Annotated in this window: 98 protein-coding genes, 2 tRNA genes, 1 pseudogene and 1 other annotated feature (2 of these 102 cut by a window edge); of the genes and pseudogenes, 50 read left to right on the top strand and 51 right to left on the bottom strand. The window is 59.0% G+C overall.

Translation table 11 applies throughout. The annotated features are described in order from the left end of the window. The 3 genes in view from mnmH to ACUTQY_RS01260 are tightly spaced (each overlapping or abutting the next) and all read left to right on the top strand, a layout consistent with a single transcriptional unit that may run on beyond the window. On the top strand, window positions 1–885 hold the 3' portion of the coding sequence (mnmH, locus tag ACUTQY_RS01270) for a tRNA 2-selenouridine(34) synthase MnmH (RefSeq protein WP_046687227.1). The gene continues 225 nt to the left of window position 1, outside the view; only the last 885 of its 1110 coding nucleotides appear in the window; its start codon lies beyond the left edge, outside the window; the stop codon is at window positions 883–885. Next, on the top strand, window positions 885–2810 hold the full coding sequence (locus ACUTQY_RS01265) for a DNA topoisomerase III (protein WP_021503851.1): 1926 nt from the start codon (window positions 885–887) through the stop codon (window positions 2808–2810). Before mnmH ends, ACUTQY_RS01265 begins: the two co-directional genes overlap by 1 nt. Beyond that, the gene (locus tag ACUTQY_RS01260; protein ID WP_033643308.1) at window positions 2807–3103 is read left to right on the top strand and encodes a YnjH family protein; all 297 of its coding nucleotides are present in this window, start codon (window positions 2807–2809) and stop codon (window positions 3101–3103) included. The genes ACUTQY_RS01265 and ACUTQY_RS01260 overlap by 4 nt, the downstream gene beginning before the upstream one ends. A gap of 21 nt (window positions 3104–3124) precedes the next feature. On the opposite strand, the gene ACUTQY_RS01255 is transcribed toward ACUTQY_RS01260, so the two are convergent. The 7 genes from ACUTQY_RS01255 to ACUTQY_RS01225 all read right to left on the bottom strand — a co-directional run bounded on the left by ACUTQY_RS01255 (window position 3125) and on the right by ACUTQY_RS01225 (window position 7082). Further along, complete coding sequence (locus ACUTQY_RS01255; RefSeq protein ID WP_033643307.1) at window positions 3125–3526, bottom strand: pyrimidine (deoxy)nucleoside triphosphate diphosphatase; 402 nt, start codon at window positions 3524–3526, stop codon at window positions 3125–3127. A 44-nt stretch (window positions 3527–3570) separates the two neighbouring features. Beyond that, complete coding sequence (xthA, locus tag ACUTQY_RS01250; protein WP_004932192.1) at window positions 3571–4377, bottom strand: exodeoxyribonuclease III; 807 nt, start codon at window positions 4375–4377, stop codon at window positions 3571–3573. Window positions 4378–4479: 102 nt separating this feature from the next. Further along, entirely contained in the window at window positions 4480–5052 is a 573-nt protein-coding gene (locus tag ACUTQY_RS01245) for an LOG family protein (protein WP_004932190.1), read from the bottom strand. Between the two features lie 207 nt (window positions 5053–5259). Further along, window positions 5260–5344: transfer RNA gene (locus ACUTQY_RS01240), tRNA-Tyr, on the bottom strand. 96 nt (window positions 5345–5440) lie between these two features. Then, a tRNA-Tyr gene (locus ACUTQY_RS01235) sits at window positions 5441–5525 on the bottom strand. 175 nt (window positions 5526–5700) lie between these two features. Next, a complete protein-coding gene (gene purU / locus ACUTQY_RS01230) occupies window positions 5701–6549 on the bottom strand; it encodes a formyltetrahydrofolate deformylase (protein WP_004932187.1) in 849 nt (282 codons plus the stop codon). A 68-nt stretch (window positions 6550–6617) separates the two neighbouring features. After that, window positions 6618–7082 carry a YchJ family protein gene (locus ACUTQY_RS01225; protein WP_046687226.1) on the bottom strand — a complete coding sequence of 155 codons (465 nt, stop codon included), beginning with the start codon at window positions 7080–7082 and terminating at the stop codon, window positions 6618–6620. A gap of 118 nt (window positions 7083–7200) precedes the next feature. Between ACUTQY_RS01225 and rssA the strand changes: the two genes are divergently transcribed. The 5 genes from rssA (at window position 7201) to ACUTQY_RS01200 (ending at window position 12758) form a co-directional block, all read left to right on the top strand. Beyond that, complete coding sequence (gene rssA / locus ACUTQY_RS01220) at window positions 7201–8103, top strand: patatin-like phospholipase RssA (RefSeq protein WP_042784708.1); 903 nt, start codon at window positions 7201–7203, stop codon at window positions 8101–8103. Window positions 8104–8206: 103 nt separating this feature from the next. Continuing rightward, the gene (rssB, locus tag ACUTQY_RS01215; RefSeq protein WP_004932178.1) at window positions 8207–9220 is read left to right on the top strand and encodes a two-component system response regulator RssB; all 1014 of its coding nucleotides are present in this window, start codon (window positions 8207–8209) and stop codon (window positions 9218–9220) included. Between the two features lie 213 nt (window positions 9221–9433). Next, window positions 9434–10351, top strand: coding sequence for a UTP--glucose-1-phosphate uridylyltransferase GalU (gene galU / locus ACUTQY_RS01210; protein ID WP_033650221.1), 918 nt, complete (start codon window positions 9434–9436; stop codon window positions 10349–10351). Window positions 10352–10394: 43 nt separating this feature from the next. Continuing rightward, window positions 10395–11738, top strand: a complete 1344-nt coding sequence (locus ACUTQY_RS01205; protein WP_046687225.1) for a UDP-glucose dehydrogenase family protein — start codon at window positions 10395–10397, stop codon at window positions 11736–11738. A 9-nt stretch (window positions 11739–11747) separates the two neighbouring features. Continuing rightward, window positions 11748–12758, top strand: a complete 1011-nt coding sequence (locus ACUTQY_RS01200; protein WP_046687224.1) for an NAD-dependent epimerase — start codon at window positions 11748–11750, stop codon at window positions 12756–12758. 187 nt (window positions 12759–12945) lie between these two features. Here the strand turns inward: ACUTQY_RS01200 and hns are convergent, their stop codons facing one another. Next, the gene (gene hns / locus ACUTQY_RS01195) at window positions 12946–13353 is read right to left on the bottom strand and encodes a histone-like nucleoid-structuring protein H-NS (protein ID WP_004932170.1); all 408 of its coding nucleotides are present in this window, start codon (window positions 13351–13353) and stop codon (window positions 12946–12948) included. 704 nt (window positions 13354–14057) lie between these two features. Between hns and ACUTQY_RS01190 the strand changes: the two genes are divergently transcribed. Beyond that, a complete protein-coding gene (locus ACUTQY_RS01190; RefSeq protein ID WP_033643301.1) occupies window positions 14058–14642 on the top strand; it encodes a thymidine kinase in 585 nt (194 codons plus the stop codon). 119 nt (window positions 14643–14761) lie between these two features. Here the strand turns inward: ACUTQY_RS01190 and adhE are convergent, their stop codons facing one another. Then, window positions 14762–17434: a bifunctional acetaldehyde-CoA/alcohol dehydrogenase gene (gene adhE, locus ACUTQY_RS01185; protein ID WP_046687223.1), complete on the bottom strand. Its 2673-nt coding sequence runs from the start codon at window positions 17432–17434 to the stop codon at window positions 14762–14764. Window positions 17435–17951: 517 nt separating this feature from the next. Here adhE and ACUTQY_RS01180 point away from each other — a divergent pair. The 7 genes from ACUTQY_RS01180 to oppF all read left to right on the top strand — a co-directional run bounded on the left by ACUTQY_RS01180 (window position 17952) and on the right by oppF (window position 26669). Further along, window positions 17952–18596: a YchE family NAAT transporter gene (locus ACUTQY_RS01180; protein WP_015378089.1), complete on the top strand. Its 645-nt coding sequence runs from the start codon at window positions 17952–17954 to the stop codon at window positions 18594–18596. Window positions 18597–19291: 695 nt separating this feature from the next. Further along, window positions 19292–20929 (top strand): ABC transporter substrate-binding protein, encoded by a 1638-nt coding sequence (locus ACUTQY_RS01175; RefSeq protein ID WP_128868471.1) that lies wholly within the window; start codon window positions 19292–19294, stop codon window positions 20927–20929. 149 nt (window positions 20930–21078) lie between these two features. Further along, window positions 21079–22716 carry an oligopeptide ABC transporter substrate-binding protein OppA gene (oppA, locus tag ACUTQY_RS01170; RefSeq protein WP_046687221.1) on the top strand — a complete coding sequence of 546 codons (1638 nt, stop codon included), beginning with the start codon at window positions 21079–21081 and terminating at the stop codon, window positions 22714–22716. A gap of 83 nt (window positions 22717–22799) precedes the next feature. Beyond that, on the top strand, window positions 22800–23720 hold the full coding sequence (oppB, locus tag ACUTQY_RS01165) for an oligopeptide ABC transporter permease OppB (protein WP_046687220.1): 921 nt from the start codon (window positions 22800–22802) through the stop codon (window positions 23718–23720). 14 nt (window positions 23721–23734) lie between these two features. Then, window positions 23735–24643, top strand: coding sequence for an oligopeptide ABC transporter permease OppC (oppC, locus tag ACUTQY_RS01160; protein WP_046687219.1), 909 nt, complete (start codon window positions 23735–23737; stop codon window positions 24641–24643). 11 nt (window positions 24644–24654) lie between these two features. Beyond that, a complete protein-coding gene (locus ACUTQY_RS01155; protein WP_042784702.1) occupies window positions 24655–25671 on the top strand; it encodes an ABC transporter ATP-binding protein in 1017 nt (338 codons plus the stop codon). Then, window positions 25668–26669 (top strand): murein tripeptide/oligopeptide ABC transporter ATP binding protein OppF, encoded by a 1002-nt coding sequence (oppF, locus tag ACUTQY_RS01150; RefSeq protein WP_019452737.1) that lies wholly within the window; start codon window positions 25668–25670, stop codon window positions 26667–26669. Before ACUTQY_RS01155 ends, oppF begins: the two co-directional genes overlap by 4 nt. Window positions 26670–26741: 72 nt before the next feature. Here the strand turns inward: oppF and ACUTQY_RS01145 are convergent, their stop codons facing one another. Next, window positions 26742–27065 carry an HI1450 family dsDNA-mimic protein gene (locus ACUTQY_RS01145; protein ID WP_004932139.1) on the bottom strand — a complete coding sequence of 108 codons (324 nt, stop codon included), beginning with the start codon at window positions 27063–27065 and terminating at the stop codon, window positions 26742–26744. Between the two features lie 56 nt (window positions 27066–27121). After that, window positions 27122–28582 (bottom strand): cardiolipin synthase, encoded by a 1461-nt coding sequence (gene cls, locus ACUTQY_RS01140; protein ID WP_033643295.1) that lies wholly within the window; start codon window positions 28580–28582, stop codon window positions 27122–27124. Window positions 28583–28824: 242 nt separating this feature from the next. Here cls and ACUTQY_RS01135 point away from each other — a divergent pair, with 242 nt between their 5' ends. Next, window positions 28825–29001 carry a YciY family protein gene (locus ACUTQY_RS01135; RefSeq protein WP_025159792.1) on the top strand — a complete coding sequence of 59 codons (177 nt, stop codon included), beginning with the start codon at window positions 28825–28827 and terminating at the stop codon, window positions 28999–29001. Window positions 29002–29047: 46 nt separating this feature from the next. Here the strand turns inward: ACUTQY_RS01135 and ACUTQY_RS01130 are convergent, their stop codons facing one another. Together ACUTQY_RS01130 and smfY are read right to left on the bottom strand one after the other, a co-directional pair. Further along, complete coding sequence (locus ACUTQY_RS01130) at window positions 29048–29539, bottom strand: Dps family protein (protein WP_019452735.1); 492 nt, start codon at window positions 29537–29539, stop codon at window positions 29048–29050. Between the two features lie 200 nt (window positions 29540–29739). Next, window positions 29740–31212 (bottom strand): multidrug efflux MFS transporter SmfY, encoded by a 1473-nt coding sequence (gene smfY, locus ACUTQY_RS01125; RefSeq protein ID WP_033643294.1) that lies wholly within the window; start codon window positions 31210–31212, stop codon window positions 29740–29742. Window positions 31213–31339: 127 nt separating this feature from the next. On the opposite strand from smfY, the gene ACUTQY_RS01120 reads away from it, so the two are divergent. Further along, the gene (locus tag ACUTQY_RS01120; RefSeq protein ID WP_042784698.1) at window positions 31340–31903 is read left to right on the top strand and encodes a TetR/AcrR family transcriptional regulator; all 564 of its coding nucleotides are present in this window, start codon (window positions 31340–31342) and stop codon (window positions 31901–31903) included. Window positions 31904–32045: 142 nt separating this feature from the next. Here the strand turns inward: ACUTQY_RS01120 and ACUTQY_RS01115 are convergent, their stop codons facing one another. The 5 genes from ACUTQY_RS01115 to ACUTQY_RS01095 are packed head-to-tail and all read right to left on the bottom strand — an operon-like array spanning window position 32046 to window position 38200. After that, window positions 32046–33053 carry a substrate-binding domain-containing protein gene (locus tag ACUTQY_RS01115; RefSeq protein WP_033643292.1) on the bottom strand — a complete coding sequence of 336 codons (1008 nt, stop codon included), beginning with the start codon at window positions 33051–33053 and terminating at the stop codon, window positions 32046–32048. Window positions 33054–33086: 33 nt separating this feature from the next. Then, window positions 33087–34124, bottom strand: coding sequence for an ABC transporter permease (locus ACUTQY_RS01110; protein WP_033643291.1), 1038 nt, complete (start codon window positions 34122–34124; stop codon window positions 33087–33089). Window positions 34125–34141: 17 nt separating this feature from the next. Beyond that, window positions 34142–35650 carry a sugar ABC transporter ATP-binding protein gene (locus ACUTQY_RS01105; protein ID WP_376697687.1) on the bottom strand — a complete coding sequence of 503 codons (1509 nt, stop codon included), beginning with the start codon at window positions 35648–35650 and terminating at the stop codon, window positions 34142–34144. Then, a complete protein-coding gene (gene xylB / locus ACUTQY_RS01100) occupies window positions 35644–37161 on the bottom strand; it encodes a xylulokinase (protein WP_046687217.1) in 1518 nt (505 codons plus the stop codon). Before xylB ends, ACUTQY_RS01105 begins: the two co-directional genes overlap by 7 nt. 4 nt (window positions 37162–37165) lie before the next feature. Continuing rightward, window positions 37166–38200 carry an NAD(P)-dependent alcohol dehydrogenase gene (locus ACUTQY_RS01095; RefSeq protein WP_046687216.1) on the bottom strand — a complete coding sequence of 345 codons (1035 nt, stop codon included), beginning with the start codon at window positions 38198–38200 and terminating at the stop codon, window positions 37166–37168. A gap of 228 nt (window positions 38201–38428) precedes the next feature. On the opposite strand from ACUTQY_RS01095, the gene ACUTQY_RS01090 reads away from it, so the two are divergent. Both ACUTQY_RS01090 and ACUTQY_RS01085 read left to right on the top strand, forming a co-directional pair. After that, window positions 38429–38983: a D-lyxose/D-mannose family sugar isomerase gene (locus tag ACUTQY_RS01090; protein WP_046687215.1), complete on the top strand. Its 555-nt coding sequence runs from the start codon at window positions 38429–38431 to the stop codon at window positions 38981–38983. Window positions 38984–39054: 71 nt separating this feature from the next. Next, window positions 39055–40056, top strand: a complete 1002-nt coding sequence (locus tag ACUTQY_RS01085) for a LacI family DNA-binding transcriptional regulator (RefSeq protein WP_033643286.1) — start codon at window positions 39055–39057, stop codon at window positions 40054–40056. Between the two features lie 65 nt (window positions 40057–40121). On the opposite strand, the gene ACUTQY_RS01080 is transcribed toward ACUTQY_RS01085, so the two are convergent. Beyond that, window positions 40122–41072, bottom strand: coding sequence for a DMT family transporter (locus ACUTQY_RS01080; RefSeq protein WP_342188176.1), 951 nt, complete (start codon window positions 41070–41072; stop codon window positions 40122–40124). A 91-nt stretch (window positions 41073–41163) separates the two neighbouring features. Between ACUTQY_RS01080 and ACUTQY_RS01075 the strand changes: the two genes are divergently transcribed. Continuing rightward, window positions 41164–42018 carry a LysR family transcriptional regulator gene (locus ACUTQY_RS01075; RefSeq protein ID WP_046687213.1) on the top strand — a complete coding sequence of 285 codons (855 nt, stop codon included), beginning with the start codon at window positions 41164–41166 and terminating at the stop codon, window positions 42016–42018. Window positions 42019–42127: 109 nt separating this feature from the next. On the opposite strand, the gene ACUTQY_RS01070 is transcribed toward ACUTQY_RS01075, so the two are convergent. Then, complete coding sequence (locus ACUTQY_RS01070) at window positions 42128–42424, bottom strand: YciI family protein (RefSeq protein WP_033643283.1); 297 nt, start codon at window positions 42422–42424, stop codon at window positions 42128–42130. Window positions 42425–42599: 175 nt separating this feature from the next. On the opposite strand from ACUTQY_RS01070, the gene ACUTQY_RS01065 reads away from it, so the two are divergent. Both ACUTQY_RS01065 and tonB read left to right on the top strand, forming a co-directional pair. Beyond that, window positions 42600–43253 carry an epoxyqueuosine reductase QueH gene (locus ACUTQY_RS01065; RefSeq protein ID WP_033643282.1) on the top strand — a complete coding sequence of 218 codons (654 nt, stop codon included), beginning with the start codon at window positions 42600–42602 and terminating at the stop codon, window positions 43251–43253. A gap of 235 nt (window positions 43254–43488) precedes the next feature. Further along, complete coding sequence (tonB, locus tag ACUTQY_RS01060) at window positions 43489–44232, top strand: TonB system transport protein TonB (protein WP_033643281.1); 744 nt, start codon at window positions 43489–43491, stop codon at window positions 44230–44232. A gap of 70 nt (window positions 44233–44302) precedes the next feature. On the opposite strand, the gene yciA is transcribed toward tonB, so the two are convergent. Together yciA and ACUTQY_RS01050 are read right to left on the bottom strand one after the other, a co-directional pair. Further along, window positions 44303–44731, bottom strand: coding sequence for an acyl-CoA thioester hydrolase YciA (yciA, locus tag ACUTQY_RS01055; protein WP_004932085.1), 429 nt, complete (start codon window positions 44729–44731; stop codon window positions 44303–44305). A gap of 76 nt (window positions 44732–44807) precedes the next feature. Then, complete coding sequence (locus ACUTQY_RS01050; RefSeq protein ID WP_033643280.1) at window positions 44808–45347, bottom strand: septation protein A; 540 nt, start codon at window positions 45345–45347, stop codon at window positions 44808–44810. Window positions 45348–45568: 221 nt separating this feature from the next. On the opposite strand from ACUTQY_RS01050, the gene ACUTQY_RS01045 reads away from it, so the two are divergent. After that, window positions 45569–47272, top strand: coding sequence for a SulP family inorganic anion transporter (locus tag ACUTQY_RS01045; RefSeq protein ID WP_033643279.1), 1704 nt, complete (start codon window positions 45569–45571; stop codon window positions 47270–47272). A 50-nt stretch (window positions 47273–47322) separates the two neighbouring features. Here ACUTQY_RS01045 and ACUTQY_RS01040 read toward each other — a convergent pair whose 3' ends face one another. Beyond that, a complete protein-coding gene (locus ACUTQY_RS01040) occupies window positions 47323–48075 on the bottom strand; it encodes a YciC family protein (protein WP_033643278.1) in 753 nt (250 codons plus the stop codon). A gap of 34 nt (window positions 48076–48109) precedes the next feature. After that, complete coding sequence (locus ACUTQY_RS01035; protein WP_033643277.1) at window positions 48110–48550, bottom strand: YkgJ family cysteine cluster protein; 441 nt, start codon at window positions 48548–48550, stop codon at window positions 48110–48112. Window positions 48551–48836: 286 nt separating this feature from the next. Here ACUTQY_RS01035 and ompW point away from each other — a divergent pair, with 286 nt between their 5' ends. Beyond that, window positions 48837–49469, top strand: a complete 633-nt coding sequence (gene ompW / locus ACUTQY_RS01030) for an outer membrane protein OmpW (RefSeq protein ID WP_019452715.1) — start codon at window positions 48837–48839, stop codon at window positions 49467–49469. A gap of 44 nt (window positions 49470–49513) precedes the next feature. Here the strand turns inward: ompW and ACUTQY_RS01025 are convergent, their stop codons facing one another. From ACUTQY_RS01025 to ACUTQY_RS01000, 6 genes and pseudogenes are all read right to left on the bottom strand, one after another. Then, window positions 49514–49828: a BON domain-containing protein gene (locus ACUTQY_RS01025; protein WP_016927515.1), complete on the bottom strand. Its 315-nt coding sequence runs from the start codon at window positions 49826–49828 to the stop codon at window positions 49514–49516. Between the two features lie 218 nt (window positions 49829–50046). Further along, window positions 50047–50853 (bottom strand): tryptophan synthase subunit alpha, encoded by an 807-nt coding sequence (gene trpA / locus ACUTQY_RS01020; RefSeq protein ID WP_046687173.1) that lies wholly within the window; start codon window positions 50851–50853, stop codon window positions 50047–50049. Next, complete coding sequence (gene trpB / locus ACUTQY_RS01015; RefSeq protein WP_170852993.1) at window positions 50853–52058, bottom strand: tryptophan synthase subunit beta; 1206 nt, start codon at window positions 52056–52058, stop codon at window positions 50853–50855. Before trpB ends, trpA begins: the two co-directional genes overlap by 1 nt. 26 nt (window positions 52059–52084) lie before the next feature. After that, on the bottom strand, window positions 52085–53446 hold the full coding sequence (gene trpCF, locus ACUTQY_RS01010; RefSeq protein WP_089191876.1) for a bifunctional indole-3-glycerol-phosphate synthase TrpC/phosphoribosylanthranilate isomerase TrpF: 1362 nt from the start codon (window positions 53444–53446) through the stop codon (window positions 52085–52087). Between the two features lie 3 nt (window positions 53447–53449). Continuing rightward, a pseudogene (gene trpD, locus ACUTQY_RS01005) lies at window positions 53450–55046 on the bottom strand (bifunctional anthranilate synthase glutamate amidotransferase component TrpG/anthranilate phosphoribosyltransferase TrpD). Continuing rightward, complete coding sequence (locus ACUTQY_RS01000; protein ID WP_046687171.1) at window positions 55046–56608, bottom strand: anthranilate synthase component 1; 1563 nt, start codon at window positions 56606–56608, stop codon at window positions 55046–55048. The pseudogene trpD and the gene ACUTQY_RS01000 overlap by 1 nt, the downstream one beginning before the upstream one ends. A gap of 24 nt (window positions 56609–56632) precedes the next feature. After that, window positions 56633–56736: a sequence feature (Trp leader region), on the bottom strand. A gap of 252 nt (window positions 56737–56988) precedes the next feature. Between ACUTQY_RS01000 and rnm the strand changes: the two genes are divergently transcribed. From rnm to rluB, 5 genes are all read left to right on the top strand, one after another. Continuing rightward, entirely contained in the window at window positions 56989–57870 is an 882-nt protein-coding gene (gene rnm / locus ACUTQY_RS00995; RefSeq protein WP_033643269.1) for an RNase RNM, read from the top strand. A 47-nt stretch (window positions 57871–57917) separates the two neighbouring features. Further along, window positions 57918–58538 carry an L-threonylcarbamoyladenylate synthase gene (locus ACUTQY_RS00990; RefSeq protein WP_033643268.1) on the top strand — a complete coding sequence of 207 codons (621 nt, stop codon included), beginning with the start codon at window positions 57918–57920 and terminating at the stop codon, window positions 58536–58538. 115 nt (window positions 58539–58653) lie between these two features. Beyond that, complete coding sequence (locus ACUTQY_RS00985; protein ID WP_016927523.1) at window positions 58654–59013, top strand: Rap1a/Tai family immunity protein; 360 nt, start codon at window positions 58654–58656, stop codon at window positions 59011–59013. Between the two features lie 148 nt (window positions 59014–59161). After that, window positions 59162–59959 carry an alpha/beta fold hydrolase gene (locus tag ACUTQY_RS00980; RefSeq protein ID WP_342188177.1) on the top strand — a complete coding sequence of 266 codons (798 nt, stop codon included), beginning with the start codon at window positions 59162–59164 and terminating at the stop codon, window positions 59957–59959. A 159-nt stretch (window positions 59960–60118) separates the two neighbouring features. Further along, window positions 60119–61024 (top strand): 23S rRNA pseudouridine(2605) synthase RluB, encoded by a 906-nt coding sequence (rluB, locus tag ACUTQY_RS00975; RefSeq protein WP_342188178.1) that lies wholly within the window; start codon window positions 60119–60121, stop codon window positions 61022–61024. Window positions 61025–61063: 39 nt separating this feature from the next. On the opposite strand, the gene cobO is transcribed toward rluB, so the two are convergent. Both cobO and ACUTQY_RS00965 read right to left on the bottom strand, forming a co-directional pair. Beyond that, complete coding sequence (gene cobO / locus ACUTQY_RS00970) at window positions 61064–61654, bottom strand: cob(I)yrinic acid a,c-diamide adenosyltransferase (protein WP_033643265.1); 591 nt, start codon at window positions 61652–61654, stop codon at window positions 61064–61066. Window positions 61655–61667: 13 nt separating this feature from the next. Next, window positions 61668–62429 carry a YciK family oxidoreductase gene (locus ACUTQY_RS00965; protein ID WP_033643264.1) on the bottom strand — a complete coding sequence of 254 codons (762 nt, stop codon included), beginning with the start codon at window positions 62427–62429 and terminating at the stop codon, window positions 61668–61670. 359 nt (window positions 62430–62788) lie between these two features. Here ACUTQY_RS00965 and sohB point away from each other — a divergent pair, with 359 nt between their 5' ends. Then, window positions 62789–63835 carry a protease SohB gene (sohB, locus tag ACUTQY_RS00960; RefSeq protein ID WP_033650242.1) on the top strand — a complete coding sequence of 349 codons (1047 nt, stop codon included), beginning with the start codon at window positions 62789–62791 and terminating at the stop codon, window positions 63833–63835. 50 nt (window positions 63836–63885) lie between these two features. Here the strand turns inward: sohB and ACUTQY_RS00955 are convergent, their stop codons facing one another. Then, window positions 63886–64137 (bottom strand): YciN family protein, encoded by a 252-nt coding sequence (locus ACUTQY_RS00955; RefSeq protein WP_033643262.1) that lies wholly within the window; start codon window positions 64135–64137, stop codon window positions 63886–63888. Between the two features lie 427 nt (window positions 64138–64564). Here ACUTQY_RS00955 and topA point away from each other — a divergent pair, with 427 nt between their 5' ends. From topA to acnA, 4 genes are all read left to right on the top strand, one after another. Next, window positions 64565–67162 carry a type I DNA topoisomerase gene (gene topA / locus ACUTQY_RS00950; RefSeq protein WP_015378045.1) on the top strand — a complete coding sequence of 866 codons (2598 nt, stop codon included), beginning with the start codon at window positions 64565–64567 and terminating at the stop codon, window positions 67160–67162. 361 nt (window positions 67163–67523) lie between these two features. Then, window positions 67524–68498: an HTH-type transcriptional regulator CysB gene (cysB, locus tag ACUTQY_RS00945; RefSeq protein WP_004930690.1), complete on the top strand. Its 975-nt coding sequence runs from the start codon at window positions 67524–67526 to the stop codon at window positions 68496–68498. Between the two features lie 100 nt (window positions 68499–68598). Next, entirely contained in the window at window positions 68599–68835 is a 237-nt protein-coding gene (locus tag ACUTQY_RS00940) for a hypothetical protein (protein WP_052752693.1), read from the top strand. A gap of 223 nt (window positions 68836–69058) precedes the next feature. Continuing rightward, window positions 69059–71731, top strand: coding sequence for an aconitate hydratase AcnA (gene acnA / locus ACUTQY_RS00935; RefSeq protein ID WP_033643259.1), 2673 nt, complete (start codon window positions 69059–69061; stop codon window positions 71729–71731). A 57-nt stretch (window positions 71732–71788) separates the two neighbouring features. On the opposite strand, the gene ribA is transcribed toward acnA, so the two are convergent. Then, window positions 71789–72382 carry a GTP cyclohydrolase II gene (ribA, locus tag ACUTQY_RS00930; protein WP_019452695.1) on the bottom strand — a complete coding sequence of 198 codons (594 nt, stop codon included), beginning with the start codon at window positions 72380–72382 and terminating at the stop codon, window positions 71789–71791. A gap of 278 nt (window positions 72383–72660) precedes the next feature. On the opposite strand from ribA, the gene pgpB reads away from it, so the two are divergent. The 3 genes from pgpB (at window position 72661) to lapB (ending at window position 75205) form a co-directional block, all read left to right on the top strand. Then, window positions 72661–73425, top strand: coding sequence for a phosphatidylglycerophosphatase B (pgpB, locus tag ACUTQY_RS00925; protein ID WP_033643258.1), 765 nt, complete (start codon window positions 72661–72663; stop codon window positions 73423–73425). A 298-nt stretch (window positions 73426–73723) separates the two neighbouring features. After that, window positions 73724–74026 (top strand): LapA family protein, encoded by a 303-nt coding sequence (locus tag ACUTQY_RS00920; protein WP_033643257.1) that lies wholly within the window; start codon window positions 73724–73726, stop codon window positions 74024–74026. 6 nt (window positions 74027–74032) lie between these two features. Then, window positions 74033–75205, top strand: a complete 1173-nt coding sequence (gene lapB / locus ACUTQY_RS00915; RefSeq protein WP_019452693.1) for a lipopolysaccharide assembly protein LapB — start codon at window positions 74033–74035, stop codon at window positions 75203–75205. A gap of 61 nt (window positions 75206–75266) precedes the next feature. On the opposite strand, the gene ACUTQY_RS00910 is transcribed toward lapB, so the two are convergent. Together ACUTQY_RS00910 and bhsA are read right to left on the bottom strand one after the other, a co-directional pair. Then, window positions 75267–75566 carry a hypothetical protein gene (locus tag ACUTQY_RS00910; RefSeq protein WP_033643255.1) on the bottom strand — a complete coding sequence of 100 codons (300 nt, stop codon included), beginning with the start codon at window positions 75564–75566 and terminating at the stop codon, window positions 75267–75269. Between the two features lie 172 nt (window positions 75567–75738). Continuing rightward, complete coding sequence (bhsA, locus tag ACUTQY_RS00905) at window positions 75739–75999, bottom strand: multiple stress resistance protein BhsA (protein ID WP_046687154.1); 261 nt, start codon at window positions 75997–75999, stop codon at window positions 75739–75741. Window positions 76000–76328: 329 nt separating this feature from the next. Here bhsA and pyrF point away from each other — a divergent pair, with 329 nt between their 5' ends. Further along, window positions 76329–77057: an orotidine-5'-phosphate decarboxylase gene (gene pyrF / locus ACUTQY_RS00900; protein WP_046687153.1), complete on the top strand. Its 729-nt coding sequence runs from the start codon at window positions 76329–76331 to the stop codon at window positions 77055–77057. A 10-nt stretch (window positions 77058–77067) separates the two neighbouring features. Continuing rightward, the gene (yciH, locus tag ACUTQY_RS00895; protein ID WP_046687152.1) at window positions 77068–77394 is read left to right on the top strand and encodes a stress response translation initiation inhibitor YciH; all 327 of its coding nucleotides are present in this window, start codon (window positions 77068–77070) and stop codon (window positions 77392–77394) included. A 188-nt stretch (window positions 77395–77582) separates the two neighbouring features. Here the strand turns inward: yciH and osmB are convergent, their stop codons facing one another. From osmB to ACUTQY_RS00875, 4 genes are all read right to left on the bottom strand, one after another. Then, window positions 77583–77801, bottom strand: coding sequence for an osmotically-inducible lipoprotein OsmB (gene osmB, locus ACUTQY_RS00890; RefSeq protein WP_004930634.1), 219 nt, complete (start codon window positions 77799–77801; stop codon window positions 77583–77585). Between the two features lie 258 nt (window positions 77802–78059). Further along, a complete protein-coding gene (locus ACUTQY_RS00885) occupies window positions 78060–78806 on the bottom strand; it encodes a DeoR/GlpR family DNA-binding transcription regulator (RefSeq protein ID WP_004930631.1) in 747 nt (248 codons plus the stop codon). A gap of 50 nt (window positions 78807–78856) precedes the next feature. Beyond that, window positions 78857–81289, bottom strand: coding sequence for a formate C-acetyltransferase/glycerol dehydratase family glycyl radical enzyme (locus ACUTQY_RS00880; protein ID WP_046687151.1), 2433 nt, complete (start codon window positions 81287–81289; stop codon window positions 78857–78859). 4 nt (window positions 81290–81293) lie between these two features. Further along, complete coding sequence (locus ACUTQY_RS00875) at window positions 81294–82193, bottom strand: glycyl-radical enzyme activating protein (RefSeq protein ID WP_046687150.1); 900 nt, start codon at window positions 82191–82193, stop codon at window positions 81294–81296. Window positions 82194–82342: 149 nt separating this feature from the next. Here ACUTQY_RS00875 and fsa point away from each other — a divergent pair, with 149 nt between their 5' ends. The 3 genes from fsa to ACUTQY_RS00860 all read left to right on the top strand — a co-directional run bounded on the left by fsa (window position 82343) and on the right by ACUTQY_RS00860 (window position 94730). Continuing rightward, on the top strand, window positions 82343–83008 hold the full coding sequence (gene fsa / locus ACUTQY_RS00870; protein ID WP_046687149.1) for a fructose-6-phosphate aldolase: 666 nt from the start codon (window positions 82343–82345) through the stop codon (window positions 83006–83008). Window positions 83009–83382: 374 nt separating this feature from the next. Further along, entirely contained in the window at window positions 83383–84987 is a 1605-nt protein-coding gene (locus ACUTQY_RS00865) for a ShlB/FhaC/HecB family hemolysin secretion/activation protein (RefSeq protein WP_230358696.1), read from the top strand. A 68-nt stretch (window positions 84988–85055) separates the two neighbouring features. After that, the gene (locus ACUTQY_RS00860; RefSeq protein WP_445652997.1) at window positions 85056–94730 is read left to right on the top strand and encodes a hemagglutinin repeat-containing protein; all 9675 of its coding nucleotides are present in this window, start codon (window positions 85056–85058) and stop codon (window positions 94728–94730) included. Window positions 94731–94772: 42 nt separating this feature from the next. Here the strand turns inward: ACUTQY_RS00860 and ACUTQY_RS00855 are convergent, their stop codons facing one another. Further along, window positions 94773–96839 carry a carbon starvation CstA family protein gene (locus tag ACUTQY_RS00855; protein ID WP_046687146.1) on the bottom strand — a complete coding sequence of 689 codons (2067 nt, stop codon included), beginning with the start codon at window positions 96837–96839 and terminating at the stop codon, window positions 94773–94775. A 384-nt stretch (window positions 96840–97223) separates the two neighbouring features. Between ACUTQY_RS00855 and ACUTQY_RS00850 the strand changes: the two genes are divergently transcribed. From ACUTQY_RS00850 to ACUTQY_RS00840, 3 genes are read left to right on the top strand one after another with little or no spacing between them, the layout of a single operon-like run. Next, window positions 97224–98387: a M20 aminoacylase family protein gene (locus ACUTQY_RS00850; protein WP_033643248.1), complete on the top strand. Its 1164-nt coding sequence runs from the start codon at window positions 97224–97226 to the stop codon at window positions 98385–98387. 30 nt (window positions 98388–98417) lie between these two features. Next, complete coding sequence (locus ACUTQY_RS00845) at window positions 98418–99488, top strand: MFS transporter (protein WP_405053357.1); 1071 nt, start codon at window positions 98418–98420, stop codon at window positions 99486–99488. Between the two features lie 9 nt (window positions 99489–99497). After that, window positions 99498–99728, top strand: a complete 231-nt coding sequence (locus tag ACUTQY_RS00840) for a hypothetical protein (protein WP_405053358.1) — start codon at window positions 99498–99500, stop codon at window positions 99726–99728. Between the two features lie 74 nt (window positions 99729–99802). Here the strand turns inward: ACUTQY_RS00840 and ACUTQY_RS00835 are convergent, their stop codons facing one another. After that, window positions 99803–101737, bottom strand: a complete 1935-nt coding sequence (locus ACUTQY_RS00835; protein WP_046687145.1) for an exoribonuclease II — start codon at window positions 101735–101737, stop codon at window positions 99803–99805. A gap of 186 nt (window positions 101738–101923) precedes the next feature. After that, window positions 101924–102451, bottom strand: coding sequence for a lactoylglutathione lyase (gene gloA / locus ACUTQY_RS00830; RefSeq protein WP_019452681.1), 528 nt, complete (start codon window positions 102449–102451; stop codon window positions 101924–101926). Window positions 102452–102550: 99 nt separating this feature from the next. On the opposite strand from gloA, the gene ACUTQY_RS00825 reads away from it, so the two are divergent. Further along, window positions 102551–103405: a LysR family transcriptional regulator gene (locus tag ACUTQY_RS00825; RefSeq protein WP_046687144.1), complete on the top strand. Its 855-nt coding sequence runs from the start codon at window positions 102551–102553 to the stop codon at window positions 103403–103405. 15 nt (window positions 103406–103420) lie between these two features. On the opposite strand, the gene ACUTQY_RS00820 is transcribed toward ACUTQY_RS00825, so the two are convergent. Continuing rightward, window positions 103421–105727 (bottom strand): FdhF/YdeP family oxidoreductase, encoded by a 2307-nt coding sequence (locus ACUTQY_RS00820; protein WP_033643243.1) that lies wholly within the window; start codon window positions 105725–105727, stop codon window positions 103421–103423. Window positions 105728–106009: 282 nt separating this feature from the next. Between ACUTQY_RS00820 and dacD the strand changes: the two genes are divergently transcribed. Both dacD and ACUTQY_RS00810 read left to right on the top strand, forming a co-directional pair. Beyond that, entirely contained in the window at window positions 106010–107179 is a 1170-nt protein-coding gene (dacD, locus tag ACUTQY_RS00815; RefSeq protein ID WP_046687143.1) for a serine-type D-Ala-D-Ala carboxypeptidase DacD, read from the top strand. A gap of 64 nt (window positions 107180–107243) precedes the next feature. Next, window positions 107244–108149, top strand: a complete 906-nt coding sequence (locus ACUTQY_RS00810) for a LysR family transcriptional regulator (protein ID WP_033643241.1) — start codon at window positions 107244–107246, stop codon at window positions 108147–108149. A gap of 88 nt (window positions 108150–108237) precedes the next feature. On the opposite strand, the gene ACUTQY_RS00805 is transcribed toward ACUTQY_RS00810, so the two are convergent. Continuing rightward, entirely contained in the window at window positions 108238–108786 is a 549-nt protein-coding gene (locus ACUTQY_RS00805) for an inclusion body family protein (protein WP_033643240.1), read from the bottom strand. A 451-nt stretch (window positions 108787–109237) separates the two neighbouring features. After that, the gene (locus ACUTQY_RS00800) at window positions 109238–110422 is read right to left on the bottom strand and encodes a CMD domain-containing protein (protein WP_047575019.1); all 1185 of its coding nucleotides are present in this window, start codon (window positions 110420–110422) and stop codon (window positions 109238–109240) included. 16 nt (window positions 110423–110438) lie between these two features. Here ACUTQY_RS00800 and ACUTQY_RS00795 point away from each other — a divergent pair, with 16 nt between their 5' ends. Continuing rightward, window positions 110439–110696, top strand: coding sequence for a hypothetical protein (locus ACUTQY_RS00795; RefSeq protein ID WP_004930590.1), 258 nt, complete (start codon window positions 110439–110441; stop codon window positions 110694–110696). 145 nt (window positions 110697–110841) lie between these two features. Here ACUTQY_RS00795 and sapF read toward each other — a convergent pair whose 3' ends face one another. The 5 genes in view from sapF to sapA are tightly spaced (at most 1 nt apart) and all read right to left on the bottom strand, a layout consistent with a single transcriptional unit that may run on beyond the window. Then, entirely contained in the window at window positions 110842–111654 is an 813-nt protein-coding gene (sapF, locus tag ACUTQY_RS00790) for a putrescine export ABC transporter ATP-binding protein SapF (protein ID WP_016927550.1), read from the bottom strand. A gap of 1 nt (window position 111655) precedes the next feature. Beyond that, on the bottom strand, window positions 111656–112648 hold the full coding sequence (gene sapD / locus ACUTQY_RS00785; protein ID WP_016927551.1) for a putrescine export ABC transporter ATP-binding protein SapD: 993 nt from the start codon (window positions 112646–112648) through the stop codon (window positions 111656–111658). Continuing rightward, complete coding sequence (gene sapC / locus ACUTQY_RS00780) at window positions 112648–113538, bottom strand: putrescine export ABC transporter permease SapC (RefSeq protein WP_004930580.1); 891 nt, start codon at window positions 113536–113538, stop codon at window positions 112648–112650. Before sapC ends, sapD begins: the two co-directional genes overlap by 1 nt. Continuing rightward, on the bottom strand, window positions 113525–114490 hold the full coding sequence (gene sapB / locus ACUTQY_RS00775; protein ID WP_004930575.1) for a putrescine export ABC transporter permease SapB: 966 nt from the start codon (window positions 114488–114490) through the stop codon (window positions 113525–113527). The genes sapC and sapB overlap by 14 nt, the downstream gene beginning before the upstream one ends. After that, window positions 114487–115092: the 3' end of an ABC transporter substrate-binding protein SapA gene (gene sapA / locus ACUTQY_RS00770; protein WP_033643238.1), read on the bottom strand. It continues 1044 nt past the right edge of the window; 606 of the gene's 1650 nt are visible here — the last part of the coding sequence; its start codon lies off the right edge, out of view; its stop codon occupies window positions 114487–114489. Before sapA ends, sapB begins: the two co-directional genes overlap by 4 nt.

Raw genomic sequence — 115092 nt, 5'->3', positions numbered from 1 at the left:
CGCGAACAGCGCACCGCCGCCTGGTTGGTGGCCTGTGCGCAGCGGCCCGAAGGCTATCTCTATTGCTTCCGCGGCGGTCTGCGCTCACAGCTGGTGCAGCAATGGCTGCATGAGGCCGGCGTCGAGTACCCGCGGATCATTGGCGGTTATAAGGCGCTGCGCAATTATTTGCTCGGCGTGCTGGCGCAAAGCGCGGCATTGCCGATGGCCCTGGTGGGCGGCAATACCGGCAGCGGCAAGACGTTGCTGGTCAACGAATTGGCCGACGGCGTCGATCTGGAAGGCGCGGCGCGCCATCGCGGTTCATCTTTTGGTCGAACGCTGGCGGGCCAGAGCTCGCAGATCGATTTTGAGAATCGTCTGGCTGTGTTATTGCTGAAAAAACAGCATGGTGGCAGCCGCCGTTGGGTGCTGGAAGACGAAGGGCGGATCATCGGCAGCAACAATTTGCCGCTGCCGTTGTTCAATGGGATGCAGCAGGCGCCGGTGGCGGTGATCGACGATCCGTTCGACATTCGCCTGGCGCGTTTGCAGGCGGAATATATCGACGGCATGCGCGAACAGTTCGAACAGGCCTATGGCATGGAAGAGGGCTGGCGACAGTACGACGACTATCTGCACCACGGCCTGTTCGCCATACGCCGCCGCCTGGGGCTGGAACGCTTCCAGCAGCTGACGCAACGACTGGAAGCGGCGCTGCGGACACAGCGGCTCAGCGGCCAGGGCGAGGCGCACCGCGAGTGGCTGGCGCCCCTGTTGCAGCAGTACTACGATCCGATGTATTGCTATCAGTTGGAAAAGAAAGCCCAGCGGATTGTCTTCCGTGGGAACTATGCAGAAGTAAGAGAATTCTTGATGACGTTCAGCCAGAAAAACGGTGAATAATGCGACTGTTCATAGCCGAGAAACCGAGTTTGGCGCGCGCCATTGCCGACGTATTGCCCAAGCCGCATCGCCGCGGCGACGGGTATATCGCCTGCGGCAACAACGATGTGGTGACCTGGTGCGTCGGCCACCTGTTGGAGCAGGCTCAGCCTGACGCTTATGACAGCCGCTATGCGCGCTGGTCGTTGGCGGATCTGCCGATCATTCCCGAAAAATGGCGGTTGCAGCCGCGGCCGTCGGTCAGTAAACAGCTCAACGCCATTAAAAAGTTGCTGCTTGAAGCCGATGAAGTGGTTCACGCCGGCGACCCGGATCGCGAAGGGCAACTGCTGGTGGATGAGGTGCTGGACTACCTGGATCTGACGCCGGAAAAACGCCAGAACGTGCGCCGCTGTCTGATCAACGATCTCAACCCGCAGGCGGTGGAGCGCGCGGTTGAACGCCTGCGCGACAACCGTGACTTCATCCCGCTGTGCGTGTCCGCCCTTGCGCGCTCACGCGCCGACTGGCTGTACGGCATCAATATGACCCGCGCTTATACGCTGCTGGGCCGCAACGCCGGTTATGACGGCGTGTTGTCCGTGGGCAGGGTGCAGACGCCGGTGCTGGGGTTGGTGGTGCGGCGCGATGAAGAGATCGAAAACTTCGTGCCGAAAGACTTCTTTGAGGTCAAGGCGCACATCGTTACGCCGAAAGAAGAGCGTTTCGTGGCGCTGTGGCAGCCCAGCGAGTCGTGCGAGCCTTATCAGGACGAAGAGGGGCGCTTGCTGCACCGGCCGTTGGCGGAGCACGTGGTCAAGCGCATCGAGGGCCAGCCGGCGCTGGTCACGTCCTATAACGATAAACGGGAATCAGATACCGCGCCGCTGCCGTTTTCGCTCTCCACGCTGCAAATCGAAGCGGCCCGGCGTTATAACCTCAGCGCCCAACAGGTGCTGGACGTTTGCCAGCGGTTGTATGAAACCCATAAATTGATCACCTATCCGCGTTCCGACTGCCGCTACCTGCCGGAAGAACATTTCGCCGGCCGCCACGCGGTGCTGAACGCCATCAGCGTGCACCAGCCTGAACTGTACCCGCAGCCGGTGATCGACAGCGATCGCCGCAACCGTTGCTGGGACGATAAAAAAGTCGATGCGCACCACGCTATCATTCCCACCGCCCGTGCCGGCAAGATTAATCTGACGCAGGATGAACGGAACGTGTATGGGCTGGTGGCGCGCCAGTATCTGATGCAGTTTTGTCCGGATGCGGTATTCCGCAAATGCGTGATTGAGCTGGATATCGCCGGCGGCAAATTTATCGCCAAGGCGCGTTTCCTGGCAGAAGCCGGTTGGCGTACGCTGCTGGGCAGCAAGGAGCGCGACGAAGAAAACGAAGGCGCACCGCTGCCGGTGGTGGCTAAAGATGATGAGCTGCTGTGTGAGCGCGGTGAGGTGGTGGAGCGCCAGACGCAGCCCCCGCGGCCGTTTACCGACGCCAGTCTGTTGTCGGCCATGACCGGTATCGCGCGCTTCGTACAAGATAAAGCGCTAAAGAAAATCCTGCGGGCGACCGATGGTTTAGGTACGGAAGCGACGCGAGCGGGGATCATCGAATTGCTGTTCAAACGGGCGTTTCTGTACAAGAAGGGACGCTATATTCACTCCAGCGAAACCGGGCGCGCGTTGATTCACTCGCTGCCGGATCTTGCTGCGCGTCCTGATATGACGGCAAACTGGGAGGCAACGCTGACGCAAATCAGCGAGAAATCCTGCCGTTATCAGGACTTTATGCAGCCGTTGGTCGGCACGCTGCAAGAGCTGATTTATCAGGCCAAGCAGAGCCGGGCGAGCATGGCGTTCCGTGGGTTGCCGCCGCCGCCTTCCAGCGGAGGCAAAAAACGCAGGAAAAGCGCCGGCAAGGCGCAGGAGAAGAGTGAATGAAGCACGGACTCAATGGGGTGCTGGCTGCCGCTGCCCTGGCCTACTGCGGCCTGGCGGCCGCCAACCGGGGCGATGTGGACGTGGTGTTGCCGGTTTCGCCGGAGATTTGGGGGACGGCGAAAAACGGCGCCAATTCGCCACCGGCGCAACCCTGCAACCGCTGTTGCGTCTACCAGAATCAAAACTATTCCGAAGGCGCGGTGCTCAAAGTCGAAGGAGAAGTGCTGCAGTGCGTGCGTGAGCCTAACACCATCGGCACCAACCCCTTGATTTGGGTGCGATTGAAGAAGTGACCATGTAACCTATCGCCGCGCTCAGCGTGCATCGCCTTGCGCGGCGATATAGTCCGCCAGCAGTGGAACGTCGGCCGGGGCCAGGGTATATTCCTGCGCCTGTTGCGGCGTGACCCACACCAGCGCTGAGTGACAATGCAGCTGCAATTCACCGGAGAACTCCGCGACTCGCCAGGCGTGTAGCCGGATGAGGCGTTCGCCTTGCTGCCACTGATTGCAGCCCACATAGTTGCCGATACGGGCGCAAATCCCCAATTCTTCATCCAGTTCGCGCGCCAGCGCCTGCGGTTGGCTTTCACCCGGCTCAACTTTGCCGCCGGGAAACTCCCACAGACCGGCCTGATCGCTGTCTGCGCCGCGCTGGGCCAGCAAAATGCGGCCATTTTTTTCCAGAATGGCGGCTACCACGTCGATAATTTTCATTGGCTTCACAGAGTAAAACCCCGGCGGACGCCGGGGTGATGGGGTTACAGCGTAAATTCCGCCCAGACCGGCGCATGGTCGGAAGGTTTCTCCATGCCGCGGGTTTGGTAATCGATGCCGGTGGCGATGCAGCGCGAAGCCAGCGGGGTGCTGGCCAGCAGCAGATCGATACGCAGGCCGCGGTTGTCGTCGAACCCTTTGGAGCGGTAGTCGAACCATGAGAACTCGTCGTTGCGCCCCGGGTTGGCGTGGCGGTAGGTATCGACCAGGCCCCAGTTCAGCAGGCGATCCATCCATTCGCGCTCTTCCGGCAGGAAGGAGCATTTACCGGTGCGCAGCCAGCGTTTGCGGTTGTCTTCGCCGATGCCGATATCGTAATCGCTGGGGCTGATATTCATGTCGCCCATGATCAGCACCGGGGATTCCGCCGACAGCTGCTGCTCCAGGTAGTTTTGCAGATCCTGATAAAAGCGTGTTTTAGCCGGGAATTTGATCGGGTGGTCGCGGCTTTCACCTTGCGGGAAGTAGCCGTTGATCACCGTCAGCGTGCCCTGCGGCGTAGCCAGATCGGCCATGATGATGCGACGCTGCGCGTCTTCTTCATCGGTCGGGAAGCCGCGGCGCACGGCCAGGGGCTCCGCTTTGGTCAGCAGCGCCACGCCGTAATGGCCTTTTTGCCCGTGATAGAACACGTGATAGCCGTGCTGGCTGACTTCTTCCAATGGGAACATGTCATCGTGAACTTTGGTTTCCTGCAGACCGATCACGTCGGGCTGGTGCTGTTCGATAATTGCCGCCAGCTGATGCGGACGCGCGCGCAGTCCATTGATATTAAAAGAGACAAACTTCATGAGCGGTGCCGTTTTCACGAGAAAAATGTGCTGTGATAGTAGCAGAGTTTGGCGGGAAATGTAACGCAGACAGCGGCGAGCCCGCTGACTGCGCAGCCGGCATTATTTCGCCCAGCGGTCGTAATTTTTGGGTTGATAGTCGTCAAACTGTTGCAGCAGCGTTTGCGCCGATTCGCTGATGTGCAGCGTACCGAGATAGTCGTGGCGCATGAAGCCCTGATCGGCGACGTGTTCGAGGAACTGGCTCAGTGGGCGGTAGAAACCGTTGACGTTCAGCAGGCCGACCGGTTTGTTGTGATACCCGATTTGCCCCCAGGTCCAGATTTCAAACAGCTCTTCCAGCGTGCCGATGCCGCCGGGCAGGGCGATAAAACTGTCCGCCAGCGCCGCCATACGGGCTTTGCGCGTATGCATGTCTGGCACCACTTCCAATTCAGTCAGGCCGCGATGCGCCGTTTCCGCTTCAACCAGGCGCTCGGGGATAATGCCGACAGCTTCACCGCCCGCCGCCAACACCGCGTCCGCCACAATCCCCATCAGTCCTTTTTTGCCGCCGCCGTAGATTAAACGGCGTCCCTGTGCGGCCAGCAATTGCCCCAGTTGGCGAGCCTGCTCGGCATAAGCGGGATTGACGCCTTCGCTGGCGCCACAAAAAACGCAAATATTGTTTCGCATCCACCTGTTCCTTACTGCACTAAAGAAGCCAGTGGTATAGCGAATTGTCGGCCGGAGTTCAAGTTACGGGCGAAGGAGAGAAATAAAACGTCTGGATGAAAGCGGTTAATAAGGGGGAGATAACTTGATTTATTGATACGAGAACATTGGATGCAACGTGTTGGATGCGATGTGCTTTAAGTGGGTTTTGGGATTTTCTGTAAGAAATGGTGGTGGGGGAAGGATTCGAACCTTCGAAGTCTGTGACGGCAGATTTACAGTCTGCTCCCTTTGGCCGCTCGGGAACCCCACCATGGTATTCATGGATTTACAAATTGTTGCTCTGGTTTTATCCAGAAGAAACCTGGCCGGTTTCTTTACTGCGTCTTCGCTCCTGGCGGAGAGAAGATGGTGGTGGGGGAAGGATTCGAACCTTCGAAGTCAGTGACGGCAGATTTACAGTCTGCTCCCTTTGGCCGCTCGGGAACCCCACCATATACATGGCTATTTAACTGGCCTTGCTTGCGAGAGCGCTGTCTCGGTAAGCGGGGCGCATCATATCAAATGAAGCGGATGTGTAAAGCATTGAAATGCAGAAAATGAATCGTTTGCCGTTTTTTTATTCTTGGCGGTGCATCCCTGAACGAAATGCACCGATTTATTGAGCGATTACAGAATAACGGTGCGATTGCCGTAGACGAAGACGCGTTGCGCCAACACCTGATACAGGGCTCGGCTGAGCACGTTTTTCTCTACGTCGCGGCCGGCGCGCATCATATCCTCGGCGGAATAGGTGTGATCGACGTGGATCACGTCCTGCATGATGATCGGGCCTTCGTCGAGATTGTCGTTAACGTAGTGAGCCGTGGCGCCGATGATTTTCACGCCGCGTTCGTAGGCCTGGTGATAAGGCCGCGCGCCGATAAACGCCGGCAGGAACGAATGGTGAATGTTGATCACCTGATTCGGATAATGTTGCACGAAGGCCGGCGTCAGCACGCGCATATATTTGGCCAACACCACGTAATCCGGCTGATATTGATCGATCTTGGCCGTCATTTCGCGGTCGTGCTGTTCGCGCGTCAATCCTTCGTGGCTCACCAGATGGAAAGGAATATCGAAACGCTCCACCAGCGTTTGCAGCGTGTCGTGGTTGCCGATTACGGCGGCGATCTCAACGTCGAGGCCGCCATAGGCGCTTTTCATCAACAGATCGCCCAGGCAGTGTGCCTCTTTGGTGACCAGCACCACGATGCGCCGACGTCCGGTGCTGTGCAACTCACGCAGCGAACCTTCCGGCAGCGCGCTGTCCAGATCGGCCAGCAGCGTGTTGTCGTTGAAAATGCCTTCCAGCTCGGTGCGCATGAAGAAACGCCCGGTGCGGTGATCGACGAACTCATTATTCTGGACGATATTGAGCTCGTGTTTGTAACAGATGTTGGTGATCTTGGCGATCAGCCCTTTGGCGTCCGGGCAGATGGTGCGTAACACTTTTCGTTGTACATTTTGGTGTGGCATGGGTTTGAGGATCCTGTCTGATACTGAACGGCCTGTCTGCGCAGGCGTTAACGTGAAGCGCCGGCCGGCTAGCGCCCGCAGCACTTCTTATATTTTTTCCCTGAGCCGCAGGGACATATCGCATTTCGGCCGGGCCGGGGTTTGCTGCCGTCGATATAATACCAACGTTGATCGCGACGAAGGAAGCGTGAGCGCTCATGCATCGCCTGGGGCTCGCCGCTTTCGCCATCGGTGAAGCGGGCGATGAATTCGACGAAGCCTTCGTCCGGCTCATGGCCGGTTTGCTCCTCGACGATCGTCAAGCCCAGCCATTCGGTGTTTTTGAAACTGTCGACGATCGCATTGCGCCATGCTTCGGCACCGCAGTCGGGGTGCCAGGTGGCGATCAGATAGTCGACGTTATGATTCACGTAGGCGGTGAAGCGTGAACGCATCAGTTGGCCGGGCGTCGGCGCCGGCTGACTGCCGCTGATAAAAGGGGCGCAGCACGCGTTATACGCCAGTCCGCTGCCGCATGGGCATGATTCGGGCAAAATAACTCCTGAGAAAACGAGGCTGAAAATGAATTTAGCGCATATGTTACCTAACAATATTCGTCAGTGACAATCTACCCTGAAAGCAGAGAACACCTTTTACCGAGAGGATGGCGCTATGCGGCAAATCAAGATCGGACTGGCGCTGGGAGCGGGCTCGGCTAAAGGCTGGGCGCACATCGGCGTGATCAATGCGTTAAAGAAACTGGGGATTGAGGTCGATATCGTTGCCGGCTGTTCTGTCGGCGCGTTGGTGGGGGCGGCATTCGCCAGTCACCGTTTGCCGGTGATGGAGCAGTGGGTGCGGTCGTTCAGCTATTGGGACGTCATTCGTCTGATGGATTTTTCCTGGCAGCGCGGCGGTTTGTTGCGCGGCGATCGGGTGTTCACTGCCGTCGGGCAACTGTTGAAGATCAATGATATTGCCGAATGTGCGCTGAAGTTCGGCGCCGTGACGACCAATCTCAGCACCGGCCGCGAACTGTGGCTGACCGAAGGCGATATTCATCAGGCGGTGCGCGCTTCTTGCAGCATGCCAGGCCTATTGGCGCCAGTGTGGGCCGACGGTTATTGGCTGGTGGACGGCGCAGTGGTTAATCCGGTACCGGTGTCGCTCTGCCGGGCGCTGGGCGCCGATATTGTCATTGCGGTCGATCTGCAGCATGACGCGCATTTGATGCAGCAGGATCTGTTCTCGATACGCGGCGAGGACGAAAGCCCGGACGATACGCCTGCGGAGACCTGGCGCGGGCGCCTGCGGGAGCGCGTCGGCAGAATGCGCAAGCGCAAACCGACGACGGCGCCGACGGCGATGGAGATTATGAGCACATCGATTCAAATGCTGGAAAATCGCCTGAAGCGCAACCGGATGGCGAGCGATCCGCCGGACGTTTTGATCCAGCCTTTTTGCCCGCAGATCTCAACGCTGGATTTCCACCGCGCCGATGAAGCGATCGAGGCGGGGTTGCTGGCGGTTGAAAAACAACTGGATCGGTTGTTGCCGTTGATAAAAAATAGATAATTCTCGGTTCTTGGTTGGCAATGCGCGGTTGGTCTGTTTCAGACGAGCATAAGTGACCTTTTTGAGCCACTATTACACTATGGAAAGGGACGAGGCTCGGCTGATGGCATTACCACTCACTCACAAGCGTATCTTGATCGTTGAGGACGAACAGGTTTTTCGTTCCGTGCTGGTCGGTTATCTGACCTCGCTGGGCGCTGAAACCGGCGAGGCGACCAACGGTTTACAGGCGCTGAGTGCCGTCGATGACTTCAAGCCGGATCTGATTCTGTGCGATCTCGCGATGCCGGAAATGGGCGGCATCGAATTCGTTGAACACCTGCGTCTGCAGGGGCTGCAGATCCCGGTGCTGGTGATCTCGGCTACCGACAAGATGGCGGACATCGCCAAGGTGCTGCGTTTGGGCGTACAAGATGTGCTGCTGAAGCCGCTGACCGATCTCAATCGCCTGCGTGAGGCGGTGCTGGCGTGTTTATACCCCAATATGTTTACCTCCCAGGCGATTGAAGAGGTTGAGCTGTTTCAGGATTGGGACGCGCTGAGCAAGAATCCTTCCGAAGCCGTCAAACTGCTTAAGCAATTGCAGCCGCCGGTGCAGCAAACCATTGCGCATTGCCGGATCAACTATCGCCAGTTAACCACGGGCGAAAATCCCGGGCTGGTGCTGGATATCGCGGCATTGTCAGAAAAAGACCTGGCGTTCTATTGCCTGGACGTCACGCGCGCCGGTGATAATGGCGTATTGGCGGCGCTGCTGTTACGCGCATTATTTAATGGGTTGCTGCAAGACCATCTGGCTAATCAACAACATCGCCTGCCGCAAATGTCGGCATTGTTAAAGCAGGTTAATCAATTATTGCGGCAGGGGAAATTAGACGGTCAATTCCCGCTGTTGCTGGGATATTATCACGCCGAAAATAAAAACCTGATTCTGGTTTCCGCCGGGCTGCATGCCAACGTCAATACCGGCGACAATCAAATTCAGCTGAGCAACGGCGTGCCGCTGGGCACGCTGGGCGCCACCTACATGAACCAGATCAGTCAACGCTGTACGGCCTGGCAATGTCAGGTATGGGGCAGCGGTGGCCGATTGCGGCTGATGCTCAGCGCTGAATAATAGACGTTGATCGGCGATATCTTAAGCTATTCACTTATCGGTAATTAAACCGTTTATTTTTTCTCCCGATTATCAGAACGGGTAATAGTCCTAAATGTTTTCTATTTGTGTTCTGGTTAATGCCAGGCGCGCATAAGCTGGTATACTCCGAAGGTTTTTTTATATCGAGCCCAAGCTCATAAAATGAGCGCTTCAGCTTTAAGAGAGGAAATAATGCCTGCTGTAAATCGCAAAGTCAGAAAAGCCGTGATCCCGGTTGCAGGCTTGGGTACGCGGATGTTGCCGGCCACCAAAGCCATTCCGAAAGAAATGCTGCCGCTGGTTGATAAACCGCTGATCCAATACGTCGTCAATGAGTGCATTGCAGCAGGGATTAACGAGATTGTGCTGGTCACCCACTCCTCCAAGAACTCGATCGAAAACCATTTTGATACCAGTTTCGAACTGGAAGCGATGCTGGAAAAACGCGTCAAGCGTCAACTGCTCGATGAAGTGCAGTCAATCTGCCCGAAGGGCGTTACCGTGATGCAAGTCCGCCAGGGGAATGCCAAAGGCTTGGGGCATGCGATTATGTGCGCCTACCCGATGGTGGGCGATGAGCCGGTCGCGGTGGTGTTGCCGGACGTGATCCTTGACGAATACAGCGCCGATCCGAAAAAAGACAACTTGCACGACATGCTGCAGCGCTTCGAAACCACCGGCATCAGCCAGATCATGGTTGAACCTGTGCCGCATAAAGATGTTGGCAACTACGGCGTAGCCGACTGTAAGGGCGTCGAATTGCATCCGGGCGAAAGCGCGCCGATGGTCAGCGTGGTCGAGAAGCCGTCGCCGGAGAAAGCGCCTTCCAACCTGGCGATTGTCGGTCGTTATGTCCTCTCCGCCGATATCTGGCCGCTGTTGGCGAAAACGCCTCCGGGCGCCGGCGACGAAATTCAGCTGACTGACAGTATCGAAATGCTGATGCAGCAGGAAACGGTGGAAGCGTATCACCTGAAAGGCGTGAGCCATGACTGCGGTAACAAACTCGGTTACATGCAGGCCTTCGTGGAATACGGCATGCGCCATGCCAGCCTGGGCAAAGAATTTTCTCAGTGGCTGCAACAGGTTGTTGCCGCTGACAAGAAGTAATTGAGTGATCTTTCGTCTTAATTTGAAAAACTAGGATTTTCACATGAAAGTAACAGTTTTTGGTATTGGTTATGTGGGTCTGGTGCAGGCCGCCGTACTGGCTGAAGTAGGCCATGACGTTATGTGTATTGACGTCGATGAGCGAAAAGTCGAAAACCTGAAAAAAGGGAATATCCCGATTTTCGAACCGGGTCTGACGCCGCTGGTGCAGCAAAACTATGAGGCCGGCCGTCTGCATTTCACCACCGATGCCAAAGCGGGCGTGGCGCACGGGACTATCCAGTTCATCGCCGTCGGCACGCCGCCGGATGAAGACGGTTCCGCCGATCTGAAGTACGTCACCGCGGTGGCGCGCACTATCGCCGAGCACATGACCGATCGCAAAGTGGTGATCGACAAATCCACCGTGCCGGTCGGTACGGCGGACAAGGTGCGTCAGGTGATGGCTGAAACGCTGGCGAAACGCGGCAGCAACGTGCCGTTTGACGTGGTATCCAACCCGGAATTCCTGAAGGAAGGCGCGGCGGTGGCAGACTGCATGCGTCCTGAGCGCATCGTGATCGGTACCGACAATAAAGATGTGATCGAGCCTATTCGCGAGCTGTACGAACCGTTTAACCGCAATCACGATCGTATGATCATGATGGATATCCGCAGCGCGGAGCTGACCAAATATGCCGCTAACTGCATGCTGGCGACCAAGATCAGCTTTATGAACGAAATGTCCAACCTGGCGGAAATGCTGGGCGCGGACATTGAGAAAGTGCGTCAGGGCATCGGTTCCGACTCACGCATCGGCTATCACTTCATCTACCCGGGTTGCGGCTACGGCGGCTCTTGCTTCCCGAAAGATGTCCAGGCGCTGATCCGCACGGCGGAGCAGATCGGTTACCAACCGAAGCTGCTGCAGGCGGTAGAGCAGGTCAACTATCAGCAGAAAGACAAGCTGAACAGCTTTATCAACGACTACTTCGGCGGCGATCTGAAGGGCAAAACCTTCGCGCTGTGGGGGCTGGCGTTCAAGCCGAATACCGATGACATGCGTGAAGCTTCCAGCCGCGTGCTGATGGAACAGCTGTGGGCCGCAGGCGCCACCGTTCAAGCCTACGATCCGGAGGCGATGAACGAAGTTCAGCGCATCTATGGCCAGCGTGACGATTTGAAGCTGGTGGGCACCAAAGAGGCTGCATTGCACGGCGCCGATGCGCTGGTGATCTGCACCGAATGGCAGAACTTCCGCGCGCCGGACTTCGATGTGATCAAGGGCGCGTTGAAGCAGCCGGTGATCTTCGATGGCCGTAACCTGTACGATCCGGAGCGTTTGGCAAATCGCGGCTTTACCTATTACGCAATTGGCCGCGGCGCCTCGATTAAACCGGTTATTTAAGGAGTGAGCATGAAATTCCTGGTTACAGGCGCCGCAGGGTTTATTGGCTATCACGTTGCAGAGCGTTTGTTGACCGCCGGTCATCAGGTTGTCGGCATTGATAACCTGAATGATTATTATGATGTGGGCCTGAAAATGGCCCGTCTGGATCGACTGGCGGATAAGCCGGGATTCCGCTTTATCAAGCTGGATTTGGCCGATCGTGAAGGCATGGCGGCATTGTTTGCCGAGCATCAGTTCCAGCGAGTCATTCATTTGGGGGCTCAAGCCGGCGTACGTTATTCGCTGGTCAATCCGTTGGCTTATGCCGATGCCAACCTGATCGGTCATTTAAACGTTTTGGAAGGCTGCCGTCATAATAAGGTTGAGCATTTACTTTACGCCTCTTCCAGCTCGGTATATGGCCTGAATCGCAAGCTGCCGTTTGCCACCGAAGATTCTGTCGATCATCCGGTGTCACTGTATGCGGCGACTAAAAAAGCCAACGAGCTGATGTCACACAGCTATTCCCATTTATACGGTCTCCCGACGACCGGGCTGCGGTTCTTTACGGTATATGGTCCCTGGGGGCGCCCGGATATGGCGCTGTTCAAGTTTACCAAAGCCATATTGGCCGGGGAGAACATCGACGTATATAACCACGGTGAAATGCACCGAGATTTTACTTACATCGATGACATCGCCGAGGCGATAGTGCGGTTGCAGGCGGTTATTCCGCAGGCGGATCCGTCATGGACCGTTGAACAGGGATCGCCGGCAACCAGTTCAGCGCCGTATCACGTTTATAATATCGGCAATAACACCCCCGTTAAACTGATGGAATATATCAGTGCGTTGGAGAAGGCATTGGGGGTGACGGCCCGTAAGAATATGCTGCCGATGCAACCGGGCGATGTGATGGATACCAGCGCGGATACGGAAGAGCTTTATCGTGACATTGGCTTTAAACCGGAAACCAGCGTTGAAGAGGGCGTGAAGCGCTTTGTTGACTGGTATAAGGCATTCTATCAGGTTCAATAATTGAACGCGGATAAATGCGACAGAAGGGGCCTTTGGGTCCCTTTTTTTCGCTGCGATCTCATGTATGGCGCAAAAGCGAATTAGGATATTTACTAAAAGGAGAGAGGAATGACGGGATCAGGGTTATACGCTCTAAAAATGAAAAGGCCCCCCGCAGGGAGCCTTTCAGATACGGACTGAATCGCTATTACAGCAGGAAATCATCCAGAGATTTACCTTGCTCTTCGATTGCTTTCTTAATCACCGCAGGAGTACGGCCTTGGCCGGTCCAGGTTTTCAGCTCGCCGTTTTCGTCTTTATATTGGTATTTAGCTGGACGTGCTGCACGTTTTGCTTTGCCGGCAGCCTTGTTGGCAGCCATGGTTTGCAGCAGTTCATTTGGATCGATACCGTCAGCAATCAGCATTTCGCGGTATTGCTGCAGTTTACGAGTGCGTTCTTCGATTTCTGCTTGAGCCTGGCTGTCTTCTTCGCGACGTTCGTTCACAACAACTTCCAGTTTCTCGAGCATTTCTTCCAGCGTTTCCAGTGTGCATTCTCTTGCCTGGGCGCGCAGAGTGCGGATGTTGTTCAAAATCTTTAATGCTTCGCTCATTGTCCTAGTCTCAAATTATATTGGTGGGGGGCGTCTCGATAATAATAGAGTGCTCTTTTCTTTTCTGCAATAGCCAAATTGGCTTGAATACTCAAATTTACCTTTAAAAAAACCGTTAATCGGATCAGTCCGACTAATAATAGGAAGGGCTGTTAACTATTACCCTTGGCACGCTTAAGTCAAAATTTCAGCAGACAGGCTTTAAAAGGCGCGTATCACAAGGCTTTCATCGATAAGTTATCGTAGTAATTTATATCAATATTACAATGAGTTCTGTGGGCTTAATCACGCCACGGCAGGCCAGACATTGTAAACAATAGGGGTATATAGGTAAAGATTGCGTCAGTAAACCTTGGCGCGTCGGCGCAGGTGATTAAATGCCCGGTATTGGGCTCGCGTATAATAGACGGGGGGCTCCGCCGCGGCTGCAGCGCCAGCGAGAGGGAATGGGCAAGTCGGCATTAATGGGCAAATCACCGGGCTTAACCATTAGCAAGAATTAATAGTGATGACAGGCATACATTATCCTGTAAATAGCTGTAAAAAGAACAGGCCGACAGAACGATATGTTTCGCTTGAAAGCGCATTATTACGGCGAACGCAATATTCGTTCGCTTTGGGCTGAGGCGGAGGGCAGGTTATGGTACACTTACCGTCCTAATCAACATTTTGAATATTTCTTATACCATCGGAGTTGCGGGGCCATGGCTCAACTTTATTTTTATTACTCTGCGATGAATGCCGGCAAGTCCACCGCGCTGCTACAGTCTTCATATAACTATCAAGAGCGCGGTATGCGCACGCTGGTGTTCACTGCGGAGATCGATCACCGCTTTGGCGTAGGCAAAGTCAGTTCGCGCATTGGTTTATCCTCGCAGGCGCAGCTCTATAACAACGACTCGATGCTGTACGCCATGATCCAGCAAGAGCATCAACAGCAGCCGGTGCATTGTGTGCTGCTGGATGAAAGCCAATTCCTGACCAAAGCGCAGGTTGAGCAATTATGCGATGTGGTGGACCAACTGGACATTCCCGTATTGTGTTACGGCTTGCGTACCGATTTTCTCGGCGAGTTGTTTACCGGCAGCCAATATTTGCTGGCCTGGGCCGATAAGCTGGTGGAATTGAAAACCATCTGTCACTGCGGGCGTAAAGCCAACATGGTGTTGCGGTTGGATGAGCATGGCAAGGCGATGCACGCCGGCGAGCAGGTGGTGATTGGCGGTAACGAGAGCTATGTCTCCGTCTGTCGCAAGCATTATAAAGAGGCGATCCACTCCCTGGAGTAGGGGCGAAAATGCCGCCAGCGCCCGCTGAGGCGTTTTGGCGGCGGGATAAGAAAAACCGCGCGCCAGACGCAATAAAAAACCCGCCATTCGGCGGGTTTTTTCATCGGTTCACGGAACCGTTATTTCTTGGACTTCTTTACTGCGGTTTTGGCTGCGACCGGTGCAGCCGCTTCCTCTTCCACCGTTTCGCTGAACTCGCGGCCATAGAAGGTATCCAGCATGATTTGCTTGAGTTCGGCAATCAGCGGATAGCGTGGGTTGGCGCCGGTGCATTGGTCGTCGAAAGCGTCTTCCGACAGCTTGTCGACTTTCGCCAGGAAGTCGGCTTCCTGCACACCCGCCTCACGGATGGAAGCTGGGATGCCCAACTCGGTTTTCAGCTCGTCCAGCCAGACCAGCAACTTCTCAATCTTCTGCGCGGTGCGGTCGCCCGGTGCGCTCAGGCCGAGGTGGTCGGCGATTTCAGCGTAGCGGCGGCGCGCCTGAGGGCGGTCGTACTGGCTGAAGGCCGTCTGCTTGGTCGGGTTGTCGTTCGCGTTGTAACGAATGACGTTGGAAATCAGCATCGCGTTAGCCAGGCCGTGCGGAATGTGGAACTCCGAACCCAGTTTGTGCGCCATGGAGTGACAAACCCCGAGGAAGGCGTTGGCGAAAGCGATACCGGCGATGGTGGCGGCGTTGTGCACGCGTTCACGGGCAACCGGGTTCTTCGCGCCTTCTTTATAGCTGGCCGGCAGATACTCTTTCAACAGTTTCAACGCTTGCAGCGCCTGGCCGTCAGAGTATTCGTTCGCCAGCACCGACACGTAGGCTTCCAGCGCGTGGGTCACCGCATCCAGGCCGCCGAAGGCGCACAGGGATTTCGGCATGTTCATCACCAGGTTGGCGTCGACAATCGCCATGTCCGGGGTCAGCGCATAGTCGGCCAGCGGGTATTTCTGCCCGGTGGCGTCGTCGGTCACGACGGCGAATGGCGTGACTTCCGAACCGGTGCCTGACGTCGTGGTGATGGCGATCATCTTCGCTTTGACGCCCATTTTCGGGAACTTGTAGATACGCTTGCGGATGTCCATGAAGCGCAGCGCCAGATCCTCGAAGTGGGTTTCAGGATGTTCGTACAGCACCCACATGATTTTCGCGGCGTCCATCGGCGAACCGCCGCCCAGCGCGATGATGATGTCCGGTTTGAAGGAGTTCATCTGCTCGGCGCCTTTACGCACGATGCTCAGCGTCGGATCGGCTTCCACTTCGAAGAACACTTCGGTTTCGATGCCGTGTGACTTGAGAACCTTGGTGATCTGGTCAGCATAGCCGTTGTTGAACAGGAAACGGTCGGTCACGATGAAGGCGCGTTTCGCCCCGTCGGTCGCCACTTCTTCCAGCGCGATTGGCAGCGAGCCACGGCGGAAGTAGATCGATTTCGGAAGTTTATGCCACAACATGTTTTCTGCTCGCTTCGCTACAGTTTTCTTGTTGATCAGGTGCTTAGGTCCGACGTTTTCAGAGATGGAGTTACCACCCCAGGAACCGCAACCCAGCGTCAGCGAAGGCGCGAGTTTGAAGTTATACAGGTCGCCGATACCGCCCTGAGAAGCCGGGGTGTTGATCAGGATGCGAGCCGTTTTCATTTTATCGCCGAAGTAGGCGATGCGAGCCGTTTGGTTATCCTGGTCGGTATACAGGCAAGAGGTGTGCCCGATACCGCCCATGGCGACCAATTTTTCGGCTTTGGCGACGGCGTCTTCGAAGTCTTTGGCGCGGTACATCGCCAGCGTCGGCGACAGTTTTTCATGGGCGAAAGGTTCGGACTCGTCGACCAGCTTCACTTCGCCGATCAACACTTTGGTGTTGGCCGGCACTTTAATGCCCGCCATCTCGGCGATTTTCGGCGCGGATTGCCCGACGATGGCCGCGTTCAGGCCGCCGTTTTTCAGGATGATGTCCTGCACCGCCTTCAGTTCTTTGCCCTGCAGCAGATAGCCGCCGTGGGAAGCGAAGCGCTCGCGTACCGCATCATAGATAGCGTCAACGACGATGACCGACTGTTCGGAAGCGCAGATAACGCCGCTGTCGAAGGTTTTGGACATCAGGATAGAGGCGACCACGCGTTTGATGTCTGCGGTCTCGTCCACCACGACCGGCGTGTTACCGGCGCCTACGCCGATTGCCGGTTTGCCGGAGCTGTAGGCGGCTTTCACCATGCCCGGGCCACCGGTGGCCAGGATCAGGTTGATGTCAGGGTGGTGCATCAGCTGGTTGGACAGCTCGACGGTAGGTTGGTCGATCCAACCGATGATGTCTTTCGGCGCGCCGGCGGCGATAGCGGCTTGCAGCACGATGTCGGCGGCTTTGTTGGTGGCATTCTTCGCACGCGGGTGCGGCGAGAAGATGATGCCGTTGCGGGTTTTCAGGCTGATCAGCGCTTTGAAGATCGCGGTAGAAGTTGGGTTGGTGGTAGGAACGATACCGCAAATCAGACCGATAGGTTCGGCGATGGTGATGGTACCGAAAGTGTCATCTTCAGACAGGATGCCACAGGTTTTTTCATCTTTATAGGCGTTGTAGATGTACTCGGAAGCGAAGTGGTTTTTGATCACTTTGTCTTCGACGATACCCATTCCTGATTCTTCCACGGCCATTTTGGCCAACGGGATACGGGCATCAGCAGCGGCGAGGGCGGCAGCGCGGAAGATTTTATCCACTTGCTCTTGAGTGAAGTTGGCATATTCGCGCTGGGCTTTTTTGACACGTGCGACAAGCTCGTTCAGTTCAGCGACATTCGTTACAGCCATAATGCTCTCCTGATAATGTTAAACTCTTTCAGTAAATAAGCCGTGCGAGCCACTAGTATAGTCGTAACGGGGATAAGCGGTGATGAGAATACCGGGGTCTTCCCGCGTTATTTCTTCGCATGCTGCTGATTTGCTTAAAGAGCTTCACCCTACGCCAACCGGAGGGGCAGGCAGTGAGGAGAACGGAACGGCCTACTTTGTTCTACTCCCTGACTACGACTAAGAGCTTACCCACTGTTGGGTAGTTGATTTGTGATCTAAATCATGAAAAGTGCAAGCTGACACCTTTCAGCTTGGTGTTTTTGAGAGTGATTCTCAATAACTGTGATCGGTGACTCTTTTTTCAACATAAAAAATCAAAAGGCCATACATCACTTTAACAAAGGGCATTTGTTTTGTTGCCTAACTTGCTGGTAGTCAAAAATGCTGCTCTGGCCGGATGGATTACCCGCGGCAATTCCATTACATTAGCGCGCATAGTCAGCACACCTTTACAGCAATTAACGCGGAGCCATCTGTGGGCCAATCTCTGTTGGATCTTTCCGGCTTTATCAAGTTCTTTGTCGGTCTGTTTGCGCTGGTCAACCCGGTGGGCATCTTGCCGGTGTTTATCAGCATGACCAGTTACCAGGCGGAAGCGGGGCGCAATAAAACCAACCTGACCGCCAACCTGTCGGTTGCCATCATTCTATGGACATCTCTGTTCCTGGGGGAAGGGATATTGCGGATGTTCGGCATCTCCATCGATTCGTTCCGCATCGCCGGCGGTATTTTGGTGGTGACCATCGCCATGTCGATGATCAGCGGCAAGCTGGGTGAAGATAAGCAGAACAAACAGGAGAAATCGGAGAGCGCGATCCGCGAAAGCATCGGCGTGGTGCCGTTAGCGCTGCCGTTGATGGCGGGGCCGGGGGCGATCAGTTCCACCATCGTGTGGAGTTCCCGTTATCACAATTGGCAAAGTCTGCTCGGCTTTACGGTGGCGATCGCCTTATTCGCTTTTTGCTGCTGGTTATTGTTCCGCGCCGCGCCGCTGTTGGTGCGTTTGCTTGGGCAGACCGGCATCAACGTGATCACCCGTATCATGGGCCTGTTGCTGATGGCGCTCGGGATCGAATTTATCGTTACCGGCATTAAGGCGATATTCCCCGGCCTGTTGTAATCGCTCTCGTTTGGCCGCGCCTCTGTCCTTGAGCGCGGCTAAAATTAATTTTAAAAGTTAAATTATTTATTGGTTCGCATTATTATAGTGCACAAGATGAATAAAATTTATGCCATTGCACTCTTATGTTGCATAAATCTCATGTTGCTGCTTAAAAAAAACGCTAAGCGTTATTTAAGACACTTTTCTTTCCCCATTTCCGCGCGTTTTCTCCTCGTTAAACGGTAAAGCTGTTGTTAAATTAATCACATCATTCTGTGGGGCTTGTCTCACTTTCATCCAGGTGTTATTAGTGATTAACCGCCTGTAGGCAGGTGTTTGTTCTTTGAATGGCTGGTTTGTTAACTGAATGTTTCTTTGTGCGGCAATGGTATTGCGCCGACAGTTTCAAATGAAACTAATTTTGAGTTTTCTCCTTTAAAATCAAAGTTATTTTCATGTTTTCCTTTGCCCTTCATCACAAGGGCTGGATCGGGCTTGGTGCGATAAAAGAGAATTGCTTAACATTTTTGTAAAATTTATTGGCTATGGAATTTGGCTTCTGCTAATTTCCGAGCAACTTTCCCGTGGTCAATTAACTGAAATGCGCCATAAAAACGGGAATGATTTTTGCTGGTATCCGTTTATTTAGAATTCTTATAAACACTTCACAAACTTCGATAAGCGATGCTTGTCGGTGAAAAGGAGCCTCGATTATGCAGCAAACCCCGAAGCGCACTTCTTTGACCTTGTTGATTAGCGGCGCGTTGAGCGTCATCGCCGTAAATAGCAGTTTGGCGGCGGAGGTTCCGGCCGGCGTCCAATTGGCGCAGCAGCAGAATATTGTCATCAACAACGGCAGCGAAGTGGCTTCATTGGATCCGCATAAGGTCGAGGGCGTACCCGAGAGCAATATCATTCTTAACCTGCTGGAAGGGCTGGTGAGCACCGACGCCAACGGGCATGTAGTGCCGGCGGCGGCAGCGAGCTGGGAAAACCAGGATTATCGGCAGTGGACCTTCCACCTGCGCCCCGGCGCGGTGTGGAGCGACGGCAGCCCGGTCACCGCGCAAGACTTCGTCTACAGTTGGCAGCGCCTGGCCGATCCGAAAATCGCTTCGCCCTACGCCAGTTACCTGCAGTACACCAAAGTCGAGAATATCGACGACATCTTGACTGGCAAAAAGAGCCCGCAGACTCTCGGCGTCAAGGCGTTGGACGATCAAACGCTGCAGGTGACCCTGAGCGAACCGGTGCCGTATTTCATCAGCATGCTGAGCCACACGTCGCTCAAACCGGTCAAACGCGCGGTGGTGGAGAAATTCGGCGATAAATGGACGCTGCCCGCTAACTATGTCGGCAACGGCGCTTACCGCCTGAAAGAATGGGTGGTGAACGAGCGCATTGTGCTGGAGCGCAGCCCGAGCTACTGGAATAACAAGCAGACGGTGATCAACCAGGCGACCTTCCTGCCGATCGCTTCTGAAGTCAGCGACGTCAATCGCTTCCGCAGCGGCGAGATCGATATCACCAACAGCGCCATTCCGCCGTACCTGTACGTCAAAATGAAGCGCGAGGTGCCCGATCAACTGCACGTTAACCCTTATCTGTGCACTTTCTATTACGAACTCAATAACCAGCGGGCGCCGTTCACCGATCCGCGGGTGCGTGCGGCGGTGAAGATGACGCTGGATCGCGACATTATCGCCAACAAAATCATGGGCCAGGGGCAGATCCCGGCCTACAGCTTCACGCCGACCTTCACCGAAGGCGCCAACTTCACGCAGCCCGCGTGGGCCGGCTGGAGCCAGGAACAGCGCAACGCCGAAGCCAAAAAACTGCTGGCGGAAGCGGGTTACAGCGCCGCCAAGCCGCTGAAGTTCTCGCTGCTGTACAACACCTCCGATCAAAACAAACAGCAGGCGATCGCCGCCGCATCGATGTGGAAGAAGAACCTCGGCGCCGACGTCAAGCTGCGCAACCAGGAGTGGAAGACTTCGCTGGAAAGCCGCCATCAGGGGCAGTACGACGTGGCGCGCGCCACCTGGTGCGGGGATTACAACGAGCCGAGCGCCTTCCTGAACCTGGTGCTGTCCAACAGCAGCATCAACACCGTGTTTTACAAGAGCCCGGCGTTCGACGCCATCATGGCCGCCACGCTGAAGGCGCCGGATGAAGCCGCGCGCGCCGCGCTCTACCAACAGGCGGAAACGCAGTTGGACAAAGACTCCGCATTGATTCCGGTGTATTACCGCGTCAGTGCGCGTTTGATCAAACCGACGGTAGGCGGGTTCACCGGCAAAGATCCGCTGGACTATACCGACGTTAAAAATCTGTACATCATCAAGCAGTAAAAGGGGTATTCCTCACGCTGAACCGCAGGGGAATATGGGGAAGGCCCGCCGCCGCATTCGTTCCGCAGCGGCGGGAAAACAGAGTCCGCTTACGGGCAACGCAGGTTCCACGAAGAGCCTGTGATAATAAAAAACTGGAGTCGATAAGTATGACCAACATCACGAAGAAAACCCTCATTGCCGCCGGCGTCATCGCCGCGCTCGGCATCACAGCAACCACCTCCGCCTTCGCGGCCGACGTTCCTGCAGGCGTGCAACTGGCCGACAAGCAAGAAATCGTCAAAAACAACGGTTCCGAAGTGCAGTCGCTTGACCCGCATAAAATCGAGGGCGTGCCGGAAAACAACGTGACCCGCGATCTGATGGAAGGCCTGGCGAACAACAGCCCGGACGGTTCCATCGTGCCGGGCGTCGCGGAAAGCTGGGATAACAAGGATTTCAAAGTCTGGACCTTCCACCTGCGTAAAGACGCCAAATGGTCCAACGGCAAGCCGGTGACGGCGCAAGATTTCGTTTACAGCTGGCAGCGCGTGGTGGATCCGAAAACCGCGTCGCCTTACGCCAGCTACCTGCAGTACGCCCACGTAGAAAATGTCGATGACATCATCGCCGGTAAAAAAGACAAGTCGACGCTGGGCGTGAAGGCCATCGACGACCACACCTTCCAGGTGACCCTGAGCGAGCCGGTGCCTTATCTGGTTGAAATGACCCCACACTACGCCATGAAACCGGTTTATAAGGACGCGGTAGAGAAGTTTGGCGAGAAGTGGACGCTGCCGGCCAACTACGTCAGCAACGGCGCCTACAAACTGAAAGACTGGGTTGTCAACGAACGCATCGTACTGGAACGTAACCCGGAATACTGGGATAACGCCAAAACCATCATCAATAAAGTGACGTTCCTGCCTATTTCGTCGGAAGTGACCGACGTTAACCGCTACCGCACCGGTGAAATCGACATGACCTACAACAACATGCCGATCGAACTGTTCCAGAAGTTGAAGAGAGAGATCCCGAAAGAGGTGCACGTCGATCCTTATCTGTGCACCTACTATTACGAAATCAACAACCAGAAGGCGCCGTTCACCGATGCGCGCGTGCGTGAAGCGCTGAAGCTGGGCATGGACCGCGACATCATCGTCAACAAGGTGAAAAACCAGGGCGATCTGCCGGCCTACAGCTTTACGCCGCCATACACCGACGGCGCCAAGCTGACCCCGCCGGAGTGGTTCGGCTGGACGCAGGAAAAACGCAACGAAGTGGCGAAGAAACTGCTGGCGGACGCCGGCTACGGCCCGGGTAAACCGCTGACCTTCTCCCTGCTGTACAACACCTCCGACTTGCACAAGAAGCTGGCGATCGCCGCCGCCTCCATCTGGAAGAAAAACCTGGGCGTGGACGTGAAGCTGGTGAACCAGGAGTGGAAAACCTTCCTGGATACCCGCCATCAGGGCACCTATGACGTATCGCGCGCCGGCTGGTGCGCCGACTACAACGAACCGAGTTCGTTCCTGAACATGATGCTGTCCGACAGCAGCAGTAACACCCCGCACTACAAGAGCGCCGAGTTCGACAAGCTGATGGCCAACGTGTTGACCGCGAAGACCAAAGACGAACGCGCCGACCTGTATCAGAAAGCGGAAGTGCAGCTGGATAAAGATTCCGCCATCGTTCCGCTGTATTACTATGTGAACGCCCGTTTGGTGAAACCTTACGTCGGTGGCTACACCGGCAAAGACCCGCTTGATAACGTGTACGACAAAAACCTGTACATCATCAAGCATTGATACGGTAAGAGCCGGCGGCGCAGGCCGCCGGCCCATGTTGAGAATAATAAGCCGTCATCAGGCTGTCGCACAGGGTTAGGGCAATGCTGAAATTTATACTTCGTCGCTTGTTGGAAGCGATCCCGACACTATTTATCCTTATTACCATCTCATTCTTCATGATGCGCCTCGCGCCCGGCAGTCCATTTACCGGGGAACGCGCATTGCCGCCGGAAGTCATGGCGAATATCGAAGCCAAATACCATTTGAACGACCCGATCTGGAAACAGTACGGTCATTATCTGGCGCAGCTTGCGCAGGGAGACTTCGGCCCGTCCTTTAAATACAAGGACTATTCGGTCAACGATTTGGTGGCCAGTTCTTTCCCGGTGTCTGCCAAGCTCGGTCTGGCCGCGTTTCTGTTGGCGGTGGTGCTGGGCGTTAGCGCCGGCGTGATCGCGGCGTTGAATCAAAACACCAAATGGGACTATACGGTGATGGGGTTCGCCATGACCGGGGTGGTGATACCCAGTTTCGTGGTGGCGCCGCTCTTGGTGCTGATCTTCGCGATTACGCTGAAATGGCTGCCGGGCGGCGGCTGGAACGGCGGCGCGCCTAAGTTCATCATCTTGCCGATGGTGGCGCTGTCGCTGGCCTATATCGCCAGCATCGCCCGTATCACGCGCGGCTCGATGATTGAAGTGCTGCACTCCAACTTCATTCGCACCGCGCGCGCCAAAGGTTTGCCGCTGCGCCGCATCATTTTCCGCCACGCGCTGAAGCCGGCGCTGCTGCCGGTACTGTCCTACATGGGCCCGGCGTTCGTCGGGATCATCACCGGCTCGATGGTGATCGAAACCATCTACGGTCTGCCGGGGATCGGCCAGCTGTTCGTTAACGGCGCGCTGAACCGCGACTACTCCCTGGTGTTGAGCCTGACCATTCTGGTGGGCGCTCTGACCATTCTGTTCAACGCGATCGTCGATGTGCTGTATGCGGTCATCGATCCGAAAATCCGTTATTAATCTGGAGCACGCGAATGATGTTGACTAAAAAGAACAGCGAAGCTCTGGAACACTTCAGCGAGAAGCTGGAAGTGGAAGGGCGCAGCCTGTGGCAAGACGCGCGTCGGCGTTTTATGCACAACCGCGCGGCGGTCAGCAGCCTGTTCATACTGGCGCTGATCACGCTGTTTGTGGTGCTGGCGCCGATGCTGTCGCAATTTGCCTACGACGATACGGATTGGGCGATGATGTCCGCCGCGCCGAGCATGGAATCGGGGCACTACTTCGGCACCGACTCCTCCGGGCGTGATCTGCTGGTGCGCGTGGCGATCGGCGGGCGCATCTCGCTGATGGTCGGCGTGGCCGCCGCGCTGGTGGCGGTAGTGGTGGGTACCCTGTACGGCGCGATGTCCGGCTATCTGGGCGGTAAGGTCGACTCGGTGATGATGCGCCTGCTGGAGATCCTCAACTCCTTCCCGTTCATGTTCTTCGTTATCCTGCTGGTGACCTTCTTTGGTCAGAATATCCTGCTGATCTTCGTGGCGATCGGCATGGTGTCGTGGCTGGATATGGCGCGTATCGTGCGCGGGCAAACCCTTGGCCTGAAGCGCAAGGAGTTCATCGAAGCGGCGCTGGTGTGCGGCGTCTCCACGCGCAACATCGTGCTGCGGCATATCGTGCCTAACGTGCTCGGCGTGGTGGTGGTGTATGCCTCGCTGCTGGTGCCGAGCATGATCCTGTTCGAATCCTTCCTCAGCTTCCTGGGGCTGGGCACGCAGGAGCCGCTCAGCAGCTGGGGCGCATTGCTCAGCGACGGCGCCAACTCAATGGAAGTTTCACCGTGGTTGCTGCTGTTCCCGGCGGGTTTCCTGGTCGTCACTCTGTTCTGTTTCAACTTTATCGGCGATGGCCTGCGTGACGCCCTCGACCCGAAAGATCGTTAAGGAGTGCAACCATGAGCACCATTGAACATCCTCAACTGCAAACCGCCCCCGGCGTCAAAGCGTCGCCGCTGCTGGACGTGAAAGACCTGCGCGTCACGTTTTCCACCCCGGATGGCGACGTGACGGCGGTGAACGATCTGAACTTCGATCTGCGCGCCGGTGAAACGCTGGGCATCGTCGGTGAATCCGGCTCCGGCAAATCGCAGACCGCGTTCGCCCTGATGGGGCTGCTGGCCAGCAATGGCCGCATCGGCGGCTCGGCCAAATTCAACGGCCGTGAAATCCTCAACCTGCCGGAAAATCAGCTCAACAAACTGCGGGCCGAGGAAATCTCGATGATCTTCCAGGACCCGATGACCTCGCTGAACCCTTATATGCGCGTTGGCGAACAGCTGATGGAAGTGCTGATGCTGCATAAGAAAATGAGTAAAAGCGAAGCCTTCGAAGAGTCGGTACGCATGCTCGACGCGGTGAAAATGCCGGAGGCGCGCAAGCGCATGCGCATGTACCCGCACGAGTTTTCCGGCGGCATGCGCCAGCGCGTGATGATTGCCATGGCGCTGCTGTGCCGGCCGAAGCTGCTGATCGCCGATGAACCGACCACCGCGCTGGACGTGACCGTCCAGGCGCAGATCATGACGTTGCTCAACGAGCTGAAGCGCGAGTTCAACACCGCCATCATCATGATCACCCACGATCTGGGCGTGGTGGCCGGCATCTGCAACAAGGTGCTGGTGATGTACGCCGGGCGTACCATGGAATACGGCAGCGCGCGCGAGGTGTTCTACCAGCCGAGCCACCCGTATTCCATCGGTCTGTTGAACGCGGTGCCGCGTCTCGATGCCGAAGGCGAGGCGTTGCTGACTATTCCCGGCAACCCGCCGAACCTGCTGCGGTTGCCGAAAGGCTGCCCGTTCCAGCCGCGCTGCCCGTACGCCATGGAACAGTGCGCGAGCGCTCCGCCGTTGGAGCAATTTGGGGAAGGGCGCCTGCGCGCCTGCTTTAAACCGGTGGAGGCGTTGGTATGACAGCGGTAACCGACAAGAAAGTGCTGCTCGAAGTGGCCGATCTGAAAGTGCACTTCGACATTCATGACGACAAGCAGTGGTTCTGGCAGCCGCCGAAAACCCTGAAGGCGGTCGACGGCGTTACGCTGCGGCTGTTCGAGGGGGAAACCCTGGGCGTGGTCGGCGAATCCGGCTGCGGCAAATCCACCTTCGCGCGCGCCATCATCGGCCTGGTGAAGGCCACCAGCGGGCGCGTCGCCTGGCTGGGTAAAGATCTGCTGGGCATGAGCGACGCCGACTGGCGCAAAACCCGCAGCGATATCCAGATGATCTTCCAGGATCCGCTGGCTTCGCTCAACCCGCGCATGACCATCGGCGAAATCATCGCCGAGCCGCTGCGCACCTACTACCCGAAAATGCCGCGTCAGGAAGTGAAGGACAAGGTCAAGGCGATGATGCTGAAGGTCGGCCTGCTGCCTAATCTGATCAACCGTTATCCGCACGAGTTCTCCGGCGGCCAGTGCCAGCGTATCGGCATCGCGCGCGCGCTGATCCTCGAACCGAAGCTGGTGATCTGCGACGAGCCGGTCTCCGCGTTGGACGTGTCGATTCAGGCGCAGGTGGTGAACCTGCTGCAGCAGCTGCAGCGCGAAATGGGGCTGTCATTGATCTTTATCGCCCACGATTTGGCGGTGGTGAAGCACATTTCCGATCGCGTGCTGGTGATGTATCTGGGCCATGCGGTGGAGCTGGGCACCTATGACGAGGTGTACCACAATCCGCAGCACCCTTACACCAAGGCGCTGATGTCGGCGGTGCCGATCCCGGATCCGGACAAGGAGAAGGAAAAGCAGATCCAGCTGTTGGAAGGGGAGCTGCCTTCGCCGATCAACCCGCCGTCCGGCTGCGTGTTCCGCACCCGCTGCCCGATCGCCGGGCCGGAGTGCGCCAAGACGCGCCCGCTGCTGGAGGGCAGTTTCCGCCATGCGGTTTCGTGCCTGAAGGTCGATCCGCTGTAATGCGCCGCTAGCCGGCAACAAAAAGCCCCGCTTATTCAGCGGGGCTTTTTTATCCGAAACGTTAGCGGTGAATCACTCTTTCCACAGAATGTGGCACAGCTTGTGGTCTTTCTCGCGGCAGATCAGCACGCGGGCGAACACGTCGTTGATCGGCTCGCCGTCGCTGTCCGCCAGACCGATCACCACTTCGGCGAAGAAGTCCGGGTTCAGGTCGTAATCCACGTGCTCGCTCCAGTCTTCGGAGGGGTCGTACAGTTCTGCGCCGCCGCGCTCTTCAAACTGCAGATTGAACAGCAGAATATCCGCCGGATCCAGATTGTCGCCGGCCAATTCGAGGAAGATGTCGTAGGCCTGTTCCAGCGTTTCGTCTTCGGTAAGGCGGTTATTCAAATCCATAAAAAAATCCTGATAACAAATGATTTGGCGCTATTAAAGCACGCTCGCCGCGGCTTTTACAGCAACGGGCTGAAAAAGTAGAACAGGCGCTCGACCAGGCGGTGCCAGAACGGCCGCTTCAGCCACTCTTTGGCGTTCAGCAGCTTGGAGCGAGCGATGTAATCTTCCTGCACGCAGGCCAGATCGCTGCCGAAGCCGTCGTCGTCGATCACCAGGGTGATTTCGAAATTCAGCCACAGGCTGCGCATATCCAGATTGACGGTGCCGACCAGGCTGAGCTGGCCGTCGACCAGCACGCTCTTGGTATGCAGCAGGCCGCCTTCGAACTGATAGATTTTCACGCCGGCTTCCAGCAGCTCGGAGAAGAACGCCCGGCTGGCCCAGCGCACCATCATCGAATCGTTGTCGCGCGGCACGATGATGCTGACCTCGACGCCGCGCAAAGCGGCGGTGCAGATGGCGTGCAGCAGATCGTCGCTCGGCACGAAGTACGGCGTGGTCATGATCAGCTGTTCGCGCGCGGAATAAACCGCGGTCAGCAGCGCCTGGTGGATCATTTCCTCGGGGAAGCCGGGGCCGGAGGCGATCACCTGAATGGTGTGGCCGCTTTCCTGCTCGAACGGCATGATGTTGACGTCCGGCGGCGGCGGCAGAATGCGCTTGCCGGTTTCAATTTCCCAGTCGCAGGCATAGACGATGCCCATGGTGGTGGCCACCGGGCCTTCCATGCGCGCCATCAGATCGATCCATTGACCGACGCCCGCATCCTGTTTGAAATAGCGTGGATCGACCATGTTCATGCTGCCGGTATAGGCGATGTAGTTGTCGATCAGCACCACCTTGCGGTGCTGACGCAGATCCATGCGGCGCAGGAATACGCGCAGCAGGTTGACCTTCAGCGCTTCGACCACTTCGATGCCGGCGTTGCGCATCATCGCCGGGTAGGGGCTGCGGAAAAATTGCAGGCTGCCGGCGGAGTCCAGCATCAGACGGCAGTGTACGCCGCGCCGCGCGGCGGCCATCAGCGATTCGGCCACCTGATCGACCAGGCCGCCGGGCTGCCAGATATAGAACACCATTTCGATGTTGTGGCGCGCCAGCTCGATGTCGCGGATCAGCGCTTTCAGCGTGTCGTCGGTGGTGGTGAGCAACTGCAGCTGGTTGCCCTTGACGCCGTCGATACCCTGGCGGCGGTTGCACAGCTGGAACAGCGGTTCGGCGACTTTACTGTATTCGGTGGCGAAGATGCGGCGACTCTCTTTCAGCTCTTTCAGCCAGCGCGCGGTCGACGGCCACATGGCCTTGGCGCGCTCGGCCCGGCGCTTGCCCAGATGCAGCTCGCCGAACGATAAATAGGCGACGATGCCGAACAGCGGCAGAATATAGATAACCAGCAACCAGGCCATGGCAGAGGGAACCGCACGGCGTTTCATCAAAATGCGCATCGTCACGCCGGCGATCAGCAGCCAGTAGCCGAACACCATGAGCCAACTGATTACGGTATAAAATGTTGTCATAAAGGCGAAAAATCCCGTTCGCAAACCACCAATGATGAGTGTACGCACAGATCGGTCAAGGCGAAACCTTTTATCGGCGCTTATGTTACATAAATATGATGAAGTTAAGGCACTTGCCGAAATCGAAAGGGCGGCTTTTAGCGGCGCGGCGCCTGCGATGTTGCCGATAACGGCGACTTGGATCGCGGGCTGAAAGGGCTATAATGCCCGCGGTTGGCATTAGACGAACGAGTGACGGAATTATGAGACGCAGTAGAAATGAAGTGGGCCGTTGGCGAATGTTGCGGCAGAGCCAACGCCGTCGGCATCGTTGGCTGGAGCGCCAGTCTTGCAGCAATCGCCATATTATCCGGGTGCGCCGTCGCCTGGACGATCAGCATCGGCGCGCGCTGCTGTTTGCGGTATCCTGCGAGTGGTAAAACGAAAACAGTCCCGTGAGGGACTGTTTTGTTATGGCGCCTGGGTTTATTTGCCGAGGTAGGCGTTGAGCATCCAGACCTGTTTTTCCTGCTCTTTGATGTAATCGCTCATCAGCGACGCGGTGCCTTCGTCGCCGGCGTCCGCCGCGACCGTCAGCAGTTCTCGCTGCTGTTGCAGCAAGATTGAATACCCTTCCAACAGGCCGCGCAGCGTGCCCTTATCATCGGTCACATTGGTGTGTTCCTTGATATCGGCGGTTTTCAGATAGTCGCTGTAAGCGTGGCGCGGCTGCGAGCCCAGCGTCAGAATGCGTTCCGCCAGCTCATCCACCTTGGTCAGCAGATCGTTGTAAGTTTCTTCGAATTTCGCGTGCAGCTCAAAGAATTGCGGGCCGGTAATATTCCAGTGATAGCCGCGCACGTTCATATACAGCACCTGATAATTCGCCAACAGCGCATTTAGCGCTTCGGCGAGTTTTGCCGATTGTTTACTGTCGAGGCCGATATGGGTTTTCGCTGCTTTCTTCGCCGTTGCCATAATAATCTTCTCCTGATTATTCGTTCCAAGGGTAGACAGAATCAATTTCCATAGCTGTTACAGTAACCGGATTTATCGCAGGGTTAAACACGATAACAGGCATCATTGCCATCGCTCAAACCGATGACGATAAATCCGTCGAGCAAATTGCCGAATCAGTTTACGCAGGATCCGCAGGCGAAAAAAGCCGCTTTTATCGGTTACTTGCGCAGCGCCAGTTTTACCACGCCGGCGCCCAGCGCCATTAACAGCGCGGCGGCGATCAGTACCATGATAAACGCGCGATCGAAGGCCAAACGCGCCAACTGCGTCAGCTGCTGCGCGCGATCGGCCGCCATCCCGGCCGCCAGGCGCAACGCCTCGTCGATGCTGTCGTAGGCCAACTCGCTGACCGGCAGCTCCGCCGGCAGCGCCAGACTATGGCTGTAGACCGCCGTCATCAGCCCGCCGAGCAACGTCACGCCCAGTACGCCGCCCAGCTCGTAGGAGACGTCTTCGATAGAGGCCGCCATACCGGATTTCTCCTCCGGCGCGTTCAGCATGATGGCGGTGGACGCGGCGGTGATCACGCCGCCGAGACCAAAGCCCACCAACGCCAGGCTCACCAGCTGCAGCGCTATGCTGCTTTGATACAACAGGGCGAGGCCGGCGATGCCGAAGGCGGTCAGGGCGAAACCGCCGAGGATGATGCTGCGTTCGCCATAGCGCGGCAACAGTAAACCGGCCATCGGCCCCGCCAGCGCCGAGGCCAGCGGGATCGGCAAGATGAACAGCGCCGCCTGCAGCGGACTGAGGCCGAGCACCAGCTGCAGGCGTTGGCTGAGCACCAGCTCGACGCCGATCAGGGCCACCATCGACAGCAGCGCCACGCCGATGCCGCCGGCGAACAGCCGGTTGCGGAACAGGGAGAAATCGATCATCGGGTGGGCGCTGCGCTGCTGGCGACGCACGAACAGCGCCAGGAACAGGATGCCGATCAGGGCCGCTGCGAGCAACGCGCTGACGTCAGGCGCCGGCTTACTCAGTTCCTTCAGCGCATAGATAGCGCCGACCAGACCGATCATGATTTGCACCGAGCCGACGATATCGGCGGGGCGCGGGTTATCGCCGCCGCAGCGGGGGATCAGTTTCCACGCCAGCGGCCAGACCAGCAACACCACCGGTACGTTGATCAGGAACACCGATCCCCACCAGAAATACTCCAGCAGCAGGCCGCCGACCACCGGGCCGATGGCCGCGCCGCCCGAGGCCACTGAAGCCCAGATGCCGATCGCCAGCGCGCGTTCGCGTTCGTCGGTAAAGACGTGGCGCACGATGGACAACGTGGCGGGCATCATCATTGCCGCGCCAACGGCGAGGAACACCCGTGCGGCGATCAGCCATTCGGCGGTTGGCGAAAAGGCGGCGCACAGCGAAGCGACGGCAAACACCGGCAGCCCGGCGAGGAACAGCCGCTTATGGCCGACGCGATCGCTCAGCATGCCGGCGCCGGGCAGCAGCCCGGCGACCACCAGCGGGTAGGCGTTGACGATCCAGAGTTTTTGCGAGGCGCTGGCGTCCAGCGCCTGGGTTAAACGTGGCAGAGCGGTATAGAGCACCGTCATGTCGATAACAATCAGGAAAAGGGCGCTGGCGACCATCGTCAGGATCAACCAGCGGTTCTTGGCGTACATAAGTCATAATCCAGTTTACGTGGGCGGCGCGAAGGCGCCGCCATTGCGGTAACCCTCCGGCGATGCCGGGTGGTATACTGGTGATAATATATATCCATACGTTCGTATTGAAAAGAAGGGTTTCTTAATGGGACGTCAACGCAGCATCGATCGCGACAAGGTTTTGGACACCGCCGAAGAGATCGTCGCCACCCAGGGCGCCGCCGGTTTAACCATCGACGCCGTCGCCAAAGCGATGGGGATCTCCAAGGGCGGGGTGCAGTATTGCTTCGGCAGCAAAGACGCCCTGATCGACGCGATGTTCGATCGCTGGGGCAGCGCCTATGAAACGCTGTTCGCGGAGATCGCCGGCGACGATCCTTCGCCGCAGACCGGTGTGCGGGCGCATATGTTGGCTACCCAAAGTTCGGATCAGACCGCCAGCGCCAAGGCCGCCGGGTTAATGGCGACGCTGATTCAAACGCCGGAGCATCTGGCGAGCACGCGTGAATGGTACCGCAGCCGCATCGCCGGGCTGGATTTGACTACCGAAGAGGGTAAGCGCGCGCGGCTGGCGTTTCTGGCCACCGAAGGCGCCTTTATGCTGCGTTATTTCGGTTTGATGGATATCGGCCAGGCGGAATGGGAAACGATGTTCGCCGATATGCAGGCGTTGATTTTAACGGGCAGCGCCTATCGCACTGATAGCTAGTAAAGCGTGCGGCGAAAGGCGTATGTTTATCGCACAAGATATTCCCTCGAAGAACTTTTTAGCCAGCCCCTCCGTGCTGGCTTTTTTTTGCCTGCGGCAAGCTTCGGAACAAAGGCCCCCTGAGTGCAGGGGGCGCCGGACATTACTTGCGCGCGTCCAACAGTTGCTGGGCATTCTCTGCGGTGACGACGGTCCACGGAATATAATAATGCTTCTGCGTGCCGCCCTCCCATTTCAGATCTTTGGCGTACTGTTTCCAGATATCCGACTGTGGTTGATAACTTTCCCCTTTCACGGCGCGCAGCGCGACGTCGATGGAACCCTGCATCTGGCCTTTGGCATCTTGCAGGATAGAGACCATTTCACCAGCCTGCACCGCATGAATCGCGTCGGAAACGCCGTCGACGCCCGCAATGGCAAAGTCTTTCACGTTCAGGCCGGCCCCTTTAATCGCTTCGATGGCGCCCAGCGCCATCTCGTCGTTCTGGCCAATCACGCCGTTGATTTTGCCCCTGTGTTTCTGCAGCCAGTTTTCCATCAGCGGCTGCGCTTCAGCGCGTGACCAGTTGGCCGTTTTACGTTCAAGCACGGTCACCTGGCCGGCGCCGCACTCGGCAATCGCTTTATCATTGCCCTTGCCGCGCTGGATCTCGCCGCTGCCGCCTTTCGGGCCTTCGATAATCACTACGTTCACCTTCTGGTTCTTGCAGTCGAGTTTGTCCAGTACGGCTTTGGCTTCCAGGTATCCCCCCAACTCGTCATTAGACACCACTTCAGACGTCATCGCGTCCGTGTTCAGGCGCGCGTTGGTGACCACCACCGGGATTTTGGCTTCGTTGGCATTAGTGACGATATCGATATTGGCCTCAAAATCCATCGGGTTGACGATAATGGCATCGGCGCGCGTCTGGATAGCGGTGGCGGCCTGATCGTTTTGCACCGATGCATCATAACGCCCATCGTAGAAAGTCAGTACGGCTTCGCCGCTTTTCACCGCCGGGTGTTCCTTGCCGAACCTTTCCATCAATTGCACGAACTCGGCTTTGTTGCCGTACATCAATACCGCGATTTTAACCGGGGCGGCCTGAGCCGCCGACAGGCTGCCGAACAGCATGGCAGAGGCAAACAACGCTATCTTGGTCTTATTCATGGTTTTCTCCTGGTAGAGTTGGGTCTGATGTTATTAATCGCGCTGTTGCTTACGCGATGGGTCGAGCAAGACGGCAAGAACGATCAATGCGCCTTTGATAATTTGTTGGTAGTACGATTGCACGCCGAGCAGATCGAGGCCGTTATTCATCACCCCGATAATCAGCACGCCGAAGAAGGTGCCGACCAGCGTACCGACGCCGCCGGCCATGCTGGTGCCGCCGATCACCACCGCCGCGATGGCGTCCAGCTCATACCCAGCGCCGGCGTTGGTTTGCGCCGAACCGGTGCGCGCGGTGAGGATCAGGCCGGCGATGCCGGCCAGCGCGCCGCACAGCGTATACACCAGTATTTTGATGCGCGTGACGTTAATCCCCGAGGTGCGCGCGCTTTTCGGGTTGCCGCCGACGGCGTAGATGTAGCGCCCGAAGAGGGTTTTATTCAGCACGAGCCAGGCGAGGGCGAACAGCACGATGAAGATGATGACGGGCACCGGAACGCCGCCGACATAGCCATTGCCTAACCAGCGGAAATCGCTGTTCAATTGCGATACTGGATTGCCGTTGGTGGTCAACATGGTTAACCCGCGCGCCGCGGAGAGCATGCCCATGGTGACGATAAACGGCTGCAACCGGTAGCGAGCCAACACGGTGCCGTTCACCAGGCCGCAGACGATGCCGATCCCCAGCGCCACGATCAGCGGCGCCATAACGGCGGTCGCGGTATCACCGATAGCCAATCCGCTATTGTTGGTGGCGAAGCGGGCGGCGACGATGCCGCTTAACGCCAGCACCGAGCCGACGGAGAGATCGACGCCTGCCGTGATGATGACGAAGGTCATGCCTATCGCCAGAATGCCGTTGATCGAGACCTGGCGCAGTACGATCAGGGTGTTTTCATTGCTGAGAAAATAATTGCTGCTCCAGGCTCCCTGGGCGACCTGATATTCGCCAATCAGCGCCACGATCAGGCACAGCGCGAAAAAGGCGATGATAATGCCGTATTTGTGCATACGGCGCTTATTGCGGGTGAAAAATGACATTCCTGGTGATAAGGAGTGGGCGCTGCTCATTTGTTTTTCTCTCTCTGTTAAACCGCAAGTTTCATCAGTGCTGCCTGAGTCGCATCGGCTGCCGCAAGCTCGCCGGCCAACTGCCCGTCACGAAACACCAGGATGCGATCGCTCATGCCGATAATTTCCGAAAGCTCGGAGGAAACCATGATGATCCCTTTGTTTTGCAAGGCGAACTCCGACATAAATCGATAGATCTCTTTCTTGGCGCCGACGTCGATACCGCGCGTCGGCTCGTCGAGCAGCAAAACCTCCGGATCCAACAGCGCCCAGCGGCCCAGCACCACTTTTTGCTGGTTGCCGCCGCTCAGGTTGCCCACGGGCTGTTCGCCATCGTGGGTTTTAACGTTAAAGCGCTGGATCATGTCGCGGGTTCGCGCCTGCTCCCGTTTCTCGCTGACGAACCCCATTCGGCTGATGCCGGCAAAAGAGGCGATATTGATGTTCTCACTGACGGAACGGCACAGCACCAGGCCGGTTTCCTTGCGATCTTCCGTCACGTAGGCAATGCCGCTATCGATGGCCTCTCGCGGGGAATGGCGGTTCAGCGTCTTGTCGCCCAAGCGAATCGTGCCGGCGTCGGCATGCTGAATGCCGAAGATAAGATCGAGAAACTCGCTGCGGCCCGATCCCACCAGGCCGTAGATGCCCAGGATCTCACCGTGCTTCAGTTGCAGGCTGATATCCTTTATCTTGCTGCGCCAACACAGGCCGTTGACCTCCAGCAAGACCTCTTCGCCGGGTTGATTGAACTTGGCGAACTCGCTGTCGTACTCGCCGCCGATAATGTGTTCGATCAGCTGCTCACGGGTAATGTCAGCGATATAGCCTTCATGGATATAGGCGCCGTCGCGGAAAATGGTGTAGCTGTCCGCGATTTGGAATATCTCGGACAAACGGTGGGAGACGTAGATAATGCCTTTACCTTTCGCCGCCAGTTGCTGAAGCGTCTGAAAGATTTTTTGCGCATCCTCTTCGCCAATCGCCGAGGTGGGTTCATCCATGATGATGATGTCGGCATTGGCGTGCGACAGCGCTTTGGCGATCTCGACCAGTTGCTGCTCGGCGACGCTCAGGTTGCGCATTTTTTCTCGGGCGTCGATCTTGAAATCAAGTTCCTCGAGCAGACGGGTGGTGCGTTGGTTGAGCGTCGCAAAGTCGACGAAACCCAGGCGTCTCGGCTCGCGGCCCAGCCAAATGTTTTCTGCCACCGTCAGGTCCGGGATCGCGCTCAGCTCCTGCTGCACGATGGCGATGCCGGCATTGAGGGCTTCCCGGGGATGATGAAATTCACAGCGTTGACCATTGATAAAAATGTCGCCGCCATCGGGTTGAATAAAGCCCATCAGAATGCTGAGAAAGGTGGATTTCCCCGCGCCGTTGCCGCCGCACAGGGCATGGATGGATCCGCGCCGCAGGCAAAACTCGGCGTTCTTGAGCGCCACGACCGGGCCAAAGGCTTTCCTGACGCCGCTGACTTCCAGCAGATAGGCAGGGGCTTGCGTATGGGGATCTCGCGTCACGATTGAACCTCCGGGTATGTCCGCTGCAAACGCTGCAGGTACCGTTGATAAAGCGTCTCGTATTGCGTTTGCCTGTCGGCGTTTGGCGTCGTGCGCGTGGCTTCATCCAGGGAAACGAAGCGTTGGCACAGTTCAGCCAAGAGCCCGGCGGCGTTCTGGTGCGGGCGATCGGCCAACGACGTCGCCCACATCGCTTGAATGGCGCCGCCCAGCGCGGCGGTCTCTTTGACGTTCAGGCAGACCACCGGGCACCCCATCACGTCCGCGACGATTTGTCGCCAGGCGGCGCTGCGGGCGCCGCCACCGGTGAGGCGGATCTCGCGCGTTTCGATGCCCTGGCGGCGAAACAGCTCGATGCCATAGCGCAGGCCGTAGGTGGCGCTTTCAACCACCGCCAGGCAGAGATTGGCGCGAGTAAAATTGTCGCTATCGAGGTTATGCAGGCTGGCGCGCGCGTGGGGCAGCGGGGGAACGCGTTCGCCGTTGAAGAACGGCAGCATCTCGACGCCGCCGGCACCCGGCGCCGCCTGCGCCAATAAGCGGTTAAAGCCGTCAAGATCTTCGTCCAGCAGCGTCTGCATGGCCGTGGTGGCCGAGGTGACATTCATGGTGCATATCAAGGGCAGCCACCCGTTGGTGCTGGAGCAGAAACCGGCAATCATGTCGGATTCCGCCACAACGGGCGCGGCGGACCAGGCGAATAGCGTGCCGGAGGTGCCCAGGCTTAGGGTAACGGTGCCGGCCTCGATGTTGCCGGAACCGATAGCCGCCATCATGTTGTCGCCGCCACCGGTCGAGACCCGAACTGCCGGGCCAAGGCCGAGCTTTTCCGCCGCGAAGGGGCGCACCGTGCCGATGCAGCATTCCGCGCTTTTGAGCGGCGGCAGGGCATGCCATAAACGGCCGCTGTCATCGATAAGATTGACGGCGGCTTGACTCCAGCTACGGGCGCGCACATCGAACAGCCCGGTGCCGGAAGCATCGCCATATTCCGCTACACGCTCCCCGGTCAACCAGAAGTTCAAATAATCATGCGGCAGCAGCACGGTGTGCAGTTTTGCCCAGAGCGCCGGATGGTGCGTCTTGAACCAAAGGATTTTTGACGCGGTATAACCGGTGGCGACCCGCAGGCCGAGCTTGTCCAGCGAGCCCTTGGCGCCGCCGAGCCGCTGCAGCATCAGTTCGTTTTCCTCCGCGGTTTCGGTATCGCACCACAGCTTGACGCTGTGCAGCACGTTGCCGTCTGCGTCCAGCGGCACAAATCCATGCTGTTGGCCCGAGACCCCCAGAGCGTTAATTTCCCCGGCATCAATACCGGCGTTAGTCACGGCTTGGCGAAACGCGGTGACCAACGCCTCAATCCACCAGTCGGCCTCTTGTTCGCGCCGGCCATTGGCTTGGCTGATGAGGCGGTGAGGGGCGCTGCCCTCACCGAGGATCACGCCCTGTGTGCTGTCGACAATCACGACTTTCGTGCCTTGCGTACCGCAGTCTATGCCAGCATAGAGCGCCATAGGATCACTCCATTTCCAGCATGATTTTGATGTCCGAGGCATGTCCCGCCGCCGCGCGCTCGAAGGCGGCCACGCTGTCGGAGAATTTGTAGGTTTGGCTTATCAACGGTTGGACGCGCAATTTGCCGCTGCTCAACAACCGCAGCGTGCGCGGATACATGTTGGCGTAGCGGAAAATGGTCTTGAAGGTGATTTCCTTGGCCTGCGCGGCGACGATATCCATCGGCGCGGCGTCGATCGGCATGCCGACCAGCACGGCGGTCGCCCCTGGCGCCGCATGTTCGGCCAGCGTAGCGATAGCCGGTTTTGCGCCGCTGCATTCAAACACGATATCGACGCCATTGCCGCTGGTGAGCGCAGCCACTTTCCCCGCCAGGTCGCCGGTTTTGATATTGACGGCGTGCAGCCCTTCATAGCTGGCCGCCACGGCGAGTTTCTCGTCAAACAGGTCGCAGATAATGACGTCCGAGCAGCCACCCGCCAGCGCCGCGAGGGCGGTGACCACGCCGATCGGCCCAGCGCCGATCACCAGCGCGATATCGCCGGGTTTGATCCCGGCTTTGGTGGCCGCTTGCATGCCGATGGCCAGGGGTTCAACCATGGCGCCTTCAGCGAAACTGACGTTGTCCGGCAGTTTGAACGTGAATGCGGCGGGGTGGATGACGGTTTCGCGCAAACAGCCGTGCACCGGCGGCGTCGCCCAGAAGCGAACGGCGGGGTCCAGGTTGTAAATCCCGGCGCGCGTCTGCGCCGAGTTGAGGTCGGGAATGCCGGGCTCCATGCAAACGCGATCGCCGACGCTGAGGTGAGTGACGTTTTCACCTGTCGCGAGCACCACGCCGGCGGCCTCATGGCCGAGCACCATCGGGGCTTTGACCACAAACGGGCCAATGCGGCCATGCTGGTAATAGTGCACATCGCTGCCGCAGATGCCCACGGAATGAATTTTTATCTGTACATCGTCGGGCCCCAGCGTTTCGGCCAGTTGGACGTCCTCGATAGCGATTTCCCCCGCTTTGGCCAGCACTAATGCTTTCATATTGCCTCCTGGTGAATCATTTTTATGGTAACGGTATCATTTCAATGCGGCGATAGTGAGCTAATGCGGGTGGTTAAACTGTGATCAATGTTGGAATTACTCGACGAGAGTTAATTTTGCTGGCGGGTTGTTATTCAATATAGCGATGGTGGTCACAAAATCGGCGTGGCAATGACGGTTTTAATATCGGCCTGTTGATATCGATACCGTTACTTTGCCGGGGGAATGATGAACAAACAACAAAGCGCCAGAGCCGCTACGCTGGAGTATTTGCGCCAGGCGGACATTATCTTGACCGAAGAAGAACAGCAACGCATTGAAATTGCGACGTTTGGTCTGGCCGACTATCCCGCGTCCGGGTTGCAGCTGCTGACCTACGTCAACTCACCTCGGTATTGCGCGAAAGAGCTGGTGCTGTTTCCTGGGCAGACTTGCCCGGAACATTTACACCCTCCCTTTGCCGGCACGCCCGGCAAGCAAGAGACGTTCCGTTGCCGTTGGGGAGAGGTGTTTTTGTTTGTCGATGATGAAAACCTGGCGCCCAACGATCGCGGCGGCCAACCGGTATGCCGGGTGCCGGAGGGCGCGGAGCAGTGGTATACCTGTCATCGCTATATCCTCTTGCGGCCGGGGGAACAATACACCATTGCGCCCAATACCCGTCACTGGTTTCAGGCGGGGAAGCAGGGCGCGGTGGTGTCTGAGTTCTCTTCCGAGAGCCGTGACGAGCTGGATATTTTTACCGATCCGCGAATTAACCGTCTTGCCGGCGTAAACCATTAGCGCCAAGAACAAAGTTCTGTCATGATGCCGGGAATGATACAAAATGATACCTTCAAGCTAAGGAGCTGCATTTGGCCGTGGGTCGAGGACGGAAAGCGACGCTGGCTAGCGTCGCCGCACAGGCGAACGTCAGCAAAATCACCGCTTCGCGGGCATTTTCACAGCCGGACAAGGTCCATCCGGAAACGTTGAGGAGAATTCGGGAGACCGCCGCCGAACTCGGTTACGTGGTCAATGCCGCGGCGCGCAATCTGCGGGCGAAAAGCAGCAGAACCATTGGCATCGTCAACCCCGACATGGCCAACCCATTCTTTGGCGGCCTGACGCGTCTGATGACGCTTGAAGCGCAAAAGATGGGGTACGACACGCTGGTGTTCGACTCCTATGAGTCTCAGGAAAGCGAAGACAGGATCATCGACAAACTCATTGGCTACAACGTCGATGCGATTATTCTCTCGGTCATTTCCAACGATCATCTGTACCGGCCTTCCTACCTCAAACGTCTGGAAACGCTCAATATACCGGTGGTGTTGATCGATCGGGAATTGGAGAGTCACCACTGCAGCGGAGTGTATATTGATAATCTGGATTGCGGCCTTCAGGCGGGGCGTTGGCTTCTGGAACAGCAGGCGCAGCGGGTGGTGGTGATCTCCGGGCCGGAGAATTCCAACGTTGCGCGTGACAGGGTCACTGGCTTGCAGGCGGCATTGCAAGGGAAGGTGGCTTCGCTCGACGTGCGGTATGCCGATTTCTTTATGGATGTCGCCTGGCAAGAGACGAGCCGCTGGCTGGCCAATAACCCCGCCCCCGATTTTTTCGTCGGCTGCAATAACCAGATCTCACTGGGCATCATCAAGGCCTGTATCGAACATCGGTTGCCGTTGATGCAGGACGTGTCGTTGTTCAGCATCGATGAGGTTTCACATGCCGAGATCTACGGTTTCCATTTCCCCTGCGTGTCACACGACTTGCAAGAGATCGCCTGGCAAGCGTTGAATCTGGCGATCCGCCGTATTGCCGATCCCGAGATAAAGCCGGGCAAGGTGGTGGTGCGGGGAAAACTCGTCGTGTAACGGTGCCGGCAACGTGTAGCCGGCATCTTCGTTAACCTTATCTGCCATTATTCATTTCAGCGCGTTCAGTCCGGCCCCTCATCGGGGGGGCGGATAAGCAGCCACAAGCCGCTCCCCGCCGTTGCTGCGCCCAGCAGCATGGGCCAGGAAAGGGGCTCATCGAACATTAACCATGCCCAGCAGAAGGTGACGAAGGGGCTGAGGAACAGCAGGCTCGTCACACGCAATGCAGAGGTATGCCTAAGGCAGAACCAATACAAACCGTAACCGGCCAGGGTGGCCAAAAGCGCGGTCCAAAGCACGCCGATAACCAACCCTGTCGTCATGGTTGGCAGCAGCGGGCTTTCTGCGCCTGCCAGTGGGGCAAAAGCCAGCGTTGAAATCGCGCTTTGTATCCCCAACCTGGCGGGCAGGCTCACCGCTTGCGCTTGCGCTTGCGCTTGCGCCTGCGGCAGCCGTTGCTGCCACAGCGTCGCCAGTGCCAGTGACAGCATCCCCGCCAGCGGCAACAGGTAGCTCCACAATGGCGCACTTCCCCAGGAAATAGCACCGCCCGTCGCCAATATCACCCCGAGAGAGCCTAATGCCAGGCCGAGCCAGACGCGGCCATCGGGCAGCCGGCGTAGAAACAGCATGTTCAAGAGTGCGGTGCCGAGAGGGAGCAAATCGGCGATGAGCGCGGCCAACCCGGTCGGCACGCCGTACTCGATGCCTTTACTGACGCCGGTCAGGTATCCGGTCATGGCAAGCAGCCCGATCCCGGCATGAGCGGCTACCGACTGCGACGAGGAGCGCCTGATGGCGCGAAGGCTAAACGGCATCAGCAGTAAAGCGACCACGACACAGCGCCAGAACGCCACCAGCAACACCGGCGCGTAATCGGCGGCGAAACGGATGCCGACAAAGCCCGAGCTCCAGGCGACGATCAGCAGGACTTCCGCTGCCGGCAACCAGACGGCGGCTTTGTCGCCCACCTTATCGCGGCAGGAAGGTGGACGAAATTCTGACAGGGGCATGGTGATCTTCTCCTTTTTCCCCAAGGGTAGTGAGCCGCTATAATTTAATAAATCGAATAATTTTCGTTCAGTTGTTTAATGGAGTTAAACCATGCGGCCAACCCTGGACATTAATCTTTTGCGCACTTTTCACGCTATCGCCCGTTTGGGGCAATTTCGTGCGGCGGCGGCCTTTGTTCATCGCAGCCCAGCCGCGGTGAGCGTTCATATTCAGCGTCTGGAACAGGTCGTGGGCGGCCGCTTGCTGGAGCGCGACAATCAGTCCGTCGTGTTGACGCCCTTAGGCGAAAAACTGCTGGCCTCGACGCTCGGGCTGTTGAATGCCCACGACGATATTCTGCGTGAGCTGCAGGGCGCACCGCTGAGTGGGCACATCAAGCTGGGAGTGCCTGATGAATACGCATCACATGTCATGCGCGATGTGCTGCCGGCGTTTGCCACCCGTTTTCCTGCGGTGATGCTGGAGGTGTCTACGGCCGCCAGCCAGGCGTTGGTTGAACAGATCGGACGCAACCGGCTACAGCTGGCGTTGGCGGTGCTGCCGATGGGGGGACTGCGCCAGATGCCGCTTGCGGTGACTGCGCCGGTTTGGGTTGGCGGCCGCCGATTGGCGCTGGATATGGCCCAACCGATACCATTGGCGTTGCATGCCGCCGATTGCCCTTACCGAGAGGCTATGATCGATGCATTGAGCGGGGCGGGAAGGTATTGGCGAGTGGTTGTGAGCAGCCCTTCGGCCAGCGTGGTGGCTGCCGCCGTCGAGGCAGGATTGGCCGTCACGCTGCTCGACCGCGCACGCGTGACGGCGGCGATGCGGATCCTCGACGAATTGCCGTCGGTCGCTCCGCACGAAGTGCAGCTGCTGCGCTCTGCCGCTGCCGCCGGTCAATCGGCGGTGGCGATGCTGGAAAGCGTTATCGGTGAGTATTTCCGGGGCGGAACATGAATATCGACCGCGCGGGGAAGACGAACCGAGCGCGACGGTGACGCTGAGGTGTAGCTAGCGCCGGAAACGCCGTATAGCGGGGCGTTCCCGGTATTCGGAGGGCTGGAGATCAGAACACCTGCTTGAACGGCTTCACCGTCACGTCGGCGTAGACGCCGGCGGCGACGTACGGATCCTGCTGCGCCCAGGCCTGGGCTTCCGCCAGTGAGGCGAACTCGGCGATCACCGTTGAACCGGTGAAGCCGGCGGCGCCGGGATCGTTGCTGTCGATGGCCGGGTTAGGGCCGGCGACCACCAGACGGCCGGCGTCACGCAGCGCCTGCAGGCGCGCCAGATGTGCCGGGCGCACCGCCAGACGGTTTTCCAGTGAGTGGGGAACGTCTTGCGCGTAGATCAGATAAAGCATATTTCACCTGTAAAATCATGGCTATAAAACGGTGCTACCAAGGTAGCGCAAAAGGCGCGGCAGGGGAACGGCGCGCGGTGAATTTATGGGGGGATTGGCGCTTATGCCTTGAAGCCGCTACTTTTTATTCGTATAGTGCGGCGCGCTTAAACAGATATGCCATTGAGGTGAGGACATGACGGAACTGGTAAGGGAAAAACTCGATTTGCCTGCGGGCAAAAGCAAACTGCTGCTGCATTCTTGCTGTGCGCCCTGTTCCGGCGAGGTGATGGAAGCGATCCAGGCGTCCGGCATCGAGTACGCTATTTTCTTCTATAACCCCAACATTCACCCGCAAAAAGAGTATTTGCTGCGTAAGGAAGAGAACATCCGTTTCGCCGAAAAGCACGGGGTGCCGATCATCGATGCCGATTATGACACCGACAACTGGTTCGAACGCGCCAAGGGCATGGAACATGAGCCGGAGCGCGGCATTCGCTGCACCATGTGCTTCGACATGCGTTTTGAGCGCACGGCGCTGTATGCGCATGAGCACGGTTACGACACCATCTCCAGCTCGCTCGGCATCTCGCGCTGGAAGAACATGCAGCAGATTACCGACTGCGGCATTCGGGCGGCGGAAAAGTATCCCGATCTGGTGTATTGGGATTACAACTGGCGCAAGAAGGGCGGCGCGGCCCGCATGATAGAGATCAGCAAGCGCGAACGCTTCTATCAGCAGGAATACTGCGGCTGCGTCTATTCGCTGCGCGACACCAACCTGCATCGCAAAGCGCAAGGGCGGCCGCTGATCAAACTGGGCGTGCTCTACTATGGTGATGAAGAATAACGCTTAATTACCGCAATCCACCCGCTACGGCGGGTTTTTTATTTTTTAGCGCCGTCTGAACGTTAACGAAGCGTGTTGATTCGGCGGTAAAAAAGCAACGTTCAGGTTAATATCCTTATGAGTTTGCTGGTTTTCGCCGCGGAGACTGACGATTAAAGCGATAGTTTGCCTTTCGTTATTGAATATGATTGCTATTTGCATTTAAACTTGGCGAACCAGAGGAAACAGAATCATTATGCCGCTAAAAAAGATGTTCCTTAATCGCCGTATATCCGTGCCTTTCGTCTTGTCCGTAGGCCTGCACAGCGCCCTGGTGGCGGGACTGCTTTACGCTTCGGTAAAAGAAGTGGTTGAGCTGCCAAAGCCTGAAGAGGCGCCGATCAGCGTCATGATGGTCAACACCGCCGCGATGGCTGAACCGCCGCCGCCTGCTCCGGCAGAACCGGAGCCGCCGCAGGTGGAACCTGAGCCGGAACCTGAACCAGAACCTATTGTGGAGCCGCCGCCGAAGGCGATTGTGAAACCGGAGCCGGTCAAGCCGAAACCGAAGCCCAAGCCAAAGCCGAAGGTAGAAAAACCGGTGAAACCGGAGCCGAAGAAGGTCGAGCCGCGCGAGCCTTCGCCGTTCAATAACGACTCGCCGGCCAAACCGATCGATAAAGCGCCGGTGAAACAAGCGCCCGCCGCGCCGGTACAGGGCAACTCGCGCGAGGTCGGGCCAAAACCGATCAGCCGTGCGGAACCGATTTATCCGCCGCGCGCCAGAGCCTTGCAGATCGAAGGCAACGTGCGGGTGCAGTTCGACGTCGACAGCGATGGCCGCGTGACCAACGTGCGCATCTTGTCGGCTGAGCCGCGCAACATGTTCGAGCGTGAAGTGAAACAGGCGCTGCGCAAATGGCGGTATCAAGCCAAAGAAGCGAAGGATCTTATCGTCAATATTCGTTTCAAGCTGAACGGCACCACCGAAATGAACTGATTTCGGTTTGCGCCAAGAAAAAAAGGGTCGCCTCGGCGACCCTTTTTGCATTTGCGGCGCAGCCGCAGGCTTACTCTTCGAAGCCGACGCGGAAATTCATTTTACCCTCAGGCAGCGCGCGCGAGTTGCCTTCCGCATCGACCGCCACGTAGGTGAACACCGCTTCGGTCGCCCGGTAGCGTTGGCCGATTGGGGCGGAGGAGACTTTCTTTACCCACACTTCGATATTGATGGTGATCGAGCTGCGCCCGGTGCGGATGCAGTGCGCATAGCAGCAAACCACGTCGCCTACCGCCACCGGTTTCAGGAAGGTCATGCCGTCTACGCGTACCGTCACTACGCGCCCCTCGGCGATCTCTTTTGCCTGGATGGCGCCGCCGATGTCCATTTGCGACATCAGCCAGCCGCCGAAAATATCGCCGTTGGCATTGGTATCGGCCGGCATCGCCAGCGTGCGCAGCACCAGCTCGCCGCTGGGTAAAGGTCGTTGTTGTGTCATAGCAGTCTGCTTTTAAAAGGAGGGAATCACATCATACTGCCCGCGGCAAGCGCCGCAGGCATTAACAAATTTGTAACTATTTTTTCTGTTCTGCCGGCATGTGCCGGTAAATATAGATGCCGCTGAGCAGGGTGAATACCAGCGTCAGCACCGTCAGGCCAAAGACTTTGAAATTGACCCAGACGCTTTGCGGCAGCCAGAAGGCGACATAGATGTTCGCCAGGCCGCAGGCCAGGAAGAAGAGCGCCCAGGCCAGGTTGAGATTGCTCCACACTTTGTCCGGCAGCGTCAGCTCTTTGCCCAGCATGCGCTGAACCAGCGGCTTTTTGAGCACCCACTGGCTGATCAGCAGCGCCAGCGCGAACAGCGCGTAAATCACCGTCACTTTCCACTTGATGAATAAATCGTTGTGGAACACCAGCGTCAGGGTGCCGAACACCAGCACCATCAGGAAGGTGATCAGCGTCATCTTCTCGACCTTGCGGTATTTCACCCAGGTGAACACCAGCGCCAGCGCGGTGGCGACGATCAATGCGCCGGAAGCGACGTAAATGTCGTACAGCTTGTAAAAAGCGAAAAAGACAATTAACGGGAGGAAATCAAGAAACTGCTTCATAAATCAATCCATCATCTGTTCATCGGCCGACTATACCGGATTCGGCGAGTTCTGTGTACCGCCGGGCGCTGCCGATTATCGGCGTTTGGCCGGCGGATTTCTGCCGCGAAAGCAGGAATTTGCATAAACTTACGCAAGAAAGCACGGGCGCATTGCCAGCGCTGGCCGCAGATCGCATAGTAAGTGCCATAATAACCAGATAATTTACCGCGGAAAACAGCATGCAGTGGAAATCTCTCCAGGCCCTGACGCCTGGTTTGACGCATTTATTGGGCTATCAACGCAGTTGGCTCAAACCGGATATGCGCGCCGGTCTTTCCGTCGCCGCCGTCGCCTTGCCGGTGGCCATCGCCTATGCCGAACTGGCCGGGGTTAGCCCGGTGGTGGGGCTTTATTCCTGTATCTTGCCGATGGTGGCCTATGCGCTGTTCGGTTCGTCACGCCAGCTGATCGTCGGGCCCGATGCCGCCACCTGTGCGGTGATCGCCGCGGTGGTGACGCCGCTGGCGGCGGGCAATATGGAACGCCATTGGCAGTTGACCATCATGATGACCGCGATGATGGGCGGCTGGTGCCTGTTGGCCAGCCGGTTCAAGCTGGGGGCGCTGGCGGATCTGCTGTCGCGGCCGATCCTCAGCGGGCTGCTGAACGGCGTGGCGCTGACCATCATCGTCGATCAGATCGGCAAGGTGTTGGGGTTCACGGTGCGCCCGGCGCAGCTGATCGAGCGCATCTACGCGCTGCCGGCCAACCTGTTGCACAGCGACTGGCTGACGATGGCGGTGTCCTTGCTGACGCTGGTGACGCTGCTCGGATTTAAAAAATGGCGGCCTAACTGGCCGGCGCCGCTGTTCGCCATCGTGCTGGCGGCGTTCGTCACCTGGGCGGGCGGATTGCAGCAGTATGGCGTGGTGACGGTGGGCGGTTTCAGCGGCGTGTTGCCGATCGTCCAGTGGCCGGACTTTCAGCCCGGGCTGCTGCGCGACATGGTGATCCCGGCGCTCAACCTGGCGGTCGTGAGCTTTGTCAGCATGATGCTGACCGCCCGCAGTTTCGCGGCCAAAAACGGCTATGAGGTCAACGCTGACGCTGAGTTTCGCGCGCTGGGGATGGTGAATATCGTCTCCGCATTGTCGCAAGGCTTCGCCATCAGCGGGGCGGATTCGCGCACCGCGGTGAATGACGCCAACGGCGGCAAGAGCCAGCTCGTGTCGATCATCGCCGCCGCGGTGATCGCTTTCGTCTTGCTGTTCCTGATGGCGCCGCTGCAGTTTATTCCGGTGGCGGGATTGGGCGTGGTGCTGATGTATGCGGCCTGGTCGCTGCTGGATTTTCGCGGCATCTGGATCTTGCGCCGCCGCAACGCGCAGGCTTTTCGCCTGGCGATATTTACCTTCCTCAGCGTCTTGTTGGTCGGGGTGATCAGCGGCATCGGGCTGGCGGTGTTGCTGGGGCTGATGCAGTTTCTGCACACCGTCTTTCGGCCGACGGAACAGCTGCTGGGTGTTAACGACGAAGGCATGATCCATTCCATGGGCAACAACAATGGGGTGAAGGCGGTGCCCGGCGTCATGATGTATCGCTTCAATTCGCCGCTGACCTACTTCAACGTGGCCTACTTCAAACGCCGCATTCTCAATTTGGTCGACAGTACGCCATTCCAGCCGCGCTGGGTGGTGGTGGACGCGGTGGCCAGCTTTACCCATGCCGATATCAGCGTGCTGGCGGCCATCGACGAACTGAAACGCGATCTGTTGCAGCGTAACGTCAAACTGGTGCTGGCCGGGCGCCGCACTGAACTGACGCGCTGGTTCCGCATCAATCGGTTGGGGCGGGACAAGGAGCTGATTTTGGTGCCGGATCTCTATCTGGCGCTGAAGCTGATTCAGAGTAAGGAACAGGCGGAAGCCGCCGCGGTGGGGTAAACAAAAAGGGGCGCGCCGAAGCGTGCCCCTGGGCATTTGTTGCGCCGGCGTCAGCCGCGCAGCAGCATATACAAACGGAACAGATAGATCAGCAGCAGGGCGGAGACCAGGTTGCTTAACGCGGTCAGCACGACGCTGGCCACGTTCGGCGTCAGCACTGACAGATGGCTCACTAAAAACAGCACCAGCAGCTTGGCCGCCAACCACAGCATCATCGCCGGCACAATCACGCGCGCATTGGCGAAGGCCAATTTGCTGCTCAGCTTGAGCGAAGCGAAGACGCCTTTCTTGTCGACGGAGGCGATCACTGGCGCCAACGCGAAGGCGATAGCCATGATCACGCCCGGCACCACGAACAGCGTCAGGCCGAGCTGGATCAGCAAGGTGCAGATAAACAGCAGCAGCAGCAGGCGCGGCAGATCGGGCGCCGAGGCGCCGAGCGCGCGCAGGGCGCTGGTGCGTTGCCCCTGAGACACCAGACGGATCAACGTCAGCATCCCACCGACCAGCAGCACGTTGCCGACCAGCGCGGAGAACGTGGCGGCGGCCGACACTTTCAACAACACCATCTGCTGTTCCGGCGTCATCTGCTGGATCACGTCCTGAATGCCCATGCCGGTCGACGACGCAAAATCGCTGGTGGAGGCGGCCAGCGTCGCCAACTGTTCGGCATCGGGGCTGAAAGCTTGGTTCAGCAGCACCGAGATAAACGCCGTCAACAGCGCCAGCATCAGGATGCTGGCCAGTTGATTGCGTAAAAAGTTAAAACTGTCACGGTACAAAGCGTTGGCCGTGATAGGCATGCAGACTCCTTGGCGTCGAGAAAACAGAGATAAATCAGTGGGTGATTGTACCCTGTTCCACGCCGCTGTGGCACCCCGCGAATTGCACTACGTCTATTTCTTCAACGATCGTCGTCTCAGGCAACGACAGCGGCAAGGGCACCGGCAAGGGGGGCAGGCCGTAGCGTTCGCGAGCGCGATCGCAGGCTTCGTTGCGCAGGCCGTTTTCACCGGACTGATCGAACTCTCTGCACGGGCTTGGCCGATTAAGATAAATCGAGCACGACACGGCTTTGCCAATCTCGCCGTCCAGCGCGGTGCAGCGCGGAGACTTGCTGTTGGTCCCCTGCATGCAGCGCAGGAACGGGGTCAGAGGCTCCGTCAGGGAAAGGGGAACGGTGCCGCCGCCGTCTTCGGCTTCGGCCCAATAGAATGACACTCGAAAATAACCGCAGCATGCGCCGCAGCTGACACAGGGATTAAGGATTTCGCTCATCTTGATTGCCCGCCGACTCCTCACGGCACCAACCAAAACCAACACGGAAGATGAAATTACCTCAGCCGTATTTTTTTCCGCAACTGAAATTTGAACATGCAGATAATTTGCAACAAAATCGTTTTTTTGATGCAGATCAATCCTTGATTTATTAAGCGGTTAGGTAACCTTGTTTTTGGTGGGATTTTAAAATTTTACACATAAGATGTGATCTCGATGGGATCACAAATACCCGAAAGTAGGTATATTCCCCCTCGAGAGATTAACCACACAAATGGAATGGATAATGAAAAAGACAACTCTGGTGGTATTGGCGACGATGATGGCGCCTATGTTGGCAAGTGCGCATCAGGCCGGTGATTTCCTGTTCCGTGCGGGCACCGCGACGGTGCGTCCAAATGCGGGCTCGGACAACGTATTGGGTTTGGGATCGCTGGATGCGAAAAACAATACCCAGCTCGGTTTGACCTTCGGTTATATGGTGACGGACAACATCGGCGTTGAGTTGTTGGCCGCGACACCGTTCCGCCACAAGGTTACCCTGGGCGGCACCGATCTGGCGACCGTTCATCAACTGCCGCCTACGCTGATGGCGCAATACTACTTCGGCGACAAGCAGGACAAACTGCGTCCTTATCTGGGCGTCGGCGTTAACTACACCACTTTCTTCGACGAGAAGTTCAACGACTACGGCAAAAGCGCCGGGTTGAGCAACCTCGATCTGAAAGACTCCTGGGGCGTGGCGGCACAGGCCGGTCTGGATTACAACCTGGATGAGCACTGGATGCTGAACATGTCGGTGTGGTGGATGAACATCGAAACCAAAACGCGTTTCAACGACGCGAACGGTGGGCACCACAGCTTCGATACACGATTGGATCCGTGGGTGTTTATGTTTGGGGCGGGTTATCGCTTCTGATGAAGGCCGCAAACAGGGAGGCATTGCGCCTCCCTGTGTCGGTATTATTTAACCTGCATGACGTTCTCAACAGATTTCACGCCGGCCACGCCGCGTGTGACCTGCACCGCACGATTGGCGTCATCGCTTGACGTCACGAAGCCGCTCAACTGCACGCGTCCTTTAAAGGTTTCCACGCTGATTTCGCGCGACTTGATGTTTTTATCCGCCAGCAGCGCCGATTTCACTTTGGTGGTGACCACGGTGTCATCGATATAACCGCCTGTTCCCTCCGATTTCGCCGTCGGTGCGCAAGCGCTCACCGCGACCGCCACAACGGCTGCCATGCACAAGGCCGAAAGGGTTTTAAACAGCTTCATAAATTACTCTCCATGCAATGTTATGGTTGAAATTCGATGCGGTTTTTTCGCCGCAGCGAGCGCATTCCCCAAATCAAATGAAGAAATGCATAGCGAACAATGTTTATTGTGAGACAAGACGCGGGTTTGTTCAAATTTTTGCTGTAAATAAATAGAACAAACTTTGAGGGGAAACAAGCTGTTAAAGCGAGCGCCGGCAAGGCGCTCGCCGAAGGGGATCACGCGCGGGTCGCGTGCTTCATCGCGCTGACGAAGGCCGCCAGCTTGGTCAGCATTTCCGCCGGGTTGGCATGGTGCCGTTCGATGATTTTGACGATTGCCGATCCGGAGATGGCGCCGGCGGCGCCGGCCTGCAGCGCAGCCTTCACCTGCTCGGGCTCGGAGATGCCGAAGCCCTGCAGCGGCGGCGCGGCGTGATACTCGCGCAGCTTGTTCACCAGGTGATGCAGCGGCAACTGCGCCCGGCTTTCGGTGCCGGTGACGCCGGAACGCGACAGCAGGTAGGTGTAGCCGCGACCGTGCGACGCGATTTCACGCAGCAGATCGTCATCGGCGTTCGGCGGGCAAATGAAGATGGGCGCGATACCGTGGCGCACGGCCGCGGCGCGGAACGGCGCCGATTCTTCAAACGGCACGTCGGCGACCAACACTGAATCCACGCCCACTTCCGCACAGCGTTGGTAAAAAGCATCGATGCCTTTATGGAACACCAAATTGGCGTACATCAGCAGGCCGATGGGAATGGTCGGGTGCTTCTGACGAATGGCCGCCAGCAGCTCGAAACACTGGGTCGGCGTAACGCTGGCGGCGAAGGCACGCAGCGTCGCGCTCTGGATGGTTGGGCCATCCGCCAGCGGGTCGGAGAAGGGGATACCCAGCTCCAGCGCGTCCGCGCCGGCTTCGATCAGGGTGTCGATAATCTGCAGCGACAGCGCCGGATTAGGATCGCCCAGCGTCACGAACGGGACGAAGGCGCCTTCCTTGCTGCTTTCCAGACGCGTGAACAGTTGCTGATAACGTTCCATCAGATTTCTCCCCGTGCTTTCAAAATGTCGTGAACGGTAAATATGTCTTTGTCGCCGCGGCCGGACAGGTTGACCACCAGGATCTGCTCTTTCTGCGGCGTTTCACGGATCATTTTCAGCGCGTGCGCCAGGGCGTGTGAGGATTCCAGCGCCGGGATGATGCCTTCATGGCGCGACAGCGCCTTGAACGCCTCCAGCGCTTCGTCGTCGGTGATCGACACGTATTCGGCGCGGCCGGTGCTGTTCAGGTAGGCGTGCTGCGGCCCGACGGACGGGAAGTCCAGCCCGGCGGAGATTGAATAGGATTCTTCAATCTGGCCTTCGGCGGTCTGCATCATCGGCGCCTTCATGCCGAAATAGATGCCGACATGGCCATGCTTGAGCGGCGCGCCGTGCTGACCGGTTTCGATGCCCAGACCGGCGGGTTCCACGCCGATCAGCCCAACGTCGGCGTCATCGATAAAATCGGCGAACATGCCGATGGCGTTGGAGCCGCCGCCGACGCAGGCGATGACCGCATCCGGCAGGCGGCCTTCGCGCTCCAGCACCTGCGCTTTGGTCTCTTCGCCAATCATGCGCTGGAATTCACGCACGATGGTGGGGTACGGGTGCGGGCCGGCCGCGGTGCCGAGCATATAGTGCGCGGTTTCATAACTGCCGGACCAGTCGCGCAACGCTTCGTTGCAGGCGTCTTTCAGGGTGGCGGAGCCGCTGTGCACCGGGATCACTTCCGCGCCCATCAGCCGCATGCGGAACACGTTCGGCGACTGACGCTCAACGTCTTTGGCGCCCATATAGATACGGCATTTCAGGCCGAGCAGCGCGCAGGCCAGCGCCGACGCGACGCCGTGTTGGCCGGCGCCGGTTTCCGCGATGATCTCGGTTTTGCCCATGCGCTTGGCCAGCAGGGCCTGGCCCAGCACCTGGTTGGTCTTGTGCGCGCCGCCGTGCAGCAGATCTTCCCGCTTCAGATAGAGTTTGGTGTTGCTGCCGGCGGTGAGATTTTTGCACAGCGTCAGCGCCGTAGGGCGGCCCGCGTAGTTCTTCAACAGATCGATGAATTCCGCCTGAAACGCCGGATCGCGCTGAGCGCTGACAAAGGCTTCTTCGAGTTGTTTCAGGGCCGGCATCAGAATTTGCGGCACGTATTGACCACCAAATTCGCCGAAGTAGGGGTTAAGCAGCGTCATGAGAGTTCCCGTCATTATCCGTTATTAATGTAGAGCCGTATTCAGTAAGCGCGCAGGGTTTGGAAGACCGAGGCCAGGCGCGCGGGATCCTTGATGCCCGGTTCGCTTTCCACGCCGGAATTGAAGTCCAGCCCGGCGCAGCCGAGCTTGGCCGCTTCGACGCAGTTGTCGGCGCGCAGACCGCCCGCCAGCATAACGTTGGTCAGATCTTCGCCTTGCAATACCGACCAGTCGAAGCGTTGGCCGGTGCCGCCTGCGCCGTTGTCCAGCAGATAGCGATCGACATGCTGCAGATCGCGCGCCGGCACCCGTTCTTTCACGCTCAGCGCTTTCCAGATGCGGCAATCGGCCGGCAAGCGGGCGCGCAGGGCGCTGATATAGGCCTGGTCCTCCGCGCCGTGCAGTTGCACCGCCTGCAGACCGAGGCGCTCTACGGTCAGCGCCACGGTATCGAGCTGGGCGTCGCAGAAGACGCCGACGTACTTCAGCGGCGCGCCGGAAATGACTTCGCGGGCGCGGACGATATCCACATAGCGCGGCGAGCGGCCGACGAAAATCAATCCGCCGTAGATGGCGCCGGCCTGATACGCGGCGGCGGCGTCCTGTGGGCGAGTCAGGCCGCACACTTTATTGTCGCCCAGGATCACACGGCGCACGGCGGCGCGCAGATCGGGTTCCGACATCAGCGCGCTGCCGATCAGGAAACCGTTGGCGTAGTGGCTGAGCTCGCGGATCTGCCCGTAATTGTTGATGCCCGACTCGCTGATCACCGTCACCCCATGCGGCACGCGCGGCGCCAACTGCCGGGTGCGGTCCAGATCGATGCTCAGATCGCGCAGATCGCGGTTATTGATGCCGACCACGCGGGCTTCCAGCGCGATCGCCCGCTGCAGCTCTTCTTCACTGATCACTTCGGTCAGCACGCCCATATTGAGGCTGTGGGCCACCGCCGCCAGCTGGCGGTACTGTTCGTCGGTCAACACCGACAGCATCAGCAGGATAGCGTCGGCCTGATAGTAGCGCGCCAGGTAAATCTGATACGGGTCGATGATAAAGTCTTTGCACAACACCGGTTGGCTGACGGTTTTGCTCACCAGCGGCAGGAAATCAAAGCTGCCCTGGAAGTATTTCTCGTCGGTCAGCACCGAGATCGCCGAGGCGAAATCTTTATAGACCGTGGCGATCTCCACCGGATCAAAGTTCTCGCGAATCAGCCCCTTGGAAGGCGAGGCCTTCTTGCATTCGAGAATGAAAGCCGTACGGGTGCCCTGCAGCGCGTGGTAGAAGCTGCGTTCGCTCGGTACGATGTCATTCTGAAAGCCGGCCAGGGGCTGTTGCTGTTGTCGCGCCGCGATCCATTGCGCTTTGTCGCGGACAATCTTGTGTAGCACGGTTTCCTGCATCATTTATCCTCTTGCCGCCAGTGCGATGACACGCTCATAGGCCTGCCCGCTGTTGATCATATCCAGTGCCTGCCGCGCATTTTGGCGCAGGTCTTCATGTCCGAATAACTTCAGAAGCAACGCGACGTTGGCCGCGACCGCCGCAGCGTGCGCCGGCTCGCCTTTACCTTGTAACAGCCGCGCCAAAATGTCACGGTTTTCTTCCGGCGTGCCGCCCAGCAAGGCCTCCAGCGGATAGGTTTCCAATCCGAAGGACTGCGGGGTAAGCTGATAACTGCAGATTTCGCCGTTGTTCAATTCCGCCACGTGCGTCGGGGCGTGGATCGCCACCTCGTCCATGCCGCCGCCGTGAACCACCGCCGCGCGCTGATAGCCCAACACGCGCAGGGTTTCGGCGATCGGCAGCACCAGTTCCGGGCTGTAAACGCCGATCAGCGCCAGCGGCGGACGCGCCGGGTTGATCAGCGGGCCCAGCACGTTGAACAGCGTGCGGGTCTTCAACTGCTGGCGTACCGGCATGGCGTGACGGAAGCCGGTGTGGTACTGCGGCGCAAACAGGAAGCACACGCCAAGATCGTCCAACGCCTTGCGCGCCTCTTCCGCCGGCAGATCCAAGCGGATGCCGAATGCCGCCAACAGATCCGAAGAGCCGGAGCGGCTGGAGACGCTGCGGTTGCCGTGTTTGGCGATTTTCGCGCCGCACGCCGCCGCCACAAAGGCGCTGGCGGTGGAAATATTGATGCTGTTGGTGCCGTCGCCGCCGGTGCCGACGATATCGGCAAACAGATAGTCAGGGCGCGGGAACGGTTGAGCATCTTCCAGCAGCGCTTTGGCGGCGCCGGCGATCTCTTCCGGGCGCTCGCCGCGGACTTTCATGCTGATCAACGCCGCCGCCAGTTGGCTCGGCTCCAGTTCGCCGCGCACGATGGCGCTGAACAGCTGTTGGCTTTCCTGCTGGCTCATCGATTCAGCGCGGTACAGTTTCTCAAGGATAGGTTGCATCGTCGTGTTCCTTTTATGACTTCGCCAGCGCCCAGGCCAGGGTCTGCTCAAGCAGGCGCGCGCCATGGGTGGTCAGAATCGATTCCGGGTGGAACTGGAAGCCGCATACGCGGCGGCGATCGTCGCGTACCGCCATCACCATCTCGCCGAACCGGGCGTTGACGGTCAGATCGGCCGGGATGTTGCTGCCGACCAGCGAGTGGTAACGCGCCACCGGCAGCGGGTTGGCCATGCCGGCGAACATGCCTTCACCGTCGTGAACGATCGCCGAGGCTTTGCCGTGCAGGATTTCCCCCGCCTGGCCGACCTGGCCGCCATAGGCTTCGACGATCGCCTGGTGGCCGAGGCAGATGCCGATGATCGGCAGCCGGCCGCGCAGGCGTTGCAGCAGTTCCGGCATGCAGCCCGCTTCGGAAGGGGCGCCGGGGCCCGGCGACAGCATCAGCACCGGCTGTTCCATCTGCGCCAGACGCTCGATGATCACCTCGGCGGCGATCTGGTTACGGTAAATCACCACCTGGTGGCCGCTGGCGCGCAGCTGATCGACCAGGTTGTAGGTAAAGGAGTCGACGTTGTCGAGCAGCAGGATATCGGCCATCAGAACACCTCCTTGGCATGGTGCGCAGTGGCGATGGCGCGCAGCACGGCACGGGCTTTATTACGGGTTTCGTCGGCTTCCGCCTGCGGGATGGAGTCCAGCACGACGCCGGCGCCGGCCTGCACGGTGGCGATGCCGTCTTCGACGTAGGCTGAGCGAATGACGATGCAGGTATCCAGATCGCCGGTGGCGGTAAAGTAGCCTACCGCGCCGCCGTAGCTGCCGCGGCGCGTGCCTTCGGAGGCGGCGATCAGCTGCATCGCCCGCACTTTGGGCGCGCCGCTCAGGGTGCCCATATTCATGCAGGCCTGGTAGGCATGCAGCACGTCGAGATCGGCGCGCAGGGTGCCCACCACGCGGGAAACCAGGTGCATGACGAACGAATAGCGATCCACTTTGGTCAGGTCGGCCACGTAGCGGCTGCCGGCCTGGCAGATGCGCGCCAGATCGTTGCGCGCCAGATCGACCAGCATCAGGTGCTCGGCCAGCTCTTTGTGGTCGGTGCGCATTTCCAGCTCGATGCGGCTGTCGAGATCCAGATCCAGTGAACCATCGGCTCGGCGGCCGCGCGGGCGGGTGCCGGCGATCGGGTAGATTTCGATCTGGCGATTGCCCGCGTCGTATTTCAGCGCGCTCTCCGGCGAAGCGCCGAACAGGGTGAACTCGTCATCTTGCATGAAGAACATGTACGGGCTGGGGTTGTTGTCTTTTAACGTCTGGTAGGCCGCCAGCGGCGCCGGGCACGGCAGGGAGAAGCGGCGCGACGGCACCACCTGGAAAATCTCGCCGTGACGGATCGCTTCCTGCAGCCCGCTGACCACCGCGCCGTACTCTTCGTCGCTCTGGTTGCAGCTCAGCTGCATGTTTTCCAGCTTTTGGTGCGGGATTGGCTGCGGGGTTTGTTTCAATTCGGTCTGCAATTGCGCCAGACGCTGCTGCAGGCGTTGTATTTCACTCGCTTGCTCGCTGAAGACGCTGGCCTGCAATCGGGCGGAACCGCGTTGATGATCCAGCACCAGCAGGGTTTCCGCCAGATAGAAGCAGAAGTCCGGGCAACGTTGATCCTGGCGCAGCGTCGGCAGGTTTTCGAAACCGGCGACCAGATCGTAGGCGAACAGGCCGCCCAGCATCACGGCTTCACGCTCGTCCGCCGGGGAGTCGACCAGGGTCAGCAGCGTGCGCAGCGCGTCGAATACCGACAGGGAGCGCAGGCGCGCGTCTTCGTCCTGCACCTCGTCGATCGCCGGGAAGGTCACCTCGCGGCCGTTTGGGCGCGCCTGAATGCTGACTTCGGGCGGCAGCGCTTCGTCCAGCAGCGGCAGCAGCGCCGCGCCATTGGCGGTGAGCGCCTGCACGCTGACGGTGTGACCCAGCGCGGTGATGCGCAGCGCGCTGTCGATCACCAGCAGGCTCTGCAGATTCTGTTTACTGTTGATTTCCGCCGACTCCAGCAGCAGGGTGGCCGGCCGGGCGCCGCACAGCTGGTGGAAAAGGGTGGTGGGATCGCCCCGGTAACTGGCCTGCGCCTTCAGTAATGTCAATTGTGGTTTGATGTTCATCATCGGTGGTTCCAGTGAATTCTGTCCATAAAAAAGCCCGCATCAGGTGCGGGCTCAGGAAATCTGCATTGTCAGATGACAGCTATGCGCGATTACACCGCCCGCAAGAGGGAGGTACGCCACCAACCGTGAAGAGAAATGTATGTGTTCATTTGCAGACTCTCTTTGTTAACTCTCATCCGACACGGCCACTGCCGTGAACTTGTGTACTAGTTAACTGGTTCGTGAGGGCAAAGTCAACCCCCTTTTTGTACAATGTTTTAGCGGTCAGCATGAATTCTGTTCATCATCCCGCCCGCGCGCCCAGCCGGGGCAGAATAGATTTCCGTCCGGCCGCCGATCGCAGGTATGATAGAAAACCAAGCCATTGCCGGATAGCCGTTTTGACAGACAGTAACCCTCAATCCACCGCTTTTACCCTGTACGATCTCCACAGCCATACGACCGCCTCCGACGGCTACCTGACGCCGACGCAGCTGGTGCAGCGGGCGGTAGAGATGCGCGTGGGGGTGTTGGCGATCACCGATCACGACACGACCGCCGGGCTGGCCGAGGCCGCCGCCGCCATCGCGGAGCAGGTGTTGCCGTTGCGGTTGGTCAATGGAGTGGAAATCTCGACGCTGTGGGAAAATCATGAAATCCATATTGTTGGGTTGGGTATGGACGTCGCGCATCCGGCGCTGGTGGCGCTGTTGGCGGAACAAACCGAACGCCGCAACCGGCGGGCGCAGGAGATCGGCGTGCGGCTGGGCAAGGCGCGTATTCCCGACGCCTATGCCGGCGCCCAGCGCCTGGCCGGAGCCGGCGCGGTGACCCGCGGCCATTTCGCCCGTTACCTGGTGGAGATCGGTGTGGCGGACAATATGGCTCAGGTGTTCAAGAAATACCTGGCCAAGGGGAAAACCGGCTATGTACCGCCGCAGTGGTGTACAATAGAACAAGCCATTGATGCGATTCATCAATCGGGCGGCCAGGCGGTGATGGCGCACCCGGGCCGTTACGATTTGACCGCGAAATGGCTGAAACGCTTGCTGGCGCATTTCGCCGAACACGGCGGCGACGCCATGGAAGTGGCGCAGTGTCAGCAGGCGCCGCATGAGCGCACTCAGCTGGCGAAATACGCGCAAGACTACCGCCTGTTGGCCTCGCAAGGCTCTGATTTCCATCAACCTTGCTCGTGGATCGAACTGGGGCGCAAGCTGTGGCTGCCGGGCGGCGTCGAGCCGGTGTGGCGCGATTGGCCGCAGCCGGGCCAGGCGGTCTGATTTTACGCGCGTGGCAACGCGCGCGGGCATTATTTTAGGAGCAAGTCATGAGTCAGCTTTTTTATATTCACCCGGACAACCCGCAGCCGCGCCTGATCAACCAGGCGGTAGAGGTGCTGCGCAAAGGGGGGGTGATCGTCTATCCCACCGATTCCGGCTATGCGCTGGGCTGCATGCTGGAAGAGAAGGCGGCGATGGAGCGCATTTGCCGCATCCGTCAGCTGGACGGCAACCACAACTTTACCCTGATGTGCCGCGATCTGTCCGAGTTGTCGACCTATGCTCACGTCGATAATACGGCGTTCCGTCTGATCAAAAACAATACGCCGGGCAACTACACGTTCATTCTGAAAGCGACCAAAGAAGTGCCGCGCCGCCTGATGAATGAAAAGCGCAAAACCATCGGCCTGCGCGTGCCGTCGAACCCGATCGCGCTGGCGCTGTTGGAGGCGTTGAACGAACCGATGATGTCCACCACGCTGATGCTGCCGGGCAATGATTTCGCCGAGTCCGATCCGGAAGAGATCAGCGATCATTTGGGCAAGGTGGTCGATCTGGTGATCCACGGCGGCTTCCTCGGCCAACAGCCGACCACGGTTATCGATCTGACCGAATCCTCGCCGGAAGTGGTGCGCGAAGGCGCCGGCGACGCGGCGCCTTTCCGCTGATGTAAAATATTGCCACCTTGCCCATTGTCTGAAAAACGGCTGAAGCGACGCTATTTCGCGTGAAAGCCGCTATTCTTGAAGACTTCAGAATTGATAATGGGCAGGATGCGCAGCAATGATTAAACAGGTTTCTTTTTTAGCGGCCTTATTATTTTCCTCAATGGCGAATGCGGGTTTTTATTCGGGCAGCGGTTTGCTGGCGGAATCCGGCGGTTACGTAAAAAATAAAAGCGGTGAAGCCACCGTGGCCGAAGCGCTGAATGGCGGCATGTTTATGGGATACGTCGCCGGCGTATTCGATACCTATTCCATGCAGGGCAATCGCAATATCTGCCCAGAGGCCGGAATGAGCATCGGCGTAGCCGCCGACGCGGTAATGCAGTACTTGAACGAACATCCCGAGCAACTGCATTATTCCGCACCGTCGGTGATTATGCTGGCGTTGAGCGCCGCCTATCCCTGCGTGCGCCATTAAATTCCCATTCCAATAAGTGCGCATTTTTTCATAAGGTGCGCTCGGGTCTTTTCCGCACGAACTTCAATAGATCATGACCTGCTGCGCTGTCACCCTTAGCCCGTCGGTAATTCCCGAACGGGTCGGGGAGAGACGCGCAGGAGGTAATATGACCGCATTTCACAGTGCCAACATGACGCTCGATTATCAGGATATCGGCTCAGGGCCGCTCACGTTGGTGTTGCTGCCCGGCTGGTGCGAACCGAAAACCGTGTTTGAGCCGTTCATCGCGCTGGCGGCCGACGGTTATCGGACGATCAGCATCGATTGGCGTGGCCACGGCCTGTCGTCAAAAGCGGCGGAGATGTCGCTGACGGCGGACGATTTGCTGGAGGATGTGCGCCAATTGCTGACGGCGCTGCGTTTGGACAACGTGATCACCCTGTCGGTGGCGCACGCCAGTTGGTTGGCGGTGGCGTTGGCCGAGGCGTTGCCGCAGCAGGTGCAGGGCATGGTGTTTCTCGATTGGATCATGACGCAGCCGGAGCCAGCGCTCTTTACGGCGGTGAGCCGCATGCAGCAGCCGCAGCAGTGGCTGGCGGCGCGCGACGCCTTGTTCGACTTCTGGCAGGGCGGCATCCGCCACGATCGGGTCAAATGCCATCTGGAGGTCGAGATGGCGCAGGAAGATGACCGGCTCTGGCGCGCCGCCGGCGTGGCCATCGAACAGGCCTACCGGCAGTTCGGCTCGCCGCTGCAACGCCTGGCGGGAATGAGCGCGCCGCCGCCGTGCCGGCATATTTACTCGCTGGATCGCCGCGATGACTATCTGCGGCAACAGCAGGCATTTGCCGCCGAGCGGCCGTTTTTCTCCGTGGCGCGTTTAGAAGAGGCCCGCACTCACCTCGGCATTCTGGAACGGCCCGACGCGGTGCTGAGGGCGGTGGAGGACTTCTTGGCGCCGTGAACGCCGCTTGGGGGCACCGCCGATAAAGTGGGTTTCAACACCTTAGAAAGCCTGTATAATGCGCGGTTCGATCTTGATAAACGTATTATTACCGTTGCGGCGATTGGCCGCGGCGGTTATCCCCCCGACGCCTGTGAAGGCGACATTAGAGGTTGCTCAATGAGCGAAAAGTTACAGAAAGTATTAGCGCGCGCCGGGCACGGCTCGCGTCGTGAAATCGAAACCATGATTGAAGCCGGGCGCGTCAGCGTCGACGGCAAGGTCGCCAAGCTGGGCGATCGCGTTGAAGTGACCCCGGCGATGAAAATTCGTCTGGATGGTCATGTCCTGTCGATCAAAGAGTCCGAAGAGGTGGTCTGCCGCGTGCTGGCTTACTACAAACCGGAAGGTGAGCTGTGTACCCGCAGCGATCCTGAAGGCCGCCCGACGGTGTTCGATCGCTTGCCGAAGCTGCGCGGTTCGCGCTGGGTGGCGGTAGGGCGACTGGACGTCAACACTTCTGGTCTGCTGCTGTTCACCACCGATGGCGAACTGGCCAACCGTCTGATGCACCCAAGCCGTGAAGTGGAACGCGAGTACGCGGTGCGCGTGTTTGGCCAGGTCGACGATGCGAAAGTGAAGCAGCTGAGCAAAGGCGTGCAACTGGAAGACGGCCCGGCCGCGTTCCGCACCATCAGCTTCCAGGGCGGTGAAGGCTTCAACCAATGGTACAACGTGACCCTGACCGAAGGCCGCAACCGTGAAGTGCGTCGCCTGTGGGAAGCGGTGGGCGTGCAGGTGAGCCGCCTGATCCGCGTACGCTACGGCGATATCGATCTGCCGAAAGGCCTGCCGCGCGGCGGCTGGGCCGAGCTGGATCTGCCGGCGATCAACTACCTGCGCGAGCTGGTTGAATTGAAACCGGAAACGGTCAGCAAGATGCCGGTGGAGCGTGAGCGCCGCCGCGTGAAGGCTAACCAAATCCGTCGCGCGGTCAAGCGTCACTCGCAGGTGGCCGGCAGCGGCCGTCGCAGTGCGCCGGGCAGCAAACCGAGTAAATCGGGCAAACCGAGCAAACGCAGCTAATCCCGTCATTCTGGCCCCGTTCGGGGCCAGAACGTTTTGTTACCAATCGATCCCCTGTTGCGCCTTGATGCCCGCGTCGAACGCGTGTTTCACCGGCCGCATCTCCGTAACCGTATCCGCCATTTCCAGCAGCTCGCGATGGCAACCGCGCCCGGTCAGTATCACCGTTTGGTGCGCAGGGCGCTGCCGCAGCGCTTCTTTGAGCTCTTCCAGCTCCAGATAGCCGTAGGTCAACATGTAGGTCACTTCGTCCAGCAGCACCAGATCCAGGCCGCTGTCGGCCAGCATGCGTTTGCCGTGCTGCCACACCGCCTGGCAGGCGGCGGTGTCGCCTGCCTTGTTCTGCGTCTCCCAGGTGAAGCCGGTAGCCATCACCTGAAATTCAACGCCATGTTGCTGCAGCAGATTCTTTTCGCCATTGGGCCACTCGCCCTTGATGAACTGGATCACCCCGGCGCGCATGCCGTGACCGACCGCGCGGGTGACGGTGCCGAAGGCGGCGGTGGTTTTGCCTTTGCCGTTGCCGGTAAACACCAGCAGCAGGCCGCGGGTGTCCTGCGCCGCGGCGATGCGTGCATCGACCTGTTCTTTCAGGCGCTGCTGGCGCTGTTGATGACGATCTTCCGCCATGAAACGCTCCTTATTATTCGGCCGCGCCGGGTTTGCGGTTCGGCTGGGCGTCGAAGCTCATGCCGGTTTTTCGCCGGCTGTCCTCGCCCATCAGATACAGGTACAGCGGCATGATGTCAGCCGGGGTTTTCAGCTTGTTTTTGTCTTCGTGCGGGAAGGCGGATGCGCGCATTTTGGTGCGAGTTCCGCCCGGATTGATGCAGTTTACCCGCAAATTACGATTTTTGTATTCATCGGCCAATACCTGCATCATGCCTTCGGTGGCGAACTTCGACACCGCATAAGCGCCCCAGTCGGCGCGGCCGGTGCGCCCGACGCTGGAACTGGTGAACACCAGCGACCCGGCGTGGGATTTCAGCAGCAGCGGCAGCAGCGCCTGAGTCAGCATAAAGGTGGCGTTGACGTTAACCTGCATCACCTCTTGCCACATGGTTATCGACAGGTCGGCCATCGGCGCAATGTCGCCCAGCAGGCCGGCGTTGTGCAGCACGCCGTCCAGGCGCGGAATTTGGCGCGCCAGATCGTCGGCTATCTGCCGGCATTGCTCCGGCGTGGCGTGCAGCAAGTCGAGCGTGACCACCAGGGCCGGGGCGCCGCCCTGGGCCGCGATCTCTTGTTGTACCGCCAGCAGTTTGCTCTCGGTGCGTCCCAGCAGCACTAACTGGGCGCCGAAGCGAGCGTAGGTCAGCGCCGCTTCGCGGCCGATGCCGTCTCCGGCGCCGGTGACCAAAATAATGCGTTGTTCGAGTAGATCTTGTTTGGGTTGGTAATGCACGATAAATCCTCGCCTGGGTGGCTGTTCTCCCGCGTATCGTGGGGAGCAAGGGTGAAACGCGCGGCCAGGGCGGGAGCGAGAGCTCGACCTTCTGCGGGCCGCGCAGCGAATCTGTCTCATCATATTGATGAATAATGGGTGTTATATGCCTTAATCCGTACGCATTTTCAATGCGTAGCAGGCTGAAATGACATTCTTTTGTAACAAAAGCGGCGCGGCGGCGGCTTGGTTCGGCCTTGAATCGTCCCCATAGTGACGTGCAGAACGCAATGAATTTTCATTTAGCCGCGACAGCAGGCGCTGCGGTTGGCTAAAATGGAAAGAATCATACTAACAACCTGTAAATAAAGGCGGAATCTGTGGAGTTTATATCTGTTTATGGCCTGTTTCTGGCCAAGGTCGCCACGGTGGTGCTCGCCATCGCCGCGTTGGCCATCCTGGCGGTCAGTCTGGGGCAACGCAAGAGCCGTCAGAAAGGGGAGCTGCAGTTGACCGATCTCGGTGAGCAGTATCGCGAAATGCAGCGCGATATGCGCCTGGCGCGTATGGATACTGCCGAGCAAAAGGTTTGGCTGAAACAGTTCAAGAAGCAGACCAAATCTGATGACAAATTGAAGAAGCAGCGCGCCAAATCCGGCGCGGTGGAAGTGGCCAAGCCGTGCCTGTACGTGTTGGACTTCAAGGGCAGCATGGATGCGCACGAGGTGACGTCGCTGCGCGAAGAGATCTCCGCGGTGCTGGCTGTGGCCTCGGCGCAGGATGAAGTCCTGCTGCGTCTGGAAAGCCCGGGCGGGGTGGTGCACGGCTACGGCCTGGCGGCTTCGCAGCTGGAGCGCTTGCGCAAAGGCGGCATCCGCCTGACGGTGGCGGTGGATAAAGTGGCGGCCAGCGGCGGCTACATGATGGCCTGCGTCGCGGATCGCATCGTGGCGGCGCCGTTCGCCATCATCGGTTCCATCGGCGTGGTGGCGCAGATCCCGAATTTCCACCGCCTGCTGAAGAAGAACGACATCGACGTGGAGCTGCATACCGCCGGGCAGTTTAAACGTACGCTGACGCTGTTCGGTGAAAATACCGAGCAGGGGCGCGAGAAGTTCCGCGAAGATCTGAACGAAACGCACGAGCTGTTCAAACGCTTCGTGCACGAGCAGCGCCCGTCGCTGGACATCGACAGCGTCGCCACCGGTGAGCACTGGTTCGGGACCCAGGCCAAAGAGAAAGGCCTGATCGACGCCATCGGCACCAGCGACGATTTGTTGATCGCCGAGTTGGATAACCACGAAGTGATCGCCGTGCGCTATGCGCGTCGTAAACGTTTGATGGATCGTTTCACCGGCAGCGCGGCGGAAAGCGTCGATCGTTTGCTGTTGCGCTGGTGGCAGCGCGGGGAAAAGCCGTTGTTGTAAGGCGAGAAGAGCAGGAATCAACGGGGGCCAGGCGCCCCCGTTTTGTTTTCTCAATCGACCAAATGGTATTTTTCCGAAAGCAGGTGAGCCAAATGTTTAAACATATTAAATACGGCGGTGGTTTTGGCGGTGGGCAATCCATCGGCATCTAAAAAGTATTCGCCGCGAAAAACTAAAACGCCGCTTTTTTGTTCAACGTCGGTGGCGATCATGCCGTGCAGATAATCTTCGTGTTGGCGGATGATGTTATTTGCTTCCGCCAGCAGGGCCTCGCGGCCGATAGGTGCAGTATTCTTGTACATTTATTAGACTCCAAACAAAAAACGCTGCGCATATTCTAACGCCGGTTCGCTTTTATCCGCAAACCGACTAAGGTTTATTTGCCGTCTGGATGGCCATGGGCGGCGGCCGGTTGGCGAAATCTGCCTTTCCGTGCTAATTAGGTTGCGTGACGCTTTTTATCAGGTACAGTGTGGGATTTTGCGGCGTCGGGTGGAAGGTTTTGTTTACGCCATGAATAAAAATCACGCAGCCATACTTCTGGGGCATGGGTGAATAGCAGGCAGGATCAACAACTTGCGTTTAGGTTGAGCAGTTGGGCAACCAAAAGAAAAAAATCTGTTGATCTCTTGCCAGACTGCCGCAATATAAAAAAAGAGACACGAATTGCCGCGGCACGGCGAGATAAAAGACTTCTTTTTAGAAGAAATAAATTAGGTAAAGGTAAATATGGGTAAAGCTCTCGTAATAGTTGAGTCCCCGGCAAAAGCCAAAACTATTAATAAATATTTAGGAAGTGACTACGTGGTGAAGTCCAGCGTCGGTCATATCCGTGATTTGCCGACCAGTGGCTCAGCCAGCAAAAAGAGCGCTGACTCAACCGAAGACAAAGCCAAGAAAAAAGTTAAAAAAGATGAGAAGGCGGCGCTGGTAAATCGCATGGGCGTCGACCCTTACCACGGCTGGAAAGCGCATTATGAAATCCTGCCGGGTAAAGAAAAAGTGGTCGCCGAGTTAAAATCGTTGGCGGAAAACGCCGACCACATTTATCTCGCAACCGACCTTGACCGCGAAGGGGAAGCCATCGCCTGGCACCTGCGGGAAGTGATCGGTGGGGATGACAAACGCTTTAGCCGCGTGGTGTTTAACGAAATCACCAAAAACGCGATCCAACAGGCGTTCAAACAGCCGGGCGAGCTGAACATTGACCGCGTCAACGCGCAGCAGGCGCGCCGGTTTATGGACCGCGTGGTGGGCTATATGGTCTCGCCGCTGCTGTGGAAAAAAATCGCCCGCGGCCTGTCCGCCGGCCGCGTACAGTCGGTGGCGGTGCGTCTGGTGGTTGAGCGCGAACGCGACATCAAGGCGTTCGTGCCGGAAGAGTACTGGGAGCTGCATGCCGATCTGCTGGCGAAGGGTGAAACCGCGCTGCAGATGGAAGTGACACATGCGCACGACAAACCGTTCAAGCCGGTCAACCGCGAGCAGACGCACGCCGCGGTCAAGTTGCTGGAAAAAGCCCGCTACACGGTGCTGGATCGCGAAGACAAACCGACCAGCAGCAAGCCGGGCGCGCCTTTCATTACCTCCACGCTGCAACAGGCCGCCAGCACCCGCCTGAGCTTCGGCGTGAAGAAAACCATGATGATGGCGCAACGGCTGTATGAAGCCGGCCATATTACCTATATGCGTACCGACTCCACCAACCTGAGCCAGGATGCGCTCAACATGGTGCGTGGCTACATCGGCGACAACTTCGGCGATAAATACCTGCCGAAAGCGCCGAATCAGTACAGCAGCAAAGAGAATTCGCAGGAAGCACACGAAGCGATCCGTCCTTCGGACGTGAACGTGCTCGCCGAGCAGTTGAAAGACATGGAAGCGGACGCGCAGAAGCTGTATCAGCTGATCTGGCGCCAGTTCGTTGCCTGCCAGATGACGCCGGCGCAATACGATTCCACCACGCTGACGGTGAAAGCCGGCGATTATCAACTGCGCGCCAAGGGCCGTACGCTGCGCTTTGACGGCTGGACCAAGGTGATGCCGGCTCTGCGCAAAGGCGATGAAGATCGCACGTTGCCGTTCGTCGAAATCGGCAGCGAGCTGGATCTGCAGAAACTGATCCCGAGCCAGCACTTCACCAAGCCGCCGGCGCGCTACAGCGAAGCCTCGCTGGTGAAAGAGCTGGAGAAACGCGGCATCGGGCGTCCGTCCACTTACGCCTCCATCATCTCGACCATTCAGGATCGCGGTTATGTGCGGGTGGAAAGCCGCCGTTTCTATGCCGAGAAAATGGGTGAGATCGTCACCGATCGCCTGGAAGAAAACTTCCGCGAGCTGATGAACTATGACTTCACCGCCCGCATGGAAGACGGCCTCGATGAGGTCGCCAACAACCAGGCCGAGTGGAAAGCGGTGCTGGACGAATTCTTCGTTGATTTCAGCGAGCAGCTTGAAACGGCGGAGAAGGATCCGGAAGAAGGCGGCATGCGGCCTAACCAGATGGTGATGACCAGCATCGACTGCCCGACCTGCGGCCGCAAGATGGGCATCCGTACCGCCAGCACCGGCGTGTTCCTCGGCTGTTCCGGCTATGCGCTGCCGCCGAAGGAACGTTGCAAAACCACCATCAACCTGGTGCCGGAAGCGGAAGTGCTCAACATCCTCGAAGGCGACGACGCGGAAACCAACGCGCTGCGCGCCCGCCGCCGCTGCCAGAAATGCGGTACGGCGATGGACAGCTATCTGATCGACAACCAGCGCAAGCTGCACGTCTGCGGTAACAACCCGGCGTGTGACGGCTATGAAATCGAAGAGGGCGAGTTCCGCCTGAAAGGCTACGATGGCCCGGTGGTGGAATGCGACAAGTGCGGCTCGGAAATGCACCTGAAAATGGGGCGTTTCGGCAAGTACATGGGCTGTACTAACGAGAACTGTAAAAACACCCGCAAGATCCTGCGTAACGGCGATGTCGCGCCGCCGAAGGAAGATCCGGTGCCGTTGCCGGAGCTGCCGTGCGAGAAGTCTGACGCCTATTTCGTGCTGCGTGACGGCGCTGCCGGCGTGTTCCTGGCGGCCAACACCTTCCCTAAATCGCGCGAGACCCGTGCGCCGCTGGTGGAAGAGCTGGCTCGCTTCAAGGATCGCCTGCCGGAGAAGCTGCGCTATCTGGCCGATGCGCCGGTGGCGGATGCCGAAGGCAATAAAACGCTGGTGCGTTTCAGCCGTAAAACCAAACAGCAGTACGTCTCTTCTGAAAAAGATGGCAAGGCGACCGGTTGGTCCGCGTTCTACGTGGACGGCAAGTGGGTCGAAGGCAAGAAGTAAGGCCTCTGTCCTGCCAGTAAGATGAAAAACCAGCCCCGGCGGCTGGTTTTTTTATTGGTGAAAAGGGACAAACGGATCTATCCTTTGCTGTTTTTATCCCTCCGCCACCGCCGTTTCACGTTGATACCAATGCAAAATAATCGTTATCATAGTGTGACGCGGATCTATACTTGAAGCTGCAACGTGGTATAGTGGTTATATAAAAAGTTTTTTTATTATTAAAGCTTATTAACAACGGCGTTTTCTTCACCATCAGGGTAAAACACGGTGTTTATGGCTTGTGACTTTCAGCATACCGGGGCGACACCGATATACCTGGCTGCGGGTAAGCCGCAGTGTTTAACCTAGGATGGTATAAGATATGAAATTGCAGCAGCTTCGTTACATTGTGGAAGTGGTTAACCACAACCTGAATGTCTCCTCGACGGCAGAAGGGCTCTATACCTCGCAACCCGGCATCAGTAAACAGGTGCGCATGCTCGAAGATGAGCTGGGCATCCAGATTTTCGCCCGCAGCGGCAAACACCTGACCCAGGTCACCCCGGCCGGCCAGGAAATCATTCGCATCGCACGTGAAGTGCTGTCCAAGGTCGACGCCATTAAAGCCGTCGCCGGTGAACACACCTACCCGGACAAAGGCTCGCTGTACGTCGCCACCACGCATACCCAGGCCCGCTACGCCTTGCCCAACGTAATTAAAGGCTTCATCGAGCGTTACCCGCGCGTCTCGCTGCACATGCATCAGGGTTCGCCGACGCAGATCGCCGAAGCGGTCTCCAAAGGGACCGCAGATTTCGCCATCGCTACCGAAGCGCTGCACCTGTACGACGATCTCATTATGCTGCCGTGCTACCACTGGAACCGCGCGGTAGTCGTGAAGCCCGATCATCCTTTGGCGGGCAAAAGCAGCATCAGCATTGAAGAGCTGGCGGCTTACCCGATCGTCACTTACACCTTCGGCTTTACCGGGCGTTCGGAGTTGGATACCGCCTTCAACCGCGCCGGCCTGACGCCGCGCATTGTCTTTACCGCCACCGACGCCGACGTGATCAAAACCTACGTGCGTCTGGGATTGGGGGTGGGGGTGATCGCCAGCATGGCGGTGGATCCGGTGCAGGATCCGGATCTGGTGACGGTGGATGCGCGTGATATCTTCACCTACAGCACCACCAAGATCGGTTTCCGCCGCAGCACCTTCCTGCGCAGCTACATGTACGACTTCATTCAGCGCTTCGCGCCGCACCTGACGCGCGATGTGGTAGACAGCGCGGTGGCGCTGCGCTCCAACGAAGAGATCGAAGCGATGTTCAAGGACATCAAACTGCCAATTAAGTAACCATCGACGATATCAAATCAATCCCGGTTAGGCGCCTGCCTAACCGGGTTTTTTTTAGCCCGGAAATCCGTACTGATTACAGTAAATGCGTGGTATCACAATGAAAAAAAGTCTCTGGATTGTTCTGTTCTTGTTGCTAACCTTTTTGTTGTTGCGCTACCTGCCAGACGGAATTTTCGACAGCTTCGTTTCCAACAACATAGAAATTAGCGGTGATGGTGAAATAGGGATGAATAATTTCGACTCGGCTGTCATTGCCATTAAATTGGGTGTCTTTGCTATCATTGCTGCAGTTGTGCTCCCAGTATGTCGCCGCCTGGTGCGCAAACCCCGCTAAAGCCGCGAGATTCTCGCTGCCAAAACGCCGCCTCGTTGCGGCGTTTTCGTTGACGCGTGGCCTAACCCCTTGGCTGCGCTCGCACTTCCTTCTTCTTGATTGTTCTCACCTATCGCTGTGATCAAATCGTGTTGTTATCAAAACGTTAACTTATCTTTGTGGTATCTTTAAACAAGACCTCACTGATTACCCTGTTTTAATCACAATAAGAAATGGAGGAGCTATGTCGTCCGATCTTCGTGAAACAAGTCTGGATAAGCTGGTTGCGCTGAATAGCGAATATTACTACTACAGTCTGCCGCTGGCGGCGAAGCAGCTGGGTGATATCGACCGGTTGCCGAAATCAATGAAAGTGCTGTTGGAGAACCTGCTGCGCCATGTGGATGGCGATACCGTGCAGGTTGACGACCTCAAGGCCATCGTCGCCTGGTTGCAAACCGGCCATGCTGACCGTGAGATCGCCTACCGTCCGGCGCGCGTGCTGATGCAGGATTTTACCGGCGTTCCGGCGGTGGTGGATCTGGCGGCGATGCGTGAAGCGGTGCGGCGGCTGGGCGGCAATGTCGACCAGGTGAACCCGCTGTCACCGGTGGATCTGGTGATTGACCACTCGGTTACCGTCGATGAATTCGGCGATGACAACGCCTTCGAAGACAACGTTCGTATCGAAATGCAGCGCAATCACGAGCGCTACACCTTCCTGCGCTGGGGGCAGAAAGCCTTCAACCGTTTCCGCGTGGTGCCGCCGGGCACCGGCATCTGCCACCAGGTCAACCTCGAATACCTCGGCCAAACGGTGTGGCACAGCGACGAAAGCGGTCGCCGCGTGGCCTATCCGGATACGCTGGTGGGCACCGATTCCCACACCACCATGATCAACGGCCTGGGCATTCTCGGCTGGGGCGTCGGCGGTATCGAAGCGGAAGCGGCGATGCTGGGCCAGCCGGTGTCGATGCTGATCCCGGACGTCGTCGGCTTTAAGCTGACCGGCAAGCTCCGCGAGGGCATTACTGCCACCGACCTGGTGCTGACCGTCACTCAAATGCTGCGTAAGCACGGCGTTGTTGGCAAGTTCGTCGAGTTTTACGGCGACGGCCTGGCCGATCTGCCGTTGGCGGACCGGGCGACCATCGCCAATATGTCGCCGGAGTTCGGCGCCACCTGCGGTTTCTTCCCGGTAGATGACGTCACGCTCGGCTACATGAAACTCAGCGGCCGCAGCGCCGAACAAATCGCGCTGGTGGAAGCCTACGCCAAGGCGCAGGGCATGTGGCGCAACCCGGGGGATGAGCCGGTATTCACCAGCTCGCTGGCGCTGGATATGTCGACGGTCGAGGCCAGCCTCGCCGGGCCGAAACGCCCGCAGGATCGCGTTGCGCTGCCGAATGTGCCGCAGGCGTTCAGGGCCGCTACCGAGTTGGATATCGGCGGCCACAAGACCAAGGCAGACAGCAAACCCTTTACGCTGGATGGGCAGCAGCACGAGCTGCACGACGGCGCGGTGGTGATCGCGGCGATCACCTCCTGCACCAACACCTCCAACCCGAGCGTGATGATGGCGGCTGGCCTGCTGGCGAAAAACGCCGTCAAGAAAGGGCTGCGCAGCAAGCCTTGGGTAAAAACGTCGTTGGCGCCGGGTTCCAAAGTGGTGACCGACTACTTCGACAGCGCCAAGCTCACCGCTTATCTGGAAGAACTGGGGTTCAACCTGGTGGGATATGGCTGTACCACCTGTATCGGCAACTCCGGGCCGCTGCCGGATCCTATCGAGCAGGCGATCAAAGAGGGCGATCTGACCGTGGGCGCGGTGCTGTCGGGCAACCGTAACTTCGAAGGGCGCATCCACCCGCTGGTGAAAACCAACTGGCTGGCCTCACCGCCGCTGGTCGTGGCGTATGCGCTGGCGGGCAGCATGAAGATCGATCTGACCAAAGAGCCGCTGGGCGAGGGCAATGACGGTCAACCGGTCTACCTGAAGGACATCTGGCCGAGCAGCCAGGACATTGCTCAGGCGGTGGAAGAAGTGCGCACCGAGATGTTCCACAAAGAATACGGCGAAGTGTTCGATGGCGACGCCAACTGGCAGGCGATCCAGGTGACCGGTTCGGCGACCTATCAATGGCAGGAGGATTCTACCTATATCCGCCATCCTCCGTTTTTCAGCACCATGAAGGTGAAGCCGGATCCGGTGCAGGACATCAAGGACGCGCGCATTCTGGCGATTCTGGCCGATTCGGTGACCACCGACCACATCTCGCCGGCGGGCAACATCAAGCGCGACAGCCCGGCGGGGCGTTACCTGAGCGAGCACGGCGTGGCGCCGCAGGACTTTAACTCCTACGGTTCGCGCCGCGGAAACCACGAAGTGATGATGCGCGGCACCTTCGCCAACATCCGCATCCGCAACGAAATGGTGCCGGGCGTGGAGGGGGGCTATACCCGCCATATTCCGTCGCAGCAGCAACTGTCTATCTACGACGCCGCCATGCAGTACCAGCAGGAGCAAGTGCCGCTGGCGGTGATCGCCGGTAAAGAGTACGGTTCCGGCTCCAGCCGCGACTGGGCGGCGAAAGGGCCGCGCCTGCTGGGCGTGCGGGTGGTGATCGCCGAATCCTTCGAGCGTATTCACCGCTCCAACCTGATCGGCATGGGCATTTTGCCGCTGGAGTTCCCGCAGGGCGTGACGCGCAAAACGCTGGGGCTGACCGGGGACGAGCAGATCAGCGTCGGCGGCCTGCAACAGCTGCAGCCGGGCCAGACGGTGCCGGTACATATCACCTATGCCGACGGGCGCAAGGAGGTGATCGACACTCGTTGCCGCATCGATACCGGCAATGAGCTGACCTACTACGAAAACGACGGCATCCTGCACTACGTAATCAGGAAAATGCTGTAAATCGGGCAGTAAAAAGGGCGCCGCAAGGCGCCCTGATTGTTTTCACCGTGGCGGCGATCACTTCTGGTCGAGCAAATGGCCCATTTTGGCGGCCTTGGTGGCCAGATAGTGTTCGTTCTTCGGATTGCGGCCGACGATCAGCGGCACGCGCTCGCTGATATTGATACCGGCTTCGGTCAGGATCTCGACCTTTTTCGGGTTGTTGGTCAGCAAGCGCACCGCGTCGACGCCCAGCAGTTTGAACATGTCGGCGCACAGGGTGAAGTCGCGTTCGTCGGCGGCGAAGCCGAGCTGATGGTTGGCTTCCACGGTGTCTGCGCCCTTATCCTGCAGGGCATAGGCGCGGATCTTGTTCAACAGGCCGATATTGCGGCCCTCCTGGCGATGATAAAGCAGGATGCCGCGGCCTTCTTCGGCGATCTGCTCCAGTGCGGCTTCCAGCTGAAAACCGCAGTCGCAGCGCAGGCTGAACAACGCGTCGCCGGTCAGACATTCGGAATGCACGCGTGCGAGCACCGGCGCTTCACCGGAAATATCACCGAATACCAGCGCCAGATGATCGTGCCCGGTCGCCAGTTCTTCGAATCCTACCATCAGGAAATCGCCCCAAGGTGTCGGCAGTTTAGCCTCTGCCACCCGTTTAAGCTGCATGTCACTCTCCACAAAAACCTACGATTCAATCATTGTCGCGCATCCTAAGTCCGGTCAGTGCATTGACCAAGACTAAAACGTGCTACGCCGATCTCTATTTCGTTAATTATCGGCTATTTTGCCACAACTTCTTGCCGGGCGGTGCTCAGCAAACCAGCAGATGGCGTTTTCTGGCCACCTATTATTGCGATAGGTTGTCTATCTGTTTAATTTTTCGCGTGTTATCAATATTGCACTCTTGTTACACTGCAGCCTGATTCACGCAGAGGAAAACGGGAATGTATGAGATAGCAAAACGCACGGCGGGCGGCGCGTTGCTGCTGCTGTTGATGCCGCTGGCGGTCTGGGTATCCGGCTGGCACTGGCAACCCGGCGGCAATGACCGGCTGCTGAAAGCGCTGTACTGGGTGACCGAAACCGTGACCTCGCCGTGGGGCATTCTGACCAGCGCGATCCTCTGCGGTTGGTTTTTGTGGTGCCTGCGCTTTCGGCTGAAGCCGGCCATCGGTCTGGCGATGCTGCTTTTCGCCGCGCTGTTGATTGGGCAGGGCGTGAAGTCGTTGATCAAGGATCGGGTGCAAGAGCCGCGTCCTTTCGTGGTGTGGTTGGAGCAAACCCACGGCGTGGACGGCAAGTATTTCTACTCGCTGCAGCGCAAAGAGCGCAGCGCGCTGGTGCGCGAGCAACTGCAAGACCAGACGCTGGTGCCGGGCTGGCTGCGCAAGCACTGGCAGTTTGAAACCGGCTTTGCTTTTCCGTCGGGGCACACCATGTTCGCCGCCACCTGGGCGCTATTGGGGGTAGGGCTGCTGTGGCCGCGCCGCCATTACAAAACCGTCGCGATCCTGATGGTGTGGGCGGCCGGGGTAATGGGCAGCCGCTTGCTGCTGGGCATGCACTGGCCGCGCGATCTTGCGATGGCCACGTTGATCAGTTGGTTGCTGGTGGTGATCACCTGCTGGCTGGCGCAGCGCTGGTTCGGTCCTCTGACGCCGCCGCCGCAAGAGCAGCAGGAAATCGCGGCGCGCAAGCCGGAGAAATGAACGTTATGTGACCATGTCACAAAAAGCGCGGCGCCAGATCGGCGCCGCATTAACCGCTTACATTTTCCCGCCATTGCAATCCGCGCCGTCGCCCCCATATCCTTATAAATTCGACGTTTTGAGAAGCTTTCTCATCAATTTGTTCGTTAAAGCCGTTTACTGCCGAATATGCCAGCAGATATGTGGTTTTATCGTGCCGCAGGGTTTCCCTGCCGCAACGGGAAATGCTAACTTAAGGGTTAGGGACGCCACGTTTTGGCATCGTTCATCCGATTCACTCGGCATCGCGGGAAAGAATGTGAAATATTTGCTGATTTTTTTGTTGGTTCTGGTGATCTTCGTGATTTCCGTCACCTTGGGTGCGCATAACGATCAGGTGGTCAATTTTAACTATCTGGTTGCGCAGGGCGATTATCGCGTATCGACCCTGTTGGCCACGCTGTTTGGCGCCGGTTTCATTCTCGGCTGGATCATTTGCGGTCTGTTCTATCTGCGTACGCGCATTGCGCTGGGCCGCGCCGAGCGCAAGATCAAAAGGCTGGAGCTGCAGCTTGAGCAGCCCGCTGAACCGGCGGCTCAGGCCGTTGTCAGCAAGGAATAACCCTCTATGTTAGAACTGCTGTTTCTGTTGCTGCCCGTGGCTGCCGCGTACGGTTGGTACATGGGGCGCAGAAGCGCTCAGCAGGATAAACAGCAAGAAGCCAACCGCCTGTCGCGTGAATACGTGGCAGGGGTGAACTTTCTGCTTTCAAACCAGCAGGATAAGGCGGTCGATCTGTTCCTCGACATGTTGAAAGAGGACAGCAACACCGTTGAGGCCCACCTGACGTTGGGCAACCTGTTCCGCTCGCGCGGCGAAGTCGACCGCGCTATCCGCATCCATCAGGCCTTGATGGAAAGCGCTTCCCTGACCTTTGAACAGCGCCTGTTGGCGGTGCAGCAGCTGGGCCGTGACTATATGGCCGCCGGGCTTTACGACCGCGCGGAAGACATGTTCAGCCAGTTGACTGACGAAGCGGATTTTCGCGTCTCGGCGCTGCAGCAACTGCTGGTGATCCATCAGGCGACCAGCGACTGGCAGAAAGCGATCGACGTGGCGGAAAAGTTGGTCAAGCTGGGCAAAGAGAAACAACGCGTTGAGATCGCGCACTTTTATTGTGAACTGGCGCTGCAGGCGATGGGCAGCGACGATCTCGATCGGGCGATGAGCCTGCTCAAGCGTGCGGATGCGGCCGATAAACAGTGCGCGCGCGTGTCCATCATGTTCGGGCGCATTTACATGGCGCAAAACGACTACGCCAAAGCGGCGGAGTCGCTGCAACGCGTATTGAGTCAGGATAAAGAGCTGGTCAGCGAAACGCTGCCGATGCTGCAGGAATGCTACCGGCACCTGCCGGAACAGCAGCACAACTGGGCTGATTTCCTGAAGCGCTGCGTGGAAGAGAACACCGGCGCAACCGCCGATCTGATGCTGGCCGAAATCATCGAGCAGCACGAAGGGCGCGACGTGGTGCAGGTCTATATCAACCGTCAGCTGCAGCGTCACCCCACTATGCGGGTGTTTTATCGGCTGATGGATTATCACCTGGCGGACGCTGAAGACGGCCGTGCGAAAGAGAGTCTGCTGTTGTTGCGCGATATGGTCGGTGAGCAAATTCGCACCAAGCCGCGTTACCGCTGCCACAAATGTGGCTTCACGGCGCACTCGCTCTATTGGCATTGTCCGTCGTGTCGCGCCTGGTCATCGGTTAAACCGATCCGCGGTCTGGACGGACAATAGCGCGGCGGTGAGACAAAATAAAACGGGGCGATTGATCGCCCCGTTTTTCTATGTTCATCGCTTACTTTTTCTTGCCGCCTTTAGCGCCGGTTTTCAATAGCTGACGCAGCTTCTTCAGCTCTTTCTGGCTCAGAGGCTGTTCGATTTCTTCTTCGGTGCTTTGATTGTCGATCTCGCCGTGGTGCAGGTCGTCCGCTTTCTTGGCCGGTTTTTCTGCCTTGACGACGGGCGCGTTGAAGCTGCTTTCCAGGCGCTGGCACACTTCCACGCTCAATGAAAATTCGTTTTCAGCGGCGGCGGCGCGGATTTTCTCCTTCAGTGCCAGAGGAATTTTAATGGTAAGTGTTGATATCTCGCTCATTTTGAAAGCCTTTCTGCAGGAAGATGCCTTCAAGCTAAGCCACTGGCGATCGGGTGTCTAGTGTGTAATAAAAATTTAATATTTTTGTAACAATAAAGGGCGGGGCAAATGCGGGGTTTTCAAGCGGGAAACAGAGACAGGGCCCGAAATCTCGGGCCCTGTACCGGAAACCTTATTTGTAGATGATCGCGGTGCCGCTCAACATGTTGTTACCGCCGGCGGAGATAATGCGGTAGCTGCTGGCGCCCTGAGCATCTGCTTTAGCGGCCAGTTTTTTCTCCAGGCTGCTGAGGGTGGTTGCGTGGCCTGCGGAAACGACGCCGGTCGCGGTCAGGCTATCGGCCTGCTGGCTGTTGATCGGCTCAGCGGCCAAAGTGGCGAAAGAGGTCAGTGCGATAGCGGCAGCGGCTGCAAAATATTTGATGATTTTCATGGGTGACTCCAGTCTGTTTATTTAGGAAGGAAGCCATTCGCTTCCGATGTGGTGAATAATAAAGCATCTGGGCCGATTGAAAATCTGATAATGCTGAGTAAGTAATTCAAAATATTTGATTGATAATTTACGCATCTTTACGGCGTTTTACGCTGCGTGGTTTATTGCTGACGCGCTTACGTTGACGCGCCATGACAAAGACGCAAGGTAACATGACAGAGCACTGGTGCGCGCTGTGGCTGGGATTTCTGGCCCCTGGCATGTAGAATGCGGCGGTCAGTTTCGCGGGTGAGTCCCTGATTATCTCCATTTTACAGAAGGTAGAAGAAATGAAGTCTGAAAATAACGCTAATAACAATGACTTAAAATCATCTCCAATCGTTGTGGCGTTGGATTACGCCGATAAGAACGCTGCGCTGGCGTTCGCCGACCGTATCGATCCGCAAGACTGCCGGCTGAAAGTGGGCAAAGAAATGTTCACGCTGTTTGGGCCGCAGCTGGTGCGCGATCTGCACGGGCGCGGCTTCGACGTGTTTCTTGACCTGAAATTCCACGATATTCCCAATACCACGGCGCATGCGGTAGCCGCAGCGGCCGAGCTGGGCGTTTGGATGGTCAATGTGCATGCCAGCGGCGGCGCGCGCATGATGACCGCCGCTAAAGAAGCGCTGGTGTCATACGGGGCGGATGCGCCGTTGCTGATCGCCGTCACGGTGCTGACCAGCATGGAAGCGGAAGACCTTCGCGGCATCGGCATCGAGGCCAGTCCGGCAGAACACGCCGAGCGCCTGGCGCGCCTGACCCGCGACTGCGGGCTGGACGGCGTGGTGTGTTCGGCACACGAAGCGCAGCGCCTGAAGGCCGCCTGCGGGCAGGCTTTCCAACTGGTGACGCCGGGGATCCGCCCTGAAGGCAGCGCGGCGGGCGATCAGCGTCGTATTATGACGCCGGTGCAGGCGCAGGCCGCCGGCGTGGACTATATGGTGATTGGGCGTCCGATCACCCAATCTGCGGATCCGGCCGCGACGCTGCGCGCGATCCGCGCCTCTTTGGCCTGAGGAAGCGATGATGAATGACGATAACAGCCGTCTGGTGTATTCCACGGACACCGGTCGCATCAAGCAGGAAGAGGTTAAACCGCAACGCGCCAAAGGCGATGGCTTCGTGCGCATCCAGCGCCAGAGCAGCGGCCGCAAGGGGAAGGGCGTGTGCCTGATTACCGGCGTCGATCTGGATGATGCCGCGCTCGACAAACTGGCGGCCGAACTGAAAAAGAAATGCGGCTGCGGCGGCTCGGTGAAAGAGGGAGTCATCGAGATCCAGGGCGATAAACGCGATCTGCTCAAAGAGCTGCTGGAAGCCAAAGGCATGAAGGTCAAACTGGCGGGCGGTTGAGGCGAATCGCCATGCCGCAGTGCAATGCTGCGGCATGGCTAGAGGTTGTTGCTGCCGGGGGTTAACCCGTTAACGGCGAAAGAACCATAGACTTAAAGTAAAACAGACCTGAAATCATCGTTATTGGTTAATACGTCAAAGCGCCGAGGCGCTTTTGCCCGCCTGTCGGCGGAGGAGCATCGGGCAGGTTATTTGCCAACCTGATGACCGATGATGCCGCCCACCGCAGCCCCACCCAGCGTGCCCAAAGCGCTGCCGTTGGTCAGCACTGCACCGCCGACTGCACCGGCGCCGGCGCCGATAGCTGTGTTGCGATCGCGTTTGGACATGTTGGAACAGGCGCTCAGTGAAAACGCCAGAGTCAGAGCCAGAGCGGCGGTGGCGAAACGTTTATTGATAATCATCATAATGACTTCTCCTTAGCATTGGCTATATGGAAGTGCCCTATAAGTATAGGCGTTAACCATAAATCAGGCCTGCTGTTGATTCCCATACGGTATCGATATAAAAAATGGCATTTTTTGTTAACGGCCGAATAATTAGCGGGTTACGGCCCAAAAGTTACCGAAGCTGAGTATAGGTTTCTCGGGAAGGATAAACAGGTAAATAGTCTTAAAATCCCGCTGCGCAAGGGAAACGGCGGGCTGCGTGGCCCGCGCGGCGCGTTATTCGTTGACCAGCTCCACCTGTACGCCTTGGCGTTTCAACTGATGCTGATACTCCAGCGCCAGACGTGAATCGGTGATCACCCTGCTGATTTGCCCCGGTTGCGCCAGCGGGTTGGGTTGGATCTGGCCAAATTTGCTGGAGTCCGTCAGCACGATATTCTCCACGCCCTTGGCCAGCACCGCGCTGACCACGTCGGCGCGCATCATGTCGCGGCCGGTAAAGCCGGTTTCGGCCTGAAAGCCGTCGATGCCGATAAACGCCTTGTTGAAATGCACCTGCTGAATGCACAGCCGCGTGAGTGGGCCGACCACGGTCTCGCTTTTCTTCTGATACATGCCGCCGAGGACAATCACGTCGCAGTCGGTTTCTTTCAGCAGGTTGGCGATATAGTGGCTGACGGTGATCAGCGTAATGCGCTTGCGTTCGGCAATATAGCGCGCCAGCAGGGCGTTGGCGCTGCCGCTTTCGATAAAGATCGTCTCGCCGTCGTTGACCTGCGCCGCGGCGTACTGTGCCAATCGTTGTTTGAGGGTGAAATTGGACATCATGCGAGCGTCGACGTCGTCGCTCTCCAACGCCACGGCGGAACCGTGTACCCGTTTCAGATAACTGCGTTTTTCCAGCAGGTTGAGATCCTGCCGGATGGTGACTTCCGATACGCCCGAGGCGCGCGCCAGCTCATTGACGCTGATCCGCCGGCGATCGTTAACCAACTGCAATATGGTCTGTTGTCGTAAATTCATATCGGCCTGATGATGCGGCCGCCAAGGCGCGGCCACTAAGAGTCAAAGGTTTAAAGAGTATGTTCTGTGCGCGCAATAATATCATCCTGCGCCTCAGGGGATAATGCGGTAAAGAAGGCGGAATAGCCAGCTACGCGAACCACTAAATCACGATATTGGTCAGGGTGTTGCTTCGCCGCCAGCAGCGTTTCGCGCGACACGATGTTGTACTGCACATGCCAGCCGCGATAGCTCTCGAAGAAGGTGCGCAACATCAGCATCAGCTTTTCCCGATCGCGCGGGTTGTCCAGCGTCGCTGGATTCAGCTTTTGATTGAGCAACACGCCGCCGAGGATCGCCTCGGTCGGCAACTTGGCGAGCGAATTGAACACCGCCGTTGGCCCCAGGTGGTCCGTACCAGACGCCGGACTGGCGCCTTCCGCCAGAGGCTGGTGCGCCTTGCGCCCATCCGGCGTGGCCAGGGTGGCGGCGCCGAAGGGCACGTTGGCCGAAATCGACGAGGTGCCAGCGTAGTAGCCGCCGCCGATCGGTCCGCGGCCGAAGCGGGTGTTGCGGTACTGCTTCAGTTCCTCGATGTAGGTTTGATAGGCTCGCACCAGCAGCCGATCGACGTCGTCCACGTCGTTGCCGTATTTGGGCGCGGCGTTGAGTAGCCGCTGGCGCAGCTGTTCGCCATCCAGCCCGGCGAAGTCTTCGGCCAGCGCCGTCGCCAGCTGCTGCTGGCCGATCGCCCCTTGGTCGAACACCAGTTTGCGCACCGCCGCCAGGCTGTTGCCCAGGTTGGCGATGCCGACCTGCAGGCCGGAAACCCAATCGTATTTGGCGCCGCCTTGTTTGATGCTTTTGCCGCGTTCAATGCAGTCATCCACCAGCGCTGAGCAGAGGATATCGTGGGCGTTCTCCTCCAGCACGCTGTCTACCACGCACTCGATCTCGATCGACTTGCGCGTGTAGTAGCGGATTTGCCGATCCCAGGCGGTTAAGACTTGCTCGAAATCGGCGAAGTTTCCTTTGGACAGCGCCTGTTCCTGCGGCAGGAAAATCTGCCCGGACGTGGCGTCGCGGCCTTGTTCCAGCGCCGCCAGCAGCACGCGGGCGAAGTTGATGAAGCTCATGCCGGTGCAGCGATAGCCCCATTTGCCGCCGACGGCGGTCTCGATACAGCCGATGGCGGCGTAGTCGTAAGCGTCCTGCGGTTCGACCCCCAGCTTGATGAACTCGGGAATGACGATTTCGTCGTTGTTGAATGCCGGCATGCCGAAGCCGCAGCGGATCACCTGTACGCAGGCGTCGAGGAAACCGGCGCTCATCCCGGCGTGGTAACGCACGCTGAGGTTGGGCTGGGTGGAACGCAGGCGGCCGCAGGATTCGAGAATGGCGTAGGACAGCGGATTGACCGCGTCACACGGCCGGCCGTCGATCAGTTTTTGCCCGCCGATGGTAACGTTCTGGTACAGCGGGCTGCCGGCGGAGGCCTTGGAGTGCGAGCCGGAGCGGATCTTGTTGACCTCCAGCAGCTTCAGCCAGCAGCTGTGCAGCAGCTCGATGGCGTCTTCCCGCGCCAGGTTTTGCTCCAGCTCCACGTCGCGCCGATACCAGGGATAGAGATACTGATCGAGGCGGCCAAAGGAAACCGAATGGCCGTTGGATTCGATCTGCAACGTCAGCTGGATGAAATAGCACAGCTGCAGCGCCTGCCAGAAGGTTTGCGGCGGGCGATGGGCGATCCGGTCGCAGTTGTCTGCGATAGCCAGCAGCTCGGCGCGCCGCCAGTCGCGGGCTTCGTTTTGCGCCATGTCGCGCGCCAGGCGAGCGAAGCGCAAGATGTGTTCGCTCAGCGCCGTCAGCACAATATCGATAGCGTTGAGAAACTGCGCCTTGTGCAGATCTTCCCACTCGGTCAGACGCAGGCGGCTGCGGCGCGCGTTCACCTTTTCACGCAGGCCATCGAGGCCTAACTCCAGCAGCAGCGGGAAGTTGACCGCCAGATGGGCGTCCCCGGAGGTCATATTGCCCTCGGCCTTGATGATGCCGGTGGCCAGCAGCGCCTTTTGTTCGTCGGTAAACATGCCGTAGCAGCGATCCTGCACCGTTTGGCCGCGCCACCAGGGGCACAGACGATGCAAAATTGCCTTGTTCTCGTCGCTGACCGAAAAACCGGCGCCCGGCCGGTCGGCCAACTGGTCTATTTCGTTTTCTATCCAGCCGACGGTGTATTCGGGGAAGATCGGCGCGGCGCGCAGCTCGCTGGCCTGGTTGCCGACGATCAGCTCGTCGTTGGCGATCCAGATGCTGCGTTTCGCCAGATGGTTGGCCAACGCCAGGGCGCGGCGCACCGGCAGCGGCTTGTCCTGATGCTGCTGATAGGCCTCGGTATAGTGCTGCGCGCGTTCGGTGCACACCGGCGGTTTGACGATGTGAATCAGCGCATTCTTATGCGCCTGGATACGGGCGCTCAGGGTAGTCAAATCCAACGTGGTCATGGTGTTATCCTCGCAAAATGGCGGTCAGGCCCTTGGCGCCGGCATAGTCTTCGGCGAAGGCCAGCAGGTCGGGTGCGTCCAGTGGCGTGCGGGCGGCACGGTAGGATTCGCCGAGCAGGTGGTACTTGTTGATGCCAAGCGTGTGGTACGGCAGAAAGTGGATCTCCGACACGCCGATCTCGTCGGCGGCGAAGTCGACGATGGCACGGACAGAGCGGCGATCTGCGTTGAAATCGGGGATCAGCGGCACGCGTACGGTCATTTGCGCGCCGTGCGCCGCCAGCCGACGAAAATTGCTCATCACCCGGCGGGCGGAACCGCCGGTCCAGGCTCTGAAGCGCGCTTCGTCGGTGTGTTTGAGATCGGCCAGCAGCAGATCCAGCCACGGCAGCGAAGGGGCGATATAACGCCATGGGACGTGCAGGCAGGATTCGACGGCGGTGTGGATGCCGGCCTCGCGGCCGCGCCGCAGCAGGTCCGCCGCGATGTCCGGCTGCATAAAGGGTTCGCCGCCGGACAGCGTTAAACCGCCGCCGCTGCGCAGATAGAAAGGCTTATCCCGCATCACCTCGGCCATGATATCGTCGGGGTTGATCGGGCTGCCGCACAGACTGAGTGCGCCGGTCGGGCAGGCGGCGGCCAGGGCGGCATAATCGTCTGCGCTAATCAGCTCGCGTTGCAGCGTCAGCGGCCCGTCGGTGCGTTGCAGCCCTTGCGGACAACGCTCGGCGCACAGCGTGCAGCCGCTCAGGCACAGACGTTCGTCAAACAGCAGGTCTGCGTGGCGCGAGCGGCTTTCCGGGTTCTGACACCACCGGCAGCTCAGCGGGCAGCCTTTTAAAAAGACCACGCTGCGGATGCCCGGGCCGTCATGGGTCGAGTAGCGCTGCACATTGAAGATCATGAGTCACCCGTTTGGCGTTGCTGTATCTTTCGCCATTAAAGATGTTTCGAATGAAAGTTGAATTGATTTTGATCAAAATTTAGCGCGGTTTTTGCCCTATGATGATCAGAGTTTGAATCCGCCTACAGAACATGACACAGGAGTCCGTGATGGAGCTTTATCTCGATACCGCCGATGTGACCGCGGTAAAACGCCTGGCGCGCATTCTGCCGCTGCACGGCGTCACCACCAACCCGAGCATCTTGGCGAAGGAAGGCAAGCCGATCTGGGAAGTGCTGCCCGCGCTGCGCGACGCTCTCGGCGGCACCGGCAAGCTGTTTGCACAGGTGATGGCGACCGATGCGGAACGTATGGTGGCGGAGGCGGCGCTGCTCAGCCAGCGGGTACCGGGGCTGGTGGTGAAAATCCCGGCGACCGCCGAAGGGCTGGCGGCGATCAAGAAGCTTAAAACGATGTCCATTCCGACGTTGGGCACCGCGGTGTACGGCGCTGCACAGGGGCTGTTGGCGGCCTTGGCCGGGGCGGAATATGTGGCGCCTTACGTCAACCGGGTGGACGCGCAGGGCGGCGACGGCATCGAAATGGTGCACGAGCTGCAGCAGCTGTTGAGCCTGCATGCGCCGTCGGCGCAGGTGCTGGCCGCCAGTTTCAAAACGCCGCGCCAGGCGCTGGAGTGCCTGTTGGCGGGCTGCCAGGCCATCACGCTGCCGGTGGACGTCGCGGAGCAGTTCCTGAATGCGCCGGCAGTGCAGGCCGCAGTCGAGAAATTCGAACAGGATTGGCAAGGGGCGTTCGGCAGCAATTTGTTGAGCTGATAACGGCCTGATGTGTTAATTTTCTTCCCGATCGACAATTAATTTTAAAGGATGACGCATCATGGCGTCATCCTTCCGCAGTTTCGCCATTCTTCTCATGCCGCCGTCTCCCTTATGGTTTTGTGAATCGCAGTGCCATAAAGCTGTTGATTTTTCTCCCTCGAAGCTCATAATTCGCCCAAGAGTAAGTTTATTTACATTAATTTACGTAACTTATGATTTTGGTTAGATAAATAACTATAAGTAACAGTGAGGAGCCAAGGATGCGCTCAGATAATGCTCGTGCTTTACTCTATTCTATCCGCTGTGGGCTGTCGGGATTATTGATAGGCGTTGTACCCCTGTTTTCCGCTTCGGCGGCTACCAGCGATGGTATGGCGTCCATTGATGCCCGCGAACAGCAGCGCCAGCAGGAGCGCGAGCGTGCCCTGCAACAGCAAAATGCCCCGCAGGCCGATGCGCGCCTTTCCCGTCCCGACGTTGTGCTGCCCAATTACCCAATCGATGAACGCCCTTGTTTCATCATCAACCGGCTAGCGTTGGACGGGGAGTCTGCCGATCGCTTTCAGTGGGCGTTGGGCGCAGCAGCAGATGCCGAAGGCCGCTGTTTGGGCGGCCAGGGCATTGCGCTTGCCATCAGCAAGGTGCAAAACGTCATACTGGCGAAAGGCTATGTCACTACACGCGTAATGGCGCAGGAGCAGGACCTGACTACAGGCGTGTTGACGCTGACGTTGCAACCGGGGCGCATCGGTGATATCCGTTTCGAGGAACCGGTCTCCTGGCGGGGACGGATATGGAACGCTATTCCGGCCTCACACGGTGATATCCTTAACTTGCGTGATATCGAACAGGGGCTGGAGAACTTTAGACGAGTGCCCAGCGCCAGTGCCGACATCAAAATCGTACCCGGTGCCCAAGAGGCCACCAGCGATCTGCAGGTCAACTGGCACGAGGGGCGGCCGGTGCGGCTCAGCCTGGGGCTGGACGACAGCGGCTCCAAAAGTACCGGGCGCTATCTCGGTTCGGCCACTCTGGCACTCGATGCGCCGTTTGCGCAAAATGACCTTTTCTACGCCAACATCGGCAAGGATGTGTTTCAGCACGGGCCGTTTGGCAACCGTTCACATACGCTGAATTACTTCTTCCCGGTGGGATATTGGGCCTTCTCGGCCAATTACAACGACTACACCTACCATCAGAACATCCCTAACGCCAACGAGGTGCTGCGCTATAGCGGCAAGAGCGACAACATTCAGTTGACCGTTTCCCGATTGCTGTACCGCGACCAGTCGCACAAGTTAACGCTTAACCTGCGCGGCTACCGCAAACATTCCACTAACGCCGTGGACGACGTTGATATTGCGTCGCAAAAACGCCGGACCGCCGGCTGGGAGCTGGGGCTTAACCAGCGCAGTTACCTCGGTACCACCACGTTGGATGCGAATATCAGCTGGCGCCGCGGTACCGGGGCGTTCAATGCCTTGCCTGCGCCGGAAGAATCGCGTCACGAAGGCAGTGCGCGTACAGGCATTTTGCTCGGCGACCTGGGTATCAACCGGCCTTTCTTCTGGGGTGAGCAGCCCTGGCGGGTTTATACCAGTGTGCGGGGCCAGTGGAGCCAGAATGCGTTGACGCCGCAGGAGCGGATGGCCATTGGCGGGCGTTACACGGTGCGCGGCTTTGACGGCGAGCAGATGCTGTCCGGCGAAAAAGGGCTGCTGTGGCGCAACGAAATCGCCTGGAATGCGTTTTCTCGCGGGCACGAACTGTATATGGCTGCCGACTACGGCCGGGTGGACGGCCCGGGCACCCGCTACCTGGTGGGGCATCAGTTGGCGGGCAGTGCGCTCGGTGTGCGCGGTGCGCTGTGGGGGCGATTCAGCTATGACCTGTTTGCCGGCGTGCCGCTCTACAAGCCCGCAGGGTTCCATACCTCCGGTGCGACCGCGGGTTTTAGCGTAAATCTGGAAATCTGAACATCGCGATACCGGCAACGTTGCTGATACTGACCTGATTGGACTGACTTTTCTCACGGATGTGACCCATGAACAAACATTGTTATCGCCTTATCTTCAGCCGCACTCACGGGGAACTGCGGGTGGTGTCCGAACTGGCTCGCAGCTGCAGCAGCGAACCGGGCCAGCGCATCGGCTCAGGGATAACGACTGGACGTCGTCTGTGGGTCATCTTGCGTCGGTCAGTGTGGCTGCTTGGGCTGCTCATGTTCGCCGGCCCCGTCATGGCAGACGGCATTGTCGCGGACGGCGGTGCCAATCCTTCCCAGCGGCCGGAGGTCATCAATACCCAGAGCGGCTTGCCGCAGGTCAACATCACAGCCCCCAACCAGGCTGGGGTCTCACATAACCAGTATCAGCAGTTCGATGTCGACGCCAAAGGCGCCATCCTCAATAACTCGGCGGTGATGACCTCGACCCAGATGGCCGGGATGATCCAGGGTAACCCTAACCTCAATCCCAATTCCGCGCCGGCGCGCGTCATCCTCAACGAAGTCAACAGCAACAATCCCAGCCAGTTGCGCGGTTTTATGGAAGTGGCCGGCGGCAAGGCGCAGGTGATTGTGGCCAACCCCGCCGGCATTGTCTGCAACGGCTGCGGCACCATCAATGCCGGGCGCATGACGCTGACCACAGGCCGTCCGCAACTGAACGCCGATGGCAGCTTGGCGGGTTACCTGGTTGAGCGCGGCGTGGTGCGCATCGAGGGTGGCGGACTTAACGGGGATACCCGTCATGATACCGAGTACGTCGATATTCTGGCGCGCGCGGTGGAGGTCAACGCCGGCGTCTGGGCTAAAGAAGGCATGTCGGTGGTGGCCGGTCGCAACCGCGTGAGTGCGGACGGTAAAACCGCGACACCGCTTTCAGACGACGGCAGTACCAGACCAGAGCTTGCCATCGACATGGGGCAGATGGGCGGCATGTACAGCGGCAGTATCCGCATGATTGGCACTGAGGCCGGCGTTGGCGTGCGCAACCAGAACGGGCAAGTTCAGGCAGGCAAAACGCTCACCGTCAGCAGCGAAGGCAAGCTCAGCTGGCGCTCTGATGCGCCGGATGCGGCCACGCAGGCCAACGGCGATATTCAGCTGGCGGCAAAAGGCGACATCGAGACGCACGGCAAAGTGTACAGCGGTAGCCAACTGGCCGCGCAGAGTCGCGAGGGAATGTTGACGCAGTCCGGTACGCTGGCGGCGGCCGGGGATGTGCACCTGAACGCCGCGCGTGGCATCCAGAGCAGCGGCCACCTGCTGGCGGGCAGCAATGCCGACAGCACGCTGGTCCAGGATGCCAATCTGCAGCTCGATAGCCAGGGCGATATCCGCGCCAGTGGCGGTCTGCTCAGTAAAAAGAGCGTCAACGTGTCCGGACGCCGGGTGGATATCAGCGGCGCACAGGTTGCGACTGGTCGTACCGCGCTGACGGCACGTGACGGCGGCGTTGCCTTGCGCCAGTCCACCGTTGACAGCGGTGAGCTGGCCGTGAGTACGACGGAAAATGTGGATGCACAGCAGGCCAAAGTCAAGGCTGGGCGCTGGACGGTAGATGCTGACAATCTGTTCAACCAACAGGCGACCTGGTCACAGACCGGTGATGGTGAGAGCCGTTTTACCCTAGCGGGCTCATTGGATAACAGTGACGGTGCCATCGAGGCGCAGAACCTCCGGCTTTCGGCCAGCCAGTTAGTCAATCAGCGAGGCCGCCTGGTGGCGCTGGGGAGCGCGGCGCAGCACTGGCAGGTCGGCGGCCTGCTCGACAATACCGGCGGGACGCTGGGCAGTAACGGCGACCTGCGTCTCGATGCCGGGCGCCTCGATAATCAGGGGGGCACGTTAAAAACCCAGTCGGGGCTCACGCTCCATGCTAATGGCGCGGTGAATAATGCCGGGGGCAACCTGCTGGCTGGGAACGGCCTGACGCTTGAGGCGGGCAGCGATCTGAATAACGCGTCCGGAACCCTGAGCGGTGATGACGTACGTCTGGTGGCGCAGCGGTTGGATAACACGCAGGGACAGGTCATCGGTCAGGGCAATCTCGATCTGACATCCAGCCGCCTGGATAATCAACGCGGCCTCATTGGTGCCGGCAAGGCGTTGGATATCCATACCGGCGACTGGGACAACCGCGGGGGTACGGCGCAAGGCGAAACGGCCGTCACGGCAACGGCAACGAACCTCAACAACGACGGCGGCAAGCTGCTGTCAGGCCAGGCATCAACCCTGACCACCTCGGGTAACACAAGCAACCGCGACGGCGAAATTAGCGCCGCGGTGCTGACGGTGAAGTCTGCTCGCCTCGACAACACGCAGGGCAAGGTGATTGGCCAAGCGCAGCTTGACCTGCATGCCCGCCAGGGGGTGGACAATACGCAGGGGGTGCTGGGCGCCGGGCAGACGTTGACCCTGCGCACCGACGGTAAGTTGAATAACCGCCGTGGCACGATATCGGGGAGCGGGCAAACCCACATAGCGGCAGGGAGCGTGCGCAACGAGGCCGGCAAACTGCTGGGCGGGCAACAACTGGTGTTGAACAGTGCGGCTGAGTTGGTGAACCGCGAGGGCGAAATCAGCGGCGAGTCACTCACACTGGCGGCGCAGCGCCTCGATAACGCTCAGGGCAAGGTAGTCGCCAGGCAGGATGCGGATCTGACGGCGAAGCAAGGGCTGAGCAACACCGCCGGCTGGCTTGAAGGCGGCAATAGACTCACCGTCAAGACCGATGGCGACTGGGACAATCAGGGCGGCACCGCACAAGGCGGCCGGCAGGTCACCGCCAGCGCGCAGTCGCTCGACAATACTGGCGGGCATCTGCAGTCCGGCGGTGACCTGACACTTGACGCCGCAGGCAATATCCTCAATCGCACCGGTATACTGACCGCGCAGCAGGCCCTTGCTGTTAACGGCGGTGCGACCAGCCTGTTCGATAATGATGGCGGCTCGTTGCAGAGCGGCGGCGATCTGTCTCTGCTGGGAGGGCAGTTGACCAACCGCGCCGCCGGTGTGGTGCTCGGTGGGCAGGTGCTTTTCTTGAACCTGACCGGCGACTGGGACAATCGGGGCGGCACGTTTACCGGCAATGGGCGCACCGAGGTGCGCGCCGCCAGTCTGCGCAATGCCCTGGGTGCAATCAACGCGCTGGGCAGCCTGGACATGCAGTTCACCGGCAAGCTGGATAACGGCCAGGGGCGGATTTTTAGTCAGTCGTCTCAAATGCTGCAGGCGCAGGACATTTTCAACGCCCGGGGCTGGATGGGCAGTCAGGGCGGCTGGCAGGCGAACAGCGGCGGTTTTGACAATACGGAAGGTAGCGTACAGAGCCTGCAGGCCGCACAGCTTGCGGCTGACTGGCTGGGTAACGCTAAAGGTGTACTACAGTCGGCACACGACCTGGCGCTGCGCATCAAGCAGGATATCGATAATCGCAACGGCAAGGTTTTGGCGCAGGGGCAGCTTGCTGTTACGGGTGCCAAAGACGGCGAACACGCCGGCGCCGTCAATAACGCTGGCGGTCAGTGGCTGGCCGGCGAGGGGCTGAGTATCGCCGCCCGTTCGCTCGACAATACGCAGGGCGGGCTGCTCTACAGCCAGAAACAACAACGCCTTATGCTGAGCGATGCGCTGAACAACCGCGATGGGAAAATGCAGAGTGGTGAGGCGCTTCAACTTGACGCACAAGCGCTGAATAACGCCGGCGGGACGATAGACGGCCAGCAACAGGTGACACTGCGCATTTTTGGCTTGCTGGAAAATACCGGCGGTGCAGTGCGCAGCAATGGTGGTCAAGAGGTGTCGGCCGCCGGTATCAATAATACGCGCGGCGTATTCAGCAGCCGTGGCGGCATCACGGTGACATCAAAGCAGCTGAACAACGACGGCGGCACGCTCATCAGTCAGGGCACGGGCATCTACCGACTCGACCGGCTTAACAATCAACAAGGCAAGTTACACAGCGGCGACGCGCTCACCCTTGAGGGGGCACAGGTCAACAACCAGGGTGGACAACTGGTGTCGACCCAGGGCCTGACGCTCAAGGCCGAAGCACTCGATAACAGCGGTCAGGGCACGCTCAGCAGCCAGGGGGCAATCAAACTGCTGACCGATCGCCTGAACAACCGAGACGGCGGGCTGATACTGGGTACCACGCGTACCGACATCACCGCCCGTGACATTGACAATACCGCAGGCCGCCTGCAGAGCAGCGGGCAGATGACCCTCTCGGGTGTCACGCAGTTGGACAACCGTCAGGGACGCATCCTGGCCGACGGCAATCTCGATATCAACGCTGCCCTCTCCCGTACCGACTCGCCGCTGGCGCTGCTTAACCAGGGCGGCCGCGTGGAGAGCTCAGGGCAACTTACCTTGCATGCGCGTGCCCTGAATAATCAGAACGGTACCCTGCTGGGGCTGCAGGCGTTGACGCTGTCCGCACAGCAGGACTACACCCATCAGACCGGCGAAACGATCAGTAGTAACGGCACGGTGACGTTCTCCCTGAGCGGCGCCTTTACCAACCTGGCGGACTGGTTGCTGCCGGGCAATCTGGTGCTCAATGCGGCCAGTATCACTAATCCGGCGTCTCTGGTAGGCAAAACGCTGCAGCTGACGACCGGGGCGTTGCAAAACACCGGGCGTATTGAAGCGGACAGCATGACGCTGAACGTCGATACCCTGGACAACACGGCGGCGCTGATGGGGGACGCTATCACCGTGCGCGGGCGCGTCATCGACAACCATGGTCAGCCTGCGGTGATGGCGGCGACCCAAAGCCTGACGGTGCAGGCCGGTGAGCGACTGACCAACCGGGATGGCGCCCTGATTTACAGCGCCGACCGCCTGCACCTGCACAGCGACGACCTGATAGATAACCGGGCGAGCTTTATCGAAGCGGACGGGGACGCCACCATTGAGGCCCGTCGCTTGAACAACCTGCGTGAAGGGCTCGTGATTGAGCGAGAGGCGGAAAAAAGTGACTACAAATGGCACCGCTACAACTATTACTGGCGCTCCTACGGCTCAAAGGTCAACCCCGACAAAAGTACCCTGGCGCCGACCACCCAGCAGTTGACCTTCCAGGATGACGCGGCGGCGCAAACCAACCGCTACGGCACCCTGCTGGCCATTGATGCGCCGGGCAAGCGCGCGCAGGTGCGGGTCAAGGACAACAAAGGCACACTTACCGACCTGTGGGTCAACTACCTGGCGCTCAAGCCGAATGCCGACGGCAGCTATGCGATGACGTTCTACGAGACGCGGGGGGGAAACCAACTGGCGACTATCCCGACGCCTTATCAAAACGGCTTCCATTGGGAACACGACTGGACGCAGGTGATGACCTGGGATCCCGAAAAGCATGTCGACATCGACAGCGCGCCATTCATCACCGATTACAACAACTTCCGCGAGCGAACCGAAAGCGGCACGCTGACGCGCGACAGGCTGGTCTCTGAAGGTATCGGCGCGCGTATTCTGGCGGGCGGCAACATGGTGCTGCGCATCACGGGAGCATTGCTCAATGACGCCAGCGTCATTACCGCCAACGGCAACCTGACGCAGGACGGCGGCGGCAGCGTAGACAACCGAGGTTACTCGGTTAACGAACGGCGCCAGGCGGTGATCGTTGACCACTATGACAAGGACACGCATCACTGGTACCCGACGTTCAATCGAGACGAGACCACGGCGCTGGCGACCGTTGATGGGATTATCTCCGGCAACGGCACGGTCACCATTAACGGGGCCCGTATCACCAATACCACGGTCAATCAGGCACAAATCAGCCAGCTTCAGGCGGCATTAAACGCCGTGGATGCCGAACGCGCCGAACTGGAGCACAATCCGCTGGCCTTCACGGTAGAGGGTGCTGCCCGATCTGACGGCGATACGACGCTGGCACCGGGCGAACAGATGACGCAACCCGGCGCCACACCGTCTTCGCCGCTGGGGCGCCCGCTGCTGCCGTCTGAGCTGGCGCTGACGCAGTTACAGCATCTGGGCAATGTGGCCACCGCCATCCCCAATAACGGCTTGTTTAGTCAACCTACGGCGACCGGCAGCCCGTTCCTGGTGGTGACCGATGAACGCTTTACCCGCCGCGACAACTTTATCAGCAGCGACTACATGCTCGAACGCGTAGGGTATGACCCCGCGCAGGCCCATAAGCGCCTGGGGGACGGCTTTTACGAGCAGCGTCTGGTGCGCGAGCAGGTGCTGGCGCTGACCGGCAAACCGTCCGTCAAGGGCTGGGATGCGATGGAACAGTATCAGCAGTTGATGAACAACGGCAGTAAAGTCGCCCAGGACTTCCATCTGGTGCCGGGCGTGGCCCTGACGCCGGAGCAGATTGCGGCGCTGCAGCAGGATATTGTCTGGCTGGTGAGCGAGACGGTGCAAACGGAAGGCGGCCCGCAAACGGTATGGGTGCCGAAGGTGTACCTGGCACAGACCACGCTGCGCCTGACCGGCGATGGCGCGGTGATTGGTGGTGGCGATCTGCAACTCTCGGCCAACAGCATCACCAATGCCGGCAACCTGTTTGCCGACAAAGCCCTGACGGTCGACGCCGGGCAGTTCCTGCATCAGGGCGGTGACATCAAGGCCGGCAGCATTGACGTGCAGGCCGACAGTCTGACCCTGAGCACCAATCTGCAGGATGCGTTGCGTCAGGCAACCCTAAGCGCCGGCGACATTCGCCTGCGCGGCACCGATATCACGCTCACGGGGGCAAAGCTCGATGCGACCGATACGCTCAACCTGAGCGCGCGCAACAACCTGACCATCACCGCCGCCAAAAGCAACCATACCGCCGACCTTGAGGTTATCTCGGGCTCTATGGGCAACCGTACCCGCGGCGGCACGGAAGCGGCAGGCTCCCGGATGGCGCACGTCAGCGGCGAATGGCAACAGGCTCAGGGGAGTGAGCTTAACGCCGGCGGCAACCTCACGCTCAATGCTGGGCGAGACGTCACGTTCATGGGCAGCCAGGCCAAGGCCGGCGGCAGCACCCGCGTGCAGGCCGGCGGCGATATCAACATCAAGGCCGAAAGCACCACCAATACCACACACCTGGATGCCAACAGCCGGACTTCCTCGGTAAGCAACGACCGCCAGGAAGAGAGCCTGACATTAAGCGCACTCGGCGGTGATCAGGGCGTCACTCTGGTGGCGGGTAACCAACTGCTGGCGGAAGGCGCGCAGATTGAGAGCAAAGAGGGGCGTATTGGCGCCAGCGCGCAAGACGTGACCATTAAAGACGCGCGCAGCCGCACGCAAGATCTGGACAGCGAAAACAAACGCGAGGGCAAAACCAAAAGCCATCGCATCGAACAAACCGAGCGCGAAATCAGCACCGGCAGCACCTTCAGCGGTCAGCAGGGCGTCACGGTTATCGGGCGTGAGGGCGATGTCACGGTCACCGGCAGCACCCTGCACAGTGACCAGGGTGCCATCGCCCTGCAGGCAAAAAAGGATGTCACCCTCAATACGGCCACCGAGCGCGAGTCGCGCTACAGCGAGGAACGTTCCGAGAAAAAAGGCTTCCTGAACAAGAGCAGCAGCCACACTGTGACCGACGACCGAACCACGCGCGAGAACGGTACACTGCTGAGTGGTAACAGCGTCAGTGTCAGCGCAGGCAACGATCTGACGGTCACCGGCTCGGCCATTGCCGCTGATCGGGACGTGAACCTGCAGGCCGGCCGTAATATCGATATCGGTGCGGCCACCGAGACCGACACGCATTACCTGCTGGAAGAGAAGAAAAAGAGCGGCCTGCTGGGAAGCGGCGGCATCGGTTTCACGATTGGCAAACAGTCGAGCAAACACGAAGTCGACGAGAAAGCCACGACCCAGAGCCAAAGCGTCAGCACCGTCGGCAGCAGCCAGGGCAGCGTCAACATCACGGCGGGCAACCAACTGCACATTGGCGGCGCCGACCTGGTGGCGGGCAAGGACCTGGCGTTAACCGGCGACAGCGTGACTATCGACCCCGGCTACGATCGGCGCACGCGCAAAGAAACCTTCGAGCAAAAGCAGAGCGGCCTGAGCGTGGCGTTGTCGGGCACCGCGGGCGGCGCGCTCAACACCGCCGTCAGCTCGGCGCAACAGGCAAGAAAAGAAGGCGACGGGCGCCTGACCGCGCTGCAAAACACCAAGGCGGCGCTTTCCGGCGTGCAGGCGGCGCAAGCCGTTGAACTCGACAAGCTCAACACAGAGGCGGGGAAAGGCGCCACCAATACGGTGGGCATCAGCGCCTCCTACGGCAGTCAGTCGTCGAAAAGCGAAACCCGCACCGACAGCCGACAGTCGCAGGGTAGCACGCTTACCGCCGGGCAAAACCTGTCGATAACGGCGACCGGCAAGAACCACAATGCGCAAAGCGGCGATATCACCATCACCGGCAGCCAGTTGAAGGCGGGCAAAGACCTGTCACTGGATGCGGCGCGGGACATTACCCTGCAGTCGGCGCAGAACAGCGAAAGCACCGTCGGCAAGAACAGCAGCAAAGGCGGCAACGTCGGCGTCGGTATCGGCGCCGGCTCGGGCGGCTATGGCATCAGCGTCTCGGCCGGCGTCAATGCCGGCAAGGGACATGAGAACGGCAACGGCCTGACCCATACCGAAACCACCCTGGATGCGGGCAGTAATCTCAGCCTGACCAGCGGCCGAGACACCACGCTTACCGGCGCGCAGGCCAGCGGCGAAAAGGTTACCGTCGACGTGGGCCGTGACCTGACGCTGCAGAGCGAACAGGACAGCGACCGCTATGACGCCAAACAGCAAAATGTCAGCGCGGGCGGCAGTTTCACCTTAGGCTCGATGACCGGTTCGGGCTACATCAGCGCGAACCAGGACAAGCTCAAAAGTAATTTTGACAGCGTCAAGGAGCAGACCGGGCTGTTTGCGGGCAAAGGCGGGTATGACGTCAAGGTCAAAGAACATACCCAGCTCGACGGCGCCGTCATCGCCAGCACGGCAGACAAAGAGAACAACCGCCTCGATACCGGCACGCTGGGCTGGAAGGACATTCACAACCAGGCGGACTACAGCGCGACGCACAGCGGCGGTTCATTCAGCACCGGCGGGCCGGTGGGCAAAGACCTGCTGACCAATATGGCCGGCGGCATGCTGTCGGGCGCCAACAACAGCGGGCACGCCGAGGGCACGACGAAGGCCGGCGTCAGTGAGGGGACGCTGATAGTTCGCGACAAAGACAAACAGCAGCAGGATGTGGTGCAGCTAAACCGGGATACCGAACATGCCAACGATGGCAGCATCAGCCCGATATTCAACAAGGAGAAGGAACAGAACCGGCTGAAGCAGGCGCAGTTGATTGGGGAGATTGGCGGCCAGGCAATGGACGTCATCCGCACGCAGGGTGAGATTGCCGGGCTGAAGGCGCAGAAAGACCCGGCGGCGCTGGCGCAGGCCAGGGAGCAGCTTGAGAAGAGCGGGAAACCGACGAACGATGCGGCGGTGATGAAGCAGGCGTACGACAACGCGATGCGGCAATACGGCACCGGCAGCGACCTGCAGAAGGCGGCGCAGGCGGTAACGGGGGTGCTGACGGCGCTGGCGGGCAATAATCTGGCGGGCGCGCTGGCGAGCGGTGCATCGCCGTACCTGGCGACGGAAATTAAAAAGCGGGTCGGTGAAGACAATATTCTCGGGGGCGACATCTTCAAACAAATAACGGCTGGCCTCTGAACAGTACGCTGAGAGGCCGGCCGTTTCTCCTAACGGCGAGACTCAGCTGCGGCCGGCCTCTTCCCTCAGCGCGGCGCCGACCTCGTGCGCCGTCGGCTGTTCGGCGCGCAGCGCCCGGCGGATCGCGAAGAAGGCGGCGATCAGCATGGTCACCGCCACCAGCATAAAGAACCCGCACAGCGCGGCGTTGATCTGGTTGCTGAACACGATGGTTTCCATGTCTTTCAGAGACTTGGCCGGCGCAATGATCGTGCCTTGCTCGATGCCGGTGGAGAACTTCTTCGCCTGCGCCAGGAAGCCGATGCTCGGTTTTTCGTGGAAGATCTTCTGCCAGCCGGCGGTCATGGAGGTCACGAACAGCCAGGCGGTCGGCAGAATAGTCACCCAGGCGTAGCGCTGCTTTTTCATCTTGAACAGCACCACGGTGCCGAGGATCAGCGCCATCGACGCCAGCATCTGGTTGCCGATACCGAACAGCGGCCACAGGGTATTGATGCCGCCGAGCGGATCGACCACGCCCTGATACACGAAGAAACCCCAACCGGCCACCGCCACCGTGGTGCCCGCCAGGTTGCCGAACCAGGAGCGGTTATTGGCCAGCTGCGGCACCGCCACGCCCACCAGATCCTGCACCATAAAGCGGCAGGCGCGGGTGCCGGCATCGACGGCGGTCAGGATGAACAGCGCTTCGAACAGAATGGCGAAGTGGTACCAGAAGGCCATCATCGCCCGGCTGTTGAACACCTCACTGATGATGTGCGCCATGCCCACGGCGAAGGTCGGGGCGCCGCCGGCGCGCGACAGGATGGCGTTCTCGCCCACCTCTTTGGCGATCAGCGCCAGCGTTTCCGGCGTGACGATAAAGCCCCAGCTGTTGATCACCTGCGAAGCATTTTCCACCGTGGTGCCGATCAGCGCCGCCGGCGAGTTCATGGCGAAGTAAACGCCCGGATCCAGCACCGAGGCGCAGATAAGCGCCATGATGGCGACGAAAGATTCCATCAGCATGGCGCCGTAACCGATAAAGCGGATGTGGCTTTCGCGCTCCACCAGCTTCGGCGTGGTGCCGCTGGAGACCAGCGCGTGGAAGCCGGAAATGGCGCCGCAAGCGATGGTGATGAACAGGAACGGGAACAGGGCGCCGGCGAATACCGGGCCGCTGCCGTCGATAAAGCGCGAGACCGCCGGCATTTTCATCTCCGGCATGGCGAAGACGATGCCGATGGCCAGGCCGATGATGACGCCGATTTTCATAAAGGTGGAAAGGTAATCGCGCGGCGCCAGCAGCAGCCACACCGGCAGCACCGAGGCGACGAAGCCGTAGATCACCAGCACCCAGGTCAGGGTGGTGCCGTGCAGCGTGAAGAACGGTCCCCAATAGGGATCTTGCGCCACGTTGCCGCCGTAAACGATCGCCAGCAGCATCAGCACGAAGCCAATCACCGAAATTTCAGCGATCTTGCCCGGCCGGATAAAGCGCATGTAGATGCCCATGAACAGGGCGATCGGGATGGTGGCGGCGATGGTGAACAGCCCCCACGGGCTGTCGGCCAACGCTTTCACTACCACCAACGCCAGCGCCGACAGGATGATGATCATCACCCCCAGCGCACCGAGCATGGTGATCACCCCGGCGAACGCCCCCAGCTCTTGCTTGGCCATTTCCCCCAGTGAACGCCCGTCGCGGCGCGTGGAGATGAACAGCACCAGAAAATCCTGCACCGCGCCGGCCAACATAACGCCGACCAGGATCCAGATGGTTCCCGGCAGGAAGCCCATCTGCGCGGCCAGGATCGGCCCCACCAGCGGCCCGGCGCCGGCGATGGCGGCGAAGTGGTGGCCGAACAGCACCCATTTGTTGGTGGGCACGTAGTCCAGGCCGTCGTTGTGGCGTTCGGCCGGGGTCAGACGGCGGTCATCCAGTTCAAAGACCTTGTCGGCGATGAACCGGCTGTAGAAGCGGTAGGCGATGCTGTAGCAGGCGACGGCGGCGACCACCAGCCAGACGGCGTTGACGTGCTCGCCGCGGCTGAGCGCCAGCATGGCGAAGGCGAAGGCGCCGACCAACGCCACCAGCAGCCAGATAAGTCCGGACCTGATGTTTCTCATGAAATAACTCCTTGGCGTGCAGAGGTAAAATCGACGTTGTTATTAGGAATGACGTTTTAACAGTAGAAGTTTTGCCGCCGAACCGTGGCAGGTCGGATGAGAAATGTGAAGCAGGTGGGGTTTTAGTGTAAAAACAACGTGATGAAACACCGCTGGCGCAGGCTGCGGCCCATGCGCTTCCCGGCAGAAGTTCATTCTGCACTTTCACTTCGCATACAGCGAATCATCGCCGTTTTTTATCAGAGCACGGCGTCTGGCGGCCTATTATTTTATCTGGCGAGGCGCGCCGAAATAAAATTACTTATGCCGTGTTATACCTTTATTTCAATTCGCACTTTTATTCATTCATTAAATAAATAATAAAGCTACGAAAGGAATTTAATTATGATAAATAAAGTCATTGAAGGGTATTTACCGCAGCTTACGGCCATCCGGCATGATATTCACCAGCATCCCGAGTTGGGTTTTGAAGAATTTCGCACCAGCGATCTGGTGGCGGATTATCTAAGCTCGTGGGGCTATGAGGTACACCGCGGATTGGCGGGCACCGGCGTGGTGGGGACGCTGCGGGTGGGCGACGGCGTTAAACGCCTCGGACTGCGCGCCGATATGGACGCCTTGCCGATCGAGGAAAACAACGGCAAACCCTGGAGCAGCAGCGTGGCCAACCGCATGCACGCCTGCGGCCATGACGGCCATACTACTATGCTGCTCGGCGCCGCCCGCTACCTGGCGCAAACGCGCAACTTCAACGGCACGCTGCACCTGATTTTCCAACCGGCGGAAGAGATGCTGAACGGCGGCGCGCGCATGGTGGAACAGGGGCTGTTCGAACGCTTCCCCTGCGATGCCATCTTCGCCATGCACAACATGCCGGGGATGCCGCTCGGCGAGTTCTTCTTCCAGCACGGCCCGTTCATGGCCTCGATGGATCAGTTCAACGTGCGGGTGCAGGGGCGCGGCGGCCACGGCGCCATCCCGCAGCTGGCGGTCGATCCGGTGCTGGTGGCCTCGCATATCACCGTCGCGCTGCAGAGCATCGTTTCGCGCAATATCGATCCGCTGGAGGCGGCGGTGATCACCGTTGGCAGCATCAAGGCCGGCGAGGCGGCCAACGTGATCCCGGATAGCGCGGAGATGAAGCTCAGCGTACGCTCGCTGGATCGCCAGGCGCGCGCTACGCTGCTGGCGCGCATTCCGGCGCTGATCGAAGCGCAGGCGGCAAGCTTCGGCGCCCACGCGACGGTGGAACACGTTAACGGCACGCCGGTGTTGGTCAACGACGAAGCGATGACCCGTTTCGCCCACCGCGTGGCGCAGCAGCAGTTCGGCGCCGCCCGCGCGCACTACGGCGCCAGGCCGCTGATGGGCAGCGAAGACTTCGCCTTTATGCTCGATGCGCATCCGCAAGGCTGCTACCTGATCATCGGTAACGGTGACGGCGAAGGAAGCTGCATGGTGCATAACCCGGGATATGACTTTAACGATGGGTGTCTGGCGGCCGGCAGCCAGTATTGGGGAGCGTTGGCGGAAGCGTATTTAAAATAAATTCGAAGAATAATAACAGGGAAGATAATGATGAGTGAAAATACGGCGGCGACGCAACCAACAATAAACGCGCCCGCGAGGGTAGGCGGCAAGAAAGTGATATTTGCCGCCTCCTTCGGCAATGCGCTGGAGTTTTTCGATTTCGGTATCTATAACTTCTTCGTTATTTATATCAGCGTATTGTTTTTTCCCCCCTCGAGCGATCCCAATTTGGCGTTGCTGTTGGCGTTCGCCACGTTTGGCGTCAGTTTTTTCATGCGGCCGCTGGGCGGCATTCTGATCGGCGCCTATGCCGATCGCCATGGCCGCAAGCCGGCGATGATCCTGACGATTTCACTGATGAGCCTCGGCACGGCGATGATCGGCTTTGCGCCGACCTACGCCAGCGCCGGTTATTGGGGAACCGTCACGCTGGTGGCGGCGCGTTTGATCCAGGGCGTGGCGGCGGGGGGCGAGGTGGGCGCATCGATGTCGTTGCTGGTGGAGTCGGCGCCACCTAACCGGCGAGGCTTCTATTCCAGTTGGTCGCTGGCGACGCAGGGCATCGCCACCGTGGTCGGCGGCGTCACCGCGCTGGCGCTCAGCGCGGCGTTGCCGGCGATCTCCGGCGAGCCGAATGCCATGGCCGAGTGGGGATGGCGCATTCCGTTCTTTATCGGCGTGGCGCTGGCGCCGCTCGGTTGCTGGCTGCGTCTCGGATTGGAAAGCGACCGGCCGCCGGTGTCGCGGGCTCATGAACCGCCAGCGCAGCTGCGACGGCACTCGCGAGCGGTGGTGCTCGGCGTGATGCTGACCATTGGTGCCACCGTCGCCACTTACATCTCGATGTATTATCTCGGCACTTACGCGGTGAAATACTTAGGCATGCCGCAGGCCTACGGCTATGCCGCGATGCTGCTGGCGGGGCTGGTGACCTTCGGCGGCAGCCTGTTGGTCGGGCACTGGTGCGATCGCTATGGCCGCTTGCCACTGATCCGAGGCTCGCGCATCGCTATCTTGATCGTGGCCTTGCCGGCGTTTTGGTGGCTGAGCGCCGCGCCGCATCCGGCGGTGCTGCTGCTGATTGTCGCGATATTGGTCGGATTGACCACGCTCGGCTAGGTGCCGACCATGCTGATGATTTCGGAGCTGTTTCCGCAGCGCATTCGCGCATTGGGGTTTGCGTTGGTCTACAGCCTCGGCGTGGCGATTTTCGGCGGCTTCGCCCAATATATCGCCTCGCAGTCGATCGCGTTGAGCGGCTCGCTGCTGGCGCCCGCCGTCTACCTGATGCTGGCGACGCTGGCTTCGTTGGCGGTGCTGCCATTGCTGCGTGAAACCGGCGGTAACCCATTGCGTTAGCGAGCGCGGACGAAAAAAAACGCCGGCGGTTTTCACCGTCGGCGTTTGGCGTCGCTACCGTTTCAGGCTGGCGTTCAGGCCGCCGGCCGGGCGATCACGCTGCGGGTTTCCATGCGCACTTCGGCGATGGTGACCTGCAAGGTATCGCTTTGGCGATAAACTACTTCGCCTTTGATCTGCACGGTGCCGGTTTCCTGGCTGCACTGCATCTCGTCACGCACCGCGTGAATAAACGGCGCCGGGATGAAGGCAACCGCGCCGTTGTCCAGCAGGCGCACGCGCAGGCCGCCGCGTGTCACGTCGATGATCTCGGCGTTGAAGCGGGTATCGGTACCGGCCTTGTCCTGCAGGAAGCGGGCGTACAGCCAGTCGCCGACGTCGCGTTCCGCCATGCGGTTCAGGCGGCGGCGTTCCGCCAGCTGCACCGTCACGTCATCCTGCGGTTTTTCCGCCGGCTGCTGGTTGATGATCGCCTTCAGCAGGCGGTGGTTGACCATATCGCCGTATTTACGGATCGGCGATGTCCAGGTGGCGTAAGCCTCCAGCCCCAGACCGAAGTGTGGCCCCGGCGTAGTGCTGATCTCGGCGAAGGTCTGGAAGCGGCGGATGCGGCTGTCGAGGAACTGGGTCGGCTGCGCATCCAGGTGGCGGCGCAGTTCGCAGAAACCGTCGAGGGTCAGCAGCTTCTCGGCTTCGGCTTCGACGCCGTTGGCCTGCAGTACGGTGACCGCTTGCTCAACCAGCGCAGGATCGAAACCGGTGTGCACGTTGTACACGCCGAAGCCCAGGCGATCGCGCAGCACGATAGCGGCGCAGACGTTGGCGGCGATCATGCACTCTTCAACGATGCGGTTGGCGCTGCGGCGCTGCTCGGTAACGATCTCCAGTACGTCGCCTTTTTCACCCAGCACGAAGCGGTAGTCCGGGCGATCTTTGAATACCAGCGCATGCTGGTGGCGCCAGGCGTTGCGCGCGTCGCAAACGCGTTTCAGCAGGGTGATCTGTTGCGCGATGGCGTCGCTCGGCGGTTGCCAGCCGGTAATGCCGTCCAGCCAGTCGGAGACTTCGTCGTACACCAGTTTGGCTTTGGATTCGATCTCGGCGGCGAAGAACTGAATATCTTCGCCGAGCGCGCCGTCGGCGGCGATGGTCACGCGGCAAGCCAGTACCTGACGGCGCTCGTTAGGGCGCAGCGAGCACAGGTTGTCCGACAGATCGCGCGGCAGCATCGGGATGTTGAAGCCCGGCAGATAGTTGGTGAAGGCGCGCACGCGGGCGATATCGTCCAGCTTGCTGCCTTGTTCTACGTAGGCAGTAGGATCGGCGATGGCGATGGTCAACTGCAGCGAACCGTCACCGTTGTCGGTCACGTACAGCGCATCGTCCATGTCTTCGGTGCTGGCGCTGTCGATGGTGACGAATTCGAGCGCGGTCAGATCTTCACGCACCAGCGCAGCGTCCGGCTCGCTGAGGGCCTGCATCTCCGGCGCCTCTTTTTCCAGGTTGTGACGCGCCAGCGTCACCCACCACGGGGCGAAATGGTCTTCACCGTCGGTGATAAACTGGGTCAGGTCGGCGTTGAAGCCGCGATCGCCTTTCAGCGGATGGCGGCGCATTTCCGCCACCGCCCAGTCGCCGGCCTGGAAGTTGTGGGTCAGTTCACGCACCGGGCGGCACGGAATCGCGTCTTTCAGCAACGGATGATCGGGCACGATGGACAGACGATCGTCGCGCTTTTGCACGCGGCCGACAAAGCGCGACAGGAACGGCTCGACCAGGGTTTCCGGCTCGGCGATTTCGCGCTCTTTCTCGGTGTGCAGGGTGGCGATAATGCGATCCCCGTGCATGACTTTCTTCATGTACGGCGGCGGAATGAAGTAGCTTTTTTGACCGTCTACTTCAAGAAAGCCAAAGCCTTTCTCAGTCCCTTTCACTACGCCTTCAACGCGCGGGGTCTGAGAGTGAAGTTGCTGTTTTAGCTGCGCCAGCAGCGGGTTATCTTGAAACATATCGTCCAGTGAATGGGTTGTGAGTGGCAAGATTTGCGGCTGACAGTTTTACGCGAATCACCCGCTGCGAGCAAGCCTAACGTCACGGAACCCCGCGTTGCCGAGCGATTTTGCGCAAGATTGGTCAATCGAAGGGCGAACGATGAAAAACCCCGGCGCGCAGGCCGGGGTGAAGGAGGGGGGCAATCAGTCCTGCAGCGGCGTCGGCTGCAGGATTTCAATCCAGTAATCGTCCGGATCGCGAATGAACGCGACGTAGTTCATGCGGCCTTCATGCAGGCGTTTCTGAAAGGTGACGCCCAGGCGCTCAAAACGCTCGCAGGCGGCGCGCACGTCCGGCACCGTGACGCACAGGTGGCCAAAGCCGCGCGGCTCGCCGTTGCCGTTGTGGTAATGGAAATCCGCCTGATTTTCGGTGCCGTGGTTATGGGTCAGCTCGAGAATGCCCGGTTGGCTCAGCGCCCAGCGTTTGCGTTCGTCGTCATCCTGTGGGATCTGCTCGCGCGGGCTGCGCGTCAGGTAGCAGATGGTGAAGGCGGCCTCTTTGAATTCTTCCAGATAGACCGGGGTAAAACCCAGTACGCGAGTGTAGAAATCCAGCGCTTTGGTCAGGTCTTTCACGCGGATCATGGTGTGGTTGAACACGTAACCGTCGGTTACCGCGTCCGGTTGGGCCGCCACGCCGGGCAGCGTCAGTAAATCATTCAGTGGCATCAGTGATCCTCCTCAGGGTGTCGACAGACTGTAGGTGAAATCGATGCTAATCTAAAGTGATTGTTTTTAACTAAAACGCTAACTAAAAGTGAATGATAGATGAAGCTGAGCCAGCTGAAGTTTTTCTGCACCGTGGTGGAACACAAAACCATCGCCGCCGCCGCCCGTGAGCTGCACTGCGTGCCTTCCAACGTCACGCTGCGGCTGCGCGAGCTGGAAGAGACGTTGGGCGGCGAGCTGTTTTTCCGCGATAAAAACCGGCTGTACGTCAATCCCAAAGGCCGGCTGTTCTACCAACAGGCGCGCGACATCGTGGCGCAGGCGGAGCGCAGCAAGCAGCTGTTCGCCGGAGAACATCAGCATGGGCTGCTGAACCTCGGGGCGCTGGATTTCTCGCTGGTCAGCCATTTGCCGGCGCGCATCGCCCGGCTGCGCCGTTTACAACCCCATCTGCAGATCAACGTGCTCAGCCGCGATTCATTGGTGCTGGAGCGCATGCTGATCGACAGTGCCCTCGATCTGGCGATCACCGACGGCCCGATTGAACATCCGTTGCTGGCCAGCCAAAAGGCGTTTGACGAACAGCTGGTGATGCTGATGCCGGCCGATGCCGGGCAGCCCGATGCCGCCACGCTGGCGGCGCTGGAATTTTACACGTTCAGCCGCGAATGTTCGTTTCGCCTGAAGGTGGATCACTGGCTGGCCTCGCGCGGGCTGAAACCGCGCATGACGCTGGAAATGGAGTCTTATGCCGCGATGGCGGCCTGCGTGCAGGCAGGTTGCGGCGTCGCTTGCGTGCCGGGTTCTTTGCTGCCGCAGATTTTGCCCGCTCCGGGGCTGAAGGTGGTGGAAATGGGCGAGGAGGGCGTGAGCGATCTGTACTTCGTCTGGCGACGGCATCAGCTGTCCGACGAATTACAGACCATCCTGGCGATATTGAAGCGCCCGGCGTGAACCGGGCGCGCGTTTTCAGGCAATGCGCAGCGAGGGGTGCTGTTCGCTGCGGCGAATCGCCACCGGGATCGACTTCGACGTCGGGGTGCCGGTGCCGTCGCCGAAGCTGGCCAGCGGCACCAGCGGGTTGGTTTCCGGGTAGTAGGCCGCCAGGTTGCCACGCGGAATGTCGTAACTCACCAGCTTGAATCCGTCCACTTTACGCACCACGCCATCGTTCCACAGAGTCTCTATCTCAACCCGTTCGCCATCCTGCAGGCCCAGCGCCGCCAGATCTTCCGGATGGATGAACAACACTTCGCGCTGGCCGTAAACGCCGCGGTAGCGGTCATCCAGGCCATAGATGGTGGTGTTGTACTGATCGTGCGAGCGCAGCGTTTGCAGGGTAAACGGCGCTTGCACGTCGCCCAGTTGCGGGAACAGGGTCGCCGGCAGCGCGGCGGCGCTGAATTCCGCCTTGCCGCTCGGCGTGGCAAAGCGCAGTTCGGCGGCGGCATTGCCCAGGTAGAATCCGCCGGGCTGCTCGCAGCGACGGTTGAAATCCTCAAAGCCGGGAATGGTGGCGGCGATATGATCGCGGATCAGCGAGTAGTCGTCGGCCAACTCCAGCCAGTCCAACTGCTGCGTGCCCAGCACCGCGTCGGCGATGCCGCAGACGATCGCCGTTTCCGAACGTTGGGTATCCGCCAGCGGTTTGCCGATGCCTTCCGAAGCGTGAACCATGCTGAAAGAATCTTCGACCGTGATGTACTGCGAGCCGCTGGCCTGCATGTCCAATTCGGTGCGGCCCAGCGTCGGCAGGATCAACGCGTCTTTGCCGGTCACCAGGTGGCTGCGGTTAAGTTTGGTGCTGATGTGTACCGTCAAATCGCAGTTGCGCAGGGCGCGGGCGGTGCGCTCGGTGTCCGGCGCCGCGGCGGCCAGATTGCCGCCCAGCGCGATCAGCACTTTCACTTCGCCGCGCAACATCGCTTCGATCGCTTCCACCGTGTTGTGGCCCACCGCGCGATTGGCGGTAAAGTTAAAGTGGCGTTCCAGGCTGTCGAGCAGCGCCTTGGGCGACTTCTCGTCAATCCCCATGGTGCGGTTGCCCTGGACGTTGCTGTGGCCGCGCACCGGGCACAGACCGGCGCCCGGTTTGCCCAGTTGCCCGAACAGCAGCTGCAGGTTGGTGATTTCACGCACCGTCGCAATCGAGTGCTTATGCTGAGTCACGCCCATCGCCCAGGTGCAGATCACCCGCTCGGCGCCCTGGTAAGTGGCCGCCGCCTGGCGCAATTGCGCCTCGCTCAGGCCCGACTGCGCGGTAATGGTCTGCCACTCGGTCGCATCCACCTGCGCCAGGTATGCCTCTACGCCGACGCTGTGCCGTTCGATAAACGCCAGGTCGAACAGGGCGGGTTCACCGGCGGCCAGCCGCTGGCGGTGGGTTTCCAGCAGCGCTTTCACCATGCCGCGCACCGCCGCCATATCGCCGCCCAGATTCGGTTGGTAATAGGAGGAACTGATCGGCGAGGATTTTGGCGTCAGCATCTGCACCGGATCCTGCGGATCGGCGAATCTTTCCAGCCCGCGCTCGCGCAGGGTGTTGAAACTGACGATGCGCGCGCCGCGTCGGGCGGCGTTTTTCAGGCTGTGAAGCATGCGCGGGTGGTTGGTGCCGGGGTTTTGACCGAACACGAAGATGGCGTCGGCTTTTTCGAAGTCATCGATGCGGATGGTGCCTTTGCCGACGCCGATGCTTTGCTTCAGCCCGACGCCGCTCGCCTCGTGACACATGTTGGAGCAGTCGGGGAAATTGCTGGTGCCGAGCATGCGGCCGAACAGTTGATAAAGGTACGACGCTTCGTTGCTGGCGCGGCCCGAGGTATACAGCTCGATTTGATTCGGGTTGTCCATTGCGTTGATGTGCCTGGCGATCAGCGCCAGCGCGTCCGGCCAATGAATAGGCTCATAGTGGTCGGTTTCGGCGTTGTAGCGCATCGGATGCGTGAGGCGCCCCTGATATTCGAGGAAATAGTCGCTCTGCTGCTGTAGGGTGCTGACGCTGTGCGCGGCGAAGAACTCAGGCTCGACGGCGCTGCGCGTCGCTTCCCAACTGACCGCCTTGGCGCCGTTTTCACAGAAGCTGAAGGTGCTGTGGTTGTCGTCGCCCCAGGCGCAACCGGGGCAGTCGAAGCCGCGCGCCTTGTTGACGCGCATCAGGTTGCGCATGTTTTTTAGGGTTTGTTTACTGTCGAGGACAAAGCGGGTGGTGGCTTCAAGCGAACCCCAGCCGCCCGCTGGGCCGGTATAAGGCTTGATTGACGGTTTGAATTTCATGGTGACACTTCGCAGGTGGTTGTAGCTAAAAAGTAAACGCTTTTTTATGCGTCTTGCGTATTTATGTCACAAGTTTAGGGGCGCGGCAGGCAGGCGTCTAATCGAATGGGGCAATGGCGGCATAGAGCATATCTATCGCAGGCGGACGCTGACCTAAACAAATGGTTGCATAAAGACACCCGCTGCAAAAGAGTAATGGTTTCGCCTGAAAGTGAATTCATGCAGTCTATCTCGCGGATTATATTGGCATTTTATTTAGCCTGCGGGCCTGAGGAACACAGCGTGAAGCGTTCAGTATCAGTGGTGATCGGCGGTATCTTACTGCCTTTAGCGGCGCAGGCGGCGGAAACGGCGTCCCATTTTTCCACCATGACCCCACCGGCGATAGACGCCGCCTCTTACGTATTGATGGATTACACCACCGGCCAGGTGCTGGCGGCCGGCAATGCCGACGAGCGGCGCAATCCGGCCAGCCTGACCAAACTGATGACCGGTTTGGTGATCGACCATGCGCTCGATGAGCATAAGATTGGCCTCGACGATGTCGTCACCGTGGGGAAAGACGCCTGGGCGCAGGGCAACCCGGTGTTCAAAGGCTCCTCGCTGATGTTCCTGAAGCCTGGTGACAGGGTCACGGTACGCGATCTCAGCCGCGGCATCATCATCGATTCCGGCAACGACGCCTGCGTGGCGATGGCGGACTATGTGGCGGGCAGCCAGGCCAACTTCGTCAAGCTGATGAACGAGAAGAGCGCGCAGCTGGGATTGCAGAACACGCATTTTGAAACGGTGCACGGGCTGGATGCGCCGGGCCAGTTCACCACCGCCGGCGATCTGGCGGTGATTGCGCGCGCCATCATCATGAGCGAGCCGGCGGAATACCATATGTACAGCGAGAAATCGCTGACCTGGAACGGCATCACGCAGCAGAACCGCAACGGCCTGCTGTGGGACAAGACCCTGCACGTCGACGGACTGAAAACCGGACACACCGCCTCGGCCGGCTTCAACATCATCGCTTCCGCCACCGAAGGAGATCGCCGTCTGATCGCCGTGGTGATGGGCGGCAAAAGTTCAAAAGGCCGCGAGGAACAGGCGCGCAAGCTGCTGAGCTGGGGGCTGCGCGACTTTAGCACGGTACACCTGTTCAGCGCCGGCCAGAGCCTGGGGGAAGAGCCGATCTGGTATGGTGAAAGCCACCGCTTGCCGGTCGGCAGCGCGCAGGACCAGTCGCTCAGCCTGCCGAAAAACGAGGCGGACAAGCTGAAGGCGCAGTACGTGCTCAACGTTGCGCGGCTGGAAGCGCCGATCAACAAAGGACAAATCGTCGGCGAGATCCGCATCAGCGACAATGGTCAGGTGGTGAAAACCCTGCCACTGGTGGCGCTGCGGGCGGTGCCGCAGGGCGGGGTGTTCTCCCGCTTGGCGGATTACGTGAAGCTCAAACTCTGACTCACCGGGCGGGCGACGGCGCCCGGTGGTATACTGGTGCGAATGCCGATCATTGAGCCGCGCTATGGATATTAAACAACTGATTTATCTGTGTAATTTAGAACGGGAGCGCCACTTCGGCCGGGCGGCGGAAGCCAGCTTCGTCAGCCAGCCGACGCTGTCCATGCGATTGAAAAATCTGGAAAAAGAACTGGGCGTTTCGCTGATTAACCGCGGCAACCATTTCGGCGGCTTTACCGCCGAGGGCGAACGGGTGTTGGCGTGGGCGCGCGAGATCGTCTCGGTCTACCAAGGGCTGAAACTGGAGGTGGAGTCGCTCAAGCACGGCTTGCACGGCACGTTGCGCCTCGGCGTGGTGCCACAGTGCAGCATCTCGGTGGCGGAAATGCTCAAGGCGGTCAGCGAACGTTATCCCCATCTTGATTATCGGTTGGCGGTGCTGAGCGCCGATCAGCTGCTGGAGGCGCTGACGGCGCACACCGTAGATATCGGCATCGGCTTTTTCGAGCTGTCGACCCTGAAAGAACTGCATTTCCAATCGCAGCCGCTGGTGGAAACCGGCGTCGAGTTGGTGTTTCATCCGCAGCATTTCCCTAAGCTGGTGGGGGACGCGCCGTTGCCGCTGGAGGCGGTGGCCGCCTTGCCGCTGTGTCTGGCCGAGCCGACGCGTTATTTCCGCCGCTATCTCGATCAGCATTTCCGCGACGCTGGATTGACGCTGCACCCGCGGCTGGAAACTACCTCTATCTTCCAACTGCTGGAGGGGATTTTCGTCGGGTTGGGCTGCGGGTTGTTCCCGCGCGGCCAACTGCAATCGCCGCTGATGCCAGCATTGCAGCGGCGTCCGGTGGCCATCGCCGCCATGCCGCGTCATGCGGCGGTGGTGGTCGATATGTCGGAGCGCGCCACGCCGTTGGCGCAGAAGTTTTTCGATGCCGCCAGCGAGTGGTTGCGGCGGCAAAATGGATAGAAAAATTTAAGTTTATCCCGTGCCCGGCAATGATTATGGCCCCTAGGGGCCATAATCATTTCTCTTCTAATGGTTGCTGAAATACGTGTTAATTGCCGACGGTAATAGTCGGATCCCAATAGAAGTAACCTAATAGTTTTTGGTCTCCGCCGTTTGGTCGATAATAAAGGCCAAATTGAATGCAATAGTTTTCCGTGCCGGTATTGGTAATGTCAGCCTGTATGAACCAATAGGTTTGGTTGGTGAATGTGACGGGGAATACGGTATTTTGCGCAGGCATCATCGAGCTGCGCGTGTACATTTTGAATGTCGGGTTGGAGAAAACCTGGGTGCCGCTGCCAAACTGCGGCAGCCCATAGATCAGGACGCCGGCATCGAAATTTGCCGATTCGGAAGTGCCGGTCCAACGGATGACGTCGCCGACATTGGCTTTAAAATTCAGGTCCGCCGTGCCGGAGCCGCCGATCACCTGTTCGGAAGTGACGACCATATAGGCATATTGGTGGCCGATGCCCGTCGGGCTGCCGGCATCCTGACTGGGGTTTTTATTCTCGAATGCTTCTATCAGCGCATCGGTATCGATGACGACAATAACGTTAACGATATTGTTGCTGGATTTAAGTTCTTGTTCAGACATAAGTTAGCCTCACAATATTTTTTGCTGTGATAGAAAGTGAAAATAATGGGGTTGATGGCAGCCGTTTATTGAATGGATATTTAAAATGAGGAGTGACAACGGCGCTATCGGCTTAATCATAGAGACTAAATAACAAGGCAGCCACCGGTGAAAATGTAGAGAAATTAATGGGTGCCTCTATTAATTAGCAGGGTTAAAACCTTGTTTTGATGATTCTGAGATAAATGCAGTTACAGAATGAGAGGCGAGCACGAACTGCCTATTATCCTGTTTACAGTGATAATTTTCTCGAAGTGCGACGGGAGAATAAAATAGAGAAAAATGGAGTTTAACACTAATTTAATTAAATTATTTGGTTTTAAATTTGAAATTTAAATGATTATTGATATTTATCTCTAAAAAGGACGGGCGATGAGTTAGCGGCAAAATGGGCCGCCAACTCATTGATAGATTACAGGGCAGTCTGTGCCGGTTCCGCATCGCCCAGCGTTTGGCGCAGGCGGTTTTCCCAGGCGTAGAGCGCGACGGTGAGGATCACCTCCAGCGCCTGTGCCTGATCCAGGCCGCTGTTGAACAGCGGCTGCACGCTCTGCGGGGTGAACTTCTCAGGTGCGCGAGTCAGCTCGGCGGCGGTGCGCATCACTGCGAGTTTTACCGAATCTTCGGTATACGCCAGCCCCTGAGGCAGCCCGGCGAACAGCGCCTGAACCAATCCCTCATCCTGCAATTCTTGCGCGACGGTGGCCGCGCAGTAACGGCTGCCGTTGATGCGCGAGACCGCCAGCGTCGCCAGCGCCTTGAGGCGACTCGATAACCCATATCCTTCGGCATTGATGCCGTTGAACACCCCGTTGCGCTCGCGCAGGGTGGCGGCGTCGTGGGCTAACAGCAAATAATAAGATTCGGCGCGCGCCTGCGGGTGACTTTGATCCAACACATCAAGCTGTTCGGCGGCGGCGGTTTCCGCGTCGATCGGTGGCAGGCGGGCAGACCAATTCAGTTCGTCGGCGCTGAAAGCGATGCCATCGGCGTCTTCGACGTTAGGAAAGCCGGGCACTACCACCGCCGGGCGGCCGGCCAACGCCGCGACGCCGGCGACCACGCGCGCTTGATAGCTGACAAAACCGATCACCTGCGAAAAGGTGACAATATCCGCCGGGCTCAGCCCGACGTCGGCGAGTTGTTGCAGCGCCTTGCGGCAAATCAGCGTGGGCTGGCTGGCAAGCTGGCGGGCATATTGGGTGATCTGAGCAAGGCGGATATTGCTTTCCCGGGAGGCGTCCGGGCTGTGCAGCGGGGCGAGGCGGGCGGCGTAGTGGCTACAAAGCGATTGCACGCCCGTCACCTGAGCGACGGTCAACGCGGTGCTGAGGCGATCGTAGGGTGACAATGTCACGTATCGTGACAGCGGCACCTGGTCGGGAAACAGCGCGTGGTAACCGGCCAACGAGGCGCTGAACACCCCGGCGCGAGCGCTGAGCGCATTGTTTAAGGCTTCATCGGCGAAGGCGCCCAGCCCCAGCAGAAAGCGATCGCGAAGGGTGGCCGCCTGGGGTTCCAGCGGCGCATCGCCCCGCACGCTGCTTTGGGTTTCGTGATACCACTGGGCATTATGTTGTCGACGGAGTCGTTCCATAGGTCAATCCTTAATCATGATCAACAGCCGCCGCTGCGCGCGGCAGCGTCGGCTGGACAAAGAGGCAACATGCCCGCAGGCGGGGCGAAAGGCGGTTTTAGCGCAGCTCATCACAGCAGAGGGCGTGGCCGTAAACAGAAAAACCGGCTGCCAGCGTGAGCAGAAACTGCGTAAGGCGGCGATGGCGAATGCTGTTCATCAGTGCGATATCCTGTCGTATGAGAAGTGCAACGTAGGGGATATCCTCACCGATCGCCCTGGCGAGATAAAATAATGTTACGGACTAATCAATAACTGAAAGGAATAAAATATAAGGATATATAACAAGAATGTAATTTGCATGTGCACTTTCTTGCTAAGCGGCAGGCGCGCAAGGCGATAAAAAACCCGCCGCAGCGGGTTTGAGGTGAAGGCGTGACTCAGAAGCGGCCGCCGTCGCGCCGCCAGGCATCGGCGGTCAACGCTTCGCCGAAGTGGCTGGCGATAAGACGCTTGGTCAATTCGTGCAGCGGCGCCGCCAACACCTCCGCGGTGCTGCCGCGCTCGACGATTTCCCCTTCGTGCATCACCAGCACCTGGTCGCTGATATGTTTCATCATGCCGAGGTGCTGGGTGACATAAATATAGGAAATGCCGTGTTTTTCCTGCAGTTCCAGCATCAGGTTGATGATTTGCGAGCGCATCGACATGTCCAGCGACGCCAGCGCCTCATCGGCGACGATCACCTTCGGTTGCAGGATCAGTGCGCGGGCCAGCGCGACGCGCTGTTTTTGCCCGGAAGCCAGCATGTGCGGATAGTAGTAGGCGTGATCCGGCAGCATGCCGACCTGGCGCAGCGTTTGGTTGATGCGCTGCTCGCGCTCGGCGGGCTCAAGATCGGTGTTCAGCCGCAGCGGCGCATCCAGCAGCTGGCCGATGCGCTGGCGCGGGTTGAGCGAGGTGCTCGGATCCTGAAAAATCATGCGAATACGCTGGCTGCGGTAACGATAATCGCCGAACGCCAGCGGATGATCGTCGATCAGCAGCTCGCCGGCGGTGGGTTCCACCATGCCGGAGAGCATCTTCGCCAGCGTGGATTTGCCGGAGCCGTTCTCGCCGATCACCGCCAGCGTCTGGCCTTCGCGCAGGGTAAAGCTGACTGATTTCACCGCCTCGACGTGCTGGCGGCGGAACAGCCCGGTGCGGTAGCGGTAGGTTTTGCTCAGGTTGCGCACTTCCAACAGCGTTTCCATGTTATTGCTCCTCCATGTTCAGCGGGAAGTGGCAGGCGAAGAAGTGGTTTTTGACCGGGCGCAGGCGCGGCGTTTCGATGCACTTCTTCTGCGCGTAAGGACAGCGCGGCCCCAGGCGACAGCCGATCGGCAGGTGTTCCAGCGAAGGAATGGCGCCCGGCAGCGTATTCAACCGGCTTTTGTGCGGCAGCGAGCGGCCGAAGTCCGGCATGGCGCGGATCAGCGCCTGGGTGTAAGGGTGGTGCGGCGCCGCCAGCAACTCTTCGCACTGGGCGCTCTCCACCGTTTGCCCGCAGTACAGCACGTTCACCCGATCGGCCCACTTGCTCATCATCTGTAGGTCGTGGCTGATCAGCAGAATGGTGGTGTTGTTGTTCTGGTTGAGGCGCGCCAACAGACGGAAAATCTGCGCCTGCGTGGTCGGTTCCATGGCGTTGGTCGGCTCATCGGCGATCAGCAGGCGCGGTTGGTTGGCCAGCGCGATGGCGATCATCACTTTCTGGCACTCGCCTTCCGTCAGCTCGTACGGGAAGCTGCCCATGATGTCGTCATGATCCTTGATGCCGACGCGGTGCAGCAATTCGATGGCGCGGCGTTTGCGCCAGTTGAAGCGCTGCCACCAGTGGCCCTTATAGGTCCAGCCTGGGATGGCCTGCGCAAGCTGGCGGCCGATGCTCTCGGAAGGATCGAGACAGGACTGCGGCTCCTGGAAGATCATTGAGACGTTGTGGCCCACCAGCTTGCGCCGCTCGCGCGGGCTCAGCTGCAGCAGATCGATGTCGTCGAAACGAAAGCGATCGGCGGTAACGCGCCAGTTGTCTTTGGTTACGCCGCAGATGGCCTTGGCGATCAGGCTCTTGCCGGAGCCCGATTCGCCCACCAGCCCGCGCACTTCGCCCTCGGTCAGCGTCATGCTGACGCGATCGACCGCCTTGACCGGCCCTTCGGCGGTCATAAATTCAATCGTCAAATTGCGGATATCGAGTAACGGCATTATTCCACCCCGGCATTGATTGCGCGGCGCATACCGTCGCCTAACAGGTTAACCAGCAGCACGCTGACGAGAATGGCCGCGCCGGGCAGCATCACCGTCCAGGGCGCGACGTACACCAGCTCGAGCGAATCGCCGAGCATCGCTCCCCATTCCGGCGAAGGCAATTGCGCGCCGAGATCGAGGAAGCCGAGCGCGGCGATGTCCAAAATGGCCATCGACAGCGCGCGGGTGAACTCGGTCACCAGCACCGCCGCGATGTTCGGCATGACCGCGTACCACAGGATCTGCAGCGTGGAAGCGCCGTCAAGCCGGGCCGCCACCACGTACTCTTTCTCCAGTTCGTCGTGCACCGCGCTGTAGATGGTGCGCACCATGCGCGGCAACAAGGCGAGCCACACCGCCAGCATGGCGTGTTCAAGTTTGGGGCCGATAAACGCCACCACCACGATCGCCAGCAGCAGCGACGGAATCGACAGCAGGGTATCGAGGATGTGGTTGAGCACCGCCGAGCGTAGCCCGTGGGTGACGCCAGCGAACACGCCGAGGATCACGCCGCAGAACGCCGCGGCCAGCGTCACCGCCAGCGCGGAACCGAAGGTGGCGGCGGTGCCGGTCAACAGGCGGCTGAGGATGTCGCGCCCGAGATCGTCGGTGCCGAGGAAGAACGACACGTTGCCGTAGCGCGACCAGGACGGCGGCAGCAGTTGATAGCCGAGGAACTGCTGATCCAGCGCGTAGGGCGCCAGCAGGCTACCGAACAGCGACAACAGCAACAGGGCGATCACGCCGTAAAAACCGATCATCGCCAGCGCGTCGCCGTAGAAAATCCGCCAGGTGTAGCGCAGCGGGCTCGGCATCTTTTTCTCGCGGTATACGTTATCGAAGGGCATACCATTCCTTATGTTTCAGCGGGTTGGTTGCCGCACCCAGAATGTCGGCCAGAACGTTAATGGTGATCACCAGCGTGCCGACCACCATCACGCCGGCGGAGATCGCCGCATAGTCCTGTTGGCGAATGGCGTTGATCAGCCACCGGCCGAGGCCCGGCCAGCTGAAGACCACTTCGGTGATCATCGCCAGCGTGAGCATGGTGGAGAACTGCAGCCCCAGTTTGGGCACGATCGGCGGCAGCGCGTTGTGCAACACGTGGCGACGAATGATGGTGAAGCGCGACAGGCCGCGGGTGGCGGCGGCCTTGATGTAGTTTTGGCTCAGCACGTCGTCGGTGCTGATGCGCATCAGCCGCACCACTTCGGTGGTGGGTGCCACCGCCAGCGCGGCGATCGGCAGGATCATGTGGCGCAGGGCGCTGCCGATCATCTCGGCGCGATACGGCGAGTCCGACAGCCAGGCGTCGATCAGCGCGAAACCGGTGATGGGCTTCACCTGATACAGCAGATCGAAGCGGCCGGAAACCGGCAGCCAGCCGAGATGCAGCGAGAAGAACAGCATCAGCAGCAGCGCCAGCCAGAACACCGGCATCGAAAAGCCCAGCAGCGCGAAGGTGCTGATGGCGGTGTCCTGCCACTTGCCGCGCAGCACGCCGGCGATGATGCCCAGCGGAATGCCGATAAACAGCGCCAGGGCGAAGGCCAGCAGGCACAGTTCCATGGTGGCCGGGAACACTTCGCGCAGCTGTTCGCTGATCGCCTGGCCGTTGATGCTGGAGACGCCGAAGTCCCAGTGCAGCAGGCTGACGAAGTAGAATTGATAGGCGTCCAGCAGGGCGGCGCCGTTCAGCGGCGCGCGCGGCGTGAAATAGCTCAGACTGAAGCTGACCAGCGTCAGGAAGAACAGCGTGATCAGCAGCAGCAGAATGCGGCGCAGGGTAAAGATAATCACTTTTTCACCTCCGGCGCGGATTCACGGTACACCCCGGCGAACGAGGCGTTGCCGAACGGGCTCAGCACCAATCCCTTGATGTCGTAACGATAGGCCTGCAGGCGCAGGGAAGACGCCAGCGGCAGCACCGGCAATTGCTGCTCGAGGATTTTCTGCGCCTTGCGGTAGTTGTCGATGCGCTGAGACAGCTGCTGCGACAGCAGCGCGTTCTGCAGCACTTCGTCGAAGCTCGGGTCACACCAGTGAGCATAGTTGGTTTGCGAACGGATTGCCGCGCAGCTCAGCAGCGGCCGGAAGAAGCTGTCCGGATCGTTGCTGTCGGTGGCCCAGCCGGTCAGGGTCAGATCGTGGTTCATTTCCATCAGGCGCGCTTCCTGGAAGCGGCCCTCCACCGGCACGATGGTGACGTTGATGCCCACCTGGCCGAGGTCGGCCTGGATCAGCTCGGCGGTTTTCAGCGGGCTCGGGTTGTAAGACTGCGAGGCGGTAGGCACCCACAGCTTCAGGTTTAGCTGGCCGACGCCGGCCTGCCGCAGCATCTCGCGAGATTTGGCCGGATCGTACTCGGTGACGTGCGCGTCGTTGTCATAGGCCCAGGAGGC

The sequence above is a fragment of the Serratia sp. TSA_130.1 genome (assembly GCF_052691795.1).
Note: the sequence above shows the minus strand (reverse complement) of the source record. Positions and strands in the feature narration are given on the sequence as shown.

What these genes read in the sequence shown, in the direction of transcription:
- ACUTQY_RS00805 (WP_033643240.1), bottom strand. Translation starts at nt 108,786, where the DNA reads ATGTCTGAACAAGAACTTAAATCCAGCAACAATATCGTTAACGTTATT.
- ACUTQY_RS01115 (WP_033643292.1), bottom strand. Translation starts at nt 33,053, where the DNA reads ATGAATAAGACCAAGATAGCGTTGTTTGCCTCTGCCATGCTGTTCGGC.
- trpB (WP_170852993.1), bottom strand. Translation starts at nt 52,058, where the DNA reads ATGACGGGAACTCTCATGACGCTGCTTAACCCCTACTTCGGCGAATTT.
- ACUTQY_RS01065 (WP_033643282.1), top strand. Translation starts at nt 42,600, where the DNA reads ATGACGGAACTGGTAAGGGAAAAACTCGATTTGCCTGCGGGCAAAAGC.
- trpA (WP_046687173.1), bottom strand. Translation starts at nt 50,853, where the DNA reads ATGGAACGTTATCAGCAACTGTTCACGCGTCTGGAAAGCAGCAAGGAA.
- trpCF (WP_089191876.1), bottom strand. Translation starts at nt 53,446, where the DNA reads ATGCAGGAAACCGTGCTACACAAGATTGTCCGCGACAAAGCGCAATGG.
- xthA (WP_004932192.1), bottom strand. Translation starts at nt 4,377, where the DNA reads ATGAAGTTTGTCTCTTTTAATATCAATGGACTGCGCGCGCGTCCGCAT.
- smfY (WP_033643294.1), bottom strand. Translation starts at nt 31,212, where the DNA reads ATGTACGCCAAGAACCGCTGGTTGATCCTGACGATGGTCGCCAGCGCC.
- ACUTQY_RS00980 (WP_342188177.1), top strand. Translation starts at nt 59,162, where the DNA reads ATGACCGCATTTCACAGTGCCAACATGACGCTCGATTATCAGGATATC.
- purU (WP_004932187.1), bottom strand. Translation starts at nt 6,549, where the DNA reads ATGCCACACCAAAATGTACAACGAAAAGTGTTACGCACCATCTGCCCG.
- oppF (WP_019452737.1), top strand. Translation starts at nt 25,668, where the DNA reads ATGACAGCGGTAACCGACAAGAAAGTGCTGCTCGAAGTGGCCGATCTG.
- oppC (WP_046687219.1), top strand. Translation starts at nt 23,735, where the DNA reads ATGATGTTGACTAAAAAGAACAGCGAAGCTCTGGAACACTTCAGCGAG.
- ACUTQY_RS01200 (WP_046687224.1), top strand. Translation starts at nt 11,748, where the DNA reads ATGAAATTCCTGGTTACAGGCGCCGCAGGGTTTATTGGCTATCACGTT.
- oppB (WP_046687220.1), top strand. Translation starts at nt 22,800, where the DNA reads ATGCTGAAATTTATACTTCGTCGCTTGTTGGAAGCGATCCCGACACTA.
- ACUTQY_RS01130 (WP_019452735.1), bottom strand. Translation starts at nt 29,539, where the DNA reads ATGGCAACGGCGAAGAAAGCAGCGAAAACCCATATCGGCCTCGACAGT.
- ACUTQY_RS01175 (WP_128868471.1), top strand. Translation starts at nt 19,292, where the DNA reads ATGCAGCAAACCCCGAAGCGCACTTCTTTGACCTTGTTGATTAGCGGC.
- cls (WP_033643295.1), bottom strand. Translation starts at nt 28,582, where the DNA reads ATGACAACATTTTATACCGTAATCAGTTGGCTCATGGTGTTCGGCTAC.
- ACUTQY_RS01135 (WP_025159792.1), top strand. Translation starts at nt 28,825, where the DNA reads ATGAGACGCAGTAGAAATGAAGTGGGCCGTTGGCGAATGTTGCGGCAG.
- ACUTQY_RS01035 (WP_033643277.1), bottom strand. Translation starts at nt 48,550, where the DNA reads ATGAGCGAAATCCTTAATCCCTGTGTCAGCTGCGGCGCATGCTGCGGT.
- ACUTQY_RS01040 (WP_033643278.1), bottom strand. Translation starts at nt 48,075, where the DNA reads ATGCCTATCACGGCCAACGCTTTGTACCGTGACAGTTTTAACTTTTTA.
- ribA (WP_019452695.1), bottom strand. Translation starts at nt 72,382, where the DNA reads ATGCAGCTTAAACGGGTGGCAGAGGCTAAACTGCCGACACCTTGGGGC.
- ACUTQY_RS01245 (WP_004932190.1), bottom strand. Translation starts at nt 5,052, where the DNA reads ATGCGAAACAATATTTGCGTTTTTTGTGGCGCCAGCGAAGGCGTCAAT.
- ACUTQY_RS01155 (WP_042784702.1), top strand. Translation starts at nt 24,655, where the DNA reads ATGAGCACCATTGAACATCCTCAACTGCAAACCGCCCCCGGCGTCAAA.
- yciH (WP_046687152.1), top strand. Translation starts at nt 77,068, where the DNA reads ATGAATGACGATAACAGCCGTCTGGTGTATTCCACGGACACCGGTCGC.
- ACUTQY_RS00795 (WP_004930590.1), top strand. Translation starts at nt 110,439, where the DNA reads ATGATCAACAGCCGCCGCTGCGCGCGGCAGCGTCGGCTGGACAAAGAG.
- sapD (WP_016927551.1), bottom strand. Translation starts at nt 112,648, where the DNA reads ATGCCGTTACTCGATATCCGCAATTTGACGATTGAATTTATGACCGCC.
- ACUTQY_RS01260 (WP_033643308.1), top strand. Translation starts at nt 2,807, where the DNA reads ATGAAGCACGGACTCAATGGGGTGCTGGCTGCCGCTGCCCTGGCCTAC.
- ACUTQY_RS00860 (WP_445652997.1), top strand. Translation starts at nt 85,056, where the DNA reads ATGAACAAACATTGTTATCGCCTTATCTTCAGCCGCACTCACGGGGAA.
- ACUTQY_RS00955 (WP_033643262.1), bottom strand. Translation starts at nt 64,137, where the DNA reads ATGTACAAGAATACTGCACCTATCGGCCGCGAGGCCCTGCTGGCGGAA.
- ACUTQY_RS00985 (WP_016927523.1), top strand. Translation starts at nt 58,654, where the DNA reads ATGATTAAACAGGTTTCTTTTTTAGCGGCCTTATTATTTTCCTCAATG.
- ACUTQY_RS01110 (WP_033643291.1), bottom strand. Translation starts at nt 34,124, where the DNA reads ATGAGCAGCGCCCACTCCTTATCACCAGGAATGTCATTTTTCACCCGC.
- galU (WP_033650221.1), top strand. Translation starts at nt 9,434, where the DNA reads ATGCCTGCTGTAAATCGCAAAGTCAGAAAAGCCGTGATCCCGGTTGCA.
- rssB (WP_004932178.1), top strand. Translation starts at nt 8,207, where the DNA reads ATGGCATTACCACTCACTCACAAGCGTATCTTGATCGTTGAGGACGAA.
- sapF (WP_016927550.1), bottom strand. Translation starts at nt 111,654, where the DNA reads ATGGAAACGCTGTTGGAAGTGCGCAACCTGAGCAAAACCTACCGCTAC.
- tonB (WP_033643281.1), top strand. Translation starts at nt 43,489, where the DNA reads ATGCCGCTAAAAAAGATGTTCCTTAATCGCCGTATATCCGTGCCTTTC.
- ACUTQY_RS01205 (WP_046687225.1), top strand. Translation starts at nt 10,395, where the DNA reads ATGAAAGTAACAGTTTTTGGTATTGGTTATGTGGGTCTGGTGCAGGCC.
- ACUTQY_RS00990 (WP_033643268.1), top strand. Translation starts at nt 57,918, where the DNA reads ATGAGTCAGCTTTTTTATATTCACCCGGACAACCCGCAGCCGCGCCTG.
- ompW (WP_019452715.1), top strand. Translation starts at nt 48,837, where the DNA reads ATGAAAAAGACAACTCTGGTGGTATTGGCGACGATGATGGCGCCTATG.
- ACUTQY_RS00820 (WP_033643243.1), bottom strand. Translation starts at nt 105,727, where the DNA reads ATGAAATTCAAACCGTCAATCAAGCCTTATACCGGCCCAGCGGGCGGC.
- ACUTQY_RS01075 (WP_046687213.1), top strand. Translation starts at nt 41,164, where the DNA reads ATGCGGCCAACCCTGGACATTAATCTTTTGCGCACTTTTCACGCTATC.
- oppA (WP_046687221.1), top strand. Translation starts at nt 21,079, where the DNA reads ATGACCAACATCACGAAGAAAACCCTCATTGCCGCCGGCGTCATCGCC.
- pyrF (WP_046687153.1), top strand. Translation starts at nt 76,329, where the DNA reads ATGAAGTCTGAAAATAACGCTAATAACAATGACTTAAAATCATCTCCA.
- ACUTQY_RS00855 (WP_046687146.1), bottom strand. Translation starts at nt 96,839, where the DNA reads ATGAGAAACATCAGGTCCGGACTTATCTGGCTGCTGGTGGCGTTGGTC.
- ACUTQY_RS00845 (WP_405053357.1), top strand. Translation starts at nt 98,418, where the DNA reads ATGAGTGAAAATACGGCGGCGACGCAACCAACAATAAACGCGCCCGCG.
- ACUTQY_RS01145 (WP_004932139.1), bottom strand. Translation starts at nt 27,065, where the DNA reads ATGGATTTGAATAACCGCCTTACCGAAGACGAAACGCTGGAACAGGCC.
- fsa (WP_046687149.1), top strand. Translation starts at nt 82,343, where the DNA reads ATGGAGCTTTATCTCGATACCGCCGATGTGACCGCGGTAAAACGCCTG.
- ACUTQY_RS00835 (WP_046687145.1), bottom strand. Translation starts at nt 101,737, where the DNA reads ATGTTTCAAGATAACCCGCTGCTGGCGCAGCTAAAACAGCAACTTCAC.
- acnA (WP_033643259.1), top strand. Translation starts at nt 69,059, where the DNA reads ATGTCGTCCGATCTTCGTGAAACAAGTCTGGATAAGCTGGTTGCGCTG.
- pgpB (WP_033643258.1), top strand. Translation starts at nt 72,661, where the DNA reads ATGTATGAGATAGCAAAACGCACGGCGGGCGGCGCGTTGCTGCTGCTG.
- ACUTQY_RS01080 (WP_342188176.1), bottom strand. Translation starts at nt 41,072, where the DNA reads ATGCCCCTGTCAGAATTTCGTCCACCTTCCTGCCGCGATAAGGTGGGC.
- ACUTQY_RS01070 (WP_033643283.1), bottom strand. Translation starts at nt 42,424, where the DNA reads ATGCTTTATCTGATCTACGCGCAAGACGTTCCCCACTCACTGGAAAAC.
- ACUTQY_RS01090 (WP_046687215.1), top strand. Translation starts at nt 38,429, where the DNA reads ATGAACAAACAACAAAGCGCCAGAGCCGCTACGCTGGAGTATTTGCGC.
- ACUTQY_RS01255 (WP_033643307.1), bottom strand. Translation starts at nt 3,526, where the DNA reads ATGAAAATTATCGACGTGGTAGCCGCCATTCTGGAAAAAAATGGCCGC.
- ACUTQY_RS01190 (WP_033643301.1), top strand. Translation starts at nt 14,058, where the DNA reads ATGGCTCAACTTTATTTTTATTACTCTGCGATGAATGCCGGCAAGTCC.
- ACUTQY_RS00875 (WP_046687150.1), bottom strand. Translation starts at nt 82,193, where the DNA reads ATGATCTTCAATGTGCAGCGCTACTCGACCCATGACGGCCCGGGCATC.
- ACUTQY_RS01265 (WP_021503851.1), top strand. Translation starts at nt 885, where the DNA reads ATGCGACTGTTCATAGCCGAGAAACCGAGTTTGGCGCGCGCCATTGCC.
- rluB (WP_342188178.1), top strand. Translation starts at nt 60,119, where the DNA reads ATGAGCGAAAAGTTACAGAAAGTATTAGCGCGCGCCGGGCACGGCTCG.
- ACUTQY_RS00800 (WP_047575019.1), bottom strand. Translation starts at nt 110,422, where the DNA reads ATGGAACGACTCCGTCGACAACATAATGCCCAGTGGTATCACGAAACC.
- ACUTQY_RS00880 (WP_046687151.1), bottom strand. Translation starts at nt 81,289, where the DNA reads ATGACCACGTTGGATTTGACTACCCTGAGCGCCCGTATCCAGGCGCAT.
- ACUTQY_RS01045 (WP_033643279.1), top strand. Translation starts at nt 45,569, where the DNA reads ATGCAGTGGAAATCTCTCCAGGCCCTGACGCCTGGTTTGACGCATTTA.
- topA (WP_015378045.1), top strand. Translation starts at nt 64,565, where the DNA reads ATGGGTAAAGCTCTCGTAATAGTTGAGTCCCCGGCAAAAGCCAAAACT.
- ACUTQY_RS01025 (WP_016927515.1), bottom strand. Translation starts at nt 49,828, where the DNA reads ATGAAGCTGTTTAAAACCCTTTCGGCCTTGTGCATGGCAGCCGTTGTG.
- rssA (WP_042784708.1), top strand. Translation starts at nt 7,201, where the DNA reads ATGCGGCAAATCAAGATCGGACTGGCGCTGGGAGCGGGCTCGGCTAAA.
- yciA (WP_004932085.1), bottom strand. Translation starts at nt 44,731, where the DNA reads ATGACACAACAACGACCTTTACCCAGCGGCGAGCTGGTGCTGCGCACG.
- ACUTQY_RS00940 (WP_052752693.1), top strand. Translation starts at nt 68,599, where the DNA reads ATGAAAAAAAGTCTCTGGATTGTTCTGTTCTTGTTGCTAACCTTTTTG.
- gloA (WP_019452681.1), bottom strand. Translation starts at nt 102,451, where the DNA reads ATGCCACTGAATGATTTACTGACGCTGCCCGGCGTGGCGGCCCAACCG.
- xylB (WP_046687217.1), bottom strand. Translation starts at nt 37,161, where the DNA reads ATGGCGCTCTATGCTGGCATAGACTGCGGTACGCAAGGCACGAAAGTC.
- adhE (WP_046687223.1), bottom strand. Translation starts at nt 17,434, where the DNA reads ATGGCTGTAACGAATGTCGCTGAACTGAACGAGCTTGTCGCACGTGTC.
- ACUTQY_RS00810 (WP_033643241.1), top strand. Translation starts at nt 107,244, where the DNA reads ATGGATATTAAACAACTGATTTATCTGTGTAATTTAGAACGGGAGCGC.
- cobO (WP_033643265.1), bottom strand. Translation starts at nt 61,654, where the DNA reads ATGGCGGAAGATCGTCATCAACAGCGCCAGCAGCGCCTGAAAGAACAG.
- ACUTQY_RS01120 (WP_042784698.1), top strand. Translation starts at nt 31,340, where the DNA reads ATGGGACGTCAACGCAGCATCGATCGCGACAAGGTTTTGGACACCGCC.
- lapB (WP_019452693.1), top strand. Translation starts at nt 74,033, where the DNA reads ATGTTAGAACTGCTGTTTCTGTTGCTGCCCGTGGCTGCCGCGTACGGT.
- hns (WP_004932170.1), bottom strand. Translation starts at nt 13,353, where the DNA reads ATGAGCGAAGCATTAAAGATTTTGAACAACATCCGCACTCTGCGCGCC.
- ACUTQY_RS01000 (WP_046687171.1), bottom strand. Translation starts at nt 56,608, where the DNA reads ATGATGAACATCAAACCACAATTGACATTACTGAAGGCGCAGGCCAGT.
- ACUTQY_RS00865 (WP_230358696.1), top strand. Translation starts at nt 83,383, where the DNA reads ATGGCGTCCATTGATGCCCGCGAACAGCAGCGCCAGCAGGAGCGCGAG.
- osmB (WP_004930634.1), bottom strand. Translation starts at nt 77,801, where the DNA reads ATGATGATTATCAATAAACGTTTCGCCACCGCCGCTCTGGCTCTGACT.
- ACUTQY_RS01050 (WP_033643280.1), bottom strand. Translation starts at nt 45,347, where the DNA reads ATGAAGCAGTTTCTTGATTTCCTCCCGTTAATTGTCTTTTTCGCTTTT.
- ACUTQY_RS00910 (WP_033643255.1), bottom strand. Translation starts at nt 75,566, where the DNA reads ATGAGCGAGATATCAACACTTACCATTAAAATTCCTCTGGCACTGAAG.
- ACUTQY_RS00825 (WP_046687144.1), top strand. Translation starts at nt 102,551, where the DNA reads ATGAAGCTGAGCCAGCTGAAGTTTTTCTGCACCGTGGTGGAACACAAA.
- ACUTQY_RS00840 (WP_405053358.1), top strand. Translation starts at nt 99,498, where the DNA reads ATGCTGATGATTTCGGAGCTGTTTCCGCAGCGCATTCGCGCATTGGGG.
- bhsA (WP_046687154.1), bottom strand. Translation starts at nt 75,999, where the DNA reads ATGAAAATCATCAAATATTTTGCAGCCGCTGCCGCTATCGCACTGACC.
- ACUTQY_RS00885 (WP_004930631.1), bottom strand. Translation starts at nt 78,806, where the DNA reads ATGAATTTACGACAACAGACCATATTGCAGTTGGTTAACGATCGCCGG.
- cysB (WP_004930690.1), top strand. Translation starts at nt 67,524, where the DNA reads ATGAAATTGCAGCAGCTTCGTTACATTGTGGAAGTGGTTAACCACAAC.
- ACUTQY_RS01095 (WP_046687216.1), bottom strand. Translation starts at nt 38,200, where the DNA reads ATGAAAGCATTAGTGCTGGCCAAAGCGGGGGAAATCGCTATCGAGGAC.
- sapC (WP_004930580.1), bottom strand. Translation starts at nt 113,538, where the DNA reads ATGCCCTTCGATAACGTATACCGCGAGAAAAAGATGCCGAGCCCGCTG.
- ACUTQY_RS00850 (WP_033643248.1), top strand. Translation starts at nt 97,224, where the DNA reads ATGATAAATAAAGTCATTGAAGGGTATTTACCGCAGCTTACGGCCATC.